Below are 88,803 nucleotides of genomic sequence, written 5' to 3'. Positions count from 1 at the left end.
GGGCCGCGGCCGCCGCTCCAGCACCCCGGAGCGGCGGCCGCGGCCTTGCACCCATGTGATCCGGGACCTCATGTGATCCGGGACCTCATCTGATCCGGGAATGGATCAGCAGCGCGGAACGGCCGTCCCGTCGATCAACGTGTCCAGCAATTCCCCGAGCACCGCCCGCTCCACGTCCGTCAGGGGGGCCAGGATCTCCCGCGCCGCCGACCGACGCGCCCGGTGCAGTTCGTGGAGCGTGGTGCGGCCCTCGTCGGTCAGCTCGATCCGGATCACCCGGCGGTTGGTCGGGTCCGGGACCCGGCGTACCTTGGCGTTCGCCTCGAGCCCGTCGACCAGCGTGGTCACCGCCCGCGGCACGACCTCCAGCCGCGCGGCGAGGTCCGCCATCCGAGGCGGCTCGCTGAAGTGGGCGAGGGTGCGCAGCAGGCGGGACTGAGCGGGCGTGATGCCCAGGTCCGACAGCTCCAGATGGTGCTTCTGGATGCGGTGCACCCGACGGGTGAACCGCAGCAGCTGCTCGGCGAGCGCGCCGTCGGGATCGGGGGTGGTCATGCGGGAACAATATCAGGACGTCGTTCATTGTGAGTATAGGTAACAATGAGCTACGCTCCCTCAGTCCCGCCCGTCCGACCTCCCGTAGGAGCCCATGCACCCCGACAAACCAGACTCCTGGACCCCGTCCGGCGACGCCGAGGAACCGCCCCGGCAGGTGCGCCGCATCCTGAAACTCTTCCGCCCCTACCGCGGCCGGCTCGCGGTCGTCGGCCTGCTCGTCGCCGCCTCCTCGCTCGTCTCGGTCGCCACGCCGTTCCTGCTGAAGGAGACCCTCGACGTCGCCATCCCGGAGGGCCGCACCGGCCTGCTGAGCCTGCTCGCGCTCGGCATGATCCTCAGCGCCGTCCTCGCCGGAGTCTTCGGCGTCCTCCAGACGCTGATCTCCACGACGGTCGGCCAGCGGGTGATGCACGACCTGCGCACCGCCGTCTTCGGCCGCCTCCAGAGCATGTCGCTCGCGTTCTTCACGCGCACGCGTACCGGCGAGGTGCAGTCCCGCATCGCCAACGACATCGGCGGCATGCAGGCGACCGTCACCTCCACCGCCACCTCCCTGGTCTCCAACTTCACCAGCGTCGTCGCCACGATCGTCGCGATGATCGCCCTCGACTGGCGGCTCACCGTCGTCTCGCTGCTCCTGCTGCCGGTCTTCGTGTGGATCAGCCGCCGCGTCGGAAACGAGCGGCGGAAGATCACCACCCAGCGGCAGAAGCAGATGGCCGGAATGGCGGCCACGGTCACCGAATCGCTCTCGGTGAGCGGCATCCTGCTAGGCCGCACGATGGGCCGCGCCGACTCCCTCACGACCTCCTTCTCCGACGAGTCCGAGCGCCTCGTCGACCTCGAAGTGAGATCGAGCATGGCCGGCCGCTGGCGCATGTCCGTCATAGGGATCGTCATGTCGGCCATGCCGGCAGTCATCTACTGGACCGCGGGCGTGACCCTCCAGCTCGGCGGCCCCGGCGCCTCCCTGGGCACGATCGTGGCCTTCGTCTCGCTCCAGCAGGGCCTGTTCCGCCCGGCCGTCAGCCTCCTGTCGACCGGCGTCCAGATCCAGACCTCCCTCGCGCTCTTCCAGCGCATCTTCGAGTACCTCGACCTCCCCGTCGACATCACCGAGCGGCCGGACCCGGTCCACCTCGACAAGATCAAGGGCGAGGTCCGCTTCGAGGACGTGGAGTTCCGCTACGGCGGCGACGACACGGTCGCCCCCGTCCTCACCGGCATCGACGTGACCGTCCCGGCCGGCAGCAGCCTCGCCGTCGTCGGACCGACCGGCGCCGGCAAATCCACCCTGGGCTACCTCGTGCCGCGGCTGTACGACGTGACCGGCGGCCGGGTCACCCTCGACGGGGTCGACGTCCGGGACCTCGACTTCGACACCCTCGCGCGCGCGGTCGGCGTCGTCTCGCAGGAGACGTACCTCTTCCATTCCTCGATCGCCGACAACCTGCGCTTCGCCAAGCCGGACGCCACCGACGAGGAGCTGTACGCGGCGGCGCGCGCGGCCCAGATCCACGACCACATCGCCGCCCTGCCCGACGGCTACGACACGGTCGTCGGTGAGCGCGGGCACCGTTTCTCCGGTGGTGAGAAGCAGCGCCTGGCCATCGCCCGCACCATCCTGCGCGACCCGCCGGTGCTGATCCTCGACGAGGCGACCAGCGCCCTGGACACCCGGACCGAACACGCCGTCCAGGAGGCCATCGACGCGCTCTCGGCCAACCGCACCACGCTCACCATCGCCCATCGGCTGTCCACCATTCGGAGTGCCGACCAGATCGTGGTCCTGGACTCGGGCCGGCTGGCCGAACGTGGCACGCACGTGGAGCTGTTGGAGCGAGGCGGGCGGTATGCGGAGCTGGTGCGCAGGGACGCCCGACTGGAGCCGACAAGATGACCATATGCAGGGGATGCCGGGTTTGTGATGATATGCGGGTTACCGTGCCCGCATGCAGATGAACACTCCGCCACGGAACGCGATTCGACTGACGCGCCGGGGCCGTCTCGTCCTCATCGCGACCGGAGCCGTCGTGGCCGGCACCGCTGTGGCGGTGCCGCTGCTGAGCATGGACAGCCCCCAGGAGAAGAAGCCGACGACGCTGGTGATCCCGGAGGGCTGGCGCGCGAGCCAGATCTACGAGGCCGTCGACAGGGCCCTCGCCCTGCCGGCCGGCACCACCAGGAAGGCGTTGCCGAAGGCCGGTCTGAAGCTGCCGCCCGATGCCGAGGGCAACCCGGAGGGCTACCTCTTCCCGGCGACGTATCCGCTCGACGGGAAACCGACACCGCAGGCGCTGCTGACCCGGATGGTCGACACCGCCAACAAGAGGTTCAACGGCGCACCGATCGCCGCCGGGGCCCAGCGCAACGCGATGAACGTCTACCAGGCCGTCACCGTCGCCAGCATCGTCCAGGCCGAGGCCGCCACCAAGGCCGACATGGGCAAGGTGGCCCGCGTCGTCTTCAACCGTCTGGAACGCGGCATGCCGTTGCAGATGGACTCCACCATCAACTACGCGCTGAACCGCTCCACACTCAGGACCAGCACGGCGGACACCCGAGTGGACAGCCCCTACAACTCCTACCAGCGCATGGGACTGCCCCCGACGCCGATCGACAACCCCGGCGAGGAGGCCCTGCGCGCCGCGATCACCCCGACGCCGGGCGACTGGCTGTTCTTCGTCACGGTCAAGCCGGGCGACACGCGCTTCACCGCCAGCTACGAGGAACACCAGCGCAATGTCGCCGAGTTCAACAGGATCCAGCAGAGGGCCCAGGCCTCGCAGAGTCCGTCGAAGGCCCGCTGAGCCGACGGCACGTCAGGCGGCGACCGGCTCCCCGGCCCGCTCGGCGAGCAGCCGCCTGATGTCCCGTACGGCCGCGCGCCCCGCCCGGTTGGCACCGATGGTGCTCGCGGAGGGGCCGTAGCCGACGAGGTGCACACGCGGGTCGGCGACCGCGCGCGTGCCCTCGACGCGGATACCGCCGCCCGGCTCGCGCAGCCGCAGCGGCGCCAGGTGGTCCACGGCGGGCCGGAAACCGGTCGCCCACAGGATGACGTCGGCGGACACTCGCCGGCCGTCCTTCCATTCCACGCCGTCCGGGGTGATCCGGTCGAACATCGGCAGCCGGTCGAGCACCCCGTCCGTGAGTCCCTGCCGGATCGCGTCGTTGAGCGGCAGGCCCGTCACCGAGACGACGCTCTTCGGCGGCAGCCCCTGCCGTACTCGCTCCTCCACGAGCGCGACCGCCGCGCGGCCCGCGTCCTCGTCGAAGGGGCCCTCGCGGAAGACGGGCGGGCGTCGCGTCACCCAGGTGGTGGCGGCCGCGTACGGGGCCAGCTCCAGCAGGTGCTGCGTTCCCGACGCCCCGCCGCCCACCACGACCACCCGCAGCCCGGCGAACGCCTCGGGCCCCGGATACCGCGCGGTGTGGAACTGCCGGCCGCGGAAGGTCTCCTGCCCGGGATAGCGCGGCCAGAACGGCCGGTCCCAGGTGCCGGTGGCGTTGATCAGCGCCTTCGTGGCCCACGTACCGTCGGAGCTGTCGACGAGCAGCCGCCCGCCCGCCCCCTCGCGCACCGCCCTCACATCGACCGGCCGCCGAACCCGCAGGTCGAAGGCGCGCTCGTAGTCCGTGAAGTACTCGGCGATCACCTCGGAGGAGGGCCGCGCCGGGTCCGCGCCCGTCAGTTCCCTACCGGGCAGCGCGTGCATCCCGTGCACCTTGCCGTACGTCAGTGACGGCCAGCGGAACTGCCAGGCGCCGCCCGGACCGGGGGAGTGGTCGAGCACCACGAAGTCGCGCTCCGGTTCGAAGCCGGTGCGCCGCAGGTGGTAGGCCGCGGCCAGACCCGCCTGACCGGCCCCGATGACGGCGACCTCGACCTCACGCATATCGTTCACGTTTGAACCAACAGCGCCGAGGTCGTGGATCTTCCCGGCGGGCCGACGACGAGACGACCGCGTCGACCTCGGCGGGAATGGGTCAGGATGGTGGCATGTCAGATGCGTTCACCACCCGGGTACTGCACATCGCCTCCGGCGCGGAGGAGAGGGTCGTCGACCTCACCCGTGACTGCGAGGCCTTCCTGCGGGAGGCGGCGGCCGGCCGCGACGGCCTGCTGAACGTCTTCGTCCCGCACGCCACGGCAGGCATCGCGATCATCGAGACCGGTGCCGGAAGCGACGACGACCTCCTCACAGCCCTGCACACCCTGCTCCCCGCCGACGACCGCTGGCAGCACCGCCACGGCAGCCCCGGCCACGGCCGCGACCACGTCCTGCCGGCGTTCGTCCCGCCCCACGCCACCCTGCCGGTGGTGGACGGCACCCTGCGGCTGGGGACCTGGCAGTCGGTGTGCCTCGTGGACACCAACCGCGACAACCCCGAGCGCCAGGTGCGGTTGTCCTTCCTCGGCTGAACGGGGTGGGCGTTACGTCGCCCGGCGTGACTCACACCTCGTGCGGCGCGAAGAGTTCCAGGTGGCCGCAGGTCCGGCAGCGGTGGGCGTCGATCTGGAACCGAGGCCGGCCCCAGCGCTTGGCACCGCCCATGACCCCGCGCTGGAGCGGCCCCGGGATCCACCGCGCGTATCCCCGCGAGTGGTCGCCGGAGTCCTCGACGAACCCCGGCTCCAGGTCGAAACCCTGGCATTGCGAGCACCTGATCTCCATACCCGCACTGTAGAAGCAGTACGGGCAGGGACGGGCGGGGTTCGGCGGCGTCGAGCCGACGAACTCCGGGCGGTGGCGGCGCCGGTGGGCCCTTCTGCGAAGATCCCGCCCATGGATCGCACGCTCGCCCTCGCCGGACTCGACGACCGCCCCTGGCCGGAACTGCACCACGCCTACGGAAGCGCGGAGGACCTCCCCGCCGTCCTGCGCTCCCTCGCGGGCGACGATCCGGAGACCGCGGCCGGGGCCCTGGACGAGCTGTACGGCAGCATCCTGCACCAGGGCACGGTCTACGCGGCGACCGCCGAGGCGGTGCCGTTCCTCGCGCGCCTCGCGGCGGCCGGACACCGCAGCGCCGATCTCCTCGTCCTGCTCGGCGGCATCGCCGAGAGCACCGACGAGCACGGGGTGGCACCGGGCGCCTGCCGTGCGGCGGTGGCCGGACAACTCCCGTGCGTCCTCGGCCTCACGGGCGCCGGGGAGGCACCGGTGCGGCAGGCCGCCGTATGGGCGGCCGGGCACACGGCCGCCCCCGCCGAGGCATGGACCGCGCTGCTGGGACGGTGGGAAGAGGAAACCGACGACGCGGTCCGGGCGGAGCTGGTGACCGCGCTGGTCCGGCTCGACCCGGCACGCGGCGCCCCGACGGCCCTGGCCGCTCTCGCGCCGGACGGTCCGGCCCGCCTGCGCGTCACCGCCGTCCTCGCCTGCCTGGCGGCGGGTCTGCCGTGGGACGACCGACAGCACGACGCCGTACTCGCCGCGCTGCCCGCCGAGGGCCTGGTCTCCGCGTTCGAGGAGTGCGAACCCCTCCAGGCCGTGGCCGGCGGGCTGCTCCGGCGCGACACGGCCGACGAACGGGAGGCCGCCCTCGCACTGCTGGAGGCCGCTCTGCGCATCCCGGCGCCGGACGTACGCGCCGAAGCCGTATGGGCGGCGGACCACGCGTGCATGGTGTCCCGGTCCGCGCCCGCGCGGCTGCTGCCCGCACTGCTCCCACTGCTCGACGAACCGGAGCCACCGCACGGCGTGGTGTCCCTGCTCGACAAGGTCGCGGAGCAGGCCGGCGCCGGCGCCCCCGCACTGGCCCGGCTCGCCGCGGGGAACGGAGACCTCGCCGACCGGGCCCTCGCCGCGCTCGTGACCGCCGCCCCCGCCCTGGCGGCCCCGCTGCTCGCCGAGCGGCTGCCCGAACGTCCCCTGGCCCTCGCCGCGGCCTCCGGAGCCCGCGCACACGGTACGGCCGTCAGCGCCCCGTTCCCCTACGACGCCGCACTGCTCGACGCGGTCCGACGGCGCCTCGCCGACCCGGAGTCGAAGGGTAACGAGCCCATCCACCTCGCCCTGCTTCTCGCCTCCTGGGGACAGCGCGCCGCCCCCGCCGTCCCCGAACTCCTCGACGCGCTGCCGAGGATCCCGCTCGCCGGCCCCACCGCACTCACGGCGGTCTGCCCGGCCGACGGCGAGCCCCGGACCCGTTCGGCGGAACACCTGCGCGCGGCCGCCCTGCACGGTCCCGACGAGGGACGCCTGTCCGCGGCGCGCGCCCTGCACGACCTGACCGGCGAGCCCGGACCGCTGCTCGCCGCGATACGGGCCGAGCTGACCGGCGCGGGGCGGCGCCTGCGCGAGGCCGCCCGGCTCGTCACCGTCCTCGGGGAGGCCGCCGGGGAACTCGTGCCCGCGATACGCGCCGCCCTGGCGGATCGGCCCGAAGGCCGGTCGATCCCCCGGCTCGACGCCGACGCGGAACTCGCCGCCGCACTCTGGGACATCACCGGCGACGCCGCGACGGCGGTCCCCGTACTCGACGCCGTCATCAGAGCCGACCGCGGCCCTTGGACCCGGTGGACGGCCCTGCGGACGGCGCGCCTCGCCACCCGGCTGGCATCCGCGGCCCGGCCGTTGCGCCCGGCGCTGGAGGAACTCCTCGGCACACCACTGCACGCACCGGCCGCCGTCCTCGCGCTGCTGGCCGCGCTCCCCGAGGAGGAACTGTGCGGTCCGCTGGAGCGCACCGTCCTCGCCGGGCAGGTCCTGGACGCGGCGGAGAGCGGCGTCGACGCCGACAGCGCGTTCGAGGCACTGTCGGCGCTGGGCCGTGCCGCACTGACCGACGAGCACCTGCACCGCATCGAGCGCCTGGCCCGGGGCGACCGGCGGGTGGTGACCGGCGGGATCGAGAACCAGATCATCCGCGCCGACGAGCAACTGGCCACCCGGGCCCGCGAAACGCTGAAGAGGCTCACTGGGCCGACTGGGCAGGTGGGGCAGGTGGCGCCGGCACCTGTCCGGGGCTGACGCACCGGACGATCATCACCGCACGCACCGGACGATCATCACCGCACACCGTCCGACCGTCACCGTTCACCCCACCGACAGGAGCCCGCTGTTGTCCTCGCTTCATGAATTCGCCACCTGGGAGCCCGTGCTGAGGCTGGTCCGGGCCAGTAACGCGGAGGACCTGGCCGCTCCGGGCGGGTACGTGGCCGGACAGATCGGACCCTACGGATGGAGCCTGCCCATCCAGCGTGGCTTCCCCATGCCCGGAGAGGCCGCCCAGCGCGACGACATGCGGGCCGAGTTCGACGCCGTGCAGCGCGTGCAGAGCGCGCTCACGGAGGCCGGCGTCGACAGCATCCCGTTCACGGCTGAGATCGCGCCGACCGGGCGGACCGTGCTCCGCCTGCTCAACCCGAGTACCGCGGTGGAGCCCGGCGTCGGAGGCCCGCACCCCAGCTCGCTCGTGCTGGTCGAGGGCGCCGTCCCCGCGCCCTGGCGCCGCCTCCCCGATCCGGTGCCCGGCGCGGTGCCGGCCCCGTCGGCGGACCCGGCACTGCTGGAGCGGACGCTCCGTGAGCGGCTCCCCGACGGCGTCGGTGCCACCGACGCGGACCTCGCCGCCGCGGAGACGCGCCTGGGCGTCACCCTGCCCGAGGAACTCAGGGCGCTCTACCGGGTGACACGGGGGCGGTGGCAGGACTGGGGCGGGGACCAGGAGGTGACGGAACGCGTCGTCCAGGCGGTCGGCTGTGAACTCTTCTCCCTGGACGACGTGTACATCGCCGACCCGGCGTCCCGCACGTCACCGTGGCGGTACGGGGCGATGGAAGCGGTCGTCACCCGGCCGGACGCCACCGTGCAGGGAGTGGTCGGCTCGGCCGGCTGGATCGTCTTCGCCGACACCGGTGGCGGCGACCGGATAGCCGTCGACCTCACCCCCGGTCCGTGCGGCCACATCGGGCAGATCATCGTCCTCAGCCACGAGGAGAGCATCGGCGCCGACCTGGTCGCCGACTCCCTCACCGACCTGGTACTGAGGCGGCGCAGCGACGAGCGCGGCAGGTCACGCCGGGACAAGCAGCCGGCCGTGGCCCGGGTCAACCGCGCCGCCCTGGACAGCGTCGAGGCCGCCGTCCACCCCGAGCTGGAGGTCCTGAGCATCGGCGTGTGGGAGGGGAAACCGCTCAGCCTCGCCCCGGTCACCGGGCTGCCCCGGCTGCGCACGCTCACCGCCTACCCCGGTACGCTCGCCGACCCGCTGGAGATCGCCGAGCTGACCGGGTTGGAGTTCCTGGACCTGGGGCCGGAGGACTGGCGTGTCCTCCTCGACGCCGGAGCCGTACCGCGCGGCCTGGCGGCCGCCTCCATCGAGGTGCACGGGCAGCGGCATCCCCTTCCCCGTCGTGGACCTCGCCAACGAGATCCTCGCCCTGTGGGACCGGCCGCTGATCACCGTCTCCGTCATCGAGGGCGACCTCGGCCCGTCGGCGTAGCGGTACGTCGGGTCAGCAGGCGACGGCCAGGACGGGCCGGGTGAGGGCGGACGGTACGACCGCGGTCGGCACGGCCGCTCCGCTCTCGGGGCCCGAGGCCGCTCCGCTCTCCCAGCTCCCGGCCGCTCCGCCCTGCGCGCCCGCGCCCGCGGCCGTTCCCTTCCGGGTGCCGTCCGCGAACACGAACAGCCGCAGCACCAGAAAGCGTCCCGTGCCCGCTAGGGCGGCGGCGCCCAGGTAGACGACCTGCTGCGTGACCAGGCCGGGGGACGGCTGGACCGCGTACAGCACGAACATCGCGGCGCAGGTGACCCCGTAGGCGGCCGTGGCCGAACCGGCGGACTGGAGGTGCCTGCGCCACCCGGCGCGTCGACCGGTGCCGAAGGTGAAGAGGGCGTGCAATTCGGTGCACACCAGCGTCGAGGCCAGGGTGATCACCGCGTTCGCCAGGGCCCACGGCATCAGCGTGGCCAGCAGCGGGACGGCGGCGCCGGAGAGGAGCCCCACCCCGCCGCCGCAGACCACGAACCGGACGAAGGAGGCGAGCGGGCCGGGCGTCGCCGACGGAGCCGCGGCCACCGCGGGCCGCTCACCGGTCGCGCCGTCCGTGCGCAGCGGCTGGTGCACGGGCTGCGGCTTCGGCCTCGGCAGGACGGGCGACGTCATCGCGGATACCTTCCGGGTGGGACTCGGGGCGTCGGGCCTCGGGACTCGGCCTCTGGGACTGGGTTCACGGCAGCGGCTGCCGGGCTTCGGTCGAGCTGCAACCGGGCTTCGGTTCCGCCGTGTTGAACGATGCCGTGTTCCGCTCCCGGGAACGAGGGAGCGGCCCACCGAACCGGAGGTAGGGGTAGCTCCACCAAGGAGGTGGGGCCGGCAGGCCGGGCCGCGCTTCCGAGCGCCTCCGCAGCGCCCTTACGGACGCCCTCGCGCGGGCGCCCGCACCGGCCCCCCAACCCGCAGGGACGCCCTCGCGCGGACGCCCGCACCGGCCCTCCGACCTCACGGACGCCCCGCCGACCTTGTGGGCCGCCTCACCGATGTCCCCCCGAAGGCACCGAGCCGATCTCCACCACCCGGGCCCACGCGGGTGGCGTGTCCGGCACGTAGTCGGGGTTGTCCTCGTCCCACGACCCTTCCGTCCCGCCTCTCCTGGGAAACAGCCCGACCACGGTCCGGCACGGCGGTCGCGAGGTGGGCCAAGGCGTCTGACCGTCCGTCAGGACGACGATGGCGTCGGGTCGCGGCGGCGACCGGAGCGCCTTGGCGAAGCCCGTGCGCAGATCCGTACCGCCACCGCCCATCAGGGGGATGCCCTCGCCCTGGCACAGCGGGTGCACGATCCGGGCGGCCGCGTCGCACGGCAGTACCGTGACCAGGTCGCGTCGGCCGCCCACGGCGCGGGCGATCGCGGCCACTTCGAGGATGGCGCTGCCCAGTTCGGCGTCGCTGACCGACCCCGAGGTGTCGATGATCACCGAGACGTGGGGCGGTCTGCGCCGCAGGCTGGGCAGGACGACACCGGGCACACCGGCCGAGCGCCGCGACGGCCTGCCGTAGGTGTAGTCCTCCCCGACGCCGGGACCGGAGGCCGCGGAGCGGACCGCCGCGCCCAGCAACTCCCGCCACGGCTGCGGCGGATGGAACGCCTCCTCCGCCCACCGCTGCCACCGCTTCGGGGCGCGCCCGGGGTGGCCGACGATGCCCTGCGCGACGCGGAACCGGACGGCGTCCCGCTGTTGCCCGCTCAGACCGTTCGCGCCGTCGGGGCCGAGGTCCCACTCCCGGTCGAGTCCGTCGGCCCCGCTGCCGCAGTCCAGCCAGGCCATCTCCTGCGTGCGCGGCCCGAGCCGGAACTGACGCAGGTAGTCCTCCATCAGTTCGCCCTGGGACAGCCCCAGGGACTGTGGCCGGACGGCTCCCTCGGGCTGCAGCAGCCCGTCGCCGAAGGCGTCGTCGTTGATCTCCATGTCCGCGGCGATGTTCATCCGCAGCCGCTCCCCGGGGCCGGTCAGGCCGCGTTGGCGGGCGACCCGGTCGCTGCGGCCGTGGTGGTCGCGCAGCAGGTGGGAGACCTCGTGCACCCAGACGCCGGCCAGTTCCTCCACCGGCGTCCGGTCGACGAACGACGGCGAGACGTAGCACCGCCAGTGCTGGTCGACGGCCATCGTCGGGACGTTCCGCGACTCCACGGTGTGCAGGGCGAACAGGGCCGTCGCCAGGTAGGGACGGGCCCGCGCGGCGTGCAGCCGGGCGGCGAAGAGCTTGTCGAGGTCCAGGGTCCCCGTGGTGTCCTGGTTCATCGGCGGGCCCCCGTCGGGACGGAGCGGGCCGCCGCCCGGTCCGCCCTGCGGGACAGGGACACCACCCCGGCGAGTCGCTCGATCGTCGCCGGAACGTCCCAGTCGGCCTGGCGCAGCGAGGCCAGGGTGGTCGCGGGCACGACCACCAGGTCCGGCGGCCCGGTCTCCACGGCCCGGACAAGCAGCGTCCACGCCGCGTCCCAGCGGGACCTGTCCGGGCGCTTGCGGACCGCGTCCACCGCCCCGTCGAGCACCGCCTGGCGCAGATCCCCGCGTTCGGGCAGGTCGATCCCCGTCGGGTCGGCGAGGACGGCCTCGGGGTCCGGGAGATCCATCCGGTCCAGACCGGCCAGCATCTCCAGCCCCGGACCGTCCCCGACGGTCCCCCTGACCAGCAGGGACAGCACGTCCCGCGAGGAGCCTGCCGCCGTGGCGAAGGCGATCAGGGTCAGCGTCATGTCCCAGCTCCGTGGCGACGGCCAGGCACCGCCCCGGCGGGCCTCGCCGCTGGGCAGTCGGTGCACGAGCGTGGGGCGGGCGGTCAGCAGCCCGCACACCGCGCGCCGGGCGAAGTCCACGGCCTGCGGCACCTTGTCGGGGTCGAGCCGGGGCAGCGTGGCCCGGGGCCAGGTCCCGCCGAGGCCGCGTACGACGACGTCGTGGTCGTGGGTCCACTGGAGATGGACGAACCGGTTGGCGAGCGGCGGGCTCAGTTCCCAGCCGTCGGCCGCGGAGGACCGCGGGTTGGCGGCGGCCACGATGCGGACGCCCGGCGGCAGTTGCAGGGCACCGATCCTGCGCTCGAGCACGAGTCGGAGCAGGGCGGCCTGCACGGCGGGCGGCGCGGTGGACAGTTCGTCCAGGAACAGCAGCCCGCGACCGGCCCGCACCAGTCGCACCGCCCAGTCCGGCGGCGCCATCGGAACCCCGTGCACGGCCGGATCGTCGCCTACGACGGGCAGGCCCGAGAAGTCGGACGGCTCGTGCACGCTGGCGATCACCGTGGTCAGCGGCAGGTCCAGGGACTCGGCGAGCTGGGTCAGGGCCGCGGTCTTGCCGATCCCCGGCTCGCCCCACAGCAGTACGGGCAGATCGGCGGCCACGGCCAGGGTCAGGGCCTCCAGCTGTGTGTCGGGCCGCGGTTCGGTCGTCGTATCACGCAGTACGGCCAACAGCCCACCGGCCACGTCGAGTTGGGAGACGGGGCAGGAGTCGTTGGCGGGGGCAGCGGTGCGAGTGGGCATGTGTGATCACCTTGGGTTCGTGGTGCGACGAGTGAGGGCAGGGCCGGAAGCCCTGGCAGACGGAGTGGGTCGTGACCTTCAGCGGGAGGTGCCGTGTCGTGGGCGCGAGCGGCCCGCCCGGGGGCGGCGGGCGCCCTCGGGGCGGGCGCGGCCGGATCCGATCAGACCAGCCCGGTACAGCCCGTACGTGATCCGTTGCCGCGCGGCCGCCTCCAGGGCGTCCCGCAGCGCGCCGTCGCGCAGCAGCGCGCCGGGACCCAGCAGGCCCTCGACGACGGCCAGCGCACCGGCGATGTCACCGTGGACCAGGCGTTCGCGGACGCCGGTGAGACAGTCCGGGTGACGGTGGGCCTCGTCGATGGCCTGGAGGCACGGGAGCGGGGTGCCGGTCAGTGCGACCAGCAACTCCTCCCGTCGGATCTCGTCCGGGGCGTGGTCCAGCGGGGCCAGCACCCCGTCGACCAGGCCGATACGGTGCCGGGCTCCCCGGCACTCGACGAGGCGCGGCTGTCCCGCCGGGTCCGGCGGACGGGACGGACCGGCCGGCACGTGCCCCGGCACCAGCGCCGAGGCCACCAACGGATGCAGCCGATCGACGTCGATCGCGCCGGCGCGGATCAGCTCCAGGTCGGGCGGCACCCAGGTCGCCGCATCGGGCAGGACGGGCAGTTCGGACGCGGCACCGGAGACTTCGTGCAGGACGGGCCACGCGGACGTCGACCCGCCGACCTCGGGCGGGACGGGCCGTTCGGACGCGGCACCGGAGACTTCGTGCAGGACGGGCCACGCGGACGTCGGCCCGGACACCTCGTGCCCGACGGGCAGTTCGCATGTCGACCCGGACACCTCGTGCCGGACGGGCCACGCGGGCGCCGAACCGGCGACATCGGTCAGGCCCGGAAACGCGGGCGCCGACCCGGAGATCTCAGGCACGACGCCCGACGCGGGCGCCGAAGCCGCCGCGTCACCCCGTACGTCCAGCACCAGCCGGTGCCGCCCCCCGCACCGCACCAGGACCGGCCCGGCGGGCCGTCGCTCGGCGCGCAGCAGAATCTCCGCCTCGGCCGCCCATCGGCCGACGGCACAGCGGTACCCGTCCGGGACCGCCGCCGGCACGGCGGGGTGACCGTCGGCGGCCGGTCCGTCGGCCCCCGACCGGACGCGCAGGTCGTCGGCACGCCCCGCATCCCACAGATGGCGGTGCAGGTCGAAGCGGAACCGGCGGCTGGGACGGGGATGCGGATGGCGGCAGACGTCGGCGCCGTAGTCCGCGCCGGAGCCGTCCCACAGCGTGAGGCTGATCCGCTGACCGGCGTCCGCCCAGGCCGGCGGTGTCCGCACGACGAGGTGCACCGGGCTCACGCCGTCCCGCCCCGAGGAGTCGTAGCGGGCCAGAGTGAGGGTCAGCCCCGGGCGGAGCAGCCCGTCGGGAGCGATCCTCGGCATGTGCCAGCGCAGCAGGTCGGGGGCCAGGCACCGGAGGTCGGCCCGGACCCGGGCCGCAAGCTCCGGGTGATGGCTACGGGCCACGGAGCGCAGATTGAGATCGACGTCGAAGCCTGCGGCGGCGCACGCCCCCGCCCAGTCACCGGCGAGGCGGCGGGCGGTCGCAGTCTCGATCATGGAGGGCGGCACGGCGAACTCGCGCACGCGCAGCCAGAAGGAAAGGCGGGAATCCCCGATCGCGGGTGGGGTGAGCATCAGCTCTCACCTTGCGCGGTGGGGTCCCCCAATCTGTCAGCAGAGTGAGTTGTCATCGCGGTGATCGTAGCGTTCACCCACCCGGCTGTGCCAGGTGCTTTTCGCCGAGCCCGTCGGCGCACCCTGAGCGGCCCGCGCAGGCCCCAGCGTCGCCGGCCCGCCGCGCTGCCATTGCGGCCCCGCACGACCGGGCCGACCGTGGAGGCACATGGCGCGTGGCGAGGAGGACGGGCGATGACGCACGGTGGTGGCGCGGCGGACGCCGAACGACGGCGGCTCGCGCAGGCCGACGACAAGGTGGCACCCTGGCGGCGCTGGGGCCCGTACCGGGCGAGCGGCAGTGGGGGACCGTACGGGAGGACTGGTCACCGGCCCGTGCACGGCGCACAGCCCAAGTTCGCCAGGGACCCGCACCGGAAGGACCTCCTCCTCTTCTACGCGTACTTCCACGGTGACAACGGCGCGGGGCTCGGCGCCTCCCACCAGACCGGCTGGACCGGGCTCGTCGCGGCCACCGCGACCCTGTTCCACAGCCTCAGCTCCGACGACTGGCACCGCGGTGGACGGGAGTCCCTCAAACCGGTGCGCCAACGCGAGGAACCGCTGCCATGACGGTGATCCACGAGATCAACACCCGCGTCTGGCTCACGGAGTTGAGCGAGCGATACGGTCGCCGCGTCACCCTGGGCGAGGTGCCCGGCGAGGTCTGGGACGGGATGGCCCTGCCCGGCATCGACACCATCTGGCTGATGGGCGTCTGGGAGCGCAGCCCGGCCGGTCTGGCGATCGCGCTGCGCGACGACACCCTGCTCGCGTCGTTCCGGGCGGCCCTGCCCGACCTCACCGAGACGGACATCGCCGGGTCCCCGTACTGCGTACGGAACTACGTCGTCGACGCGGCCCTCGGCGGACCCGACGGACTGGCCGCCGCCCGCGCCCGACTGGCGGACCGCGGACTGCGGTTGATCCTCGACTTCGTGCCCAACCACGTGGCCCCCGACCATCCCTGGCTCGCCACGCACCCGGCCCGGCTGATCCAGGGCACCGCCGACGACCTGTCCCGCGCACCGGGGGCCTACATCGAGACCGGCGGGCGGATCTACGCCCGTGGCCGCGACCCGTACTTCCCGCCGTGGCCCGACGTCGTCCAGCTCAACGCCTTCGGCGACGGCCTGCGCCGGGCGACCGTGGACACGCTGGTCTCCATCGGCGAGCAGGCGGACGGCGTGCGCTGCGACATGGCGATGCTGATGATGAACGACATCTTCGCCAGAACCTGGGGCGAGGCCGCGGGACCGGTTCCCGCCGAGGACTTCTGGCCGTACGTCGTCCCGCGCGTCCGCGCCCGCCATCCGGACCTGCTGCTGGTCGCCGAGGTGTACTGGGGACTCGAACACGCCCTCCAGCAGCAGGGGTTCGACCACTGCTACGACAAGCGGCTGTACGACCGTCTGCTCCACGAGGACGCCGACGCCGTCCGCGCCCATCTGCGGGCCGACCTCACCCACCAGCGCGGCCTCGTCCGCTTCCTGGAGAACCACGACGAACCCCGGGCCGCCGCAGCCCTGCCGGGCGAGCGGGGACGGGCCGCGGCCCTCACCGTCGCCACCCTGCCCGGCGCGACGCTCTGGCACGAGGGCCAGTTCGAGGGCCGCCGGGTCCGCCCGCCGGTCTTCCTCTCCCGCCGGCCGACCGAACCGGCCGACGAGGCACTGCGCGACTTCTACGGCCGGCTGCTGCGGGCCGCCAAGGCCGTACGCCGGGGCGAGTGGCGGCCGTCGACGCCGACCGGCCGGCCGGACAACGACAGCCACCGCGCGCTGCTCAGCTGGACCTGGACCCACCCGGACGCCCGCCACCTGGTCGTCGTCAACCACTCCGACCGCCCGGCCCGGGCACGGCTGCCCCTCCCCTGGGACGACCTGCGAGGCCGCACGCTCCGCCTGACCGACCTGCTCACCTCACGGACGTACGACCGCGAGGGCGACGAACTGGCCGACCAGGGACTGTTCGTGGACCTCGGGCCCTGGCACGGGCATCTGTTCCAGGTGTCCTGACGGGGAACAGGCTCAGCCCATGGTCTTCGCGCCGTCCAGGGACTCGCGGATGATGTCGGCGTGCCCCGCGTGCTGCGAGGTCTCGGCGATCACGTGCAGCAGCACCCGGCGGGCCGACCACTGCTTGCCCGGCGCGAACCACGGCGCCGCCGGCAGCGGGTGCGCCGCGTCGAGATCGGGCAGGGACGCGACCAGCTCGTCGGTTCGGCGAGCCACCTCGGCGTAGTTCTCCAGCACCTCCGCCAGCGTCTCGCCCGGCAGCATCCGGAACTCGTCGGCCCGCCGCGCGAAGTCGTCCTCCGTCATGTTCTCGAAGTCGCCCATCGCCGACGGGCCGTCCACGATGAACGAGACCCAGTTCCGCTCGACCGAGGTGACGTGCTTGATCAGGCCGCCGAGACACAGCTCGCTGGCCGTGGTCCGCAGCCCGGCCTGCTCGTCGGTCAGGCCGTTGGTGGTGAAGCGCAGGAAGTCGCGGTGCTTGGCCAGGGTCTCCAGCAGGTCGGCGCGCTCCCCGGTGAGGGCCGGGGCGAGGGTGGCGGGGTTGTTCTGGGACATGGTGGGTCTCCGTCTCCGTGGGGTGTGTTCCGCGTTCGTGGACCACGTTAGGAGGGATACAGGCCAGGTCCTGACCTAAAGGAGCGGGGAACCCCGGCGGCCGTCACACCGGAATCGATCGCCCTCACGCCGGAACCGCGCTCACCCCCCAAGCCTGCGCGCACAGCGCCCGCTCGACCCCGCCGGTGTACACCGCCGCCGCCAGCCACGCGCCCGCGAAACGGCCCGAGTCGGACGGCAGGAGCCGCCCGAACGCGTCACGCGCGCGGTCCGCCGCGGCGGCGTGCAGCCCGTCGAGGAGGTCCCCCGCCGTGCCGAGCCCCACGCGGCGCAACCGGGCCCCGTCGCCCGCCGCGCTCCCCGGGAAGGCCAGCACACGGCGGCCTCCCGACACGGCCTGGTGGACCCGTCGGCGCAACAGATGCAGCGGCGCCTCGTCCACGACCGGAGCCGAAGCGGCGGCCGGCGTCTTCACCGCGGGCAGGTCGGCGTGCTGGAGCCGGTCGAGACCCAGGTCCACCCGGGCGGCCGGGTCGCTCGGGTGCTCGGCGGCCAGCAGCAGCGCGCGGGGGAGCGGTCCGGGTGCCAGCCGGGCGACGACCCGCAGCCCGCTGCCCCCGGCCGCCGCCAGCAGACGCAGATTGTCGCGGTACGGCAGGGCGGGAGCGTCGTGCGCCGTGGCCAGCCGCAGCGGCAGACCCGCACAGTCGGCCAGCAGACAGTCACCCGTCGCCTCCCGGACCGTGCCCATGAGCGTCACGTCGAGGAACAGCAGGTCATGACCGCCATCGAGAGCCCGAGCCACTTGGTCGGCGACGGGTACGGCCCACAGCCGGTCGAGCGGCTCGCCGCGCCATGCGGCGCCGGACGCACGCACCGCCCGCACCCCGGCCCCCGCGCCGAGGCGCCCCGTGGGCGAGACGGTGGCGCCCGACACGGCGAGGCCCGCGCGCGCCAGTTCACGGTGCGTCAGGGACGTGTCGCCGATCCGCACGGCACGGTCGGCGGCGTCGGTCGCGCGGCCGGGGCCGCCGGGTGCCACGTCGGACACCGTGTAGAGCCGGCCCTCGGCGTCGGCGGTCCAGGTGACCGCACCCGCGTACCCGGTGGCCGTGAGCACCGGCTCGGAGAACAGGCCGTACAGCCGCAGGGAGCCGTCCGGGCGGTACGGCTGCCGTGCCGTGCCGCGCAGTCGGGCCAGGTCGGCACCCGTGGCGTGGGGGAGACGGTGGGCCACGCCCAGAGCGCCACCGAGTGCGTCCGCGAGGTCGGCGAGACGGTACGCCGGGTCGGCGGAGCGGGCCGCGCGCACCCCGGTGACCACGGAGACCGCCGCGGCCGAGGCCCGGGGGAGACCCGCGAGGCGTGCGGTGTGCGCGGCGCGCAGCAGCTCGGCCTGGAGCACGGCGCCGGCCCCGTCCGTGCCGGCCTCCAGGACGGCGGCCGCCGCGGCGAACACCGCACGGGCGGCGGCGCGTTCCTCGGGTCCGGCGGTCTCGGCCTCCTCCTGTTCCTGCTGTGCCTGGCGTGCCTCCTGTGCCTTCCGAGGCGGTTCCGTCGCGTCGTCGGCCACCGGTGCGGCCGAGGCGGCGGCCGCGCGGTGCAGGCAGTCCGGCGCCAGAAGGCACCCGCAGCGGATGGCGTCCGCGCTGGTCACCGTCCCGCCGGGGGCATGCAGTTCGAGGTCGGTGTCGTCGTCGACGGCGATCCGCACCGTGTCGCCGTCACGCACCGCCGGTCGGGCCGCGAGCTTGGCGATCCCCGCGTCCAGCCTTTTGCGGAGCCGGGGAGACAGCGCCCCGACCAGCTCGGCGGTGACGGACGGGGAGACCGGAGGCAGCCCCGGGCCGGGGCTGTCCGGGGTCAGGCCCGGAGTCAGGTGATCCGGAGGCAGGTCCGGGCTCATGCGATCTTCTCCCCTACCCAGCGGGCGAGTTCGAGCGGACTGAGGGCGGCCACGGGCATGCCCGCGGCGACGAGCTGACCGGCGACGCCCGTGGAGTAGCGGGGCCGTCCCGTGTCGTCGAGGCTCGCGCAGCCCAGGACGTGACAGCCCGCCCCGACGAGTGCGCGGACCTCGGCGAGGAGCCCGCCGAGCGGGTAGCCCTCCTCGAAGTCGCTGACGACCACGACGAGGGTGCGCGAGGGCACCGTGACCAGCTCGCGGGCGTGCCGCAGGCCCGCCGCGATGTGCGTGCCGCCGCCCACGCTGACCTCCAGCAGCAGCGACAGCGGGTCCTCGACGTGCCCGGTGAGGTCGATGACCTCGGTGGAGAAGGCCAGGAAGTGCGTGGACAGGGTCGGCACCCCGGCCAGTACGGACGCCGTGAGCGCGGCCCAGACCGTGGACGCCTCCATGGACCCCGACACGTCCGTGACCAGGATCAGCCGCCAGTCGGCGGACCGCCGCGCGCGCGTGCGGAACACCGGGTGTTCGGGGATGACCTGGATCGTGCCGTCGGGGGCACGGCGCGCGGTCGCCAGGTTGGCGCGCAGTGTGCGGGGCAGGTCGAGGCCGCCGCCCGGACGTCTGCTGGGGCGCGGCAGGGCCGTGCCGTGCAGGGCGGGCCGCAGCCGGGTGGCGAGTTCGCGGGTCAGGGCCTCGACCAGCCGCCGGACCAGCGGACGCAGTGCCGCCAGCCGGGCCTCGGGCAGGCCGCCCGCGTGGCGCAGCACCGTGCGCAGCAGGTCGACGGAGGGGCGCACGCTGTCCGCGTCCAGCTCGGCGAGCACGTCCTTGCGGCCCGACGCGGCGGCCACCGCCAGCACCTCCTCCCGGATACCCGGACCGAACAGCACCGCCAGTTCCTCCGACCACTCCCGCACGCCGGGATACGGCACCTCCCGGCCGCCGCCCGAGCCCGGCCCGGTCAGATCGCCTCGGCTGCCCTCCCCGCGTCCGCTGCCGTACAGCTCGTCCAGCGCGGTCGCCAACAAGGCGGCGGAAGAGGGGAGTTGGTCCTTCCGGCGGCCCAGGACGAGCCGCCAGCGATCTCCGGGGGCGAGCAGGCCGCCCTCGGCCCGGGGTGCCGCCGTCCCGCCCTCGGCCGCGGACCCGGCATCCGCCGGGGCCGGCGCGGGCAGCAGTCCCAGCGTCCGCAGGGTCTCGCGCGCGGCGAGGTCCGCCCGCGTCCAGGCGGCGAGCGCGGCCGGGTCGACACCGCCGGTGTCCGCGATGTGCGCCACGTCGAGGCGCTCCTCGACGGCCGCCAGCAGGCGGTCGCGGGCGGCGGGGCTGAGGGCGTCGAAGCCGCCGCGCAGCGCCGGGAGCCGGTCGAGGAACTCCCGGTCGGGCAGGTCCGAGACCCGGTCGAGCAGGGGCTCCAGCGCGGGCGCCGCGGCCTCCAGCAGAGGGCCGGCGGCGGTCAGCAGCCCGCCGAGCCGCGCGGTGAGCGCGGCCCGCGAGTCCGGGTCGACGGCCGCGTCGACCCAGGAGGCCACCCGGTCCCCGAACACCCGCGGGTCCTCCTGCCCGAGCAGCACGCGTACGGCCCCGGCGGCGCCGCGCATCAGCGGGGAGCCGTCGGCGGCCAGCCGGGCGAGGGCGTCGGTGAGCCGGATGCCACCCAACACGTCGGCGCGGTGGGCCAGTTCGAGCAGGGCGTGGGCGTCTTCCAGGTCCTCGGAGCCGGTCAGGCCGTCCACCTGGCGCACCGCCGCCGACGTGAGCAGCTCGGCCACGCCCACCGCCCGCGCGGTACGGTTCTCGTCGTCACCGAGACCGGGGATGTGACCGGCCCGCAGCCGGTCCAGCAGGGCCAGTCCGGCCAGCAGTTCGGGCAGAGTGCCGGCGAGGGGGAGTGCCTCGGCGATGTCGGCGAGCCGTTCGTCCGCGAGCGCGGTCAGACCGCACTCGGCGGCCCCCGCCAGCCCGTCGAGAGCCTGCGCGGCCGTCGGCCCGCCCTCGTCCCCCTCCAGGCGTCGCCGCTCGCGCAACACGCCTTCGGCGGCCTGGGCGGAGGTGACCCCGCGCACGCCGGCGGCGGTGAGCATGGCCGCCGTCGCGGGTGTCCAGCGCACCTCCCAGCGCGAGGTGACCGCCTCGGCACCGCCCGCGCCGACGACCTCCTTGGCCTCCCCGTACGGCACCCCGCACACCGTCAGCCGGCGCAGCAGCAGCTCGCGGCGCCGGTCGAGGTCGGACCGCAGCGGGTCCAGACGCAGATCCCGCGCCGCACCGGGCACCCCGTCCTCCGGTCCGGGCAGGCCCAGTTCCGCCACCTCGGCCTCCACCGCGGGGGCCAGACCGCAGCGCGGCGCGTCCGGTGCGGGCCGCCCGGTGCGGGTACCGACGAGCACCCGCTCCATCGCCCGCGCCACGGCCCGCCCCCGCCCGTACGGCTCACCCTGCGTCAGTACCGTCTGCACGGCCTCGACCAGCTCACCCCGGCCCGCCGCGGGCAGCCCGCGCAGCCGGGCCAGATCGGAGGCGAGCCGGACGATCTCCCGCGCGTCGGCGGGCCCCGACGGATGACCGAGGCTCCGCAGCTCGGCACAGACGCGGACGGCCGCCCGCGTCAGCGCCTCCTCCAGCGCCTCCGGATCGCCCGCCGCGCGCAGGACCATGTCCTGCCACTCCGGGTCCCGGATGCCCGCCGGATAGCCGGACCGCTCGTCCAGCAGGGCGTAGGTGTAGGGGATGAGGGACGTGGTCCAGGCGGGGCCGTTGGCGTCGGCGGCCTCCCCGGCCTGTTCAGTCCCCTGCGCCTGCTGCCCCGTCAGCGCCGGGGCGTGAAAGGCCCCGACCACCACGGCGGCACGCTCCCCGCCCGCGGTGGCCTCAGCGAGCCGCGCCCGCATCCACCGCTCCCGCCGCAGATCCAGCTCGGGCACGCCGCCCGCCGCGGCCGCGTCCTCGCGCAGCGCCCAGCCGGTGAGCAGGGCGGCCCGGCGCAGGGCCTCCGGCGGGGAGCCCGGCGCGGTGGCCTCGACGAGCCGGTCCCACAGGTCGTCCCCGGAACGGCCGCTCAGACCGGCCCGCAGCGCGGCGGCCAGCCCCGGCCCGCCGACACCCGGCGCCGGAGCGGCGGTCCGCCCCTCGCCCCACGCCCGGTCGGCGAGCGGCAGATCGCAGGCGATCACCGGTACGCCCCGCAGGCCCGCCCAGCGCACGGCGGCCAGCTCGGGGGAGAAGTCCGCGAACGGATAGAACGCCGGTCCCGCGCCGCCGCTCCCGTCACCGGGGGCGGCGGCGAGCGCGACCGGGGCCCGCGTCTCCGCGTGCCCGAGCCACGGCAGCCACTCCTGCATCTCGGCCGGCAGCTCGACGAGCAGCACGTCCGGCTTCGCCTCGTCCAGCAGCGCGGGCATCGCCGCGGCCAGCGACGGCGCGTGATGCCGTACGCCGACGAGGTAGGGCGCCGCCGGGCCGGTCAGGGCGGCGAGAGCCTCGTCGGGTGAGCCCGGACCGAGGCGGGGGCCGGCCGCGACCGGCGTGAGGCGGGGGGAGAGGGACACGGCCGTCAGCCCTCCAGGACCGTACGGAGGTCCCACAGGGTGCGCCAGGTGGCGGAGCCCTGTTCCGCGCGGCGGCGGACGGGACCGTCCCAGTAGCCGCGCAGCCGGGCCGCGTCGGCGGGGTCGTCCTTGCGGACCACGCCCAGGAGGTGCCCCGGCAGCAGGCCGAGCACGTCACGGTCCCCCGGGAAGTAGGCCGCCGCGAGAGCCAGGGCTCCCGCCACGGAGACGGCCTCGGCGGTGCTCATCACCGTGGACGGCCGCTCCACCTCCCAGCCCTCGGCCGACCGGCCCTCGCGCAGATCCCGGAAGGCCGTCACCAGGGCTTCCAGCACCGCGTCGTCGACATGGAACGGCGCCCCGGCCCGCTCCACCGACGCCCGCGCCTGGCTGCGCACCAGCGCCGTCTCGGCGTCGAGGTCCGGGATGGGGCCGACCGTCTCGAAGTTGAAGCGGCGCTTGAGGGCCGCGGACATCTCGGAGACGCCCTTGTCGCGCAGGTTGGCCGTGGCGATGAGGTTGAAACCGGGCGCCGCGTGCGCCAACGCGTCCTCCGAGCCCGCCAGTTCGGGTACGGCGATACGCCGCTCGGAGAGCAACGACACCAGCGAGTCCTGCACCTCGGGCAGACAGCGGGTGACCTCCTCGACCCGCGCGATGCCGCCCCGGCGCATGGCGGTCAGCACCGGCGAGGGCACCAGCGCCTGCCGACTAGGCCCCTGCGCCAGCAACAGGGCGTAGTTCCAGCCGTACTTGAGCTGGTCCTCCGTGGTGCCCGCCGTGCCCTGCACGACCAGGCCGCTGGTGCCGCACACGGCGGCCGACAGCAGCTCCGACAGCATGGACTTGGCGGTGCCGGGCTCGCCGACGAGCAGCAGACCGCGCTCGCCCGCGAGGGTCACCACGCACCGCTCGACCAGGGCCCGGTCACCCACGAACTTGCCCTCGATCACGAGCCGGCGCGGCACCCCGTCGGCCGCCCCGGCACCGTCGGGCAGCTTCAGGGCCCGCCCGTCGCTGCCCATGACGAACGTGACGACCGCGCGCGGGGTCAGCCGCCACGCGGGCGGACGCGGCCCGTCGTCGTACGCGGCGAGGAAGGCCAGCTCGGTGGCGTGCAGATCCTCGCGCGGCACGATCTGGCGGGCCGGGGCGGGGGACAGGGCGGTGGTCATCGGCGCGTGCTCTTCCAGGTGCGGGGGGACGGTGGTCATCGGCGGCGGCCCTTGCGGGTGGCCCGGGTGGTGAGTTCCTCGTAGGCCGGGGCGTCACCGGCGCGGACGCGGTCCCACGCGCGCGTGAACAGCTCGGGCACGGGCACCAGGGGCACCGCGCGGGTGTGCTCGCCCACCGGGTAGAGGCGCTCCTTCCACACCTCGACCGGCAGCGCGGGCGCCTTGAGGTCGCGCCAGCCGCACGGCAGGAAGAGGGTGCGCCCGGCGCGCGGCCGCTTGGCCTCCACGACCAGGTCCGTCGCCGTGAGTTCGGCACGGGCCTTCTTCATGCGGGCGGGCCTCCAGCCGGTCCAGCGGGCGCAGTTGCGGTCCGTGGGGTCGGGCAGGGCGAGCAACTGGAGGTAGAGCGCCGCCGCGTCCTCGCTCAGACCGTGCGCCCCGGAGACCTCCGCGACCAGCTCCGGCACGGCTACCGTCGGGTCCTGGGCGTGCCCGCCGGGCCCGTCGGATGCCCGGGGGCCGATGCCGGCGGCGAGCGCACGGGAGAGGTCGTCGCCGAGGAGGGCCCGCAGCGCCCGCAGCCCGCTGCCCCGTCCGGGTCCGGCCAGCCCCTCGACGAGCCCGAACACGCTGTCGTCGGGCCCGGTCAGCCCGGCCGGGCGGACCAGGACCGCCTCCTGGTCCTGGTACCAGGGGCGCAGGACCAGCGCGTCGCCCAGGCGCGTCAGACCGTCCGCGTCGGTGCCGCCGGTGGCGGGCAGACCGTACGCCTTGCGCAGTCCGGGCGCGGTCGTGCCCTTCTCCGCCCAGGTGACGTCGAGATCGAGCAGCAGTCCCGGGTCCGTGAGGCGCCGGCGCACCGCGGCGAGCCCCTCCGGCAGGGCGGCGCGCAGCGGATGGCCGTACGGCAGGGTGTAGGCGAGCCCGGCCAGGGAGGCCACGGCGTTCGTCAGCTGGTAGCGGCCGGGCAGCGCCCGCGCGTCGTCGGGGACGAGGTCGCCGTTCTTGCCGGGCCGCTGGACGGTGGTGCGGCTGATCCAGGGCGTCCGGGTCGGGTTGAGCACGTCCTCGACCGAGCCGATGGACACCCCGGCGAGTTCGAGATCGGCGGCGATGTCCTCGGGGAGCCGGACGAACCCGCCGAACCGCTCCTCCCACACGCGTCCCGCGGCTGCCGTGTCCGGACCGGCCGTCCACAGGTCACCGGGGCTGTCGGGCAGCAGGGCGCCGACGAGGGCGGGCCCGTCGCCGCGCCGGAAGGAGGTCAGCATGCTGTCCCCGAAGGTCTTCTGGCGGGGCTTCAGCCCGATCGTCGCGAGCACCTCCGTGGCCACCTCCGCCGGCTTGCCGGCCAGCAGCAGCGCCGACTGAACGGGTCCGAGCCCGCCCCCTGTCGCTGCGGTGAGCGCGTCCGGCGCGCCCGGCTGCCAAGGGGCGGCGCCCTTGTCCCGGATCAGCTCGGTGACGGCGGCCAGGGCGTCCGCGGGGAACACCGGCGGGTGCGCGGTCTCCCGCTCCAGCACGAAGTGGGCGATCGCGCCGAACGCGCCGGACGGATCGTGGTCCAGGGCCAGCCAGTGCACACGCCCGTTCGCCCGGTCCACCTGCTGGCAGCCGAGGACGACGACCGTGCGACCGTCCCGCCGCAGCACCTGACCGAGGCGCTCGTGCTTGTCCTGTGGCTCGCTCAGCACGATCTCCCGCAGAGCGCCGCCGTCGGCGGCGGCCAGCGGGCCGTCCGCGATCAACTCGAACAGCACCAGGAGGCCCTCCCGGTGCGCCTCGGTCACGACCGGGGAGGCGGCGCGGTAGGCGAGCGGCCGCAACACGTCGAGCAGGGACGGCCACATCATCCGGCCGATGCCGGGGACGGTGAAGTCGTCGCTGCGCCAGCCCTCGGCGGACCCCGTCGAGCGGGAGCGCTCGGGCAGCGGCCTGCCGTCGGCGGGCTTGCCGGACAGCACGTGGTTCACGGCGCGGATCTGCCGCACGCCGCTCCATTCCTGCCCGCCGCCCCACCAGCCCTGCTGGTCGGCGAGGCCCGCGGTGGCCTCCCGCAGCGTCTGGTCGTCGGCGTGCCGGGGGCTGAAGTCGAGGAACATGCCCGCGACGCGCCGCCGTTCCACCGGCTTCAGCTCCACCGGCGGTGCCACGAACGCCGCGGTCGACTCCGCGAGCCGCAGCACCGCGCGCACCAGGGCGGAGACCCCGGTGAGCAGGTGCGGCTCGGTGACACCGGGCAGACAACGGGAGACCGTCCCGCGCAGCACCTCGTCGGAGCTGGGAAGGGCAGGGTGGCCGGGGGCGGCGGCTCCCGCCCCCGGGGAACTCCCTGCCGTAGCCGCCGTAGCCGCCGTAGCCGCCGTAGCCGCCGTGGCCGCCTCGGTCGCCCTGGCCGCTGCCCACCGCACGGCATGCTCGGCAAGCGCCTCCGCCCCGGCGCGCAGCACCGCGGCCGCCTGCTCGTCGGTCAGCGACCGCAGGACCGCCGACGCCGCCTCGTCCCGTGGCCGCAGCGCGTGCCAGAAGTCGACCGGCGGGACGAGCCGCGTGCCGGCGGCGAACTCGCCGCCCCGCTCCAGCGGGGTCACGCGCCCCGACTCCCCGGCCTCGGAGGTGTCGTCCGCCGTGTAGAAGGCGATCCCCCGGTGCAGGGCGACGACGACGGGCTCGGCCCCTCCGGGGAGCCGCAGCGCGCCGACCGGCACGCCCCGTACGACGCCGTCGCGGCCCTTCGGCAGGGAGACCGTGCGTCCGTCCGGCGTACCGGCGGTGGTGCGGGCCTCCGCGCCCTCGCCCTCCTCGCGCACCCAGCGCCCGAGGACCGTGCCGTCCGTGCCGAACGGGCTGTGCTCCAGACCGGGCTGGAGCGGCAGCACCGCACAGTGCTGCTGGAGCAGGGAGGCGTCCTCGCGGATGCCCGTCTGCAGGAAGGCGGGCAGCGAAGCGCGACCGTGCGTGCCGGTGGCGGGGTCGTACTCCAGCCACACCTGCATGCGCCCCTGCCGGCCCTCACGCCAGTACGAGGTGCCGTCGCCGAGGATGCGGCGGCTCGGCGGCAGGACGGTGTCACCGGTGTGCAGCGTGCGCCCGCCGGTGGCCCGGCCGCCTCCGGGCAGCGGGATCGACGGTTCGCCGGCGTCGTTGGCGCCGTACCAGTGGGCGAGCTGCTCGCCGCCGAGGGGGAAGGTGTCCGAGGGGCGGGCCGACCAGTAGCCGAACTGCTTGCCGCCGTCCCGCCACGTCACCAGAAGCTCGCCGTCCGTGAAACGGAACGACGGACGCTGCCAGCGGTCCAGGCCGTCGGGCAGCCGCAGGTCGTGTTCGAGGAGGATGCCCTCCGGGCCGACGACGACCACCTTGTGCTTGCGGGCGAGGATCAGAGCGGGCCAGGCCTCCTCGACGCGCAGGGTGTCGTCGCGGTCGCGCTTGGTCTCGGCATCCAGCCGCCCGAGCGCCTCCTCCAGGGCGGGCCAGCCCAGTTCGTCCGGGATGCCGGCGCGCAGCGTGCGGCCGAGCAGCGGCGCGACCTCGTGCGCGGCGACCTCGGCGACGGCGGCCGGGCTGACCCGGGCCGCGATCGTGCGGAACGGCCGCAGCTTGTCCAGCGCCGCGCGCGCGGAGGGCAGCCCGGCCGCGGCGGTCAGCTCCTTCGCCGCGTCCTCCAGCCACTCGCGGAGCACGTCGGCCAGCACGGGGTGATCTGCCAGTCCGTCCAGCAGCCGGGCGTCGGGCCGGTGGCCGCCGAGCGTGCCGACGGACGCGTACAACAGCCGGCGGTGGCGCGGGTCGGCCGCGATGGCCGTCAGCTCGCGCCGTCCCGGCGCGGTGTCCTTCAGCCACTGGTTCAGGGGGAGGAAGACGTTCTGGCCGGCGCCGGGCAGCGTCAGCGGCACGCCCTCCGCGAGGCAGAGGTCGAGGAGGTCCAGGTCGGCTCCGGCATGCCAGCGTCCGGTGAAGAGGTCCACGGGCCGGCCGCCGTCACGCAGCCGCGACGCCATCCGCTCGACGAGCGCCATCGTGGCCGGCGATCGGCCGCTGACCGAGGAGCCGTGCTTGCGGTGCAGGGACCAGCGGCTGAGCCAGTCCGCCGCGTCGACGTCGGACTCGGCCTCTCCGGTGAGGAGCAGATCCGCGCCGCACTCGGTGAGGAGCGTCAGCCAGAACTCGTCGTCCTGAGTGGAGCGGCCCAGGCCCGACGGCATGATCTCCAGCAGCCGGGTGCGCACGGCCGGCTGCTGCTCGGCGAGCAGCACCAGCGTCGCCCGGTAGGTGTTCCAGAAGGACGCGGGCGCCCGGACCGCCGCCGGCGAGGCGATGAGGTCGGCGACGAGCGCGCACTCCTCGGCGACCCGGTCCAGGCCCGCGGCCTTGACGAGCCCGCGCGCGTCCTGCGGCAGCGAGGCGTACGGCGGCATGCCGGCCGCGCAGCGCTCCACGGTCAACTGCCGGAACTGGGACCAGGCCTCGGCGGGACTGAGGCGCGCTGCGAGGGCCTTGACGTGCTCCTTGAGCGCCTTCACGGTCAGCGCCCCGGCGAACGCGAACTCCAGGAAGACGGCCCGCTGCCGCTCCTCGTCCACGGCCAGCGCGTGCACCCGCTCGGCCTCGCGGGCCTTGCCGAAGAACGCGGCGGCGTACGTGGTGTTCTCGTGCTGGAGGAAGACGCGGGCGGCCTGCTCGTAGAAGGTGGGCAGGAAGTGCGGCACGGACCGGCCGAGCCGTTCGCCGAGTGCCTCGAAGCCCTCCTTGGCGGTGCCGGGGCGGGACTTGGCCTGCCGGGAGAGCCGCTCGACGTCCTTGACGAGGGCCAGTGCGTGGTGGCCGTTCGCCGGGTCGTTGACCAGTGCCCAGGCGGGGAAGCCGAGCGTCTCCCGGCGGACCTGTCCGACCTCCGGCGTCGCCGGCTCCCGGGCCAGGCCGAGGAAGTCCAGGGCCAGGTCCTCCGCCTCGCCGAGCGTGCCCGGCACCAGCCGCACGATCTCCCGCTCGTCCAGCGCGGGATGCGTGTACGTGCGCACGGTGAGGACGTCGGCGTCCTCCCGGCCGGTGGTGCCCGGCGGCAGGATCGCGCCGGCGTCGAGCAGTGCCGCGGAAGTCGTCTCGTCGTACGTCGTCATGCCGCCTGCTCCTCGTCCTCGATGTCCCGCCCGGCGTACAGCGAGGCCGCCATGCGCATGCCCTCGGACCAGGCCACCGGCCCGACCTGACCGAGCTTCAGGGCTCGGCCGGCCGGGTCGGTGAAGGTGAGGGGACCGGTCTCGGTCTCCTCGTAGCCGTCGTAGTCGCCGATCCACACCCTGGCCTCGACGCCCCGGCCGTCCTCCAGGACGGAGCAGACGGCGTTCCCGCCGCGCACGCGGTAGCCGAGCTGGGCGGCCCTGCCGTGCAGGAAACGCAGCTCCTTGAAGGCGCCCCCCGCGTACTCCTCGACGGAGGTGCCCTCGGTGTCGAGCGCGGCGGGTCGCTGCCAGACCTCCCGGAACAGCTGCTGGGCGCGCTGCTCGACGCCCAGTTCGACGGCGAACTCCCGTAGCTCCTCCAGCTCTTCGAGGAGCACCGGGTGCGGGAGACGGACCAGGCCGGGGGTGATGCGGACGGTGTCGCCGTCGAGGTCCACCAGGCCGAGGCCGCGCTCCGGGTCGGCGTCCCGCAGGAATCCGGCCACTTCGCCGTCCTCCCCGGTGACGACGAGGTCGCGCAGGGCGGCCTGCCACGCCGGGTCGGGCCACACCCGCGCGAGGACGGCGAACGGCACCGGCAGGGAGCGCACCATCCAGCGCTCCACGTCGGCCAGGCACCGGTGTTCGTGGCGCTCCAGCCATTCGACGAGCTGACGCAGGCCCACCACGGCCGGATCGTCGGCGAGCTTGGGCGGGACGGACTTCAACCGCCGCCCGGCCGCGTTGCGGCACACCACCTTGCCGTCGTCTAGGGCGACTTCGTAGTCGCCGGCCGACACCCACCCCATGTGTGCCTCCTGCACCCGCAGTGATCAAGTGACCGGAACTCTAGATCAGGCCACTGACAACGGATCCGGACGGGAGGCGATGTGCCGATGATGTTGTGCACTGCGTTGACGCCGGTAAGAAAACGGCCCTAGATTCGCAGCCGTCAGTGCACTGAGTATCCGCACGTTCACGCTCCACCCCCACCGACAGGAGCCGTCGTCATGCGCGTCCGCACCCGACCCCGCACCGCCCTCGCAGCCCTGGCGCTGACCATGTCCCTCACCCTCGCGGCCCCCGTAGCGCAGGCGGACACGCAGGCCGCCGCCCGCCTCACCGGCACCCTCGCCGACGGCGCCACCTGGATCGCCGACGTCCCCGACGACTGGAACGGCACCCTTCTCGTCTTCAGCCACGGCTTCGGCCCGACCGTCGCCCGTAACGCCCCCTCCGAGGCCGTCCGCACCGAACTCCTCGCGCAGGGCTACGCGTTGGCCGGTTCCTCGTACGACCCGAACGGCCCGTGGTGGGCGCTCGAGAGCGCGGCCCGCGACCAGTTCGCGACGGTCGACGCGGTCACCGCGAAGATCGGCACCCCGCGCCGCACCTTCGGCGTCGGCCAGTCCATGGGCGGGCTCGTCAACGCGCAGCTCGCCCGCGACGGCGCCGGCCGCATCGACGGAGCGCTCGGCCTGTGCGGACTGGTCGCGGGCGGCACCGACCTGGAGAACTACCAGCTCGACGCGGAGTACACCATCGCCCGCCTCCTGCTGCCCGAGGGGCAGGAGCCCCCGGAACTGGTGGGCCTGGACACCATGGCCGAGGCCGCCGCCACCGCCGACGCGCTCACCGCCGCCGTCACCGCCGCGCAGGCCACCTCCCAGGGCCGCGCCCGCATCGCCCTGGCCGCGGCCTTCCTCAACCTGCCCGCCTGGGCGCCGGGCGAGACCGCACCCGCACCGACGGACTGGGTGGAGCAGCAGGAGCAGCAGTACGCCTGGTTCGCGCAGGGCATTCTCGGCTTCGTCGAGACCGGCCGCCACCACATCGAGCGGTCCGTCGGTGGCAACAACTCCTGGAACCGCGGGGTCGACTACGCCCGTCTCCTCGCCGGCTCCACGCACGCCCCGCAGGTGCGCGCCCTGTACAAGTCGGCCGGCCTGAACCTCCGTACCGATCTGGCGAAGCTCACGGCGGGCGCCTCGATCACCGCGGACCCGGAGGCCGTCCGCACCGCCGAGCGCACCTCGTCCGCCGGCCAGGGACTCGCCGTACCGCTGCTGAACGTGCACACCGTCGCCGACGACCTGGTGCCGGTCGAGCAGGAGCGCCGCTTCGGCGAGCGGGTCCGCGCGGCCGGGGACGGAGCGCTGCTGCGGCAGGCGTACGTCGAGCGCGTCGGCCACTGCACCTTCACCACCGCGGAGACCGTCGCCGCGCTGCACGCGCTCGAGCACCGGGTGGACACCGGCCGCTGGGACCAGGTCGCGACCCCTGCCGCCCTCCAGCGCGCGGCGACCGGCCTCGGCCTCGACGGAGCGGCGTACATCGCCTACCACCCGGCATCCCTGACGGTGGGCCGCGACCGCTGACCGCGGCGCCGGGAACGGAAGACGCACCGGCCGGGGATCCCGGCCGGTGCGGTCAGCCGTTGGTCAGCCCTCGACCCAGCCGTGGTTCTTCGCGAACTGGGCCAGCCCGGAGCGCACCTGGAGGATCTGCTCGGCGGTCAGCGAGGGCGCCGCCGTCAGCAGGGACTCGGTGACGTCACGGGTGAACTCCTCGGTGCTGAGGACGTCGCACAGGACGTCGTCGTCGGCCGCGAGCGGTTTGCCGTCGGCCCCGCGCGCGAGCCGCACGCCGGACGCCTTCGGACCGCGCTCGCCGTCCTCGATCTCGAATTCGACCACGATGCCCCGGCGCACCTGCGACTCGGGCATCAGCATGTCGTTGACGTGCAGGAAGACATCCTCCCCGCCGTCGTCGGGCGCGATGAACCCGTAACCCCGCTGGCTGTCGAAGCGCACCACACGACCAGCAACCATCCCAACCCCCAGCAACCTCGAAACACCCACGTCGGTGGACCTGAGCAGATCGTAGTCACCCCGACGGCCCGGAGCGACCATCACGGGCGCGCCGGGCAGGGTCCCACGTCACGAGGGATACGGGACGCCGGTCAGGCCTCCGCGCCGTCGGCCTTCTCGGCGTCGCGCTGCTTGAGGCGCGCCGCCTCCTTGCGGACCTCGGCCTGGGTGGTGCGCTCCTTCTCCAGCCACTCGGGCCCGGCGTCCTTGATCTCCTGGATCTGCTCGCTGGTCAGCGCCTCCGTGACGCCGCCGCGCGCCAGTCCGGCGATGGACACGCCGAGCTTCGCCGCGACCACGGGACGGGGGTGCGGGCCGTTCTCCCGCAGGGCGCGCAGCCATTCCGGCGGGTTCGCCTGGAGCTCGTTCAGTTCGGCGCGCGTGACGACACCCTCCTGGAACTCGGCGGGGGTGGCGGGGAGGTACACACCCAGCTTCTTCGCCGCGGTCGCGGGCTTCATCGTCTGGGTGCTCTGGTGCGACTTCATGCTGTCCAGACTATCGGCCGCGGACCGGACCGCCGACCACAGCCGGTAACCTGGCGGGATGACCGACTCGGCGGATTCCCCCTCGTTCCGGCTCGCGTACGTCCCCGGAGTGACCCCCGCCAAGTGGGCCCGGACCTGGCATGAGCGCCTGCCCGACGTGCCCCTCACCCTCCTCCAGGTGACGCCCGCCGAGGCCCCCGAGGCGCTGCGCGAGGGCACCGCGGACGCGGCCTTCGTACGGCTCCCGGTGGACCGTACGGCGTTCAGCGCGATCCCCCTCTACACCGAGACGACCGTTGTGGTGGTCCCCAAGGACCACGTGATCACGGCGGCGGACGAGGTGACCCTCGACGACCTCGCCGACGAGGTGGTCATCCACCCCCTCGACGACGTCCTCGGCTGGGAGAAGCTCCCGGGGGAGCCCGCCTTCGAGCGCCCGGCGACCACGGCCGACGCGATCGATCTGGTCGCGGCGAACATCGGCGTCCTGGTCGTGCCCCAGTCGCTGGCCCGGCTGCACCACCGCCGCGACCTCACCTACCGGACCCTCGTGGACGCCCCGCAGTCCAGCGTCGCCCTGTCCTGGCCGGAGGACGCCACGACCGACCTGGTCGAGGACTTCATCGGCATCGTCCGCGGCCGCACCGTCAACAGCACCCGCGGCCGGGGCCAGCAGCAGCCCGCCGAGCCGAAGGCCGAGCGCGCCAAGCCGAGGACCGGCGGTGCCGCCCCGCGCAAGGCCGGCTCGGGCGGGGCCGCGCGGGGCCGCGCCGGCGGCGCCAAGGGCGGCGGCCGGCGCGGCACCGGCGGCAAGCCCGGCAAGCCCCGCCGCCGGTCGTAGCGGCACCCCGGGTCACGGCACGAACGTCGCGCCCCGCGCGGTGCTCACCACCTTCTCCCCGTCGGCCTGCCCGAGCAGCCCGGCTGCGACCCAGGCGTCCACCACGCTCCGCACCCGGCTCACCAGCGCCCCCTTCGCGCTGAACGGCGCCCCCGCCCAGACCTCGTCGAGCAGCGTGGTGCCGTCCGCCTTCGCGGGATCGGCCACCCCGGAATCGCTGTTCCCGAAGACGACACGGGGCTCCGCGCGCCGTACATAGGCGTGCGTGGGGTCCTCGGTCCCCTCGAAGAAGGGCGCGAACTCGGTGCCGTCGAGCGTGTGGTGCAGCGGCTTCCCGCTCACGGGCGTGAGCGAGGGCAGCAGGTCCCCGGAGAGGGCCGCGTTGCGGTACAGGCCGAACTCCAGGTACGACGTCGACGGGTTGCGGGCGACGAGGTTCACCGGGCCGAGGAACAGGGTCTGCAACGACGGGTCGTCCAGGGCCTTTTCGACCCGCAGCCGGAACGGCGCCGACACGCGCACGGTGTCCCCGTCGCGCCAGGTCCGGGACACCGGGAAGTAGGTGCCGGGCGTCGGAGTGCCGCTCACCTGGCGGCCGTTGACCGTCACCCGGAACCCGGCGGTCGCCCACGACGGAACCCGCAGCCGCAGCGCGAAGGACGCCGTACGGCCCCGGACGGTGAGCGTGGTGCCCTGCTCGCGCGGGAAGTCGGTGCTCTGCGTGACGGTGATGCCCTTCTCGGCCCAGTTCAGCGTGGTCGGGCTGTAGAGGTTGACGTACAGCGCGCTGCCGTCGGCGGCCTTGAAGTACACCGAGTCCTGGTACTTCGTGGCGCTCTCCATGCCGGTGCCCTCGCAGCACGTGGTGCCCTGCTTCGGCGTGTAGTCGCGCACATGGCCCGGCGTGAGCCCGATGAAGTACGTGACCAGCGGCTTCTCCGCGTCCGCCCGGTCCTGCCGGGAACCGAGGACCTGGTTGAGCAGAGCCCGCTCGTAGTACTCCATGTACTTCGGGTCCTGCTCGTGGAAGAACAGGGTCCGGCTGAGCTTCAGCAGGTTGTACGCGCAGCACGTCTCGGCCGTGGTGGCACTGATCGTCCCCGCGATGAGGTCCCGCGCCTTCCAGAACTCGCCCGTGCTGGTGCCGCCGATGCCGTACATCCGGTGCGGTACGACCATGTCCCAGAAGTTCTTCGCGGCGGTGAGGTAGCGCTCCTCGCCCGTCGCGTCGTACAGCCGGACGTACCCGGTGAAGATCGGTATGTGCTGGTTGGCGTGCAGGCCGTCGAGGATGTCGGTGTTCGCCGCGCACGCGTCGATGAGCCGGTCGAGGTCGAACAGCCGGGCCAGCGCGAGGTGTTCGGCCTTTCCGGTGAGCGCGTGCAGATCGACGATCGCCTCGACGATGCCCCCGAACTCACCGCTGGAGAACAGCCCCCACATGCGCTGGAGCGTGGCTTGGGGCAGCTTCGACAGCCGGGAGTACATCCAGTCGGCCATGCCGGCCGCCAGGTCCAGGGCGCGGGCGTCGTCGGTGGCGAGGTGCGCGTCGAGCAGACCCCGCAGGATCTTGTGGGCGGTGTAGTAGGGCGCCCACACGCGCGTGTAGTCGCTGCCGGTCATCGACTCCAGCTGGACGAACTGCGTCTCCGGGTACGCGGCGAGGAACCCCGGATGACTGGGGGCGCCCCAGGTGCGCCGCAGGGTGGCGGTCAGGCCCCGCCCGGAGGAGTCCGCGAAGGCGGAGCCGGACGTCTCGTCGAAGGCGTACGAGACGAGGTCACCGGAGACGCGGGCGCCCTGCAGCCCGGTGATCTCGTCGGCGGTCAGGGCGCGCGACCAGGCGTCGAACCCGCCGAAGGCGCCCGCGAAGACGGGGTCGGAGGCGTAGTGGGAGCGGCCCAGCCAGTGATGGGCGAGGGTGCCGAGGGCGGCCGGGGTCAGGGACATCGCCGTGTTCCGGGCGACGGCCGTGCCGTTGACGTAGAGCGTCCCGGTGCCGCCGCCGATCGTGACCGCGAGGTGGTTCCACCGGTTCAGGGGGAGTGCGGCGGTGCCGTCGAGGCCCTGTTCGGCGCCGGGCCCGCCGGTGGTGACGGCGAACCGGGGCACACCGTTCCCGTTGCGCGCGACCAGGTACAGATAGCGGGTCGTGTCGTTGCCGAAGTCGAGGACGCGGGCCCAGTTGCCGTCGTGCGTGGGCTTCACCCAGGCGGCCAGGGTGACCTCGGCGGCCCCGCCGAGCACTCCGGCGGGCAGGTCGACGTACCGGTGGGAGCCGCGGACGTTCTCGGCCGCCGGGCCGAATCGTCCGTCGACGCTCAGTACGGCCGGGTCGTGGCGCAGCGCCTCCCGCACCTCGGTCAGCGCACCGACCATCGTCCCGATCCGGTCCGCGTAGACCTGCTCGCCGCTGCCCGCGTAGGCCTGGGACAACATGGTGAGGAAGTGTCCGGTGTAGTGGCCGCGCAGATTGCCGTTGGCCTCGCCGTCGAGCCCCTCCCAGCCGCCGGGCGCGACCGCGCCCAGGGTGGACAGGCCGGCGTTGGCGCGGAACACCTGGAGCAGCCGGTTCACGTCGTAGCCGCGGGCGTGGTCGAGCATCAGCTGCCGTTTGGCGGCGAAGACGCCGGCGCCGAGCCGGACGGTGTCGAGGGGGAAGGGCTGGAGCGCCCACGCGGCCGGGGGCGGCAGCGCCGTCGCCGTGGACGCGGCCGAGGCGGCCGAAGCCGCCGCACCCCCGGTTCCGGGGACGGCGGCGGCGAGTATCGCGCTCTGGAGAAGGGTCCGTCTGGTGAGGGGCGGTGCCATGTGCTGCTCCTCCGGGGGTCCACGGTTGTTCGATATCACGGACAGTGTGCGGATTGTCGACCAGACGTTATGAGGGGTGACGGAGGGCGTCAACGGTGCCGACGTGATTGGCGAAGAGTGGCCGCCGTCAGCCACCGGCCGTGCGGCCGATCGACTCCACCAACGGCAGCAGGCGGTACGGCACCCGCTCGCGCAGCGCGACCTCCGTGCGGGTGCGGACCACGCCGGGGAGGCTGATCAGCTTCTGGATCACGTCCTCCAGGTGGGCGTTGTCGCGCGCCACGACCCGGGTGAGGAGATCGCCGCCGCCGGTGATCGAGAACACCTCGACGATCTCCGGTACGGCGGCCAGCGCGTCGCCCACGTCGTCGAGGTGGCCCTGGGTGACCTCGATGTGCACGAACGCGAGCACGGGGTGGCCGAGCGCGGCGGGGGAGAGGGACGGGCCCGTGCCGGTGATCACGCCCTCGCGCTCCAGCCGGTCCAGGCGGGCCTGGAGCGTGCCGCGGGCCACGCCGAGGAGGCGCGCGTACTCCCGCACGCTGGTGCGGGGCTGCTCGAGCAGCAGACGCAGGATGCGGGTGTCGAGCTGGTCGACGGCCATGGTGCCCGGACTCCTCGTGTTCATCGGTGATCGCGGCCGACTGTACCAATGGCCCAGCCGGACGCATTCCGGGCGGACCGGCCGTTCCTGGTCCGTTGGCTCTTCAACGGTTCTTCCCGGAGGGCAACTGTTGGGCCAATGGACCAGTGAATGCGGAGCCACTTGAGCCAGCGGCGCCATGGGTGCTGTCATGGAGCCGTCGATGGCGCTGCGGATCCCGCGGCGCCTTTTTCATGCCGGTGTTCACAGGTGACCGATGGGGGCGGGAAGCAGTGCTGAAGAGGGTGTTCGTGGCTCCGGATCCGGGGCGGGTACGGCTGCGCTTCGCCGCGCGGGCCGTCCTCGGCATCGGCCTGGCCGTCGTCGTCTGCGGCCTCGCCGGGCACTCCCTGGCGGGCGCCGTCACCGGCGGGCTCGCCGCGCTGCTCGCCCTGTTCACCGTCACCGACACCACCGTGCGCCGGCAGGCGGTCACCACCGCGCTGCTGCCCGCTGTGGGCCTGCCCGTGCTGGCCGCCGCGGCCCTCCTGCACGACGATCCCCTGGCGCGCGACCTGACCTTCCTGGCCGTCACCGGCGCGGGCGTGTACGCACGCCGCTGGGGGCCGCGCGGGCACAGCCTGGGCGTCTTCGCGTTCATGATGTTCTTCGTCGCCCAGTTCCTGCACGCGACCGGCGGGCGGCTCCCCGAACTGGCCGCCGCCGTCATCCTCTCCGTCCTGACCGCGGCGGCCGTGCGCTTCGGCCTGTGGTGCTACGAGCGCCGGCTGCCCCCGGCCGTCGTGCCCGCCCCGCCGGGCGGCCGTGGCCTCGCCCGGGTCACCACCCGTCAGGCCGTCCAGGCGACGGCCGGCGCCGGCTTCGCGCTCCTCGTGGGCCAGCTGGTGTCCGGGGAGCGCTGGTACTGGGCCGTCGGCGCCACCTGGTGGATCTTCGTCAACACCACCTCCCGCGGCGAGACCCTGGTCCGCGGCTTCCGCCGGGTGCTCGGCACGGTCATCGGCATCGGCCTCGGACTCCTCGTCGCCGTGCCCCTGCACGGCGCCGGCGTGCCCACGGCCGCCCTCGTCGCCGTCTGCGTCTTCGGCATCTTCTACACCGCCGCCGTCTCCTACACCTGGATGATGCTCTGGGTGACGCTGCTCGCCGAGCTGCTCTACGGACTCCTCGGCGTGCTCAGTCCCGGCCTGCTCACGGTCCGCCTCGCCGAGACCGGCGTGGGCGCACTCGGCGCGGTCCTCGCGGTGCTGTTCGTCCTGCCCGTCACCACCCACTCCGTCACCGACGCCTGGATCCAGCGCGCACTGCGCTGCGTCCACGCCTGCACCGCCGAGGCCGCCGCCCGGCTCGCGGGCGACCCCGCCGCCGACCCCGGCGCGCGCGTCGCCGAACTGGAGCAGCTCCTCGGGCGGGTCCGGCTGTCCGTCGCCCCGCTCGTGCACCCGCTGAACCCGATGCTCGGCCGCAAGGCGCGTGCCCGCCGCGTCCTCGGCCTGCTCGACGACTGCGCCCGCGAGATCCGCGGACTCGTCGCCGTCGCGGCCGACCCCGAGGCCTCCCACGACGCCCGCCTCGCCGCCGCCTGCTGGCGCGTGCAGGCCGCGGTGGAGGCACTGACCGAGGGCGGCACGGAACACCTCACGCCCTCCGACCACCCCACGGCGACCGAACCGGCGCTGGCCCACCTGCACGGCCTCGAACGGGCCCTCGCGGAACTGGCCCACCCCCTGCGCACCCCGCCGGGCTCGCCGCTGGTGGGGGCCTGAGGAGCCTGGCCTTTCGACCGGCGCGGGGCTCCGCGGACGGCAGGGAGGCGGCCGACGTCGACTCCGGGGCCGCGCCGAGCCGGGCCGGGGCGGGTCGCGTCGGGTCGGGTCGGAGGCGCTTCGGCCGACACGGGCCGAGGCGACGGCTGGCGTGCCCTTCCCCGGTCCGAGGGGTGCCCTTCGCGTGCCCTGCCTGGTCGGAGGCCGGGTATGAGCGGTAGCGGTCCGGGGCGGCGTCGCCCGCCGAGTCCTCGGCGAGGCGCGGTCGTTGCGGGCCGCGGGAAGGGCCGTGTTGCCCGGCTCTGGGGGTCCCGCGCCCCGGTTGTGCGATCTGCCGGGCGGCCCCACCGTCGAGCGGGCCGTGGCCCGAGCCGGGGGAGCCGCTGCGGGCTCGAGCCGGGACTTCAGCCCGTCCTCGGTGGCTCCGCGCCCGGTGGGTCCTGGGTGCGGCCGTCGCTGCACAGCCCGCACCTGCCCTCGCGGGCGCCCACGACGTCGGGGCAGGTGCCGAGCCGAGCGGGATCGGACCACACTCCTCGACCGCCCCCGCCACGCCCGGTCGACCGGTGTCCCGCCCCCGCCGGCCGCTCGCACAGCGCGTCGAAACCCCTCGGCGAGCTGCCGTGTCACCCGCTCGACGTTGGTCTAGACCGCCCGTTGTCGACTGCTACCGTCGGCCCGGACAGCGGCGGCACGAGAGGGGACAGCGGTGGCAGACGTCGGCAGGCGGCCCCAGCGGGCGTTCATCGGGTCGTTCACGGCGGCCGGCGGGCCCGGGATCGTGGCGGCGGCCGTAGACCCGCACAGCGGCGCGCTGACCGTCCTGAGCAGCGTGAACAGCCTGCCCGATCCCGCGTACCTGGCGCTGTCGCCGGGCGGCGGCACGCTGTACGCCGTCAGCGAGACCGCCGAGGGCGCGGTGGCCGCGTACAGCGTGGCCGGGGACGTCCCGGAGCGGGTGGGGCCGGCCGTGCCGGTCGACGGCAACGGTCCCACGCACCTCAGCGTGTTCGACGGGCACGTCCTGACCGCCAACTACGGCTCCGGCAGCGTCACCGCCGTGCCCGTCCGGGCCGACGGCACCCTCGCCCCGGCCGCCTCCGGGACGCTCCGGCACAGCGGCGCCGGCCCGCACACCCGGCGCCAGCAGGGGCCGCACGCCCACCAGGTGCAGGCCGACCCGAGCGGACGCTGGGTGGTCAGCGTGGACCTCGGGACGGACTCCGTGCGGGTGTGCGACCTGCGCGACGGCAGCCCGGTCCTGCACCGGGAGTCCGCCCTGCGCCCCGGCTCAGGCCCCCGCCACCTGGTCTTCCACCCTGGCGGCGGCCACGCCTACGTCGTCAACGAACTCACCCCGACCGTCACCGTCTGCCGCTGGGACGCCCCGGACGGCTCCCTGAAGCCGCTGGCGGAGGTCCCGGTCCTGCCCGGCGCGCCCGCCGGTGACGCCTACCCGTCCGGCATCGCCGTCTCGCCCGACGGACGGTTCGTGTGGACCGCGACCCGGGGCGAGGACGTGCTGTCGGTGTTCGCCGTCGAGGGCGGCGGAGAGGCGCTGCGCCTCATCGGCACGGTGTCCTGCGCGGGCCGCTGGCCGCGCGCGCTCGCCGAGTCGGCCGGCTTCCTGTACGTCGCGAACGAGCGCTCCGGCGACGTGACCTGGTTCGCCCTCGACCAGGCCACCGGACTGCCCCGGCGCGGCGGGTCGATCCGGGTGCCCGCGGCGTCCTGCGTGGTCCTCGGCTGAAGCCGCCGCGCCTGCCCGTACGGCCGGAAGCCCGGAACGACGAAGGGCCCGCTCCTCGGTCGGGGAGCGGGCCCTCTCGGCGTCCTTGCAGGTCGTACGGGCTCATGCCCGCGTCACTTACGACTGGCGGGCCGGCGTGCCCTGCGCCTGCTGCGGCGCGATGCCCAGGGCGGTCGTGTACTTGGCCAGGGCGAGCTTGCCGATGGCCGGGTACGGGCCGAGGGCCTCGGCGGACGGGCAGCCCGCCTCCCTGGCCGCCTCCTCCAGCAGCGTGGAGTCGATCTCCGGGCCGATGAGGTACGGCGCCAGGGCCAGGTGCTGCGAGCCGGAGCCGCGCAGCTGCTCGGCGACGGAGGCGATCGAACCCTCCTGGTCGAGGGCCGCGGCCATGACCGGCACGGCGAGGCGCGCGGCGAGCAGCATGCCGGTGATCCCGGCGGCCTGCACGGCCTCCTCGCCGCCCACGGAGGCGAGGATGATGCCGTCCGCGGCCGTCGTCACGGTGAACAGACGGGCGCGGTCGGCGCGGGCCAGACCGGCCTCCGAGAGCCGCACGTGCAGCGCCTCGGCGAGCAGCGGGTGCGGGCCGAGCACATCGGTCAGGTCGGCCGCGACCCGGCTGTCCATGACGGCCTGGCGGACCTGGCGCAGCAGGGCGCTGTCCGGCCCGGCCAGCAGCGGTACGACGACGGCGACCGGGCCGTCGGGCTCCTCGGCGTCCACCCCGGCGGCGCGGGCCCGCTCGTACCGGGCGATGCGTTCGTCGGCGGCGTGCGCCAGGACGGCCTGGAGGGCGGGGAACTCGGCGTCGTCCCCGTCGAGGTACCCGATGCGCGCGTCGAGACCGGGAAGCTCGGAGCGGGCGATGCTCACGACTTCCTCGGCGAGACCGCGGACGGCGGCGCTCGGCGTACCCGGCACCGCGAGAACGAGCGCGGGCGCGCCCTCGGGAGCCGCCAGGGGCTCGGGTCGGCGGTGCCGCCCGGGTTGGCGGGGGCGCGGCATTCGTACAGGGAGGCCGGACGCGGGCCCAGTGGGGGAGCTCATGGCGCCGCATGTTACTGGCTTCCTGGGCTCCCCTGTTCGGGGAGGGTGCAGGTGAGCGGTATCCGTCCGGTTTTGTCTGATGAGTTACGTACGGATCAGAAGTGATCAGCATGTATTCCGGGCGACTTGCCCTCGAAGGGGTCAATCCCCCTTTTCCGTCATGACGCGCCGTTCACGCCGCCGGGCCGTTCGGAGCCACGCTGAGCATCGTCTCGTCGACCGGCAGGCCGAGCCTGCCGGTCGCGAGATCGGTGGCGATGCGGACGGCGCCGTCCAGCGGATCACCGGCGGCCGCCACGATCCGCGCGTGCGGCAGCCGCCGTGCCAGCTCCTCCGCCAGCGGTACGAGGAGGGGCTCGCCGAGTTTCACGAGGCCGCCGGTGACGGCGACGCGGGGGCGGGGTTCCGCGTCGCGCGGGCAGACCGCGGCGGCGGAGTCGGCGATGTGCCGGGCCGCCGTGCGCAGGATGTCCGCGGCGACCGGGTCGGCCGCCGTGCAGGCGGCCACCCGGGGCGCGAAGGAGGCGAGGACGGCGGGGCGGTCGGGGCGCGGGTAGAGCAGGCCGGGCAGAGCGGGCATCGGACCGAACTGCTCCTCCGCGCAGGCCAGGAGGGCGGCGGAACCGCCGGACCGGCCGTCGTGGGCGCGCAGCGCGGCCTCCAGGCCGGCCCGCCCGATCCACGCGCCGCCGCCGCAGTCGCCCAGCAGATGGCCCCAGCCGTCCGCCCGGTGCCAGGCCGTCAGGTCGGTGCCGAGCGCGATCAGTCCGGTCCCGGCGGCCACCACGGCCCCCGGACCGGTGCCGAGGGCACCGGCGTAGGCGGTGACGGCGTCGGCGGCGAGGGCGGTCGTGCCGACCCCGAACTCCCGCGCCAGCGCGCCCGGCAGCTCGGCCCGCAGCGCATCGCCGAGGGTGGCGAGACCGGCGGCACCGACCACCGCCGTGACCGGCCGCGACACACCGGTCTCCGCAGCCAACGCCCGCGCCATGGGCACCAGTTGTTCCATCAGGTGCTCGGGGTCGATGCCCCGCGCGCCGGTGCGCACCGGGACCCGCGACGACCGTACGGCCGGCGCACCGCCGTCGGCCCTGCCGAGGGCCACCCGCAGTCCGGAGCCGCCCGAGTCCACGGCGAGGACGCCGGGGGTGGGCTCCGGACCCGCGGGCGAGGTCACGGCAGGCGCCAGTCCACGGGTTGGCCGCCCTGCCTGATCAGCAGGTCGTTGGCCCGGCTGAACGGCCGCGAGCCGAAGAAGCCCCGGTCCGCAGACATGGGCGAGGGATGCGCCGACTCCACCGAGGGCAGATCGCCGAGCAGCGGACGCAGGTTGCGTGCGTCGCGGCCCCACAGGACGGACACCAGCGGCTTGCCGCGTGCGGCCAGCGCCCGGATCGCCTGCTCGGTGACCTCCTCCCAGCCCTTGCCGCGGTGCGCCGCGGGTTTGCGCGGGGCCGTGGTGAGCGCCCTGTTGAGCAGCAGCACACCCTGCCGCGTCCACGGCGTCAGGTCGCCGCTGGACGGCTGGGGCAGCCCCAGGTCGGTGTTCAGCTCCCGGTAGATGTTGAGCAGACTGCCGGGCAGCGGCCGTACGTCGGGCGCGACCGAGAAGGACAGGCCCACCGCGTGACCCGGCGTCGGGTACGGGTCCTGCCCGACGATCAGGACGCGGACCTCGTCGAAGGGCTGTTGGAAGGCTCGCAGGACGTTGGGTCCGGCGGGGAGGTAGGTGCGTCCCGCGGCGATCTCCGCGCGCAGGAAGTCGCCCATCTCGGCGATCCGTCCGGCCACGGGTTCGAGGGCCTTCGCCCAGCCCGGTTCGACGATCTCATGCAAGGGTCGTGGTGCCACGGGCGTCACCCTACTGCCGTACAGGCAGCGGCGATCAACCGGTGGCCAGGACCCCACGCTCCCCCCGTCGGACTCATCCGACCACCGCGGCCCTCACACAGAGCACGTCCGGCAGGTGCGAGGCCAACTGCCGCCAGCTGTCGCCGTCGTCGGCCGAGGCGAACACCTCGCCGTTGCGATTGCCGAAGTACACGCCCGCGGGGTCCGCGTCGTCCGTGCAGAGCGCGTCGCGCAGGACGGTGCCGTAGTGGTCCTCCTGCGGCAGACCGGCCGTGAGGGGCTCCCAGCTCCTGCCCGCGTCGGACGTGCGGTAGACCCGGCAGCGGTGGTCGGCGGGCACGCGGTCCGCGTCGGCGTTGATCGGGAAGACGTACGCCGTGTCCCCGCGGTGGGGGTGGGCGGCGACGGCGAAGCCGAAGGTGGACGGCAGGCCGGCGCCGATGTCCGTCCAGTGGGCGCCCGCGTCGTCGCTGCGGTACACCCCCCAGTGGTTCTGCAGATACAGCCGGTCCGGGTTCGCCGCGTCCCGCGCGACCTTGTGCACGCACTGGCCGAACTCCGGGTTCGGATCCGGCAGGAACACCGCGGAGACACCGGAGTTGGAGGGCGCCCAGCTGGCGCCGCCGTCGGCTGTGCGGAACACGCCGGCCGTCGACACGGCCACCGTCACCGCCCGCGGGTCCCGCTCGTCGGTGAGCACCGTGTGCAGGCCCTCGCCGCCCCCGCCGGGTACCCATCGGGAGCGCGTCGGGTGCTCCCACAGCGGGCGGACCAGCTCGAAGCTCTCGCCGCGGTCCTCGGAGCGGTACAGCGCGGCCGGTTCCGTGCCCGCGTAGACCACGTCCGGCTCGCCGGCCGCCGGGTGCAGCTGCCACACCCGCTCCAGCGAAGCCTCCGTGTCCTGGGGGAACTTGACGGCCGGCCTCGCCGGTTCGGTCCAGCTGCGGCCGAGGTCGTCGGAGTGGAACACCGACGGGCCCCAGTGGGCGCTGTCACCGCCCGCGAGGAGCCGGGTGCGGTCGCCACGTGTGTCGATCGCGACCGAATAGATCGCCTGTGCGTTGAAGTAGGGGGATTCGTCGAACACCCATGTGCCGCCGCGCCCGCGCCCGATGAATAGGCCTTTGCGCGTGCCCACGGCGAGCAGTACCTCGGTCATGCCGGTCACCTCCGCTGTGCTGTGACGTCCTTGTCGCAACCACCGGCCAGTCTGCACCCAGCCACTGACAGGCACCCCCGGAGAGCGCGTCGCCGCAGGTCACAGTGGCGATGACGGGCCGGGACCGCAAGGTGTCGGCCAGCTTTGGCGGGAGGCCCGCACGGCGGCCGGGTCCGTGGGACCGTCGGGACGGAGGACTCGTCCTGAGCATCCGGACCGCCGGCCCCGTATAGGAGGGCGGCCGGGATGTTCATGCGCTCATGAGGAGGGAAGCCTTCGATGGCGTTCCGTGGTCCGAGGGTGTGGCTGTGGCGCTGGCGGCGCAATCCGCTCAAGCGGCGCTCCGACACGGTGGAGGCCTGGGTCGTGCTCGGTGCCTGGACGCTGACCGTCCTGTGCGGGGTACTGGGCGGCTGGACCGCCGCCCGGTCCGTCGAACAGAGTCTGGCGCGTGAGCGCGTCGAGTGGCGGCCGGTCGCCGGACGGCTGACCGAGCGGGCGCCCGGAAAGGCCACCGCGCACTCCAGCGAGCGGGTCTGGGCCAAGGTCGGCTGGACCGGGCCCGACGGCTCGGCCCACACCGGTCAGGCCAGGGTCGTCCCGGGCAGCGCCGCCGGCACCGTGGTGACGGTGTGGACGGACCCCCGGGGCCGCCTGGTCACGGAGCCGGCCACCGCCGCCCAGGCCCGGGTGCGGGCCTTGCTCGTCGGTGGCCTGGCGGGCGTCACCGTGGCCGCCCTGCCGCTGGCCGGCGGCCGGTACCTGCGTGGTCGGCTGGAACGCCGGCGGATGGACCGGTGGGGCGTGGAGTGGGCCCTGTTCGACGCGGTGCGGGGGCGGTCGACGGGCTGAGCGGGGCGTGGGCCGTGGGGTGTCAGGAGCGGGCCTCGGCCGCGGCCTTGAGGTCACTCAGCCAGGTCTCCAGGCCCCAGCCGAGAGCGGCGGTGGCCGTGGGCACGTCCGCCTCGACCTGGGCGCCGGTCCAGGTCTCCGCGGTGTGGACGTGGACGCCTCCGCCCTTCGCCTTCGTGAAGGTCCACAGGTGGACCCCTTCGTCGATGCGCAGGCCTTCCCCGACCGCCGGGCCGCGCCACAGGACGCAGTGCCCGCGCTGGAGCTGCTGGACCGTGGACGTGATGCCGAGGGTGGTGGCCGGGGTCGTCGGGGTGGCGGGCGCGGGCGTCGTCCAGTGGAACCGGGAGCCCTTGCGCAGCGGGCCGCTGTCGAGGCTCGCCGAACTGGTGACGGGGGTCTGCCAGGTCGGCCAGCGCTCCACGTCGGTCTGGAGCTTCCACACGGTGCTCAGCGGTGCGTCGATCACGATGTCGGACTCGTAGCGGATCAGGGCGGAGTCGTCCACGCCCTGCCCGCGGCACGCGTCCCGGTGTGCGGTCCGGGCGGGGGCGGACTCGGCGGCCGGAGCGGTCGTCGTCCCGAGGACTCCGGCCACGGCGAGCGAGACGGCGACCGCGGCGGCCCTGCGCACGCTCCGTCGCGATTGCGTGGTTTGCTGAAGCTCGGCCTGGGGCTTCGCCGAGGCTGAGGGGCGCATGCTGGCCATGGGATTCCTTCGTCGAGGAGAGCAGGAGGGGGTCGGGGGTACGGCGGCGCGCTACGGGTGGAGCACGACCTTCCCGGCGACGGTCCCGGACTCGGCCAGCCGCAGGGCGTCGGCGACGCGGGCGAGCGGCAGTCGGGCGGCGATCCGGGCGGTGACCTCCCCGCGCTGGAGGGCGGCGAAGACCTGCGTGAGGTCGGCGCGCAGCCGGGCCCGGAAGCGGTTGCGGGACAGGGCGCGCCCGGCCCACACGTTGAAGAAGTAGGCGCGGCGCCGGTTGGGCAGGGCGTTCCACAGCCACACCCGGCCGAGCAGCTTGAGCACGGGCAGTTGGCCGGACCCCTCGTCGTCCCGGGTGGAGGCGCTGCCGTAGGAGACGAGCGTGCCGCCCGGGGCGAGGAGGCGCCAGGAGTCGACGATGCCCCGGCCGCCCACATGGTCGAAGACGGCGTCCACCCCGCCGGGGGCGAGGGCACGTACGCGCGCGGGGATGTCGTCGGTGCGGTAGTCGACGGGTTCCACGCCGTTCTCCCGCAGGGCGTCGTGGTGGCGGGCGGAGGCCGTGCCGATCACCTCGGCGCCCGCCGCACGGGCGAGCTGGACCAGCACCGAGCCGACACCGCCGTTGGCGCCGTGCACCAGGACGGTCTGGCCGGCGCGGACACGTGCCTTGCGGTGCAGCATCTGCCAGGCGGTGATGCCGTTGACCACCAGGGTCTCCGCCTCCGCCGCGCCGACTCCGGCGGGCACCGGCACCACGTCGGCCGCGTCGACGAGTACGTGGCTGGCCCAGCCGCCGACCTTGACCAGCGCCGCCACCCGGACGCCGGTGAGGCCGGGCGCGACGCCCGGACCGGCCGCGAGGACGGTGCCGACGAGGTCGTAGCCGGGCACGAAGGGGAATGACGGCTGGTCGTAGTACCGGCCGCGCCGCATCTGCTGCTCGGCGAAGGAGACGCCGGTCGCCTCCATCCGGACGACGACCTGTCCGGGGCCCGGGGTGGGCACGGAGCCGTGCCGGAGCTGGAGTCCCTCGGGCTCGACCTTGCCCGGCAGGACGACTTCGACGAGTCCTTCGGTGTTCACGACGACCTCCATGTGGCCCGCTGAGTTACGTTCTCTCGTGTTCGTTACAAGTTGTAACCCGATGTCGAGCGGAGTGTCAATAGTTTTCGTGACAGCCTCTAACTGGCGCGCCTTCCTCTAGCTCAGGTGGGAGGGGCCGGCGTCACTCACCGGCAGGCGACAGCGCCCGCCGCAGGATCCCGTCGAGGTCGGCGCTGTCGGGCAGGGTGCCGAAGGAGTGCCCCCAGTCGCCGCCGAGCCGGGTCGCGCAGAAGGCGTCGGCGACCGCGGGCGGGGCGTACCGGACCAGCAGTGACGCCTGGAGGGTCAGCGCCATCCGCTCCACGAGCCGACGGGCCCCGGCCTGCGTGACCTCCCCAAGCCCGGACCTGAGCCGGGCCACGGCCGCGTCCAGCCGGGCGTCCGCCCCGTCCGCCAGGGCGAGTTCGGCGAAGAAGGCGTCCGCGGTGGCGGGTTCACGGGTCAAGGCCCGCAGGACGTCGAGGGCGTTGACGTTGCCCGAGCCCTCCCAGATCGACAGCAGGGGAGCCTCGCGGTAGTGCCGGGGCATGCCCGACTCCTCCACATAGCCGTTGCCGCCGAGGCATTCCAGCGCCTCCGCCGTGAAGGCCGGCCCTCGCTTGGTCACCCAGTACTTCCCGACGGCCGTCGCGATCCGCCGGAAAGCGCGCTCGTGCCCGTGGCCGTCGTCTCCGCGCACCGCCCGGTCGGCCGCCCCGGCCAGCCGCAGGGTGAGCGTCGTCGCGGCCTCGGACTCCAGCGCCAGGTCCGCCAGAACGTTGCGCATCAGCGGCTGGTCGAGCAGCCGCGCGCCGAACGCGCCGCGGTGGCGCGTGTGATGGCCGGCCTCGACGAGCGTCTTGCGCATGAGCGCCGCCGACATCATCACGCAGTCCAGGCGCGTGCAGTTGACCATCTCGATGATGGTCTTCACGCCCTGCCCCTCGGGCCCGACCAGCCAGGCCACCGTCCCGTCGAACTCGGGCTCGGAGGAGGCGTTGGAGCGGTTGCCCAGCTTGTCCTTCAGTCGCTGGATGCGAAAGGTGTTGCGGGTGCCGTCGGGCAGCACGCGCGGCACCAGGAAGCACGACAGGCCGTCCGGGGCCTGGGCGAGGACCAGGAACACGTCGCACATCGGCGCCGACGTGAACCACTTGTGGCCGCGCAGGGTGTACACCCCGGGCTCGGCGGTGGGCGTGGCCGTCGTGGTGTTCGTCCGGACGTCCGAGCCGCCCTGCTTCTCGGTCATCCCCATGCCGGCGAGCAGCCCGCGCTTCTCCGTCGGCACCCGCAGCCCCGGGTCGTACTCACGGCTGGTCAGCAGGGGTTCGTACACCTCCGCCAGCTCCGGCTGGTGGCGCAGGGCGGGGACGGCGGCGTACGTCATCGAGGTCGGGCAGCCGTGGCCGGCCTCCGTGTGCCCCCACACCAGCCCGCCGGCCGTGCGGGCCACGTGGGCGCCCGGCCGGTCGTCCGCCCAGGGCGCCCCGGCCAGGCCCTCGGCGACGGCGACCCGCATCAGCTGGTGCCAGGACGGGTGGAAGTCGACCTCGTCGACGCGGTGGCCGTACCGGTCGTGGGTGCGCAGCACCGGCTCGTGCCGGTTGGCCAGCTCGCCCCACTCCTGCGCCTCGGGGCCGCCGGCCCGCAGCCCGAGCCGACGGAGGCCGGACTCCGCCCACCCTGCGCCCTCGCGCCGCACCCCCTCCAGCAGGGCCACGTCGTCGGAGGCGTCGTACGGGGTCAGGGGCGGGGGCTGGTTGGTGACGTCGTGCGTGGCGGGGGACGGGGTGCGGGGCTCTGCGTCCATGAGGGTCATGCCCCAATGTTGCATGTCTCGTACAGTCGTAGCAATAGTGCAATATCGTCGGTGGACGTACAGTACGTCCTCATGCGCAGGAACGTGACGTCCGGGTCCGGAGAGGTGGAGCTGCCGCCGCTGTCGGCCCGGTCGGTGGTGCTGAGCCTGCTGCTCGGCACCCACCCGCCCGAACTGCCGGTGAAGGAGCTCGTCCGGCTGGTGGAGCCCTTCGGCGTCGGCGGCTCCACCCTGCGGGCCGCGCTCAGCCGGATGGTGACGGCGGGCGACCTGCGGCGCACCGGTTCCGTGTACGGCCTCAGCGACCGCCTGCTGGAACGACAGCGGAGGCAGGACGACGCCGTTCACCCGGCGACCCGGCCCTGGGGCGGCGACTGGGAGATGGCCGTGATCACCGCCACCGGCCGCGGCCCGGCCGAACGCGCGGAACTGCGCAACGCGTTGACCCGCCTGCGGCTCGCCGAACTGCGCGAGGGCGTCTGGCTGCGCCCCGCGACCCTGACCCGCCCCTGGCCGGCCGAACTGGACGGCGTCACCCGGTGCTTCACCGCCCGCCCGGACGCCCCCGCAGGGGAACTGGCCGCCGCGCTCTGGCCGTTGGGGGAGTGGGCCGCCGAGGGCCGGGCCCTGCTCGCGCACCTCGCGCGGGCCGATCGCCCCGGCGACCGCTTCACCGCCTTCGCGGCCGTCGTACGCCATCTCCTCGCCGACCCGGTCCTGCCCCCCGAACTGCTGCCGGCGGACTGGCCCGGTGCCGCACTGCGCGCCGCCTACGCCGACTTCCAGCGGGAGGTGACGGCCCACGCGCGCGCACACGCGTGACGGCCGGAGGAAGCGCGTGCGGGTCGCTTCCTCCGGCCGTCCGTGGGGGGATTTCCCGGCCTGCGGGTGCTCGGCCTACTTGTAGGCGATGTCCGAGCTGGAGTACTTGCAGTACGTGCCGTCGGGGCCCGAGCCGTTGGTCGTCGGCTCGTCACCGTCGTCGTTGCCGATGTACTTCTGGCAGGGGACGATCTTCTTGCTGGTGTCCCCGACGATCGTGATGCCCCGCAGGGTCGCGCTGTCGCCGTAGTTGGTGTTGATGCCGACGAGCCTGCTGCCCTTGTAGGTCACCTCGATGGTGTTGAGGTTGATCGTCCGCTTGTACTGGGTGGAGCAGTTGCCGCACGAGCGGATGAAGGTGCCGAAGTTCTTCACGGCGAAGTTCGAGACGTTCAGCGTCCCGGCGCCGTTGAACTGGAACACCTTGTCGCTGGCTTCCTTCGCTCCGCCGCCGACGACGTTGTAGACGTTGGACGACGAGGAGCCGCGGAAGGTCGCCGCGTCCTCGCCGACGTCCTCCCACCAGACGTTCTGGAGCGTGCAGCTGCCCTTGCAGTGGATGCCGTCGGCGGCGGGCGCGCCGATGATGACGTTCTTCAGGACGGCGCCGGCGGCCAGTTCCAGGATCGGTCCCTGGTCCTCGTCCTGGCTGCCGCTGCCCAGGTCGCCCGTGCCGTACAGGCGCTTCATCCCGTAGTCCTTGGTGCCCGAGACCGGGATGGTGGCGGAGACGCCCTCGCTGCCGTTCGCGGTGGGCCAGGTGGCCGCGCTCGCCGGAGTGAGCGCTCCGCTAGTCATGATCATGCCAACCGCAAGGCCGAGAGTGGCCAGTGAGCCGGTCAGTGCGCGCCCGTGGGTGCGCAGGGATGCTGGGGAAGTCATGTCCCGATGCCTTCTTCCAGGTGGGGGATGGTCGAAGCTCTCCGATGGTCGCGCCGGAGATCGCCGACGCGACCGCGGATCGCGTATGTGAACGATGTATGCGTTCCTGAACCAGTTGCGCGCAGAGTGAGGACTGGGTGGGTCACTGTGAGCGGCTCGTCCACACTCCTGAACGGAAGGTAGGGGGCAAGCGCTTTCTAGTCAACGCTTCGCGCAGAAGACATCCGGCCACGCGGGCCGGCGGCAAGAGCTTCCTCGGTATGGCCGTGGGAGCGCTTCCACGGACGGCGTGTGCATGTCACTATGCGGTTCGGACGCTTCCCATCCGTTTCGGAGAGAGAGTCGAATGCCGACTCCGCGCACGCGTACGTTCTCCGGCGCCCTGGCGGACGAACTCCGCCTGTTGAACCCTCCTTCCGCGCACGACGAGCCGCCAACAGAAGGGACCAACGTGATCACCACCGACTTCCCCAGGGGAGCGCTGCGTTCGGTACTCGCGGTGCTGGTGCTCCTCCTCACCGGCGTTCTCCTCGCCGTCCCCACCGCCGCCGCCCGACCGCAGTCCGCCCCGGTGGCGGCCGTTCCGCCGGCCACCCTCACCGAGGTCACCGGTTTCGGCGCCAACCCCAGCAACCTCCAGATGTACGTGTACGCGCCGGCCGGCGTCACCGCCCACCCGGCCGTCCTCGTCGCCGTGCACTGGTGCGGCGGCTCAGGACCGGCCATGCACTCCGGCACCGAGTACGCCCGACTCGCCGACCGGTACGGCTTCCTGATCGTCTATCCGTCCGTCACCCGCAGCAGCAAGTGCTTCGACGTCTCCTCGCCGCAGGCGCTCCGGCGCGACGGCGGCAGCGACCCCGTCGGCATCAAGTCGATGATCGACTGGGTGAGCGCCGCATACTCCGCCGACCCCTCGCGGGTGTTCGCCACCGGTATCTCCTCCGGGGCGATGATGACCAACGTCCTGCTCGGCGACTATCCCGACGTGTTCGCGGCGGGCGCCGCGTTCTCCGGGGTCCCGTTCGGCTGCTTCGCCACCACGGACGGCTCCGAGTGGAACAGCGCGTGCTCCGGCGGCACGGTCAACCGCACCCCGCAGCAGTGGGGCGACCTCGTGCGAGGCGCGTACCCCGGCTACACCGGACCCCGACCGCGCATGCAGGTGTGGCACGGCACCGAGGACGACGTGCTGCGCTACGCCAACTTCGGCGAGGAGATCGAGCAGTGGACCGAGGTGCGGGGGATCGGCCAGACCCCGGCCGCGACCGACTCGCCGCAGGCCGGCTGGATCCGCACCCGCTACGGGTCCACCGGTGACCAGGCTCCCGTGGAGGCCGTCAGTCTCCAGGGCGTCGGACACAACCTCTACGCGTGGGGCATGGCCGACAAGGTGCTCACCTTCTTCGGCCTGGACGCGGGCGGTGACCCGGGACCGGGTCCCCAGCCGGCCGGCGCCTGCAAGGTGACCGTGTCCACCAGCGCGTGGAACACCGGCCTGACCGCCTCGGTGACGCTCACCAACACCGGCACCGCTGTGGTGAACGGCTGGCGGCTCGGCTTCACCCTGCCCACCGGGCAGACCGTCACCAACGGCTGGGGCGCCACGTACACGCCGGCCTCCGGGACGGTGACGGCCACGAACGCGTCGTACAACGGCACGATCGCGCCGAACGCGAGCGTCACCCTCGGCTACCAGGCGAGCCATGCGGGCGACAGCAGGGCGCCCGCCTCCTTCACGCTCAACGGGACGGAGTGTCTCGTGGGTTGACGCCGGTCGCCGCAGCACGGCGCGGCAATTCGCGGGCGGGGGAGCGGGCGGGCGAAGTAGCGTCGCCGCGACCGGGGCCCCCGCCCCGGAGGGACGGAGACATACGTATGACGGCCGACGACGTGGTGAGGCTGTTCGCCGACGAGACGCGGGTCCGTGTCTTCGCCGCCGTGGCGCTGGGCGCCACGAGCGCCGCGGAGGTCGCCGAGCGGACCGGGCTGGCGACCAGGGACGCGGTCGGCGCGCTGCGCCGGCTGGAGGACCGCGAGATCGTCGTCTCGGACGACGGCGGGCTCGCCGTGTCCTACGACCGTTTCCGGGACCTGGCCCGCGCGGCGGCCGGGTCCGGCCCGCCCCAGGACCACGGCACCGGGGACGCACGGGCCGAGACCGTGCTGCGGACGTTCGTCCGCGAAGGCCGGCTGGTGCGGCTGCCCGCCCAGTGGGAACGCAGGAAAGTCGTCCTGCGTCACCTCGCGGAGCGCAGCTTCGAGGCCGGCCGGGAGTACTCCGAGCGGGAGGTCGACGACCGGCTGCGCGGCTGGTGCGAGGGCGGCGCGGCCGACCACGTCACGCTCCGCCGCTACCTGGTCGACCTGCACCACCTGGACCGGCACGACGGTGTCTACCGCCGTTCGCCCGAGGACACCGCACCGCTCGGCTGAGCGGGCCGCAGGCTTACACGGACCGGTGGTACTGGTCCGGCACCCGGACCTCGGCGCCTGCCTCGCGTGCCGCCTGCCGCGCCCAGGACGGGTTGCGCAGCAGCTCGCGGCCGAGCAGCACCGCGTCGGCCTCGCCGTTGGCGAGGATCTTCCCGGCCTGCTCGGCGTCGGTGATCAGGCCCACCGCGGCGACCGGCATCGGCGTCTCGGCCTTCACCCGGGCGGCGAACGGAACCTGGTAGCCGGGGCCGACCGGGATGCGCACGCCCGACGCGTTGCCGCCGGTGGACACGTCCAGCAGGTCCACGCCGTGCGCGTGCAGCTCACGGGCGAGGCGGACCGTCTCGTCGGACGTCCAGCCGTCCTTTTCCAGCCAGTCGGTCGCGGAGATGCGGAAGAACAACGGCTTGTCGTCGGGCCACACCGCCCGTACGGCGTCGACGACCTCGAGGGCGAACCGGGTGCGGTTCTCGTAGGAGCCGCCGTACTCGTCGGTGCGGTGATTCGAGTGCGGGGAGAGGAAGTTGCCGATGAGGTAGCCGTGGGCGCCGTGGATCTCGGCGATCTCGAAGCCGGCGGCGAGGGCGCGACGGGCCGCGTCCGCGAACTCGCCGACGATCTCGCCGATCCGGGTCGTGGTCAGTTCGGTCGGCACCGGGTGGTCCTCGGCGAAGGGAACCGCGCTCGGGCCCACCGGCTGCCATCCGTGCGCCTGCGGACCCACGGGCGCCCCGCCCTTCCAGGGCCGGTCGGTAGAGGCCTTGCGTCCGGCATGGGCGAGCTGGACGGCCGGGACGGTGCCCTGCTCGACGAGGAAGCGGGTGATCCGGCGGAACGCCTCGACCTGGGTGTCGTTCCAGATGCCGAGGTCGTACGGCGAGATCCGGCCCTCCGGGGACACGGCGGTGGCCTCGACGATGATCAGGCCGGTGCCGCCCGTCGCGCGGGCCGCGTAGTGCGCGAAGTGCCAGTCGGTGGGGGCGCCGGTCAGTGGACCTTCGGGTGCGGCCGAGTACTGGCACATGGGCGGCATCCACACCCGGTTGGGGATGGTCACTTCGCGCAGGGAGTAGGGCTGGAAGAGCGCGCTCACGGCGGACTCCATTCGTCACGGGGCCGGTGGTCGACTCGTACGATAGGCATCGTAGTACGCCGGATGTCAAACTACGAGGAGTCTCGTACAATGAAGGTCCCCGACGAAGTGGAGCCGCCGTGACCGCCCCCGCAGTGAGCAGTCGTGATCTCCCGCATCCGGGGCGCGAGGAGATCCGCCTGGAGGCCGTACTGCACGCGCTCTCCGATCAGATGCGGCTGCGGATCGTGCGAGAGCTCGCCGCCGGCGGCGACGAGCTGTCCTGTTCGCACTTCGACCTGCCGGTCACCAAGTCGACCACCACGCACCACTTCCGGGTGCTGCGCGAGGCCGGTGTCGTCCGGCAGGTCTACCGGGGCACGGCCAAGATGAACGGCCTGCGCAAGGAGGATCTAGACGACCTCTTCCCGGGGCTTCTCGACGCGGTCCTCGACGCCGCCGCCCGCGAGTCCGGCCGGCTCCGCGACGGGTGAACCCGCCTTCCCCGGAAGGTGGTTGAACAGCAGGTTCAGCACGATCGCGGTCACACAGCCCGCGCTGATGCCGCTGTTCATCACCGTCTGGAACCAGTCGGGGAACTTCTCGTAGATCGTCGGTACGCCCACCGGCAGCACGCCCATCGCCACCGACACGGCGACCACGGTCAGATTGTGGTTGCCCTCGAAGTCGACCTCGGCCAGCGTCCGCAGACCGCTCGCCGCGACCGTCCCGAACATCACCAGGCCCGCGCCGCCGAGAACCGGCGCCGGAACGGCGGCCACGACCGCGCCCAGCTTGGGCAGCAGGCCGAGCAGGACCAGGACGCCGCCGGCCGCGGCGACGACCCAGCGGCTGCGCACCCGGGTCATGCCCACCAGCCCCACGTTCTGCGCGTACGCCGTGTAGGGAAAGGTGTTGAAGACGCCGCCCAGCACGGTCGACAGTCCGTCGGCGCGCAGTCCGTCGGAGAGGGAGCGCCGGTCGACCTTGCGGCCGGTCATCTCGCCGACCGCGATGAAGTCACCCGTGGTCTCCGTCATGCACACCAGTGCCACGACCAGCATCGAGATGATCGCCGACGCCTCGAAGGTCGGCGCCCCGAAGTGGAACGGCGTGCTGATCCCGACCCAGTCGGCGTCGCCGATGCCGCCGAAGTCCGTGAAGCCGAAGGGCACGGCGACCGCGAGACCCACCACTATGCCGATCAGCACCGCGATCCGGCTCAGGAAGACCGGCGCGAACCGTTGCACGCCCAGCACCACCGCCAGCACGAAGGCGGCGAGCGCGATGTTCTTCGGCTCCCCGAAGTCCGCCGAACCGGCCCCGCCCGCGGCCCAGTTGCCCGCGACCGGCAGCAACGAGACGCCGATGACCAGGATCACCGTGCCGGTGACGAGCGGCGGGAAGAACCTCAGCAGCCGGCCGAACACGGGCGCCAGCAGCACGATCGCGAGCCCGGCCACGATCACCGAGCCGTAGATCGCCGGCAGTCCGCCGCCCGTCGTGCCGATCAGCACCATCGGCGACACGGCCGCGAACGTACAGCCCTGCATGATCGGCAGCCGTACGCCGAAGCGCCAGAAGCCCACGCACTGGATGAGCGTCGCGATACCGCACACCAGCAGGTCCGCGGTGATCAGATACGCCAGGTCGGCGGGAGACAGCTTCATCGCGCCGCCCACGATCAGCGGCACGGCCACCGCGCCCGCGTACATCGCGAGCACATGCTGGAGGCCGAAGGCGGCCAACTGCCGTGCGGGCGGCACCTCGTCGACGGGATGAACGGGCGCGGTCGTGGCCATGGGCACTCCAGAGCGGCGGGAGACGGGGAACGGGAGAGGGGGCGGGAGCGGCGAGATCCGGACAGCACGAGACCGTACGAGGCTTGAACAGTTTGTTGATTTCACGGACGTTGCGGCTGTGTGTCCTTTACAACGATCTGGCCGCGCCGTCCGGACGGGACCCCTAGGCCCGGCCCGCCGCGGACCGCAGCGCGGCCCAGTCCGGCAGCTTCACCACGCCCCGCCCCAGCGAGGCGCCCAGAGCCGCCTCGGCCCGCTCGATCGCCAGCCACCCCGCCCATGCGACCGGCTCGGCCCCGGCCTCCCGGAGCATCCTGAGCGGGTCACCGGGCAGCTCCCGCCGGGCGAGCGCGGGGAAGTCCGCCAGCAGGGACGCCACCGTCTCCTTGGCGCACGGCCGGTTGGTGCCGATGACACCGGTCGGGCCGCGCTTGATCCAGCCCGCCACGTACTCGCCCGGCGAGGGAGCCCCCTCCCGCAGCACCCGCCCCGCGAGCTGCGGCACCGTGCCCCGCTCCGCGTCGAACGGCAGCCCCTCCAGCGGCACTCCCCGGTAGCCCACCGACCGCAGCACCAACTGGGCCCCGATCTCCTCGAACCGGCCGGTCCCCGTCACCCCGCCGTGCCCGTCGGGCGCGGTCCGCTCGAAGCGCACGGCACCCACCCGGCCTCCCTCACCGGCGAGCAGTTCGCCGGGCCGCAGGAAGAAACGCAGGTGAATACGGCGCCGCAGACCCCGTGGCGGTGCGACCGCCCAGCCGCGCAGCACCTCGACGTTGCGGCGCTGGGCCGCCGGCAGCGCGGACGGGTCGGCGTACGCCGGGTCCAACGCCAGTTCCGCCTCGTCGACGAGTACGTCCGTGTCCGGAAGGGTGCCCAGTTCCCGCAGCTCCTTGGTGGTGAAGCGGGCCTGGGCGGGGCCGCGCCGCCCCACCATGTGGATGTCGCCCACCTCGCTCGCGGCCAGCGCGGAGAGCGCCGCCTGCGGCATGTCGGTCGGGCTCAGCTCCGCCGCGCCGCGCGCCAGGATGCGGGTGACGTCCACGGCGACATTGCCCATCCCGACCACCACGGCGGATCGGGCGCCGGCCACGAAACCGTCGGCCGCGACGTCCGGATGGGCGCTGTACCAGGCCACGAACTCCGTCGCCGAGAAGCTCCCCGGCAGATCCTCGCCGGGGACCCCCAGCCGCCGGTCCGCCGCCGCGCCCACGCAGTACACCACCGCGTGGTACAGCTCCCGCAGCCGCGCCACCGACACCCCGTCCGCCCCGACCCGCACCCCGCCGAGGAAACGCACCCGCTCGTGCTCCAGGACCGTACGCAGGTTCTGCTGGAGCGACTTGATCTTCTCGTGGTCGGGGGCGACGCCGTACCGCACGAGTCCGTACGGGCAGGGCAGCCGGTCGAGGACGTCGACGAGCACGTCGGGGTCCTGCTGGACGAGGCTCTGGGCGCTGTAGACCCCACTCGGCCCGGAGCCGACGACGGCGACACGCAGCACGGCCGAACTCCTTACCCCAGGGGGACGCAGGAGAGCGCTGACGCTTCCAGCATGGCACCGCAGGGGCTCCGCTGACAGGGTGCCGCGCCGACCGGGCGTGCGTGTCCGTTCGTAGGCAAAGTGATCATGCGGTTACTTTGCGTGTGTGATGGAAACATCGTTTCTCAATCTTTCCGGCCGCCGCGCCGAGGACGGCACGGTGTCCGTGTGGCCCGCGTGGGAAGTCCGGGAGGACGGGGAGCCGACGTCCTGGTACACCGTGCGGCTGGCGTTCCCGGATGAGGCGTGCGTCGAGGTGCTGGCGGTCGTCCGCGCGGAGACCGTCTCGGTCGAGGACGTCAGGGCCTGGCCGGCGCTTTCCCTGGGCGACCTGACCGTGCTCGCGGAGTGGATCGAGGAGCCGCTCTTCGAGCGGTGCGGCAGCGGCCGGGAGCCACCGTCGCCGGATGGGCCGGACTGGCCGGATGAGCCGGACGGGGGGATTCCGGCCGGGATCTCCGGCGCCCGGCGGGCCCGGCCCGTATGGCCGCGCGGGATCGACGGCCGTCGGCGGGTCGCGGAGGAGTACCGCGCGGCGCAGGACGAGGGTGTCGACCCCGTGCTCGCCGTCATGCGGGCGACCGGGCACAGCCGGCGCAGATCCCTCAGAATGATCGCGCAAGCGCGTGACGCCGGTTTCCTGACGCCACGTCACGCACGCCGCTGAACAGGGCAGCGCGGTCCGTCAGAGCATCGCGCGCATCCGTGCGATCTCCGTCGTCTGCTCCGCGACGACGTCGTCCGCCATCTCCTCGATCCGTACGTTGTTCCCCTGTGCCTTGACGTCCGCGGCCATCGTGACGGCACCCTCGTGGTGCGTGATCATCAAGGTCAGGAACAGCTGGTCGAAGGCCTTGCCGCTCGCCGCCCGCAGCTTCTTCATCTGCGCCTCGGTCGCCATCCCGGGCATCCCGGCCGTGGCCGCGTGCTCGTGCCCGTCGCCCGTCCCGCCGTCGCCGTCCTTGCCGTAGGTCGCCAGCCAGCTCTCCATGGCCTGGATCTCCGGACCCTGCGCGGCCGTGATCCGGGATGCGAGCGCCTTGAGCTTCCCCGACTCGGCCTGCTCGACGGCGAGTCCGGTCATCTCCAGGGCCTGACGGTGGTGCTCGATCATCATCCGGGCGAAGTCGGTGTCCGCGGAGTTGGGGGTGTCGTCGTCGACGCGCTGGTCGGCCGCGTCCTGGGCGGAGAGTGTCCGGTTGGCCTCGCCCGGCTTTCCCGGCGCGATCACCGAGGGCCCTGCGGCCGCGCCCGAGCCGGTGTCCGACCCGGAGTCGCAGCCGGTCAGAGCCAGGGCGAACAGTGCGGCGGCGACAAAGGGCGCACGGCGGACGAACACAACGACCTCCAGGTGCTGGCGGGTTGAGAACCGGCCAAGGGTGAGCGGACGGTCCCGGACCGTCCTGGTACGAGTCTGCGCCCTACTGATCGAAAACATTCATGACGAATGCGTTGCCGACTGTTGATCTGTGCATGATGAAGACGATACTTCGGAGGACCGTGAACCGTTCCCCGTGAACGGCTACGAGGGAGGACGCAGTGATCCTGTTGAATCAATCCCGAACGCGGCACAGACGCCTGGGAGTTGCCGCGGCCTGTGCCGGACTCCTGGCCACGCTGCTCGCGGCGGTGCCGGCCGCCGCCACCCCCGACCCGGGGGACGGCCCGGCCGTGGAGCGTGAAGTGTCCCAGAACGCGCAGGCCGAGGTGGCCGAGGCGATCGCCGACGGCGAGATACCCGGCCAGGACGAGATCGTCCACTCCGCCAACATCGAGCACATCGCCAACATCCCCAAGGACGTGCTGCCCGGCACCAACTCGGACCTGGCCTTCCAGGGCAAGTACGCCTTCTCCGGCAACTACGACGGCTTCCGTGTCTTCGACATCAGCAACCCGAAGGCCCCGAAGACCGTCTCCCAGGTGCTCTGCCCCGGCTCGCAGAACGACATCTCCGTCTCCGGCGACCTGCTGTTCCTGTCCACCGACTCCTCGCGCAGCGACAGCAGTTGCAACAGCACCACGCAGCCGGTGACCGAGAAGTCCTCCTGGGAGGGCATGAAGGTCTTCGACATCAGCGACAAGGCGAACCCCAAGTACGTCGCCGCCGTCGAGACCGCCTGCGGTTCGCACACCCACACGCTGGTGCCCGAGCGCAAGAACGTCTACGTCTACGTCTCGTCGTACTCGCCCAACGCGGCCTACCCCGACTGCCAGCCGCCGCACGACGGCATCTCGGTCATCAAGGTGCCGCGCAAGGCGCCGGAGAAGGCCGCGATCGTGAACTTCCCGGTGCTGTTCCCCGGTGAGGGACCGGACGGCGGCGGCAACCCGGGCGGGCCCACCAACCCCGGTGTCTCCAAGACGACCGGCTGCCACGACATCACCGTGCTGCCGGACAAGGACCTGGCGGCCGGAGCCTGCATGGGCGACGGCATCCTCTTCTCGATCGAGGACCCGGAGAACCCGAAGATCATCGACCAGGTCCAGGACAACGTGAACTTCGCGTTCTGGCATTCGGCGACCTTCAACCAGAAGGCGAACAAGGTCGTCTTCACCGACGAGCTGGGCGGCGGCGGCGCGGCCACCTGCACCGCGGAGATCGGCCCGAACAAGGGCGCCGACGGCATCTACGACATCGTCGGCAAGGGCGACAAGCGCAAGCTCGTCTTCCGCAGCTACTTCAAGATCGACCGCCCTCAGGCGCCGACCGAGGTCTGTGTCGCGCACAACGGCTCGCTGATCCCGGTCAAGGGCAAGGACATCATGGTCCAGGCCTGGTACCAGGGTGGCGTCTCCGTCTGGGACTTCACCGACTCCGCCCGCCCGAAGGAGATCGCCTACTTCGAGCGCGGCCCGGTCAACACCGAGCGGCTGACGACCGCCGGCCCCTGGTCGGCGTACTACTACAACGGTTACATCTACTCGAACGACATCGCCAAGGGCTTCGACGTGCTGAAGATCAACGACCGGCGCACGGACCCGGCGAAGTACGTGCGACTGCGTGAGCTGAACGTCCAGACGCAGCCGGACTACTTCGACTGATCGACGGGCTTCGGCTCGTCCGCGGCGGGCGGCCGGTTCGCGGCGGGCCGTCCCGTCGAGAAGAAACGCGAGAAATCGGTGTCACACGTCCCGCCGGGCGCCTCGGTGTCCGGCGGGACCCCCTGCTCCCAGTCCAGCCGGTAGCGCGCGAACAGCTCGGCCCGCAGCGGGGTGAGGGGCATGCCCACGTTCGGCAGGACCATCGCGTAGACGGAGCCCATGAGCAGGGAGCGCAGCATCGGATAGTCGGTGTCGACGTCCTGTGAGCCGTGCCGGGCCACCGTGTCCCGCAGCAGTTCGGCCAGCCGCCGCTGCTCGGGGCACCGCACGAACCCCTCCGCCTGGAGCAGCCCCGCCATGTGCTGGCGCATCAGCACCGTCCGGTCCCGGGCCAGGCCGAGGATCGCGTCGACGGCCCGCGCCATCCGCTCCCGGCCGTCCCCGGTGTGCGGCTCGCGCTCCAGCGCCTCCTCGAGCGTGCGGTGCATCAGCCGGTGCACGGCCGACTGCACCAACTGGCGCTTGCCCGGGAAGTAGTACGACACCAGACCGCGGGCCGAGCCCGCCCGGTCCGCGATGTCGCCGAGCGTCGTCGCCTCGTACCCGCGCTCGCTCACCAGCTCGACGGCCGCCTGGAGAAGCCGCTCCCGGGAACGCCGACGCAATTCTTCATTGACCGAGGCGCTGCGCGGGGACATGCTGTAACTCCTGCGTTGACTGGCTGCCAGCCAACTATACTCAGCGCAGCCCGGTCGGTTCCGTTTCGGAGGCGTACCGGGGGCCGCCTGCTCTGGGCGACGCGGGGGATCGTCCAGAGTGGGCGTGCTTCTCCCCTGATGGTGGCCTCAGGCTCCTTTTCGGACGGTTCCCGTCGTTCCGGTTCGTCCGGTGCCCGGCCTCCGGTGCTCCGTTCTTCCGGTTCTGGTCCCTGAGCGCACTCCTTCGCCTCATCGGTCGCCGCCCGACCGGGCCGTCCCTACAGTGGGCAGGAGTGCCGAGCCGAGGAGGGCGTACCGCCATGGCAGCCGACAGTGGACAGGACCGGGAGATCTTCACCCGGATCACGACGATGGTCGAGGACGAGCGCAGGCTGCGGCAGGAGCTGGCGGCCGGCCGCATCGACGACGCCACCGAACACCAGCGGCTCGGCGAGCTGGAAAGCGCCCTCGACCAGTGCTGGGACCTGCTGCGCCAGCGGCGCGCCAAGTCCGAGTTCGGGGAGAACCCGGACGAGGCGCGGGTGCGGTCCGCGTCGCAGGTCGAGGGCTACCGGAGCTGACGTGACCTGACCCCGGCAGGTCGGGCTCAGCCCGTGAGGACTCGGCCCACCAGGAGTCAGCCCACCAGGTCCAGCACCGGACGCAGGCCGTCCGGCCGTTCGGCGGCCGGCAGGTGGTCGACGAAGTACACCGAGCAGCCGAGGGCCGCCGCCCCGCCGTCGGCCGGCCGGCTGTCGCCGACCATCAGCGTGCTGCGCGGATCGGCGCCGAGCGCCTCGCACGCCGTCACGAACAGCCGCGGGTCGGGCTTCTGCACCCCGTGCTCGTACGACAGCACATACGTGTCGACGTACGCGTCGAGGCCGTGCGCGCGGAACACCGGCCGCAGATCCCAGCCGATGTTGCTCACCACACCCACCCGGACCCCGCGCTCGCGCAGGGTGCTCAGCACCTGCGGGGCGTCCGGGTACGGCGCCCAGGCGGCCGGCTCCATGTGCCGGTCGTACAACGCTTCGTGCAGGGCCGGGTCGGGTAGCCGCACCTGACGGGAGAGCCCCGTGTACGCGGCCCGGTGCAGCTCCGCGCTCTCGTCCCGCACCCGCCACAGCCCGGCCAACTCCTCGGGCACCCGCACCGGAAACGCCCCGCCGGGCAGCGCACCGGCCGCCTCCAGCGCCCGCGCGGTCTCCGCCACCTCGCCCTCGGGCAGCACGGCACCGGCCGCACCCAGCACGGCCCGCAACCACGACTCGGCGGACTCGATGCGGAAGAGGGTGCCGGAGAAGTCGAACAGCACAGTGGAAGTCATGGAGTTGATCTTAGGAAGGCGGCGAGCCCAGGTTCCACGCCGCCGGAAGGTCGGCGTCGCAGCACGCGCAGACGAACACGCCCTCGCGGACCACGTTGTTCTCCTGGCACTGCTCGCAGCGGCGGAACACCAGCGCGTGGGTGAAACCCTCGGGGCGCACGAGGCCTGCGTGGTCCAGCGCGGACGCGACGGCCGGCCAGGAGTCGGGGTCGGGGCAGTAGCCGGTGAACTGGTTGCCGACCTCGTCCGCCCGCCGACCGCCGCCCGTCCGGCGCAGGGTGATCTCCCCGGCGCCGAGAACGTCGTGACCGCCCGCGCAGGCGACGTGTTCGCTGCGCCGGGGCGCGAGCCGCAGCAGGCCGTCCGCCCCGACGACGAAGGTGAACGTCTCCTCGCCGTCCTGCCCGGTCGTCCACGCGTCGAGGTCGGCGGCCCGGCGGATCACCTGGCCCTCGGCGCCCGGGACGACGGCCTGCCGCAACTCGGGCGGACCCACGTAGCCGTACCGGCGGGCGGGCGTGCTCACGGCGTCCACCGGCATGTGCGTCGAGGCAGGCTCAAGGCCGCCACCGCACATGGGCCGCGATCGCCAGGGACACCAGCATCGCGCCCATGAGCCAGCCGCCGAGGACGTCCGTGGGCCAGTGCACCCCCAGCCAGACGCGGGTCAGGCCGACGCCCACCACCGAGACGACGGCCACCGCCACCGCCGTACGCCACAGGGCTGCGCCGGCGCCGTGGCGGTGCAGGAGCCACAGGAGGAGGCCCAGGACCACGGTGGCCGTGAGGGCGTGGCCGGAAGGGTAGGCCGCGTAGTGGGCAGAGTCGACGGGGTCGGTCCACACCGGGCGTTCGCGGCCGAGCGCGGCTTTGAGGCCCTGTTGGAGGACCGTGCCGACCGCCGACACCGTGACCAGCCACGCCGCCGTCCACCATGCCGCGCGCCGCCACACCAGCCACACCGCCACCACTGCGCACAGCAGTCGCATCGTCAGCGGGTCCCAGACCCAGTCCGTCAGGATGCGGAAGGCGTGGGTGACGTCGGGGTCGGCGACGGCCCAGCGATGCGTCGTGCGGGAGACGTCTCCGTCGACGGAGAGCAGGGGATGCCACTCGACCGCCACCAGGATCAGCAGCACGAGCGAGCACAGGCCCAGGACGATCGCCGTACGGACCGCTGTGCGGTACGGCGACGGGGCGGGCGGGGAGTCGACGGAGGGGGAGTGCATGTAGTGATCCTTGCCGAACTCAGGGGTGTGAAGCCAACCCGGGGGCCGGTTCTCTCAGCCGAGCGCCCGCAACGCCGGCACCAGTGTCACCAGTACCGGTACCACCGGGACGAGCGAGGCCGCGGCCGTCAGCCGCAGCCTGTGGGCCGCCGTGAGCCGGTCCGCGGGTGTGAGCAGCCGGTGCACGCGCTGCGGGACGTGGGCCTGAGGGACGGGCGAGGTGCCGAAGACGCCTCGGTCCTCGTTCAGTTCGACCAGGGCGAGCGCGGTCGTCAGCCGGCCGAAGCGGCGGGAGGCCGTGTCGTCGGCGGCCAGCTCGACCAGGCGGTGCATCTCGGCGCGGAACGCGGCGAACACCGGAACCTGCGGGAAACCGGTGGCCAGCGCGGCCGAGCAGTGCAGCAGCCAGTCGTGCCGTGCCTGGGCGTGCCCCTGCTCGTGCGCCAGCACCGCGTCCAGCTGACGGCCCTTCAGGCGGCGCAACGCGGCTGTGGTGACGACGAGTCGGGGCACCCCGCCGGGCAGCCACCAGGCGTCCGACCGCTCACCCTCCAGCACCACGAGCCGCCCGGACGCGGGCTCCTCGCCCGGCAACAGCGGTGCCCGTAGGCTCAGTTCGTTCCGCTGGTGACGCAGTCTGCTGCGTGCCGCCGCGATCTCCCGGACCAGCATCGCCCCGCTCCACAGCCCGGCGCCCGCCAGGGCCACCGCGGTCGTCGCCGCCCAGGGGCCGGTCGCGCTCAGGGCGTACGCCTCGACGACCGCGTGCGGGGCCGGCGCGAAGACATGCCCGCGCACCGCCTGCCAGGCGGCCGCCGCGCTCAGCGTCATCGCCAGCGCGCAGCACATCAGCACCGCCGCCACCACGCACTGCCACACCCAGAGCGCGACCACCGGTTCACGGTCCGGCCAGTCCGCGCGGGCGAGCAACCGGGGAGCGACGACGGCGGTCAGCGCACCGAGCACCAGCAGCACCGCGGGGACCATCATGGTCAGCACCCTATGAGCGCCGTGCCGCTCAGGGGTACGGCTCGGTAGGGCAAAGTGACGTAGGCCACGAGTGCCCTCGCCGCATCGGGGTACGGCCTCAGATCGTCAGCAGCATCGCGAGCATCCCGATCCCCATCGACAGCCGGCAGGCCCGCGCCAGCTCGGGCCGGTCGCCCCATGCCAGGGCACGCCCCGCGGCGGGGCTCCCCGTGACTCCGGCCGCCGGCAGCAGCCGTACGCCGGCGACGAGGACGTACGCCGTGAAGTACACCAGCAGCCCGCCCGTGAGCAGCGGTACCCCGGAGCCGCCGTGCGCGTGGCCGGCCGTGGGGGAGGCGGTCATCACGGCCGCCATGTAGACCATGGCCGCGGCGCCCACCAGGTGATGCAGATGGTGCGGCCCGGTCCGGACCACCCACAGGGCCCGCAGCGCGACTCCGCCGAACAGCACCGCGTACACCGGCCACACCCACGCCGGCGGGGTGAACGCCGAGCCCGGTACCGCCATGACGGCCATCCCGAAGCCCATGAGCGCCTCGTCGCCCGCGGCCCGGCGCTGTGTCTCGTCGCTGCTGCGCATCCGCAGCAGGCAGTAGGCCCCGGTCGCCGCACACAACGCGACCAGCAGCCAGCCGGGCGAAGCCGGTCCGTGCACGCGCACCTCCCCGCTCGACGGACGGTCCAGGAATGCGATGCCCTCGGCACGCGGCGCGCACGCGAGCGCAAGGATGTACACGGGGAGCATTCGACGGAGCACGGGGGGTGAGGAGGGGGCGGCCGGGGAGAGCGCGGACATGATCTTTCACCAGTAAAACACCTGCTAAATTGGTGAAGTGAGCAGCAGCAGTGCGACCCCCCGGCAACCCCGTCCCCGTGTCCGTCTTCCGTTGGCCGGTGTGCTGCGGCTCGGGCGCCCTTCCGACATCTGGTTCAAGCCCGCGTTCAGCGTCGTCGCCGCGGTCGCCCCGCCCAACCTGATCCTGCTGGCGCTCGGCCGCCTCGACCTGGCGATGTACACGATGGCCGGATCCCTGTGCGCGCTGTACGCCCACCATCGCCCCTACGCCGCGCGCGCCCGCGTCCTGGCGCTGGTGGTGCTCGGCATGACCGGCGGGCTCGCCGTGGCGCTGCTCGCGGCCGCGCTCACGGCGAACGCCGTCGTCCTCGTCACCGTCGGCGCACTCCTCGCCGCCGCACAGAAGACGCTGTGCGACGCCACCAGGATCGGCCCGCCCGGCAACGTCGTCCTCACCTTCATCAGCTCCGCCGCGCTGTTCGCCCCGCAGACCCTCGGGCAGATCCCCGGCCACCTGGGTCTCGCCCTCGCCGTGGGCGGCTGGTCCTGGATCGTCGGCATGGCGCCGGGGCTCCTGCGCCCGCACGGCCCGGAGCGCCGCGCCACCGCGCAGGCGTTGAACGCGGCCGCCGCGTACGCCGCCACGCGCGGTACCGGCGAGGGCCACGCCCGCACCCGCGCGGCCGCGGCCGCCGCCGTGCACGCCGCCTGGCAGACCCTGCTGTCGGCCCGCGACGGGGACACCGGCCGGGCCCTGGAACGGCTCCTGGTCCGCGCCGAGGTGGCCCTCGCCGCGCCCACCGACACCGACCCGGTAGGGCTGCGCGGCTGGGCCCGCGCGCTGCGAGGCACCGGACCCGTCCCACGCCCCCGCGACCTCCTGGACGACGACGAACTCCTCGGAGTGGACACCGAACTCGCCTCCCCCCAACCGCGGTGGTGGCGCCGCCTGGGCCCCCTCGCCCCGCTCGCCGTCCGCACCGCCCTCGGCTGCGCCCTGGCCGGCTACGTCTCCCTCGCGCTCGGCATCGGCCGCCCCTACTGGGCCCTGGTCACCGCCGCATCCCTCTACCAGGCCAACGTCACCCTCACCTGGAGCCGTGGCGTCCAGCGTGTCGTCGGCAACCTCGTGGGCGTCCTCGCCTTCGCCGCGATCGTCCCGCTCGCCCACCTCCATCAGACGGCCCTGGTCCTCACCTGCCTCGCCCTGAACTTCGGCGCGGAGGCGCTGATCAGCCGCAACTACTGGCTCGGCAGCGTCTGCGTGACCCCGATGGCGCTCCTCATCACCGAGTTCGCCCACTACCAGGACGCCGGCACGCTGATCACCGAGCGGGTCGTGGACACCCTCGTCGGCGCGCTGGTCGGCTTCGTCGCCGCCGTCGTCGTCACCAACCGCCGCTCCGGCGACCGCCTCGACCACGCCCTGACGGCAGCCGAACGCGCCCGCGAAGCCGCCGCCCGCCTCCTCGCCCGGCCGCGCCCCGCCCCGGCGGCCCTGGAGTCCGCCCGCCGCGGCCTCGCCGCCGCACTCGTCGACCTGCGCGCCACCGCCGACGCCGCGACCGGCGAGTGGTGGCAGCACGCCCTGCCACAGGAGCGGGTCGTCGCGGCCGAACAGGCCGGACACCGTACGCTCGCCGCGACGGTCCGGCGCCAGGGACTCCTCCTGACCCGGCACAACGAGGCGAGAGCGGAGGACGTACGGCCATGACGGCGACGCAGGGACAGCCTGTGGACGGGGACGACGCGGGCGGGCCGGCCGGCGGTGGCGGGGGGACGCGGGGACATCGGGCTCGTCCTGCCGGGGACGACGCGGCGCAGGAGCGGTCCGTCGGCCGGGACGAGACCACGCAAGGACCACTCGGCGGCCACGACGCCGCGCAACGGCAGCCCACCGCGCAGAGCGAGCCTGCCGGGGCCGGGGCCGGGGCCGGGGCCGGGGCCGGGGCCGAGGTCGAGCGAGCGCAGCCCGCCGGGCCCGACGCCACGCCAGGTCGCCCCGCCCCCCGTGGCGACGGCGCCCGTACCGACACCGTCGCCTCCGTGGTGCGGCAGTGGCAGGCCGTGCGGCCCGAGCTGGACACCGGGCCCATGGAGATCATCGGGCGCGTCAACCGCTGTGCCGCGCTCCTGCAGCAGGCCGAGGACGCCCCGCTGAGGCGTGCCGGGCTCAGCCGGGCGGAGTTCGATCTCCTCGGTGCGCTGCGCCGCACCGGTCACGAGCTGACCCCCGGTGAACTCGCCCGCGAGACGTTCTCCTCGGGAGCCGCCGTCACCAAACGCGTCAAGCAGCTGACCGAACGAGGCCTGGTCGAGCGCCGCGGGGACACCCGGGACCGCCGCGTCGCCCACCTGCGCCTCAGCGAGGCCGGCCGCGCCCTGGTCGACGGCATCATGCCCGAGCAACTCGCTTACGAGAGCGCCGTACTGGCCGCCCTGGACGCCGACCGGCAGGATGAACTGGCGGGACTTCTCGGTGAGTTGCTCAGCCGGCTGGAGGGGCACATGCAGGCGCTGCGGATCTGAGGGCGCCGTGGGTCACCGCACGTCGTGGACCGTGCGGCGGTACGTGGAGCGCCGGTCGTCGATGCTCCGCCAGCGGTCGCCGTAGACGGTGCGGGTGACGCCCGGGTCGCGCAGGAAGTCGTGCGGGAAGCCGAGCGGTACGGCGCTCACCTCGTCCAGGCGGGCCACGGCGTCGGCGTCCAGGCGGACGTCGAGACAGCCGAGGTTGTCCGCGAGCTGGCTCTCCCTGGTGGCCGAGACGATCGGCACGACGTTCCCGGGGCGGCCGAGCAGCCAGGCCAGGGCCACCTGGGCCGGGCTCCAGCCGCCCTCCTCCGCGATCTCCAGGACGGCGCTGATCACCGCCGCCTCGCGCTGGTCCTCCTCACCGGACCCCAGCCGGCCGGACTCGCCCCGCCGGTACTTCCCGGTGAGTTTCCCGGCCGCGAGGGGCGCCCACGCCAGGACCGCCAGGTCGAAGGCCCGTGCCTGAGGCAGGAGTTCGCGTTCGGGGGTGCGTTCCAGCAGGTTGTACCGCAGCTGCGAACCGGCGAACGACGTCCACCCCCGCAGCTCCGCCAGGGTGTTGGCCTGCGCGATCTCCCAGGCGGGCCAGTCCGAGACGCCGATGTAGAGCACCTTGCCCGCGCGCACGAGGTCGTCGAGCGCGCGCATGACCTCGTCGACCGGGGTGAACTGGTCGCGGGCATGGACCCACAGCACGTCCAGCCGGTCGGTGCGCAGTCGGTCCAGGCTCGCCTCCACCGACTGCACGAGGTTCTTGCGGTGGTTGCCGGCGGCGTTGACGTCACCTTCGCGGATCGCGCAGGCGTACTTGCTGGCGAGGACGAACTCGTCGCGCCGCCCTTCGAGCAGTGCGCCGAGGAAGCGCTCGGAGTCACCCCCGGTGTAGATGTTGGCCGTGTCGACGAAGTTGCCGCCCGCCCGCGCGTAGACGTCCAGCATCTTCGCGCTGGTCTCCCGGTCCGCGCCCCAGCCTCCGTCGCCGCCCATGGTCATCGCGCCGAGGCCCAGCTCGCTCACGCGCAGACCGGTCCGGCCGAACAGTGTGTACCGCATGCCGTGGTTCCCCCCTGAAAGGCATTCGACTGAAAGTCATTCGAAAGGCACTGGTGGGACAGACGCTAGGGGCTGAAGCGCGCTCGAAGGCAAACCCAGGTGCCGGTTCAGTACTCGTCGTCGGCCCGGTACACGCCGAACACCGCTCCCCGCGGATCCCGCAGCACCGCGATCCGTGGGCCGTTCGGCACGGAGGCCGGTTCCGTCAGCGCCGTGCCGCCCGCCTGGCCGGCCGCCGCCGTCGAGGCGTCCACGTCGGCCACCGCGAAGTACGGCAGCCAGTGCGGCGGCACCTCGGGCGGGAACTTGTCGTCCATCGTGATCATGCCGCCGAAGTCGGCGCCGCCGACGCCCCACTGCGTGTAGTGCTCCGAGGTGGCCACGGTCCAGCCGAACACGGTCGTGTAGAAGGCCTCCGCCCGCGCGGTGTCGCGGGTGAGCAGCTCCACCCAGCCCAGCGAGCCGGGCGCGTTGAACAGCCCCGCGCCCGGGAAGGTGCGGGCCTGCCACAGCTGGAAGGCCGCGCCGCCCGGGTCGAGGGCGACCACGAAACGGCCCACGTCGAACACGTCCATCGGGCCGACCAGCACCTTGCCCCCGGCCTCCTCGATCATCCGCGCGGTGACGTCGGCGTCGGACACCCCGAAGGACACGTTCCAGGCGACCGGCCGGCCCTGCTGGTAGAGCGGGGTGAGCGCGGCGACGGCCGCGTCCCCGAGATGCGCGACGGTGTAGCCGCCCGCCTCCTGCCGCGGATCGGTCTCGCACCGCCAGCCGAACAACTCCGTGTAGAACCGCTGGGCGGCGGCCAGGTCATCGGTCCCCAGCTCGGCCCAGCAGGGCCCACCGGGCACGGGCGCGTCGAGCTTCATGGCGTTCCTTCCGCAGGGAGCACCCCCTCCAGCACGCTAAGCCCGAGCCCGCTCCGCGGCATCCCCTGAGGTCAGATACCCGGGCGGTAGCGCAGCGGATGGTCGGCCGGCACCTCCACCAGGACGATCGGCGTACCGTCCGGGTCGGCGATCCACATCTCGACCAGGCCCCACGGCTCCTTCACCGGAGGCCGGACGATCCGCACCCCGGTGGCCGTCAGCTCCTCGTGGGCCGTCGTCACGTCCGGGACCTGCATCCACAGCCGTACCGCGGGGTCCGGCGGCGTCTGCGCCCGCCCGGAGACCTCCAGGAACCCGCCGCCGAGGAAGTAGACGGTGCCCCGCTCCGGGCCCGTACCGAACTCGCGGTACACGGGGAGGCCCAGCTGCTCCCCGTAGAAGGCGCGGGAGCGCTCGGGGTCGGTGGGGTGGAGAAGGATTCGACTGCTGAGTACATGCACCATGCATCGGGAGCCTAGACGCCGGTTAGGCTCGGCGGTGCCCAGCCGCGCGACAGATGATCCGGAGAGCCCCGCATGGACACCACCGCCACCGAGTTCAGCTTCCGTGACGCCACCGACGCCGACGTGGACGCGCTGGTCGCGCTCGTCGACTCGGCCTACCGCGGGGACGCCAGCCGGGCCGGCTGGACCACGGAGGCGGACCTCCTGGAGGGACAGCGCACCGATCCCGAGGGCGTCCTGGAGGTCATCAAGTCGCCCGGCACCCGGGTGCTGACCGTGGAGCAGGCGGGCCGGATCGTCGCCTGCTGCCAGCTCGAACACCGCGGCGACCACGCCTACTTCGGCATGTTCGCGGTCAGCCCCACCGTCCAGGGCGGCGGTCTCGGCAGGACGGTCCTGGAGGAGGCCGAGCGCCGGGCCCGCGCCGACTGGGGCGTCACCGAGATGCACATGACGGTGATCTCCCTGCGCGAGGACCTGATCGCCTGGTACGAGCGGCGCGGCTACCGCCGTACCGGACGGATGACGCCGTTCCCCTACGGCGACGAGCGCTTCGGCATCCCGCAGCGCGACGACCTCGAGTTCGAGCTGCTGGTCAAGCCCCTCGGATGAGGTTCACGCCGTGAGGCGGCCGGTGTGCCTGATCTCCGGCCGGTCGGTGGTCGCGCCGTCGAGGCCGAAGGCCCGGACCAGCCGGAGCTGGTCCGGCGTGTTGACCACCCAGCCGATGATCCGCAGGTCGTGCCCGCGGGCCTCCTCGACGATCTCCAGGGTGAGCCGCCGCAGGTTCAGGCACACCGTCGCGGCCCCGACCGCCACCGCCCGCTCGACGATGTCCCGGTGGTAGCGGCTTGCGATGAGCGCGGTGCGCACCCCGGGCACCAGCCGGGCGATCTCGGCGATCGCCTCGTCGTGGAACGAGGACACCTCCACCCGCTCCACCAGGTTCCGTTCGAGCATCACCTCGGCGAGTGCCCGCGCCGCCTGCACGTCCTTGATCTCGGCCTGGAGCGGCACCGACACCGCGGCCAGGACCTCCTCGAAGACCGGCACCCGCTCGCCGAGTCCCGCGTCCAGGGCGCGCAGCTCCGCGAGGGTGTGGTCCGCGATCGGCCCGCTGCCGTCGGTCGTGCGGTCCACGTCGGCGTCGTGCATGACCACGAGCGCGCCGTCCTTGCTCAGGTGCAGATCGAGTTCGACGGCGTCGAGACCGGCCCGCTCGGCGGCGACGAACGACCTGAGGGTGTTCTCGGGTTCGACGCCCATGACGCCGCGGTGGCCGATGGTGAGGAGGTTCAAGAGGTGGCTCGCTTCCCTGGACGGACCGGTGCGCCGGCGCGCGCACCGCGGGGATCCCTACCCAGCGGCCCGCGCCGAAAGCATCTGCCCACACGATGACATGCAGGAAAAAACGCGGTGACCATGACGTCACGCAGGATAATTTCCCGAAGGTCATCTTGCTGGAGGAAACCTCTTATGCGTACGGTGTCCAGACGTGAGGTTCTCCTGTGGAGGATGGGACATGACGCAGATTCTTGTGCAGGTGGGTACGGAGGAGCGGGTTCCTCCCGTGGCCAGGGTGGTGGAGCACCCGGCCTGGCCCGTGCTCAAGGATGCCGTGGAGCGGATCCGGCCCTGGCAGGCGAAGGACGGATCGATCGACTTCACGGCCGAGGATGCCCCCGAGCGCGCCGACGCCGAAGAGGCCGTGAACCGGGTGGCCGCCGCGGTCGAGGAGCTGTCGCCGCTGCTCCCGCACGACGTGGACTACCACCGCGCCCTGGTGCGGGACCTGCGCCGGTGGGCCGAGGGCGGCTTCGAGGTGCCGGACTTCCTGGACTCGCTGCTGGCCTTCCAGCCCGCCGCGAACCGTGCGGACGGACTCCAGCACCTGGTCGTCTTCCCGATGTACACGCAGAACGGCAACCCGGACCGCAACCTCGAGGCGGTCGTGCTGCGCATGGTCTGGCCGGACTGGCTGGCCGAGCTGGAGCGCACCCGCTTCGACAACCCGCTGTTCTGCGGCATCACCTTCGAGGACTTCACGGCGGGTTACGACACCAACTCCGCCGTCCTCTTCCCGGAGACCATCGCCGTCCGAGAGGCGCCGGAACGATTCTCCTGGGGCGGCATCTTCTGCGACCGCGAGGCCGCCCGCTTCCGCCGCGTCACGGACGCCGCCGTGGACATCCTGGGCCTGGAACTGCCCGAGGACATCGCCGCCATGGTCCACGACCAGAAGCGCTGCGAGGAGGCCTTCGTGCTCTGGGACATGGTCCACGACCGCACCCACAGCCACGGCGACCTGCCCTTCGACCCCTTCATGATCAAGCAGCGCCAGCCGTTCTGGATGTACGGCCTGGAGGAGCTGCGCTGCGACCTCACCGCCTTCAAGGAGGCCGTGAAGCTGGAGGCCGACGGCGTCCCGCAGGCCCGTGACGTGCAGTACGCGGTCCTCTTCGACCGCATGTTCCGCTTCCCGGTCACCGGCGAGCGCGTGCGCAACTACGACGGCCTCGGCGGCCAGCTCCTCTTCGCCTACCTGCACAGGCACGACGTCGTCCGCTGGACCGACAACAAGCTGCACATCGACTGGCAGCGCGCCCCGCAGGTCACCAACGAGCTGTGCGCCGAGATCGAGAAGCTCTACCGCGACGGCATCGACCGGCCCAAGCTCGTGCACTGGTTCGCCGGCTACGAGCTGGTCTCCACCTACCTCGCCCCGCACCCCGGCTCCAAGTGGGCCAAGGGCCCGGACGCCCTGGACCTGACCCAGCCGCCGCGCAAGCTCGTCGACGACGTGCTTCCGGACGAGTTTCCGCTGAGCATGTTCTATGAGGCACTCTCCAAGAAGCTGAAGAACGTGATCGCCTCCACCAGGGGCATCACGGCGGACGGTGCCGAGCGGATCGCCGCGTGAGCGACCTGCGTACCGAGAACGCTCAGGAGGCGAGGACCATGGGGAACGGGGCTCTCAGCGGTGCGGTGATCGCGGTGGCCGGCGCGGGCGGACCCGCCGGCCGGGCGGCACTGATCAGGCTCGCGGAGGCGGGCGCGACGGTGGTGGGCGCGGACAACGATCCGGAGCGCCTCGCGGAAGCCGTGGACGCGGCGAGCTACGCCTCCGGCGGCGCGACCGTCATGGGCGAACCGGTCGACCTGCTCGACCTGCGGTCCACCCAGGAGTGGGCCGCGCGCGTCGAGAAGGACTTCGGCCGGGTGGACGGTCTGGTGCACCTCGTCGGCGGCTGGCGCGGCAGCGAGACCTTCACCAAGACCAGTCTCGACGACTGGGACTTCCTGGAACTGCTGCTCATCCGCACCGTGCAGCACACCACCCTGGCCTTCCACGAGGCGCTCCAGCGCAGCGACCGCGGCCGGTACGTCCTGATCAGCGCCGCGGGCGCGAGCAGCCCCACCGCGGGCAACGCGGCGTACGCCGCCGCAAAGGCCGCCGCCGAGGCGTGGACGCTGTCGATGGCCGACTTCTTCCGCAAGGCCGGGGGCCCCGACGGGCCGACCTCCGCGGCGGCGATCCTGGTGGTGAAGGCGCTGGTGCACGACGCGATGCGCGCCGACCGGCCCAACGCGAAGTTCGCGGGATTCACCGACGTCAAGGACCTGGCCGAGGCCATCGCCGACGTCTGGGAGAAGCCCGCCGCCGAAGTGAACGGACACCGTCTGTGGCTCACCGAGAAGCCGTGAACCCACCCCGGACCGACGCGCGTCGCCATCACGACCCGGAGGTCCGCGGTTTCGCCAGCGACAACTACGCCGGCGCCCACCCGGAGGTGATGGCCGCCCTGGCCCTGGCCAACGGCGGCCACCAGGTGGCGTACGGAGAGGACGACTACACCGAGAACCTCCAGCGCATCGTCCGCGGCCACTTCGGGCCTACGGCGGAGGCGTTCCCGGTCTTCAACGGCACCGGCGCCAACGTCGTCGCGCTCCAGGCGGTCACCGACCGCTGGGGTGCGGTGATCTGCGCCGAGAGCGCCCACATCAACGTGGACGAGGGCGGCGCCCCGGAGCGCATGGGCGGCCTCAAGCTGCTCACCGTGCCGACGCCGGACGGCAAGCTCACCCCCGAGCTGATCGACCGGCAGGCGTACGGCTGGGAGGACGAGCACCGGGCGATGCCACAGGTCGTCTCGATCACCCAGAGCACGGAGCTGGGCACGCTGTACACGCCCGAGGAGATCCGCGCGATCTGCGAGCACGCCCACGCGCACGGCATGAAGGTCCACCTGGACGGCTCCCGCATAGCCAACGCGGCCGCCTCCCTGAACGTCCCGATGCGGACGTTCACCAACGCGGTCGGCGTCGACATCCTCTCGCTCGGCGGGACGAAGAACGGCGCGCTGTTCGGCGAGGCGGTCGTGGTCATCGACCAGGACGCCGTCTCCCACATGAAGCACCTGCGCAAGCTGTCCATGCAGCTCGCCTCCAAGATGCGCTTCGTCTCGGTCCAGTTGGAGGCTCTGCTCGCCAAGGACCTCTGGCTGCGCAACGCCCGGCACGCCAACGAGATGGCGCAGCGCCTGGCCGAGGGTGTGCGCGCGGCGCACGGCGTGGAGATCCTCTATCCGGTCCAGGCCAACGGCGTCTTCGCCAAGTTGCCGCACGACGTGAGCGAGCGCCTCCAGAAGCGGTTCCGCTTCTACTTCTGGGACGAGTCGGCGGGCGTGGTCCGCTGGATGTGCTCCTTCGACACGACCGAGGAGGACGTGGACGCCTTCGTGGCGGCGCTCAAGGAGGAGATGGCCCGCTGAAGGCAGGCCGACAACAGCAGAACCGAAGAGTGCATAGATATGCGGTTGCCTGAAAAGTAATTGACGTTCGGGTGATCGTGTTCCTATGCTCTCCAGGCATGGAGCTGATCCAGGAAACCCCCGACCTGTCCGCGTACTTGGCCGCCGACGAGGTCATCGACCATCACCACCCGCTGGTCCGGGACACCGCCGCGCGGCTGGCGAAGGACGCGGACGACTCGTATGCCTATGCACGGCTGGCCTTCGAGTTCGTGCGGGACACCATCCCCCACTCGCAGGACTCCGGCGACCTGCGGGTCACCTGGCGCGCCTCCGACGTACTGGAGCGGCGCACGGGCATCTGCTACGCCAAAGCCCACGCACTGACCGCCCTGCTGCGAGCCGAGGACATCCCCACCGCGCTCTGCTACCAGACGTTCGACGTCGTCCACGGACTGGTCGCCGTCCGCTTCAACGGCGCCTGGCACCGGCAGGACCCACGCGGGAACAAGCCCGGCGTGAACGCCCAATTCTCCCTGGACGGCGAACAGTTGGCCTTCCTCCCCGACGCCGCCGCCGGCGAACGCGACCACCCCGTCCTGTACGCCGCACCGCCCCTGCCCGTCCTGCGCGCGCTCCGGGCCGCCTCCGACCGCCCTCACCTCTGGAAGACGCTCCCCACCACGCTGTGAGGACACCCCCGCCGCGCACCCGGCCGGTCGCAGTCGCTAACCTCCCCGGCATGCGCAATGGGGGAGAGGCCGGAGAGGCCGATGCGGACGGGAACGACGAACTGCGGCACGAGGGCGGGCCGCCGGCGGACCCCGTACCCCCGACGCTCCTCGGCCGGCTGAAGAAACACCGGCTGCTCGCCTCCGCCGTCGCCCTCGCCCTGGTCGCCACCGGCGTCGCCGTGCCCCTGGTGCTCGCCGGCTCGGACGACGGCCCGCCCTGCCAGGAGATCCCGGCCGCCACCCGCGCCCTCGCCGGGGACCCCGCGGCCGCGACCCGCGCCCTCGACCCGGGCGACGACCTGAGGCGTTTCGGCGCCGTACGCGCGCTCCTCGCGCACGAACACCCCTGCGGCGACGGCGGCGAGGTGCTCGGCGCGGTCGTGGACGCGGCCACCCGCGCCACCGGCCCCGACGCACCGCACACCCTCGCCCAGGCCCGCGCCGCCTTCGCGGCGGTCGCCGCTTCGAACGACGCCGAGCTGCCCGACGGCATGGCACCCGGCGTCGCCCGCATGCTCGGGCAGTACATCGTCGACCAGCACCGGTTCCTCAGCGTCGCCGCCGACGCCGACCTGCCCGCCGTCTCCGCCGAGTCGGCGCGGCCGAACGACGAGGGCTGGACGACCTACGGCCGCTTCCTCGCCCCCGGCGAGGCCCATGCCGACTTCGAGCACACCCAGCCCCACACGTACGTCAAGGCCGACCCGGTGGATCTGATCGCTGAACTCGCCAAGGACCCACAGGCGTTCGCGATCCTCTACGCCGCCGAGCGCGCCTGGTTCGCCTACTACCTGGAGCGGCTCGACGGACGGGGCAGCGACTCCGGCTACCACCCGAAGCCGGGCAACAGCAAGGACGGGTACGACTCGCCCCAGACGTACTGGGTCGACAGCGACATCGAGCACATGACGGACCGGATCGGCGCCCTGATGGCATACAGGTCCCAGCACGCCCGCACCGGCACCATCCCCGACCTCACGGCCTTCGACGCGGCCGTACGCCGGTACACCCCCGGCGTCTACCTCGCGGGGGAGCGGCAGGTGACCAGCCGGCCGCCGATGGCCTCCATCGCCGCGCGCAAGCCCTCGGGGCGGGCGGACAAGGACCTCATGGACGCCCGGCACCAGCTGAACAGCGTGCTGGACGCCTGGGCGGCGGCCCGTCGGATACCGGCGGCACGCGCCACCGCCCTGCGGCAGGTCATCGACAACCGCTACGTACGGGCGCTCTGGATGACCAGGTGACCTCCGGGCGTCAGCCGGCGGCCTTCAGGTCCGTGCAGCCCCGCCGTTCCGCCTGAGTCCGGGCGAACGCGTCCAGCAGCGCCCGCTGCTTCGCCGCGTCGACGCCAGGGATGTCCTTGGAGGCGTCGAGTGCGAAGTGGGCGGCTTCACCACCGCAGCGGGCACTCGCCGTCAGTGCGGGGCTGAAGAGATCGTCATCGGTCACGAGGCGGGTGCTCCAGTCACCGAACCAGGCGACGAAGTTCATCCCCTTCGCGCTGTCATCGGTGTGGTCGTCCCCGAGGGTGAGGTCGCAACGGCCGGTCGGTGCCCCGTCGTTGAGCTGGACGTCGAGCTTCCAGCGGGCCGCGTCCGGCAGACCCGCGTCGGCCGGCCAGCCGCAGGGCGTGTCACGGGCGGCGGCGAGCGGAATCGTCTTCGGCTTCTCCTCATGGGGGTCGGCAGGGCTGACCCCCTTCGGCACCTTCAGCGGCTGCGCCCCACAGCCCACGTGCTCCGAAGCGGAGTTGGTGAAGGCGACGGCCACCTCGTAGGCCGCGGGCTGACGCCACGGGGCGTTGTTGTTGATCCCGGCACTGACCAGCATCTTGCGCTGTCGTCCGTCCGCGTCCTTGCCCAGGTCGGGGCAGGGCAGCAGGAACGTGAGGGTGCTGAAGCGGCCGATGAACCCGGGCAGGCCCTCGGGCATCGCCGCCTGCGACTCCAGGCCGCTCTCAGGGAAGACCCGCATCAACGCCCGGTCCTGGTCGTCGCGCAGCGTGTAGGCCCTGAGGCCCAGCAGCGCCCAGTCCCCGCTGTGCTCGGTTTCCACGGAGAGGTCGCAGCTGTAGTCACCGAGCTGCTCCACCCCGCCCGACGAGCTGTCCTTCACCCGCGCGTCCTCGGGAAGCAGGTCGCGCACGGCGTCGCCGGGCAGCACCCCGTCACAGGCCGTGCGGATCGTCCACCACTCGTCGAAGTAGGGCCGGGCGATCCAGCCGGCCAGACCGAGCACCAGCACAGCCGCCATCGACACCTTGATCCAGCGCCGCATCCTCGCCCCCGTAGCGCGTTCGGCAGACGAAGCCCGGCCGATGGCCGCACAGGGCCACGGACACCGGGCTTCCGGTTCCTGGCCGGGACCCTATCGACCGCCGTGCCGGTCCCCGGGGGCGGGGGAGGAGGTCAGCGGGCCTCGGCCGCGCGCACCTGCTCCGGTGTCGGAGCCGTACCGCCCAGATGGGCCGGCATCCACCAGGTGTCGTTGGCGTCCTTGGGGCGGACCGGGTAGGCGCGCTGGGCGGCCTCCAGCAGCTCCTGGACACGCTCGCGCACCTGGCGGGTGATCGCGCCCGCGTACTTGTCGCGGGAGGCCTCGAGCGCCTCGCCGACCCGCATGGTGATCGGGGTGTGGCTGCGCTTGAAGTTGCGCGGGTGGCCCTTGGTCCACAGCCGCTGCGTCCCCCACACGGCCATCGGCACGAGCGGCACGCCCGCCTCCTGGGCCAGGCGCGCGGCGCCGGACTTGAAGGTCTTCAGCGTGAACGACTCCGAGATGGTGGCCTCGGGGAAGACGCCGACGATCTCACCGGAGCGCAGCGAGTCCAGCGCGTGGGCGTAAGCGGCCTCGCCCTGCTTGCGGTCCACCGGGATGTGCTTCATGCCGCGCATCAGCGGGCCGGAGACCTTGTGGCGGAAGACGGACTCCTTCGCCATGAAACGAACGAGACGTTTCTGCGGGAGGGCCGCGAGGCCGTTGAAGATGAAGTCGAGGTAGCTGATGTGGTTGCTCACCAGCACGGCTCCGCCCGAGCGCGGGATGTTCTCCGACCCCTGGCAGTCGATCTTGAGGTCCCAGACCTTGAACAGTGTCTGGGCGAGGCCGACGACGGGGCGGTAGACAAGCTCTGCCATGGGCGAGGCGAACCCTTCCTGATCTCTGCCCGGGAACGGCTCCCCGGCGGCAAAGTTACGCAGCCGTAGGTTTACGGCATCTCGCAGATCGTGCCCGAAGAACGGCCGGGTAGCCAGTCCTCGCGCCCGCTAACCGCGAGATTCTCGTCACGTCCGCCCCCTTGATCCACCTCGGGCTTTTAACTCGCCTTTACTACACTCGTACCGTCATCCGCCGTACGAGCAGGTACATCTCGCAGCCCAGGCAGTACCCGAAAGCGGCATTGAGGAACGCCGCCGCGAGTGCCGCCCCGGTCGCCGCCAGCCCCAACCAGTCGGCACCCAGGGCGAAGCCGAGCAGACCCACCCCCGCGAAGGTCAGGCCCACGGCCTGCGCGAACCGCGGCGGCTGCGGCGCCTCGAAAGCCGTGGGCGGCCCGAGCCTCGGGCGGACGGCCACCCGGAACGCCCAGCCGTACGGCGAGCGGCCGACCCCGCCGGCCGCGCCGAGCCCGAACGCCAGCGTCTGCCACGCCAGCAGCCACGGGTTCTGGGTGATCAGTACGACCGCCAGCACGACGGTCGTGACGGCCGCCCCGAACCGCGGCCCTCTCGCATCAATGTCCATGAATCAAGCATTCCGCAACGGAAAGGCCAGGGGGAGTCGGGAATCTTTGCAGTCTGGTGAATGCTTGTGCGGATGATGACCGGACTCATGGTGTGCGTGGCGGTGCTCGCGGTGGCGAGCGCCTGCGGAGTGGTGCACCGACGGCGGAGCGGGAGGGTGCGCGTGCGAGGGCGCGACGAAGGACAGCGGCTCGGGGCCGACCGGCTGGGCGGCGAACTCGGCGAGCGGGCCACGCTCGTGCAGTTCTCCAGCTCCTTCTGCGCTCCCTGCCGGGCGACGCGCCGGATCCTCGGCGAGGTGGCGGACCTGGTCCCCGGCGTCACCCACATCGAGATCGACGCCGAGGCGCACCTCGACCTGGTCCGGGAACTCGCCGTCCTCAAGACCCCGACCGTGCTGGTCCTGGACGCCGACGGTCACGTCGTGCGCCGCGCCACCGGACAGCCCCGCAAGGCCGACGTGATCGCGGCCCTGGGCGAGGCGGTGTGAGTACGTGCCGCCGCCGGTGAACCGGCTCCCGGATGCCGGAACGCACTTGACTGCACGCGCCACCTATCGTCAGCCTGACCGTATGCCTGAGGAACTCCTTCTCCACGGACGGGTGCACGTCGACCTCGTCCGTACCGCGAGCGCGCGCTGTCCGGGCCGTTGAGCAGCCACGCACCCGCTCGTCGCCCCCGGCAGAAGGACCAGGACAGCTCCATGACGGCCACGCCCGACCTCGGCACCCCTCAGCTCGCCTCCCCCGACCTGCTGCGCTCCGTCTTCCGCCGCCACGCGGCCGGCGTGGCCGTGATCACGGCGCCCGGCGAGACCGGGCCGGCCGGCTTCACCGCCACCTCCCTCACCTCCGTCTCCGCCGAGCCGCCGATGCTCTCCTTCGGCATCGGCACCGGCGCCTCCAGCTGGCCGGCGGTCTCCGCGGCCGGCCATGTCGGCGTGCACATACTCGGCGACCACCAGCGGGAGCTGGCCGCCACCTTCGCGCGCAGCGGCGCGGACCGGTTCGGCGCACCGACGTCCTGGCGTGAGGGCCCCGAGGGGGTTCCCGTACTGGACGACGTGCTGGCCTGGCTGGTGTGCCGGGTCGTCGCGCGCGTGCCCGCGGGGGACCATCGGATCGTCCTGGCCGAAGTGGTCCTGGGCGATCCCGCGGGCGCGGGCCGCCCGCTGCTCTACCACCAGGGGCGTTTCACCGCTCTGCGGGATTGATCACTGTCCGGCGCTCCTGCGGGGCCCTCGGGTTCCGATTACGCTGCGTTGCAGAGGTCACAGTTCAAAGCGCTTGCTTAGCGGGCAGGAACTAGGTGTACTGACGAGTAATATTTCGTTCGGGAGCGCAGGCCGCCCCGATCGGGATCGGCCGCTTGTGGCGCCTATGCTGCCTGAAAGAAGGCAGCCAGAACTGACGATGCAGTAGGAGAGCCGGCGTGAGCTTGAGGATCGTTGTCACTGTGAAGTACGTGCCCGACGCCACTGGCGACCGGCACTTCGCCGATGACCTGACCGTCGACCGGGACGACGTGGACGGTCTGCTCTCCGAGCTCGACGAGTACGCGGTCGAGCAGGCGCTGCAGATCTCCGAGAACTCCGACGACGACGTGGAGATCACCGTCCTGACGGTGGGCCCCGAGGACGCCAAGGACGCGCTTCGCAAGGCCCTGTCCATGGGCGCCGACAAGGCGATCCACGTCGAGGACGACGACCTGCACGGCACCGACGCCATCGGCACCTCCCTGGTGCTGGCCAAGGCGATCGAGAAGGCCGGTTACGACCTGGTCATCTCCGGCATGGCCTCCACCGACGGCACCATGGGCGTCGTCCCGGCCCTGGTGGCCGAGCGCCTGGGCGTTCCGCAGGTCACCCTGCTGTCCGAGGTCTCCGTCGAGGACGGCACCGTCAAGGGCCGCCGCGACGGCGACACCGCCTCGGAGCAGCTCGAGGCCTCCCTGCCGGCCGTCGTGTCGGTCACCGACCAGTCCGGCGAGGCGCGTTACCCGTCCTTCAAGGGCATCATGGCCGCCAAGAAGAAGCCGGTTCAGTCCTGGGACCTGTCCGACCTCGACATCGAGGCCGAGGAGGTCGGTCTGGACGGTGCCTGGACCAAGGTCGAGACCGCGACCGCGCGTCCGGCCCGCACCGCCGGCACGATCGTCAAGGACGAGGGCGAGGGCGGCAAGCAGCTCGCCGAGTTCCTCGCGGGCCAGAAGTTCATCTGAGTCCCCACTCGCCGACCGCCCCTCACTTCGTTTCGCAGGAGAGCAATCCCATGGCTGAAGTCCTCGTCTACGTCGACCACGTGGACGGTGCCGTCCGCAAGCCCACCCTGGAGCTGCTGACCCTGGCCCGCCGTATCGGCGAGCCGGTCGCCGTGGCCCTCGGCAACGGCGCCGCCGACACCGCGCCCGTCCTCGCCGAGCACGGCGCGGTCAAGGTCCTCACGCACGACGCGTCCGAGTACGCCGACTACCTCGTCGTACCGAAGGTGGACGCGCTCCAGGCCGCCGTCGAGGCCGTCTCCCCGGCCGCGGTGCTGGTGTCGTCCTCCGCGGAGGGCAAGGAGATCGCCGCCCGCCTCGCGCTGCGCACCGGCTCCGGCATCATCACCGACGCCGTCGACGTCGAGGCCGGCGACGAGGGCCCGGTGGCCACCCAGTCGGTGTTCGCCGCGTCCTTCACCACCACGTCCCGTGTCGTCAAGGGCACCCCGGTCATCACCGTGAAGCCGAACAGCGCCGCCGTCGAGGCCGCCCCGGCCGCCGGTGCGGTCGAGGCCCTCGCGGTGACCTTCTCCGCCCAGGCGACCGGCACCAAGGTCACCGGCCGCACGCCCCGTGAGTCCACCGGGCGTCCGGAGCTGACCGAGGCCGCGATCGTCGTCTCCGGCGGCCGCGGCGTCAACGGCGCGGAGAACTTCGCGATCATCGAGGCCCTCGCCGACTCGCTCGGCGCGGCCGTCGGCGCCTCGCGCGCCGCGGTGGACGCCGGCTGGTACCCGCACACCAACCAGGTCGGCCAGACCGGCAAGTCCGTCTCGCCGCAGCTCTACATCGCCAACGGCATCTCCGGCGCCATCCAGCACCGGGCCGGCATGCAGACCTCGAAGACGATCGTGGCCGTCAACAAGGACGCCGAGGCCCCGATCTTCGACCTGGTCGACTACGGCGTCGTCGGCGACCTCTTCGACGTCGTCCCGCAGCTCACCGAGGAGATCAAGGCCCGCAAGGGCTGATCCCCGACCGCCGCTGTACGAGGCCCCCGTGACCGAGCCGGTCGCGGGGGCCTCGGCTCGTCCCGGGGTCCTCATCCCAGGGTCACCGAGGCGCACACCGGCAGATGGTCGCTGGGGTACCGGCCGTCCAGCGAGAAGGTGTCCACCCACGTCCGGTGGACCGTGACCCCCGGCGTCGCCAGGATCCAGTCGATACGGTCCCCGCCGGACTGTGGACCCCGGTACGCGTGGAACGTCCCGTATGCCGGGCCGCGCCGCTCCGCCGTGTCCCAGGTGTCGACGAGGCCGCCGCCCAGCAGGGTGTCGTGGATCGTGCTGCGGTGCGCGGGGGCGTTGAAGTCGCCGGTCACCAGCAGGGGCAGGCCGGGATCGAACGCGGCGAGCCGCTCGACGATCATCGCGGCGGCGCGTTCACGGGCGTACTGGCCGGCGTTGTCGAGGTGGGTGTTGACGAGGCAGAACTGCCGCCCGGCCGCCTTCAGATCGCGGAACCGGACCCAGGTGACCATCCGGGGATGGGCCCCGCCCCAGGTGTTGGAGCCGCGCACGGTCGGGGTGTCGGAGAGCCAGAAGTGGGCGTGCTCGACCGGGGCGAGCCGCCGGGTGTCGTAGAAGACGGCCATCGACTCGTCGTCGCCCCCGCCGCGGCCGGTGCCGATCCAGTCGTAGTGGGCTCCGAGGTCGGCCTGGATGTCGCGCAGTTGAGGCGGTTCGCCCTCCTGGGTGCCGATGACATGGGGCGCCGCCGCGCGCAGCAGGGCGCGCATCACCGGACGGCGGGCCGCCCAGCTGTGGGGTTCCCTGGTGCTGGGGAACCGGAGGTTGAAGGTCATGACGTCCAGGTCCGGGACGACGGCAGCCTCCCTGATCGACTCGCCTTCGGCCGAGGGGACCCGGACGGCCGACGAGGCCCGGAGCGTGCCGATCAGGGGAACGCCGACGGCGGCGGCCGCCACGGTCCTCAGTCCCGTGCGCCGCGTGAGTCCTGAGCTGTCCGCCAAGTGGCCCCCCTTTCGCCCTCGTGCGCCAGGGTGATTGTACGAACGCGCGAACGGAAGAGGGCCTCGCGCCGGAAGTCGGCGGAGGGCGGGAAGGGAGGCAAGAGAGGGAAGGGATCAGGGCGTGGACAGGGTGTTGACCCACGAGAAGCACCACGGTTAGCTTCGTTCAACGGATTGTTGATTCCGTACAGCGGAAAACAGAAGGGTGTGGGAATGGGTCAGGGTCAGCAGGAGACGGTGTCGACGAGCCTCGCGGGTGCCGTCAGCGAGGAGATCAGCGCCTCCCTCGCCCCGGTCGACGCCGAACTCGAACGCCGCTACCCCGGCGACCCCGGCACCCGCCAGCCCGTCCACACCGTCTACGTCCCCGGGGACGCCTTCGCCGCCGACACCCTCCGCTCCTGGGGCGACCGGGCGCTCGCCGCGCTCGACGAGCACGCCCCCGACGCCGCCTCGTTCGCCGCAGTCCTCGGCCTGTCCCGTGAACTCGCCGGGCCGGTGTACACGCGTGTGCGCGCCAAGCTGGAGCGCGAGCCGATCGAGGACCTGCGCGTCGACTTCGAGGACGGCTACGGCCCCCGCCCGGACGCCGAGGAGGACGAGGCGGCCGCCCGCGCGGCCCGGCTGATCGCCGAGGCGTACGCCAAGGGCACGGCCGCCCCCTACATGGGCATCCGCATGAAGTGCATGGAGGCCGCCGTCCGCGACCGCGGCATCCGCACCCTGGACATCTTCCTCACCGGCCTGATGGAGGCCGGCGGCCTGCCCCACGGGCTGGTGCTGACGCTGCCGAAGGTGACGTACCCCGAGCAGGTGACCGCGATGGTCCGGCTCCTGGAGGCCTTCGAGAAGGCGCGTGGGCTCACCCCCGGCCGGCTCGGCTTCGAGATCCAGATCGAGACCAGCCAGGCCATCCTCGCCGCCGACGGCACCGCCACCGTCGCCCGCATGATCCAGGCCGCGGAGGGCCGCGCCACCGGCCTGCACTACGGCACCTTCGACTACAGCGCCTGCCTCGGCGTCTCCGCCGCCCACCAGGCCGGCGACCACCCGGCCGCCGACCACGCCAAGGCCGTCATGCAGGTCGCCGCCGCGGGTACCGGCGTACGCGTCTCCGACGGTTCCACCAACGTCCTGCCGGTCGGCCCCACCGGCCAGGTCCACGACGCGTGGCGCCTGCACTACGGCCTCACCCGCCGCGCCCTGGCCCGCGCCTACTACCAGGGCTGGGACATGCACCCCGGCCACATCCCGACCCGCTACGCGGCCGTCTTCGCCTTCTACCGCGAGGGGTTCGCGCAGGCCGCCGAGCGCCTCTCCCGGTACGCCGACCGGGCCGGCGGCGACGTGATGGACGAACCGGCGACCGCCAAGGCCCTCAGCGGCTACCTGCTGCGGGGCCTGGACTGCGGCGCCCTCGACGCGGCCGAGGTGACCGACGCGACCGGGCTCACACGAGCCGCCCTGGAGGGCTACGCGGCACCGCGCCGGGGCGATCTGACGGCGTCCGGGCAGTAACCGCGGAAAGCGGGAGGGCCGGCCGGAGCGTGGGCCGCTCCGGCCGGCCTTCGGTGTTCAGTCCCGGCTACTGCTCGGGAAAGGTGTACGGAGTGGTGATGATCTCCATCCCGTGCCCCGCGGGATCCATGAAGTACAGGCCCCGCCCGCCGTGGTGGTGGTTGATCTCACCCGGCTGCTTTCCGTGCGGATCGGCGAAGTACGTGATCCCGGCTTCCCTGATCCGCGCGAACGCGGCGTCGAACTCCTCGTCGGAGACGAGGAACGCGTAGTGCTGCATGGCGATGGACTCCGCCGGGATGGTGGCGAAGTCCAGGGTGACGCCGTTGCTGGTGGCGACCGGGATGAACGGGCCCCACTCGGCCCCGACCTCGAGTCCCAGGATGTGGGCGAGGAACTCGGCGGACTCCCGGTTGTCACGGGAGTGGACGATCGTGTGGTTCAGCTCTACAGACATGTGTGGAATGCCTCCGTAAGGCAAACTCACGGGCACCTCCATGCCTCACCCAGCCGGTGACCGACACGCGATGCCGTGTGATGATCCTAACGGACGCGGAGGTGCTCCAGCCCGGAACGGGTCACCATCCGCTCCTTCGCGAACAGCTGTGTACCGCGCTCGCAGAGCCGCGCGTCGGCCCTGGCGCGGACGCAGAACTCCTCCGGCGTCACGCCGAACATCCGCCTCAACTCGGTTGATCCCAGCAGGAGTTCGGTGATCAGGGAGTGCTGTCCCGGATGGCCGCGCGGCACTCCGTCGCCGCTGTGCAGGACGCCGTGGCGGTTGACGTAGGCGAACACCCCGGACAGCGTCCCACCGTCGTCCAGCCCGATCCGTACCGACGCTTCGGGCAGCCGGACCCGGTCGAAGTTCGGCTCGGTCGCGTCGACGACGGCGAGCTGCTCGGTGTCCAGCCAGATGACGAACAACTCCCGTGTGACACCGGGTGCGTGGACGGGGGACGCGGACACGTACCCCAGGATGCTCACATGCGCCGACACGCCCACGTCGATGCCCGTGACCCGGGTCCGGACCATGGGGATCGGCGAGGTGAGGGCGAACGCGGCCATCTTGTGCCGCAGTTGACCGGGGCAGGCGTTGGAGCCGACGGCCAGGACGGGCGTCCGGTCCGGGAACGTCAGGCGGTCCAGCGGCAACAGCCGGTCCCCGTCGAGCAGCCCGGACTCCGTCGGCCAGACGCCGGGATACATCAGCGGATGGTCACGCGGGGCGTCGGCCAGGCCGAGCGCCTCCAGCGTGCGGTCCTCCTCGTGTCCCTCCACGCCGGGCTCAGTCCGCCGGGGGCAGCTCGCCCGAGCCACGGGTGATGAGCCGGGTGGGCAGTTCGATGCGCTCGGGGGCGATCAGAGTGCCGTCCAGCTGCCGGAACAGACGGTCCGCGGCGGTACTGCCGATGGCGGCGGCGTCCTGCGCGACCACCGTGACGCCCGGCTGGAGCAGGTCGGCCAGCTCCAGGTCGTCGAAGGCCACGAGGGCGACACGGCGGTTCTGCTCGGCGAGCACCCGGATCACGGTGACCGTGACCCGGTTGTTGCCCGAGAACACGGCGGTGACCGGTGCCGGCCCGGACAGCATCTGCTCGGCCGCCCGGCGGACCCGCCCGGGATCGGTGGCGCCCAGGGACATCCAGGCGTCCTCGACGGCTATCCCCGCGTCCTCCATCGCCGCCCGGTAGCCCCGCAGCCGCTCGGCCGCGGTGTGGATGCGCGGCATGTCGCCGATGAAGCCGATCCTGCGGTGCCCGTGCGCGACGAGGTGGGCGACGCCCTCCCGGGCCCCGCCGAAGTTGTCCGACAGGACGCAGTCGGCGTCGATCCGCCCCGCGGGCCGGTCCACGAACACCGTCGCCACGCCCGCCTTGATCTCCGGCTCCAGATAGCGGTGGTCGTCACCGGCCGGGATGACCACGAGGCCGTCCACCCGGCGCGCGCACAACGCCAGCGCCAACTCCTGTTCCCGGTCGGGGTCCTCGGCACTGGAGCCGTTGATGAGCAGCGCGCCGTGCGCCCGCGCCACCTCCTCCACGGCCCGGCTGAGGGGGCCGTAGAACGGGTCGGCGAGGTCTTCGAGGACCAGGCCGACGGTGGCGGTGCGGCCCTTGCGCAGGACGCGCGCGCTGTCGTTGCGGCGGAAGCCGAGCGCGTCGATGGCCTCCTGGACGCGCCGCTCCGTCTCCGGCGTGACCCCCGGCTCGCCGTTCACCACGCGCGAGACGGTCTTCAGTCCGACCCCCGCGCGTGCCGCCACGTCCTTCATGGTGGGACGATTGCCGTAGCGGTTTCCGGAGATGCCGACTGCGCGGCGGGGCGTCTCGGGCACGGTGCGGGTCCTGTCCTGTTGTCCGCGGAGACGCCTGCGGTGCGTGCGTCCCGGGAGGTGGGTGAGGATGTGCCGACGAGCATAGGGCCTGGACAACGTTGTCAGATGCGGGAGAGACTGTCCACCGCAATCCCGGCCCACGTCCCCACCGCTGGACCGGCCAGCCCTTTTCCGATGGTTGACGGGGAGAACCGAGACTGATGCACACCGACCTCGTGGCCGCGCTGGACATCGGCGGCACCAAGATCGCCGCCGCCCTGGTGGACGGCGACGGCGCGATTCTGGTCCGCGCCCAGCGGCCCACGCCCGCCCAGCAGGACGGCGACACCGTGATGCGGGCCGTCGAGCAGGTGCTCGGGGACCTGACGGCCTCGCCGCTGTGGGAGCGCGCCCGTGCCCTCGGCATCGGCAGCGCCGGCCCGGTGGACGCCTCCGCCGGCACGGTGAGCCCGGTCAACGTGCCCGGCTGGCGGGACTACCCGCTGGTCGAGCGGGTACGGGCCGCCACCGGGAACCTCCCCGTCGAGCTGATCGGCGACGGCGTGGCGATCACCGCCGCCGAGCACTGGCAGGGCGCCGCCCGCGGCCATGACAACGCCCTGTGCATGGTGGTCTCCACCGGCGTCGGCGGCGGTCTGGTCCTGGGCGGCCGGCTGCATCCCGGCCCCACCGGCAACGCCGGGCACATCGGCCACATCAGCGTCGATCTCGACGGCGACCCGTGTCCGTGCGGGGCGCGCGGCTGCGTGGAACGCATCGCCAGCGGGCCGAACATCGCGCGGCGGGCCCTGGAGAACGGCTGGCTGGCCGGCCCGGACGGCGACACCTCCGCCGCCGCCGTGGCCGCCGCGGCCCGCGCGGGCCACCCCGTCGCGGTGGCCTCCTTCGAGCGCGCCGCCCAGGCCCTGGCCGCCGGCATCGCCGCCGCCGCGACCCTCGTCGAGATCGACATAGCGGTGATCGGCGGCGGCGTCGGCAAGGCGGGCGACGTCCTGTTCACGCCCCTGCGTCGGTCCCTCTCCGACTACGCCACCCTGTCCTTCGTACGGAAGCTGACCGTGGTGCCCGCGCAGATGGGGACCGACGCCGGGCTGGTGGGCGCTGCCGCCGCGGCGCTGGCGAGCGGGCCGGAGATGACGGCCGCCGGGGTCTGAGCGGAGCCCTGGACAGCCGTCCCGGAGGAACGTTCCCTCACCGGGACGTCCCGCCCGCTCCGGAGCGTGTCGCGGTCGGCGCGTGACCTCACGCGGGCTGCGCAGTTGATCCGGGCATGAAGAAGCGCAGCATGCTCGCCATCGCCTCCCTCGCCACCGGTTTCGTCGTCGCGGCGATCACCCCCTCGCACGGCCTCGGCGGTGAGGACCTCGACGGACTGAACGTGGGGGACACCCTCAGCACCCTCGACCACACGATCGCCAGCGACAGTCTCGCGGTCGAGGAGAACGCCCTGGGCCAGACCGACTGACGGATTCCGCACCTGGCCGTGGGGGGGGGGGGCCCCCCCCCCCCCCCCCCGCCCGCCCGGGCGGGCGCCCCCCCCCGCGCCGGGGGGTGGAGGGGGGGGGGGGGGGGGGCGCCCCCCGGGGGGGGGGGGGGATA

The 88,803-nt window shown here is 73.2% G+C and carries 79 protein-coding genes and 1 pseudogene; 34 read left to right on the top strand and 46 right to left on the bottom strand.

Annotated features, from left to right (window positions below):
- Positions 1 to 105 precede the first annotated feature (105 nt).
- Entirely contained in the window at positions 106 to 555 is a 450-nt protein-coding gene (locus ACFWJX_RS38475) for a MarR family winged helix-turn-helix transcriptional regulator (protein ID WP_383251406.1), read from the bottom strand.
- Between the two features lie 94 nt (positions 556 to 649).
- On the opposite strand from ACFWJX_RS38475, the gene ACFWJX_RS38470 reads away from it, so the two are divergent.
- Both ACFWJX_RS38470 and mltG read left to right on the top strand, forming a co-directional pair.
- The gene (locus ACFWJX_RS38470) at positions 650 to 2,458 is read left to right on the top strand and encodes an ABC transporter ATP-binding protein (RefSeq protein ID WP_383251404.1); all 1,809 of its coding nucleotides are present in this window, start codon (positions 650 to 652) and stop codon (positions 2,456 to 2,458) included.
- Positions 2,459 to 2,510: 52 nt separating this feature from the next.
- A complete protein-coding gene (gene mltG / locus ACFWJX_RS38465) occupies positions 2,511 to 3,368 on the top strand; it encodes an endolytic transglycosylase MltG (protein WP_383251402.1) in 858 nt (285 codons plus the stop codon).
- Positions 3,369 to 3,380: 12 nt separating this feature from the next.
- Here mltG and ACFWJX_RS38460 read toward each other — a convergent pair whose 3' ends face one another.
- Complete coding sequence (locus ACFWJX_RS38460; RefSeq protein WP_383251399.1) at positions 3,381 to 4,466, bottom strand: NAD(P)-binding domain-containing protein; 1,086 nt, start codon at positions 4,464 to 4,466, stop codon at positions 3,381 to 3,383.
- A 95-nt stretch (positions 4,467 to 4,561) separates the two neighbouring features.
- Here ACFWJX_RS38460 and ACFWJX_RS38455 point away from each other — a divergent pair, with 95 nt between their 5' ends.
- On the top strand, positions 4,562 to 4,984 hold the full coding sequence (locus ACFWJX_RS38455) for a YjbQ family protein (protein ID WP_383251397.1): 423 nt from the start codon (positions 4,562 to 4,564) through the stop codon (positions 4,982 to 4,984).
- Between the two features lie 31 nt (positions 4,985 to 5,015).
- Here the strand turns inward: ACFWJX_RS38455 and ACFWJX_RS38450 are convergent, their stop codons facing one another.
- Positions 5,016 to 5,237, bottom strand: a complete 222-nt coding sequence (locus ACFWJX_RS38450; protein WP_383251396.1) for a hypothetical protein — start codon at positions 5,235 to 5,237, stop codon at positions 5,016 to 5,018.
- A 111-nt stretch (positions 5,238 to 5,348) separates the two neighbouring features.
- On the opposite strand from ACFWJX_RS38450, the gene ACFWJX_RS38445 reads away from it, so the two are divergent.
- Positions 5,349 to 7,538: a hypothetical protein gene (locus tag ACFWJX_RS38445; RefSeq protein WP_383251394.1), complete on the top strand. Its 2,190-nt coding sequence runs from the start codon at positions 5,349 to 5,351 to the stop codon at positions 7,536 to 7,538.
- A 91-nt stretch (positions 7,539 to 7,629) separates the two neighbouring features.
- Positions 7,630 to 9,013, top strand: a pseudogene (locus ACFWJX_RS38440) (SMI1/KNR4 family protein).
- A gap of 12 nt (positions 9,014 to 9,025) precedes the next feature.
- On the opposite strand, the gene ACFWJX_RS38435 reads toward ACFWJX_RS38440, so the two are convergent.
- From ACFWJX_RS38435 to ACFWJX_RS38420, 4 genes are all read right to left on the bottom strand, one after another.
- A complete protein-coding gene (locus ACFWJX_RS38435; RefSeq protein WP_383251420.1) occupies positions 9,026 to 9,592 on the bottom strand; it encodes a GtrA family protein in 567 nt (188 codons plus the stop codon).
- A gap of 455 nt (positions 9,593 to 10,047) precedes the next feature.
- Complete coding sequence (locus tag ACFWJX_RS38430; RefSeq protein WP_383251392.1) at positions 10,048 to 11,316, bottom strand: VWA-like domain-containing protein; 1,269 nt, start codon at positions 11,314 to 11,316, stop codon at positions 10,048 to 10,050.
- Positions 11,313 to 12,560 carry an AAA family ATPase gene (locus ACFWJX_RS38425; protein WP_383251390.1) on the bottom strand — a complete coding sequence of 416 codons (1,248 nt, stop codon included), beginning with the start codon at positions 12,558 to 12,560 and terminating at the stop codon, positions 11,313 to 11,315. The genes ACFWJX_RS38430 and ACFWJX_RS38425 overlap by 4 nt, the downstream gene beginning before the upstream one ends.
- A 78-nt stretch (positions 12,561 to 12,638) precedes the next feature.
- On the bottom strand, positions 12,639 to 14,261 hold the full coding sequence (locus ACFWJX_RS38420; RefSeq protein ID WP_383251388.1) for a hypothetical protein: 1,623 nt from the start codon (positions 14,259 to 14,261) through the stop codon (positions 12,639 to 12,641).
- A gap of 234 nt (positions 14,262 to 14,495) precedes the next feature.
- On the opposite strand from ACFWJX_RS38420, the gene ACFWJX_RS38415 reads away from it, so the two are divergent.
- Positions 14,496 to 14,873 carry a hypothetical protein gene (locus ACFWJX_RS38415; RefSeq protein WP_383251386.1) on the top strand — a complete coding sequence of 126 codons (378 nt, stop codon included), beginning with the start codon at positions 14,496 to 14,498 and terminating at the stop codon, positions 14,871 to 14,873.
- Positions 14,870 to 16,318 carry an alpha-amylase gene (locus ACFWJX_RS38410; protein ID WP_383251384.1) on the top strand — a complete coding sequence of 483 codons (1,449 nt, stop codon included), beginning with the start codon at positions 14,870 to 14,872 and terminating at the stop codon, positions 16,316 to 16,318. The genes ACFWJX_RS38415 and ACFWJX_RS38410 overlap by 4 nt, the downstream gene beginning before the upstream one ends.
- A gap of 12 nt (positions 16,319 to 16,330) precedes the next feature.
- Here the strand turns inward: ACFWJX_RS38410 and ACFWJX_RS38405 are convergent, their stop codons facing one another.
- From ACFWJX_RS38405 to ACFWJX_RS38380, 6 genes are all read right to left on the bottom strand, one after another.
- Positions 16,331 to 16,876 carry a DinB family protein gene (locus ACFWJX_RS38405; protein ID WP_383251382.1) on the bottom strand — a complete coding sequence of 182 codons (546 nt, stop codon included), beginning with the start codon at positions 16,874 to 16,876 and terminating at the stop codon, positions 16,331 to 16,333.
- Between the two features lie 124 nt (positions 16,877 to 17,000).
- Positions 17,001 to 18,782 carry a hypothetical protein gene (locus ACFWJX_RS38400; RefSeq protein WP_383251380.1) on the bottom strand — a complete coding sequence of 594 codons (1,782 nt, stop codon included), beginning with the start codon at positions 18,780 to 18,782 and terminating at the stop codon, positions 17,001 to 17,003.
- Positions 18,779 to 22,333, bottom strand: coding sequence for a DUF5682 family protein (locus ACFWJX_RS38395; protein WP_383251378.1), 3,555 nt, complete (start codon positions 22,331 to 22,333; stop codon positions 18,779 to 18,781). Before ACFWJX_RS38395 ends, ACFWJX_RS38400 begins: the two co-directional genes overlap by 4 nt.
- Positions 22,334 to 22,338: 5 nt before the next feature.
- Positions 22,339 to 23,508: an AAA family ATPase gene (locus ACFWJX_RS38390; protein WP_383251418.1), complete on the bottom strand. Its 1,170-nt coding sequence runs from the start codon at positions 23,506 to 23,508 to the stop codon at positions 22,339 to 22,341.
- A gap of 35 nt (positions 23,509 to 23,543) precedes the next feature.
- Entirely contained in the window at positions 23,544 to 28,628 is a 5,085-nt protein-coding gene (locus ACFWJX_RS38385; RefSeq protein ID WP_383251376.1) for a hypothetical protein, read from the bottom strand.
- Positions 28,625 to 29,479, bottom strand: coding sequence for a DUF4132 domain-containing protein (locus ACFWJX_RS38380; RefSeq protein WP_383251375.1), 855 nt, complete (start codon positions 29,477 to 29,479; stop codon positions 28,625 to 28,627). The genes ACFWJX_RS38385 and ACFWJX_RS38380 overlap by 4 nt, the downstream gene beginning before the upstream one ends.
- Before the next feature lie 201 nt (positions 29,480 to 29,680).
- On the opposite strand from ACFWJX_RS38380, the gene ACFWJX_RS38375 reads away from it, so the two are divergent.
- Positions 29,681 to 31,048, top strand: a complete 1,368-nt coding sequence (locus ACFWJX_RS38375) for an alpha/beta hydrolase (RefSeq protein ID WP_383251373.1) — start codon at positions 29,681 to 29,683, stop codon at positions 31,046 to 31,048.
- Between the two features lie 63 nt (positions 31,049 to 31,111).
- On the opposite strand, the gene ACFWJX_RS38370 is transcribed toward ACFWJX_RS38375, so the two are convergent.
- Entirely contained in the window at positions 31,112 to 31,501 is a 390-nt protein-coding gene (locus ACFWJX_RS38370) for a cold-shock protein (protein ID WP_383251371.1), read from the bottom strand.
- Between the two features lie 131 nt (positions 31,502 to 31,632).
- On the bottom strand, positions 31,633 to 32,028 hold the full coding sequence (locus tag ACFWJX_RS38365) for a DUF5997 family protein (protein WP_383251368.1): 396 nt from the start codon (positions 32,026 to 32,028) through the stop codon (positions 31,633 to 31,635).
- A 58-nt stretch (positions 32,029 to 32,086) separates the two neighbouring features.
- Here ACFWJX_RS38365 and ACFWJX_RS38360 point away from each other — a divergent pair, with 58 nt between their 5' ends.
- Positions 32,087 to 32,869 carry a LysR family substrate-binding domain-containing protein gene (locus ACFWJX_RS38360; protein ID WP_383251366.1) on the top strand — a complete coding sequence of 261 codons (783 nt, stop codon included), beginning with the start codon at positions 32,087 to 32,089 and terminating at the stop codon, positions 32,867 to 32,869.
- 12 nt (positions 32,870 to 32,881) lie between these two features.
- Here ACFWJX_RS38360 and ACFWJX_RS38355 read toward each other — a convergent pair whose 3' ends face one another.
- Together ACFWJX_RS38355 and ACFWJX_RS38350 are read right to left on the bottom strand one after the other, a co-directional pair.
- The gene (locus ACFWJX_RS38355) at positions 32,882 to 35,680 is read right to left on the bottom strand and encodes a beta-L-arabinofuranosidase domain-containing protein (protein WP_383251363.1); all 2,799 of its coding nucleotides are present in this window, start codon (positions 35,678 to 35,680) and stop codon (positions 32,882 to 32,884) included.
- A 127-nt stretch (positions 35,681 to 35,807) separates the two neighbouring features.
- Complete coding sequence (locus ACFWJX_RS38350) at positions 35,808 to 36,284, bottom strand: Lrp/AsnC family transcriptional regulator (RefSeq protein ID WP_383251361.1); 477 nt, start codon at positions 36,282 to 36,284, stop codon at positions 35,808 to 35,810.
- A 272-nt stretch (positions 36,285 to 36,556) separates the two neighbouring features.
- Between ACFWJX_RS38350 and ACFWJX_RS38345 the strand changes: the two genes are divergently transcribed.
- Together ACFWJX_RS38345 and ACFWJX_RS38340 are read left to right on the top strand one after the other, a co-directional pair.
- Entirely contained in the window at positions 36,557 to 38,050 is a 1,494-nt protein-coding gene (locus tag ACFWJX_RS38345; protein ID WP_383251359.1) for an FUSC family protein, read from the top strand.
- A gap of 709 nt (positions 38,051 to 38,759) precedes the next feature.
- Positions 38,760 to 39,800 carry a lactonase family protein gene (locus tag ACFWJX_RS38340; protein WP_383251357.1) on the top strand — a complete coding sequence of 347 codons (1,041 nt, stop codon included), beginning with the start codon at positions 38,760 to 38,762 and terminating at the stop codon, positions 39,798 to 39,800.
- 117 nt (positions 39,801 to 39,917) lie between these two features.
- Here ACFWJX_RS38340 and ACFWJX_RS38335 read toward each other — a convergent pair whose 3' ends face one another.
- The 4 genes from ACFWJX_RS38335 to ACFWJX_RS38320 form a co-directional block, all read right to left on the bottom strand.
- The gene (locus tag ACFWJX_RS38335; protein WP_383251355.1) at positions 39,918 to 40,847 is read right to left on the bottom strand and encodes a sirohydrochlorin chelatase; all 930 of its coding nucleotides are present in this window, start codon (positions 40,845 to 40,847) and stop codon (positions 39,918 to 39,920) included.
- A gap of 172 nt (positions 40,848 to 41,019) precedes the next feature.
- A complete protein-coding gene (locus ACFWJX_RS38330; RefSeq protein WP_383251353.1) occupies positions 41,020 to 42,024 on the bottom strand; it encodes an N-acetylglucosamine kinase in 1,005 nt (334 codons plus the stop codon).
- Positions 42,021 to 42,698: a uracil-DNA glycosylase gene (locus ACFWJX_RS38325; protein WP_383251352.1), complete on the bottom strand. Its 678-nt coding sequence runs from the start codon at positions 42,696 to 42,698 to the stop codon at positions 42,021 to 42,023. The genes ACFWJX_RS38330 and ACFWJX_RS38325 overlap by 4 nt, the downstream gene beginning before the upstream one ends.
- Before the next feature lie 73 nt (positions 42,699 to 42,771).
- Positions 42,772 to 43,857, bottom strand: a complete 1,086-nt coding sequence (locus ACFWJX_RS38320; protein WP_383251350.1) for a WD40/YVTN/BNR-like repeat-containing protein — start codon at positions 43,855 to 43,857, stop codon at positions 42,772 to 42,774.
- Positions 43,858 to 44,136: 279 nt separating this feature from the next.
- Here ACFWJX_RS38320 and ACFWJX_RS38315 point away from each other — a divergent pair, with 279 nt between their 5' ends.
- Positions 44,137 to 44,709, top strand: coding sequence for a hypothetical protein (locus ACFWJX_RS38315; protein WP_383251348.1), 573 nt, complete (start codon positions 44,137 to 44,139; stop codon positions 44,707 to 44,709).
- Positions 44,710 to 44,731: 22 nt separating this feature from the next.
- On the opposite strand, the gene ACFWJX_RS38310 is transcribed toward ACFWJX_RS38315, so the two are convergent.
- The 3 genes from ACFWJX_RS38310 to ACFWJX_RS38300 all read right to left on the bottom strand — a co-directional run bounded on the left by ACFWJX_RS38310 (position 44,732) and on the right by ACFWJX_RS38300 (position 48,320).
- Complete coding sequence (locus ACFWJX_RS38310; protein WP_383251346.1) at positions 44,732 to 45,343, bottom strand: SRPBCC family protein; 612 nt, start codon at positions 45,341 to 45,343, stop codon at positions 44,732 to 44,734.
- A gap of 126 nt (positions 45,344 to 45,469) precedes the next feature.
- Positions 45,470 to 46,513, bottom strand: a complete 1,044-nt coding sequence (locus ACFWJX_RS38305) for a medium chain dehydrogenase/reductase family protein (RefSeq protein ID WP_383251344.1) — start codon at positions 46,511 to 46,513, stop codon at positions 45,470 to 45,472.
- A 130-nt stretch (positions 46,514 to 46,643) separates the two neighbouring features.
- Positions 46,644 to 48,320, bottom strand: coding sequence for an acyl-CoA dehydrogenase family protein (locus ACFWJX_RS38300; RefSeq protein WP_383251342.1), 1,677 nt, complete (start codon positions 48,318 to 48,320; stop codon positions 46,644 to 46,646).
- A gap of 72 nt (positions 48,321 to 48,392) precedes the next feature.
- Between ACFWJX_RS38300 and ACFWJX_RS38295 the strand changes: the two genes are divergently transcribed.
- Positions 48,393 to 49,142: a PaaX family transcriptional regulator C-terminal domain-containing protein gene (locus ACFWJX_RS38295; RefSeq protein ID WP_383251340.1), complete on the top strand. Its 750-nt coding sequence runs from the start codon at positions 48,393 to 48,395 to the stop codon at positions 49,140 to 49,142.
- 75 nt (positions 49,143 to 49,217) lie between these two features.
- Here the strand turns inward: ACFWJX_RS38295 and ACFWJX_RS38290 are convergent, their stop codons facing one another.
- Entirely contained in the window at positions 49,218 to 50,024 is an 807-nt protein-coding gene (locus ACFWJX_RS38290) for a pectate lyase (RefSeq protein WP_383251338.1), read from the bottom strand.
- Between the two features lie 346 nt (positions 50,025 to 50,370).
- Between ACFWJX_RS38290 and ACFWJX_RS38285 the strand changes: the two genes are divergently transcribed.
- Complete coding sequence (locus ACFWJX_RS38285; RefSeq protein WP_383251336.1) at positions 50,371 to 51,795, top strand: PHB depolymerase family esterase; 1,425 nt, start codon at positions 50,371 to 50,373, stop codon at positions 51,793 to 51,795.
- A gap of 107 nt (positions 51,796 to 51,902) precedes the next feature.
- A complete protein-coding gene (locus ACFWJX_RS38280; protein ID WP_383251334.1) occupies positions 51,903 to 52,460 on the top strand; it encodes a DUF2087 domain-containing protein in 558 nt (185 codons plus the stop codon).
- A gap of 13 nt (positions 52,461 to 52,473) precedes the next feature.
- Here ACFWJX_RS38280 and ACFWJX_RS38275 read toward each other — a convergent pair whose 3' ends face one another.
- Positions 52,474 to 53,553: an NADH:flavin oxidoreductase/NADH oxidase gene (locus tag ACFWJX_RS38275; RefSeq protein ID WP_383251332.1), complete on the bottom strand. Its 1,080-nt coding sequence runs from the start codon at positions 53,551 to 53,553 to the stop codon at positions 52,474 to 52,476.
- Positions 53,554 to 53,672: 119 nt separating this feature from the next.
- Here ACFWJX_RS38275 and ACFWJX_RS38270 point away from each other — a divergent pair, with 119 nt between their 5' ends.
- The gene (locus ACFWJX_RS38270) at positions 53,673 to 54,026 is read left to right on the top strand and encodes an ArsR/SmtB family transcription factor (protein WP_383251330.1); all 354 of its coding nucleotides are present in this window, start codon (positions 53,673 to 53,675) and stop codon (positions 54,024 to 54,026) included.
- On the opposite strand, the gene ACFWJX_RS38265 is transcribed toward ACFWJX_RS38270, so the two are convergent.
- A complete protein-coding gene (locus ACFWJX_RS38265) occupies positions 53,946 to 55,334 on the bottom strand; it encodes a nucleobase:cation symporter-2 family protein (RefSeq protein ID WP_383251328.1) in 1,389 nt (462 codons plus the stop codon). The genes ACFWJX_RS38270 and ACFWJX_RS38265 overlap by 81 nt on opposite strands.
- 163 nt (positions 55,335 to 55,497) lie before the next feature.
- A complete protein-coding gene (locus ACFWJX_RS38260; RefSeq protein ID WP_383251326.1) occupies positions 55,498 to 56,838 on the bottom strand; it encodes an FAD-dependent oxidoreductase in 1,341 nt (446 codons plus the stop codon).
- A gap of 199 nt (positions 56,839 to 57,037) precedes the next feature.
- On the opposite strand from ACFWJX_RS38260, the gene ACFWJX_RS38255 reads away from it, so the two are divergent.
- The gene (locus ACFWJX_RS38255; RefSeq protein WP_383251416.1) at positions 57,038 to 57,544 is read left to right on the top strand and encodes a DUF6214 family protein; all 507 of its coding nucleotides are present in this window, start codon (positions 57,038 to 57,040) and stop codon (positions 57,542 to 57,544) included.
- Between the two features lie 18 nt (positions 57,545 to 57,562).
- On the opposite strand, the gene ACFWJX_RS38250 is transcribed toward ACFWJX_RS38255, so the two are convergent.
- A complete protein-coding gene (locus tag ACFWJX_RS38250; protein ID WP_383251324.1) occupies positions 57,563 to 58,216 on the bottom strand; it encodes a DUF305 domain-containing protein in 654 nt (217 codons plus the stop codon).
- A gap of 200 nt (positions 58,217 to 58,416) precedes the next feature.
- Between ACFWJX_RS38250 and ACFWJX_RS38245 the strand changes: the two genes are divergently transcribed.
- Positions 58,417 to 59,919: an LVIVD repeat-containing protein gene (locus ACFWJX_RS38245; protein ID WP_383251322.1), complete on the top strand. Its 1,503-nt coding sequence runs from the start codon at positions 58,417 to 58,419 to the stop codon at positions 59,917 to 59,919.
- Here ACFWJX_RS38245 and ACFWJX_RS38240 read toward each other — a convergent pair.
- On the bottom strand, positions 59,907 to 60,617 hold the full coding sequence (locus tag ACFWJX_RS38240; protein WP_383251320.1) for a TetR/AcrR family transcriptional regulator: 711 nt from the start codon (positions 60,615 to 60,617) through the stop codon (positions 59,907 to 59,909). The two genes, ACFWJX_RS38245 and ACFWJX_RS38240, sit on opposite strands and share 13 nt — an antisense overlap.
- Before the next feature lie 320 nt (positions 60,618 to 60,937).
- Between ACFWJX_RS38240 and ACFWJX_RS38235 the strand changes: the two genes are divergently transcribed.
- Positions 60,938 to 61,198, top strand: a complete 261-nt coding sequence (locus ACFWJX_RS38235) for a DUF2630 family protein (RefSeq protein WP_383251319.1) — start codon at positions 60,938 to 60,940, stop codon at positions 61,196 to 61,198.
- A gap of 56 nt (positions 61,199 to 61,254) precedes the next feature.
- Here the strand turns inward: ACFWJX_RS38235 and ACFWJX_RS38230 are convergent, their stop codons facing one another.
- The 5 genes from ACFWJX_RS38230 to ACFWJX_RS38210 all read right to left on the bottom strand — a co-directional run bounded on the left by ACFWJX_RS38230 (position 61,255) and on the right by ACFWJX_RS38210 (position 64,821).
- On the bottom strand, positions 61,255 to 61,947 hold the full coding sequence (locus ACFWJX_RS38230; RefSeq protein WP_383251317.1) for an HAD family hydrolase: 693 nt from the start codon (positions 61,945 to 61,947) through the stop codon (positions 61,255 to 61,257).
- A gap of 10 nt (positions 61,948 to 61,957) precedes the next feature.
- Positions 61,958 to 62,473, bottom strand: a complete 516-nt coding sequence (locus tag ACFWJX_RS38225; RefSeq protein WP_383251315.1) for a hypothetical protein — start codon at positions 62,471 to 62,473, stop codon at positions 61,958 to 61,960.
- Between the two features lie 31 nt (positions 62,474 to 62,504).
- Positions 62,505 to 63,176 (bottom strand): phosphatase PAP2 family protein, encoded by a 672-nt coding sequence (locus ACFWJX_RS38220; RefSeq protein ID WP_383251313.1) that lies wholly within the window; start codon positions 63,174 to 63,176, stop codon positions 62,505 to 62,507.
- A 54-nt stretch (positions 63,177 to 63,230) separates the two neighbouring features.
- Positions 63,231 to 64,166: a M56 family metallopeptidase gene (locus ACFWJX_RS38215; RefSeq protein WP_383251311.1), complete on the bottom strand. Its 936-nt coding sequence runs from the start codon at positions 64,164 to 64,166 to the stop codon at positions 63,231 to 63,233.
- 97 nt (positions 64,167 to 64,263) lie between these two features.
- A complete protein-coding gene (locus tag ACFWJX_RS38210) occupies positions 64,264 to 64,821 on the bottom strand; it encodes a DUF5134 domain-containing protein (protein WP_383251414.1) in 558 nt (185 codons plus the stop codon).
- A gap of 178 nt (positions 64,822 to 64,999) precedes the next feature.
- On the opposite strand from ACFWJX_RS38210, the gene ACFWJX_RS38205 reads away from it, so the two are divergent.
- Both ACFWJX_RS38205 and ACFWJX_RS38200 read left to right on the top strand, forming a co-directional pair.
- Positions 65,000 to 66,676: an FUSC family protein gene (locus ACFWJX_RS38205; RefSeq protein ID WP_383251309.1), complete on the top strand. Its 1,677-nt coding sequence runs from the start codon at positions 65,000 to 65,002 to the stop codon at positions 66,674 to 66,676.
- 332 nt (positions 66,677 to 67,008) lie between these two features.
- Positions 67,009 to 67,491, top strand: coding sequence for a MarR family winged helix-turn-helix transcriptional regulator (locus tag ACFWJX_RS38200; RefSeq protein WP_383251412.1), 483 nt, complete (start codon positions 67,009 to 67,011; stop codon positions 67,489 to 67,491).
- Positions 67,492 to 67,503: 12 nt separating this feature from the next.
- On the opposite strand, the gene ACFWJX_RS38195 is transcribed toward ACFWJX_RS38200, so the two are convergent.
- From ACFWJX_RS38195 to ACFWJX_RS38185, 3 genes are all read right to left on the bottom strand, one after another.
- On the bottom strand, positions 67,504 to 68,550 hold the full coding sequence (locus tag ACFWJX_RS38195; protein WP_383251307.1) for an aldo/keto reductase: 1,047 nt from the start codon (positions 68,548 to 68,550) through the stop codon (positions 67,504 to 67,506).
- 107 nt (positions 68,551 to 68,657) lie between these two features.
- Entirely contained in the window at positions 68,658 to 69,422 is a 765-nt protein-coding gene (locus ACFWJX_RS38190; protein ID WP_383251305.1) for a VOC family protein, read from the bottom strand.
- 71 nt (positions 69,423 to 69,493) lie between these two features.
- On the bottom strand, positions 69,494 to 69,886 hold the full coding sequence (locus ACFWJX_RS38185) for a VOC family protein (RefSeq protein ID WP_383251303.1): 393 nt from the start codon (positions 69,884 to 69,886) through the stop codon (positions 69,494 to 69,496).
- A gap of 72 nt (positions 69,887 to 69,958) precedes the next feature.
- Here ACFWJX_RS38185 and ACFWJX_RS38180 point away from each other — a divergent pair, with 72 nt between their 5' ends.
- On the top strand, positions 69,959 to 70,498 hold the full coding sequence (locus tag ACFWJX_RS38180) for a GNAT family N-acetyltransferase (protein ID WP_383251301.1): 540 nt from the start codon (positions 69,959 to 69,961) through the stop codon (positions 70,496 to 70,498).
- 3 nt (positions 70,499 to 70,501) lie between these two features.
- Here ACFWJX_RS38180 and ACFWJX_RS38175 read toward each other — a convergent pair whose 3' ends face one another.
- Positions 70,502 to 71,185: a glycerophosphodiester phosphodiesterase gene (locus ACFWJX_RS38175; protein WP_383251300.1), complete on the bottom strand. Its 684-nt coding sequence runs from the start codon at positions 71,183 to 71,185 to the stop codon at positions 70,502 to 70,504.
- A gap of 223 nt (positions 71,186 to 71,408) precedes the next feature.
- On the opposite strand from ACFWJX_RS38175, the gene ACFWJX_RS38170 reads away from it, so the two are divergent.
- The 5 genes from ACFWJX_RS38170 (at position 71,409) to ACFWJX_RS38150 (ending at position 76,615) form a co-directional block, all read left to right on the top strand.
- Positions 71,409 to 72,806 (top strand): DUF6421 family protein, encoded by a 1,398-nt coding sequence (locus ACFWJX_RS38170; protein WP_383251298.1) that lies wholly within the window; start codon positions 71,409 to 71,411, stop codon positions 72,804 to 72,806.
- 38 nt (positions 72,807 to 72,844) lie between these two features.
- On the top strand, positions 72,845 to 73,591 hold the full coding sequence (locus ACFWJX_RS38165; protein ID WP_383251296.1) for an SDR family NAD(P)-dependent oxidoreductase: 747 nt from the start codon (positions 72,845 to 72,847) through the stop codon (positions 73,589 to 73,591).
- Entirely contained in the window at positions 73,588 to 74,658 is a 1,071-nt protein-coding gene (locus ACFWJX_RS38160) for a threonine aldolase family protein (protein WP_383251294.1), read from the top strand. Before ACFWJX_RS38165 ends, ACFWJX_RS38160 begins: the two co-directional genes overlap by 4 nt.
- 98 nt (positions 74,659 to 74,756) lie before the next feature.
- Entirely contained in the window at positions 74,757 to 75,329 is a 573-nt protein-coding gene (locus ACFWJX_RS38155) for a transglutaminase family protein (RefSeq protein ID WP_383251292.1), read from the top strand.
- A gap of 50 nt (positions 75,330 to 75,379) precedes the next feature.
- A complete protein-coding gene (locus ACFWJX_RS38150) occupies positions 75,380 to 76,615 on the top strand; it encodes a hypothetical protein (RefSeq protein WP_383251290.1) in 1,236 nt (411 codons plus the stop codon).
- A gap of 10 nt (positions 76,616 to 76,625) precedes the next feature.
- Here ACFWJX_RS38150 and ACFWJX_RS38145 read toward each other — a convergent pair whose 3' ends face one another.
- From ACFWJX_RS38145 to ACFWJX_RS38135, 3 genes are all read right to left on the bottom strand, one after another.
- On the bottom strand, positions 76,626 to 77,648 hold the full coding sequence (locus ACFWJX_RS38145) for a hypothetical protein (RefSeq protein WP_383251288.1): 1,023 nt from the start codon (positions 77,646 to 77,648) through the stop codon (positions 76,626 to 76,628).
- A 131-nt stretch (positions 77,649 to 77,779) separates the two neighbouring features.
- Positions 77,780 to 78,508, bottom strand: coding sequence for a 1-acyl-sn-glycerol-3-phosphate acyltransferase (locus tag ACFWJX_RS38140; RefSeq protein ID WP_086765783.1), 729 nt, complete (start codon positions 78,506 to 78,508; stop codon positions 77,780 to 77,782).
- Positions 78,509 to 78,701: 193 nt separating this feature from the next.
- On the bottom strand, positions 78,702 to 79,115 hold the full coding sequence (locus tag ACFWJX_RS38135) for a DUF4395 domain-containing protein (RefSeq protein ID WP_383251286.1): 414 nt from the start codon (positions 79,113 to 79,115) through the stop codon (positions 78,702 to 78,704).
- Between the two features lie 75 nt (positions 79,116 to 79,190).
- Between ACFWJX_RS38135 and ACFWJX_RS38130 the strand changes: the two genes are divergently transcribed.
- The 4 genes from ACFWJX_RS38130 (at position 79,191) to ACFWJX_RS38115 (ending at position 82,347) form a co-directional block, all read left to right on the top strand.
- Positions 79,191 to 79,604: a TlpA family protein disulfide reductase gene (locus ACFWJX_RS38130; RefSeq protein ID WP_383251410.1), complete on the top strand. Its 414-nt coding sequence runs from the start codon at positions 79,191 to 79,193 to the stop codon at positions 79,602 to 79,604.
- 213 nt (positions 79,605 to 79,817) lie between these two features.
- Positions 79,818 to 80,327, top strand: coding sequence for a flavin reductase family protein (locus tag ACFWJX_RS38125; protein ID WP_383251284.1), 510 nt, complete (start codon positions 79,818 to 79,820; stop codon positions 80,325 to 80,327).
- 218 nt (positions 80,328 to 80,545) lie between these two features.
- Complete coding sequence (locus ACFWJX_RS38120; RefSeq protein ID WP_383251282.1) at positions 80,546 to 81,334, top strand: electron transfer flavoprotein subunit beta/FixA family protein; 789 nt, start codon at positions 80,546 to 80,548, stop codon at positions 81,332 to 81,334.
- Positions 81,335 to 81,384: 50 nt separating this feature from the next.
- Entirely contained in the window at positions 81,385 to 82,347 is a 963-nt protein-coding gene (locus ACFWJX_RS38115) for an electron transfer flavoprotein subunit alpha/FixB family protein (protein WP_383251280.1), read from the top strand.
- Between the two features lie 71 nt (positions 82,348 to 82,418).
- Here ACFWJX_RS38115 and ACFWJX_RS38110 read toward each other — a convergent pair whose 3' ends face one another.
- The gene (locus ACFWJX_RS38110; protein WP_383251278.1) at positions 82,419 to 83,348 is read right to left on the bottom strand and encodes an endonuclease/exonuclease/phosphatase family protein; all 930 of its coding nucleotides are present in this window, start codon (positions 83,346 to 83,348) and stop codon (positions 82,419 to 82,421) included.
- Positions 83,349 to 83,561: 213 nt separating this feature from the next.
- On the opposite strand from ACFWJX_RS38110, the gene ACFWJX_RS38105 reads away from it, so the two are divergent.
- Positions 83,562 to 84,866, top strand: a complete 1,305-nt coding sequence (locus ACFWJX_RS38105) for a DUF6986 family protein (protein ID WP_383251276.1) — start codon at positions 83,562 to 83,564, stop codon at positions 84,864 to 84,866.
- Between the two features lie 67 nt (positions 84,867 to 84,933).
- On the opposite strand, the gene ACFWJX_RS38100 is transcribed toward ACFWJX_RS38105, so the two are convergent.
- The 3 genes from ACFWJX_RS38100 to ACFWJX_RS38090 form a co-directional block, all read right to left on the bottom strand.
- Positions 84,934 to 85,323: a VOC family protein gene (locus ACFWJX_RS38100; RefSeq protein WP_383251274.1), complete on the bottom strand. Its 390-nt coding sequence runs from the start codon at positions 85,321 to 85,323 to the stop codon at positions 84,934 to 84,936.
- Positions 85,324 to 85,409: 86 nt separating this feature from the next.
- Positions 85,410 to 86,075: a hypothetical protein gene (locus ACFWJX_RS38095; protein ID WP_383251408.1), complete on the bottom strand. Its 666-nt coding sequence runs from the start codon at positions 86,073 to 86,075 to the stop codon at positions 85,410 to 85,412.
- A 79-nt stretch (positions 86,076 to 86,154) separates the two neighbouring features.
- Positions 86,155 to 87,204 (bottom strand): LacI family DNA-binding transcriptional regulator, encoded by a 1,050-nt coding sequence (locus tag ACFWJX_RS38090; protein ID WP_383251272.1) that lies wholly within the window; start codon positions 87,202 to 87,204, stop codon positions 86,155 to 86,157.
- A 200-nt stretch (positions 87,205 to 87,404) separates the two neighbouring features.
- On the opposite strand from ACFWJX_RS38090, the gene ACFWJX_RS38085 reads away from it, so the two are divergent.
- Positions 87,405 to 88,358 carry an ROK family protein gene (locus tag ACFWJX_RS38085; RefSeq protein ID WP_383251270.1) on the top strand — a complete coding sequence of 318 codons (954 nt, stop codon included), beginning with the start codon at positions 87,405 to 87,407 and terminating at the stop codon, positions 88,356 to 88,358.
- A 116-nt stretch (positions 88,359 to 88,474) separates the two neighbouring features.
- Positions 88,475 to 88,669 carry a hypothetical protein gene (locus tag ACFWJX_RS38080; RefSeq protein WP_383251268.1) on the top strand — a complete coding sequence of 65 codons (195 nt, stop codon included), beginning with the start codon at positions 88,475 to 88,477 and terminating at the stop codon, positions 88,667 to 88,669.
- Positions 88,670 to 88,803 lie beyond the last annotated feature (134 nt).

The sequence above is a fragment of the Streptomyces sp. NPDC058335 genome (genome assembly GCF_042723915.1).
Classification (GTDB): Bacteria; Actinomycetota; Actinomycetes; order Streptomycetales; family Streptomycetaceae; genus Streptomyces.
Note: the sequence above shows the minus strand (reverse complement) of the source record. Positions and strands in the feature narration are given on the sequence as shown.

Coding starts and splice junctions, on each gene's coding strand:
- ACFWJX_RS38475 (WP_383251406.1), bottom strand. CDS start 555: ATGACCACCCCCGATCCCGACGGCGCGCTCGCCGAGCAGCTGCTGCGG.
- ACFWJX_RS38470 (WP_383251404.1), top strand. CDS start 650: ATGCACCCCGACAAACCAGACTCCTGGACCCCGTCCGGCGACGCCGAG.
- mltG (WP_383251402.1), top strand. CDS start 2,511: ATGCAGATGAACACTCCGCCACGGAACGCGATTCGACTGACGCGCCGG.
- ACFWJX_RS38455 (WP_383251397.1), top strand. CDS start 4,562: ATGTCAGATGCGTTCACCACCCGGGTACTGCACATCGCCTCCGGCGCG.
- ACFWJX_RS38450 (WP_383251396.1), bottom strand. CDS start 5,237: ATGGAGATCAGGTGCTCGCAATGCCAGGGTTTCGACCTGGAGCCGGGG.
- ACFWJX_RS38445 (WP_383251394.1), top strand. CDS start 5,349: ATGGATCGCACGCTCGCCCTCGCCGGACTCGACGACCGCCCCTGGCCG.
- ACFWJX_RS38430 (WP_383251392.1), bottom strand. CDS start 11,316: ATGAACCAGGACACCACGGGGACCCTGGACCTCGACAAGCTCTTCGCC.
- ACFWJX_RS38425 (WP_383251390.1), bottom strand. CDS start 12,560: ATGCCCACTCGCACCGCTGCCCCCGCCAACGACTCCTGCCCCGTCTCC.
- ACFWJX_RS38420 (WP_383251388.1), bottom strand. CDS start 14,261: ATGCTCACCCCACCCGCGATCGGGGATTCCCGCCTTTCCTTCTGGCTG.
- ACFWJX_RS38415 (WP_383251386.1), top strand. CDS start 14,496: ATGACGCACGGTGGTGGCGCGGCGGACGCCGAACGACGGCGGCTCGCG.
- ACFWJX_RS38410 (WP_383251384.1), top strand. CDS start 14,870: ATGACGGTGATCCACGAGATCAACACCCGCGTCTGGCTCACGGAGTTG.
- ACFWJX_RS38405 (WP_383251382.1), bottom strand. CDS start 16,876: ATGTCCCAGAACAACCCCGCCACCCTCGCCCCGGCCCTCACCGGGGAG.
- ACFWJX_RS38400 (WP_383251380.1), bottom strand. CDS start 18,782: ATGAGCCCGGACCTGCCTCCGGATCACCTGACTCCGGGCCTGACCCCG.
- ACFWJX_RS38390 (WP_383251418.1), bottom strand. CDS start 23,508: ATGACCACCGCCCTGTCCCCCGCCCCGGCCCGCCAGATCGTGCCGCGC.
- ACFWJX_RS38385 (WP_383251376.1), bottom strand. CDS start 28,628: ATGACGACGTACGACGAGACGACTTCCGCGGCACTGCTCGACGCCGGC.
- ACFWJX_RS38380 (WP_383251375.1), bottom strand. CDS start 29,479: ATGGGGTGGGTGTCGGCCGGCGACTACGAAGTCGCCCTAGACGACGGC.
- ACFWJX_RS38375 (WP_383251373.1), top strand. CDS start 29,681: ATGCGCGTCCGCACCCGACCCCGCACCGCCCTCGCAGCCCTGGCGCTG.
- ACFWJX_RS38370 (WP_383251371.1), bottom strand. CDS start 31,501: ATGGTTGCTGGTCGTGTGGTGCGCTTCGACAGCCAGCGGGGTTACGGG.
- ACFWJX_RS38365 (WP_383251368.1), bottom strand. CDS start 32,028: ATGAAGTCGCACCAGAGCACCCAGACGATGAAGCCCGCGACCGCGGCG.
- ACFWJX_RS38360 (WP_383251366.1), top strand. CDS start 32,087: ATGACCGACTCGGCGGATTCCCCCTCGTTCCGGCTCGCGTACGTCCCC.
- ACFWJX_RS38355 (WP_383251363.1), bottom strand. CDS start 35,680: ATGGCACCGCCCCTCACCAGACGGACCCTTCTCCAGAGCGCGATACTC.
- ACFWJX_RS38350 (WP_383251361.1), bottom strand. CDS start 36,284: ATGGCCGTCGACCAGCTCGACACCCGCATCCTGCGTCTGCTGCTCGAG.
- ACFWJX_RS38335 (WP_383251355.1), bottom strand. CDS start 40,847: ATGAGCTCCCCCACTGGGCCCGCGTCCGGCCTCCCTGTACGAATGCCG.
- ACFWJX_RS38320 (WP_383251350.1), bottom strand. CDS start 43,857: ATGACCGAGGTACTGCTCGCCGTGGGCACGCGCAAAGGCCTATTCATC.
- ACFWJX_RS38315 (WP_383251348.1), top strand. CDS start 44,137: ATGGCGTTCCGTGGTCCGAGGGTGTGGCTGTGGCGCTGGCGGCGCAAT.
- ACFWJX_RS38305 (WP_383251344.1), bottom strand. CDS start 46,513: ATGGAGGTCGTCGTGAACACCGAAGGACTCGTCGAAGTCGTCCTGCCG.
- ACFWJX_RS38300 (WP_383251342.1), bottom strand. CDS start 48,320: ATGACCCTCATGGACGCAGAGCCCCGCACCCCGTCCCCCGCCACGCAC.
- ACFWJX_RS38295 (WP_383251340.1), top strand. CDS start 48,393: ATGCGCAGGAACGTGACGTCCGGGTCCGGAGAGGTGGAGCTGCCGCCG.
- ACFWJX_RS38290 (WP_383251338.1), bottom strand. CDS start 50,024: ATGACTTCCCCAGCATCCCTGCGCACCCACGGGCGCGCACTGACCGGC.
- ACFWJX_RS38285 (WP_383251336.1), top strand. CDS start 50,371: ATGCCGACTCCGCGCACGCGTACGTTCTCCGGCGCCCTGGCGGACGAA.
- ACFWJX_RS38280 (WP_383251334.1), top strand. CDS start 51,903: ATGACGGCCGACGACGTGGTGAGGCTGTTCGCCGACGAGACGCGGGTC.
- ACFWJX_RS38265 (WP_383251328.1), bottom strand. CDS start 55,334: ATGGCCACGACCGCGCCCGTTCATCCCGTCGACGAGGTGCCGCCCGCA.
- ACFWJX_RS38240 (WP_383251320.1), bottom strand. CDS start 60,617: ATGTCCCCGCGCAGCGCCTCGGTCAATGAAGAATTGCGTCGGCGTTCC.
- ACFWJX_RS38235 (WP_383251319.1), top strand. CDS start 60,938: ATGGCAGCCGACAGTGGACAGGACCGGGAGATCTTCACCCGGATCACG.
- ACFWJX_RS38230 (WP_383251317.1), bottom strand. CDS start 61,947: ATGACTTCCACTGTGCTGTTCGACTTCTCCGGCACCCTCTTCCGCATC.
- ACFWJX_RS38220 (WP_383251313.1), bottom strand. CDS start 63,176: ATGCACTCCCCCTCCGTCGACTCCCCGCCCGCCCCGTCGCCGTACCGC.
- ACFWJX_RS38215 (WP_383251311.1), bottom strand. CDS start 64,166: ATGATGGTCCCCGCGGTGCTGCTGGTGCTCGGTGCGCTGACCGCCGTC.
- ACFWJX_RS38195 (WP_383251307.1), bottom strand. CDS start 68,550: ATGCGGTACACACTGTTCGGCCGGACCGGTCTGCGCGTGAGCGAGCTG.
- ACFWJX_RS38190 (WP_383251305.1), bottom strand. CDS start 69,422: ATGAAGCTCGACGCGCCCGTGCCCGGTGGGCCCTGCTGGGCCGAGCTG.
- ACFWJX_RS38185 (WP_383251303.1), bottom strand. CDS start 69,886: ATGGTGCATGTACTCAGCAGTCGAATCCTTCTCCACCCCACCGACCCC.
- ACFWJX_RS38180 (WP_383251301.1), top strand. CDS start 69,959: ATGGACACCACCGCCACCGAGTTCAGCTTCCGTGACGCCACCGACGCC.
- ACFWJX_RS38170 (WP_383251298.1), top strand. CDS start 71,409: ATGACGCAGATTCTTGTGCAGGTGGGTACGGAGGAGCGGGTTCCTCCC.
- ACFWJX_RS38165 (WP_383251296.1), top strand. CDS start 72,845: ATGGGGAACGGGGCTCTCAGCGGTGCGGTGATCGCGGTGGCCGGCGCG.
- ACFWJX_RS38155 (WP_383251292.1), top strand. CDS start 74,757: ATGGAGCTGATCCAGGAAACCCCCGACCTGTCCGCGTACTTGGCCGCC.
- ACFWJX_RS38150 (WP_383251290.1), top strand. CDS start 75,380: ATGCGCAATGGGGGAGAGGCCGGAGAGGCCGATGCGGACGGGAACGAC.
- ACFWJX_RS38145 (WP_383251288.1), bottom strand. CDS start 77,648: ATGCGGCGCTGGATCAAGGTGTCGATGGCGGCTGTGCTGGTGCTCGGT.
- ACFWJX_RS38140 (WP_086765783.1), bottom strand. CDS start 78,508: ATGGCAGAGCTTGTCTACCGCCCCGTCGTCGGCCTCGCCCAGACACTG.
- ACFWJX_RS38135 (WP_383251286.1), bottom strand. CDS start 79,115: ATGGACATTGATGCGAGAGGGCCGCGGTTCGGGGCGGCCGTCACGACC.
- ACFWJX_RS38130 (WP_383251410.1), top strand. CDS start 79,191: ATGACCGGACTCATGGTGTGCGTGGCGGTGCTCGCGGTGGCGAGCGCC.
- ACFWJX_RS38125 (WP_383251284.1), top strand. CDS start 79,818: ATGACGGCCACGCCCGACCTCGGCACCCCTCAGCTCGCCTCCCCCGAC.
- ACFWJX_RS38115 (WP_383251280.1), top strand. CDS start 81,385: ATGGCTGAAGTCCTCGTCTACGTCGACCACGTGGACGGTGCCGTCCGC.
- ACFWJX_RS38105 (WP_383251276.1), top strand. CDS start 83,562: ATGGGTCAGGGTCAGCAGGAGACGGTGTCGACGAGCCTCGCGGGTGCC.
- ACFWJX_RS38100 (WP_383251274.1), bottom strand. CDS start 85,323: ATGTCTGTAGAGCTGAACCACACGATCGTCCACTCCCGTGACAACCGG.
- ACFWJX_RS38095 (WP_383251408.1), bottom strand. CDS start 86,075: ATGTATCCCGGCGTCTGGCCGACGGAGTCCGGGCTGCTCGACGGGGAC.
- ACFWJX_RS38085 (WP_383251270.1), top strand. CDS start 87,405: ATGCACACCGACCTCGTGGCCGCGCTGGACATCGGCGGCACCAAGATC.
- ACFWJX_RS38080 (WP_383251268.1), top strand. CDS start 88,475: ATGAAGAAGCGCAGCATGCTCGCCATCGCCTCCCTCGCCACCGGTTTC.